The following is a 115,019-nucleotide window of genomic DNA, read 5'->3' on the forward strand; positions in this document are numbered from 1 at the left end:
CCACAGCACCCGCGGCCAGGCCAAAGTGATCATGCGCAAGCTCGATCACCTGTCGATCTACCTGCTGATTGCCGGCAGCTACACCCCGTTCTGCCTGATCAGCCTGCGCGGCCCGTGGGGCTGGAGCCTGTTCGGGGTGGTCTGGGGGTTGGCGGTGATCGGCATGCTGCAAGAGATCAAGCCGCGCTCGGAAGCGCGGATTCTGTCGATCATCATCTATGCGCTGATGGGCTGGATCGTGCTGGTAGCGGTCAAGCCGCTGCTGCAGACTTTGGGCACTGCCGGTTTTGCCTGGCTGGCGGCCGGTGGTGCGTGCTACACCATCGGCATCATCTTCTTCGCCTATGACAGCCGCTTTCGCCACTGGCACGGCATCTGGCACCTGTTCGTGATTGCCGGCAGCCTGCTGCACTTCATCGCCATCAGCTTCTACGTGCGCTGAGCAGCAGTTAAAAATCGCCCCACAGCTGCTGCGCTACTGCGAGCGCCACTACCGGCGCGGTTTCGGTACGCAGCACGCGTGGGCCGAGGCGCGCGGCATGGTAGCTGGCGGCCTTGGCCTGCTCGACCTCGGCGTCGGTCAAACCGCCTTCAGGGCCGATCAGAAACGCCAGCCGCTCAGGCCGCTGGTGACTGGTCAGCGGCTCGGCGACCGGGTGCAGCACCAGCTTCAGGTCAGCCTCGGTTGCCTTCAGCCATTCGGCCAGGGTCAATGGCGGATTGATCAGCGGCAGGGTCGAGCGGCCGCATTGTTCGCAGGCGCTGATCGCCACCTGGCGCCAGTGCGCCAGACGCTTGTCGGCGCGTTCGTCCTTGAGCCGCACTTCGCAACGTTCGCTGACGATCGGGGTGATCTGGTTGACGCCCAGTTCGGTGGCTTTCTGGATGGCCCAGTCCATCCGCTCGCCGCGCGACAGGCCTTGGCCGAGGTGCACGTGCAGGCTTGAGTCGGCCTGGCCGGGCAGAGCCTGGTCGAGGCTGACGCGCACGCTCTTCTTGCCCACTTCAAGCAGCTGGCCGAGGTACTCCTGGCCGCTGCCATCGAACAGCTGCACGGCATCGCCGGCGGCCATGCGCAGCACGCGGCCGATGTAATGGGCCTGGGCTTCGGGGAGGTCGTGTTCGCCGATGGACAGCGGGGCGTCGATAAAGAAGCGGGACAGTCTCATGGTTCTGCTCTGGAATTAGGGAAGACACATACACCTCGGCGGCGGGAGAGCCCGCCGCCGAGGCCTGCTGCACGGGCTGTGCTCAGCCCGGATCGCGAAAGTCGGGGTGGAAATTCTGCGGCACGGCCACGCTGATGCTGTCGCGGGTGGCGATATCGATGCCCTCGGTGGCCACCTCGGCAAGGAAGTCGATCTGCTCGGGGGTGATCACATACGGCGGCAGGAAGTACACCACGCTGCCCAGCGGGCGCAGCAGGGCGCCGCGGGTCAGGGCATGTTCGAATACCTTGAGTCCGCGCCGTTGCTGCCATGGGTAAGCGGTTTTGCTGGCTTTGTCCTCGACCATTTCGATGGCCAGGGCCATGCCGGTCTGGCGCACTTCGGCCACATGCGGGTGATCGACCAGGTGTGCAGTAGCGCTGGCCATCCGCGCTGACAGGGCCTTGTTGGCCTCGATTACGTTGTCCTGCTCGAAGATATCCAGGGTTGCCAACGCGGCAGCGCAGGCCAGCGGGTTGCCGGTGTAGCTGTGCGAGTGGAGGAATGCGCGCAGGGTCGGATAGTCGTCGTAGAAAGCCTGATAGACATCATCGGTGGTCAGGCAGGCCGCCAGCGGCAGGTAACCGCCGGTGAGGGCCTTGGACAGGCAGAGGAAGTCCGGGCGGATGCCGGCCTGCTCGCAGGCGAACATCGTCCCGGTGCGGCCAAAGCCCACGGCAATCTCGTCGTGGATCAGGTGCACGCCATAACGGTCGCAGGCTTCGCGCAGCAGCTTGAGGTAAACCGGGTGGTACATGCGCATGCCGCCGGCGCCCTGGATCAGCGGCTCGACGATGACTGCCGCGACAGTGGCGTGATGCTCGGCGAGGGTCTGCTCCATGGCCAGGAACATCGTCCGCGAGTGCTCCTCCCAGCTGACCCCTTCAGGGCGCAGGTAGCAGTCCGGGCTGGGCACCTTGATGGTGTCGAGCAACAGCGTCTTGTAGGTCTCGGTGAACAGCGGTACATCGCCCACCGACATCGCTGCGATGGTTTCACCGTGGTAGCTGTTGGTCAGTGTGACGAAGCGCTTCTTGCTGCTCTGGCCCTTGTTCAGCCAGTAATGGAAGCTCATCTTCAGCGCGACTTCGATGCACGACGAGCCATTGTCGGCGTAGAACACTCGGTCCAGCCCGGCTGGAGTCATGGCTACCAGGCGCTCGGACAGCTCGATCACCGGCTGATGGCTGAAGCCAGCCAGGATCACGTGTTCGAGCTGGTCGACCTGGTCCTTGATGCGCTGGTTGATGCGCGGATTGGCATGGCCGAACACGTTGACCCACCACGAACTGACGGCGTCCAGGTAACGCTTGCCTTCGAAGTCCTCGAGCCACACGCCGTCGCCGCGCTTGATCGGGATCAGCGGCAGCTTTTCGTGGTCTTTCATCTGGGTGCAGGGGTGCCACAGGACCTTGAGGTCACGTTGCATCCACTGATCATTGAGGCCCATCGGCACTTCTCCTGGCGGCACGGCTTGGTTTGACCGCACAAGCCTAAGCAAAGGTGCCGGCCACCACAACCGTGATCAGGCTCAATGGCGCACAACGGGCTGCCAGCTCAGGGCCGGGATGTGCACGGTGCCGGCGTGGGTGGTGGAGATGGTCAGGGTGCGAAATGGCCCCAGCAGCAACTGGCGGGTGGGCGAACTGGCGTAGTGACCAGGCACGCTTTCGGTGCCGGCCAGGCCTGACAAGGTCAGCCAGAAAGTATTGGTGCTGTTGCATGGCTGAAAGTCCCGCTGCGGTCGTCGACGCCACTGTCCGACGAAAGCGGCGCTGCTGGCTACTGACAAAAATGCCAGTTGCGTAAGCGGCTTGGCATCGCCCTGCTGGCAGGGTGCCCACGGGTGACGTATTCTTAGCGCAATTTTCTCGGGACTTCTTTCCCGTTTTCATCGACCTGTTTTCAACCGGAGTTTGCCGACATGGCTGCTGCTTGGGTGCGCCTGTGCGCGTTGGTATTGATCGGATTTTCCAGCACCTCGGCGCTGGCGCAGGACAAGACACCCACGGCAATCGTCGTCGGTGGCGGCCTGGCCGGCTTGACGGCTGCCTACGAGCTGCAGAACAAAGGCTGGCAGGTCACGCTGCTGGAAGCCAAGGCGGGCATGGGCGGGCGCTCTGGCCTGGCCACCAGCGAATGGATCGGCAACGGCAAAGCCCAGCCGGTACTCAACCAGTACCTGGATCGCTTCAAGCTCGATACCTTGCCGGCCCCTGAGTTCGTGCGCACGCCGGGCTACCTGATCGATGGCGAATACTTCAGCGCAGCTGACCTGGCCGTCAAGCAGCCGGCAACTGCCGAAGCGCTCAAGCGCTACGAGAAAACCCTCGACGATCTGGCCCGCTCGATCGACGACCCGCTCAACCCGCAGGCCAACAGCACGCTATTCGCCCTCGACCAGATCAACGTCGCCAACTGGCTCGACCGTTTGCAACTGCCTGCCACTGCGCGGCAATTGATCAACCAGCAGATTCGCAGCCGTTATGACGAGCCTTCGCGCCTGTCGCTGCTCTATTTCGCCCAGCAGACCCGCGTCTATCGTGGCGTCAGCGACCGTGACCTGCGTGCTGCGCGGCTGCCTGGCGGTAGCCCGGTGCTGGCTCAGGCCTTCGTCAAACAGCTGAAAACCATCAAGACCAACGCACCGGTTACCGCGATCGTCCAGGACAAGGACGGCGTTACCGTCAAGGTCGGCGCTGTCGGCTATCGCGCCGACTACCTGGTGATGGCGGTGCCGCTGCGGGCACTGGCCAAGATCCAGATGACCCCAGGTTTGGACAACCAGCATATGGCTGCGATCAAAGGCACCAACTATGGCTGGCGTGACCAGATACTGCTCAAGTTCAAGCAGCCTGTGTGGGAAAGCCGGGCGCGGATGTCGGGTGAGATCTTCAGCAACACCGGCCTGGGCATGCTCTGGATCGAGCCGGCGCTGAAAGGTGGTGCCAACGTGGTAATCAACCTGTCGGGCGACAACGCCCGTCTGTTGCAGGCCTTTGGCGACAAGCAGATGGCTGACCAGGTGCTGATCCGCCTGCATGCGTTCTACCCGAAGGCGCGCGGCGCATTCACTGGCTATGAAGTGAAGCGCTACAGCGCGGATCCTGGTACTGGTGGTGCCTATCTGGCATATGGCCCGGGGCAGATCAGCAAATACTGGCGCCTGTGGGAGCGCCCTCTGCAGCGCATCAGCTTCGCTGGTGAGCATACCGACGCGCTCTACCCAGGCACGCTCGAAGGCGCCCTGCGCAGCGGCCAGCGTGCTGCCGGCCAGGTGCAGGACCTGCTGGCAGGCAAGTCGTTTGATCCGGTCAAGGCCGTGCCTGTGGCGGCAGCTGCCGCAACCGGCGCCGCAGCGGCCAAGGGCGGCTTCTTCTCCAATCTGTTTGGCGGCGGCGACAAGGCGGCCAAGGCGGACAACGCGCCAGCCAAGGACGAGCCGGCCAAGGCCAAGGACGCCGAGCCAGCCAAGCCTGGCTTCTTCTCGCGCCTGTTTGGTGGCGCAGAAGAGCCTGCAGCCAAGCCGGCACCTGTGGCCAAGGCTGCGGAAGTTGCACCAGTAGCACCGGCGCCTGAACCAGCGCCAGTGGTTGCGCCGGTACCGGAGCCTGCGGCCAAGCCTGCACCGGTCAAGCCTGCGGCAAGCAAGGCCGCACCAGCCAAGCATGCGCCTGCGCATAAGCCAGCTGCCAAATCGGATGCCGCGAAGAAGGCCGCAACCAAGCCTGCGCAAGCGAAAAAGGCGCCCGCCAAGGCCGAGCCGGTGAAGAAACCGGCGACCACCAGCCAAGGCTGATTGATCCAACACCCCCAAGGGCCGCATCGCGGCCCTTTCTCATTCTGCGAGCGTATCGGGCTGGTCTAGGGTTAATGTTTCCTTAATAACCGGTCGAGAGAATAAGCATCGATTAATTCGATCTACCAAAGCAGTTTTTTCCGCTTTTATTCGATACGTTTCGCGCTAGTCTGTACGCAGCTTCAAGGGAGAGCGCCGCCAACATGCAAGTACGCAATTCATCAACTCGCTACGGCCTGGTCAGCATGGTCATGCACTGGGGTGTAGCGCTGGCAGTCTTCGGGCTGTTTGCCCTGGGCCTGTGGATGGTCGATCTTGACTATTACGACCCGTGGCGCAAGGCCGGCCCGGATCTGCATAAAAGTATTGGCCTGGTGTTGCTGGCGGTAATGCTGCTGCGGGTGCTGTGGCGTTTCATCAGTCCACCGCCGGCAGTGCTGGCCAGCCATGACCGCTTCACCCGAGTTGCAGCCAAACTGGGCCACCTGGCTTTATATGCAGGGCTGTTTGCGGTAATGATCGCCGGGTACCTGATCTCTACCGCCGATGGCGCGGGGATCTCGGTGTTTGGCCTGTTCGATGTGCCGGCATTGCTCAGCAACCTGCCCGACCAGGCTGACACCGCTGGCGTGATCCATTTTTACCTGGCCTGGGGGCTGGTGATTTTCGCCGTCCTGCATGGCCTGGCAGCACTGAAACACCACTTTATCGACCGTGACGCGACCCTGACTCGTATGCTGGGCCGCAAAGCTTGACCCTCAACCTCAATTGCAAGGAATCGAAAGGATGTTGAAAAAGACTTTTGCCGCTCTGGCGCTCGGTACCGCTCTGTTCGCCGCTGGTCAGGCCATGGCTGCTGACTACAAGATCGACAAGGAAGGCCAGCACGCGTTCGTTGACTGGAAGATCAGCCATTTGGGCTACAGCTTCATCCACGGTACTTTCAAAGACTTCGACGGTAGCTTTACCTGGGATTCGGCCAAGCCTGAAGCCAGCAAGATCAACGTCGACCTGAAGACCGCCAGCCTGTGGTCGAACCATGCCGAACGTGACAAGCACATCGCGAGCAAGGACTTCCTGGACGTCAGCAAGTATCCAGAGGCCAAGTTCGTCTCCACCGCAGTCAAATCGACCGGTGACAAGACCGCTGATGTGACCGGCGACCTGACCCTGCACGGTGTGACCAAGCCGGTAACCTTCAAGGCTACCTTCAACGGTGAAGGCAAGGATCCATGGGGCGGCGAGCGCGCTGGCTTCAACGCCACCACTACCCTGAACCTGAACGACTTCGGCATCAAGGGCCCAGGCCCAACCTCGCAGACACTGGATCTGGATATCAGTGTTGAAGGCGTGAAGCAGAAGTAATCAGCCGCAAACGAAAAAGCCGCCCATCAGGGCGGCTTTTTCATGTCTGCAAAACCGTAATCAGCGATTACGGGTCAGCAGGGCCGGGCGCTCGCCACGCGGGCGGCTCGGCAAGTCTTCCAGCTGCTCAGGCGTTGGGTAACGCTCGAGCTTGGATTCCTTGCGGATGATCACTGGCTGGCTTTGCGATTCACGCGGGTTGCGTACTGCTGGCTCTTGACGAGCGCTGTCGTCACGGGCTGGGCGGTTACGGCCCGGGTTGCCGTCGCGACGGCCACCACCAGCGTTGCTGCCGTTGTTGCTGCGTGGGCGCTTGTCGCCAGCACCCTGACGGGGCTGGCCGCTGCCGCCGTTGTTGCTACGGCCTTTTGCTGGCGCACCGGCACCGCGAGTGCCGCTGCCTTGGGTTTGGCCGGCACCAGCTGCAGCGCCTGGGCGACGGTTGCGGCCTTGGTTCTTGCCATTCTGGTAAGGGCTGACGTAGTCGGCCTTGTTACCGAAGTTATCCACGTCGTCGTCGAGGAACGCTTCCGGGTCACGGTTGCCGTTGCCATTACCGTTGGCTGGCGCCGATGCTTCGCGGCGCTCGCCCTGTGGCTGGCGCGGCTTGTTCTCACGTGGCTTGCGCGGCTGCTGCTGGCGCTCACCTGCAGGCTTGTCGGCCGGCTTTTCAGCGGCGCTGCTCTGCTTGGCGCGGCCTTTGTCCTTGCCCTTGTCCTTGCGTCCGCCGTTGCTGTCTTTGCCGGCGTCGCTGCGCGGCTGGTTACGACCACCGCGGCCGTTGGCCTGCGGGCGCTCACGGACTTCAGGCTTCTCGACTTCGACGGTGCTGGCGTCAAAGCCCATCAGATCGCCGTCCTGGATCTTCTGGCGAGTGACGCGCTCGATGCTCTTGAGCAGTTTCTCTTCGTCCGGGGCAACCAGCGAGATGGCTTCACCTGAGCGACCGGCACGGCCAGTACGGCCGATGCGGTGCACGTAGTCTTCCTCGACATTCGGCAGCTCGAAGTTGACCACGTGCGGCAGCTGGTCGATGTCCAGGCCACGCGCGGCAATGTCGGTTGCGACGAGGATGCGCACTTCGTTGGCCTTGAAGTCGGCCAGGGCCTTGGTGCGTGCGTTCTGGCTCTTGTTGCCGTGGATCGCTGCAGCCGGCAGGCCGTGCTTCTCAAGGTACTCGGCCAGGCGGTTGGCGCCATGCTTGGTGCGGGTGAAGACCAGCACCTGTTCCCACGCACCGAGGGTGATCAAGTGCGCCAGCAGGGCACGCTTGTGGCTCGCCGGCAGGCGGTAGACGCGCTGTTCGATACGCTCGACCGTGGTGTTCGGCGGCGTGACTTCGATGCGCTCGGGGTTGTGCAGGAGCTTGTCGGCGAGGTCGGTGATGTCTTTGGAGAAGGTCGCCGAGAACAGCAGGTTCTGGCGCTTCGCCGGCAAACGGGCGAGGACCTTCTTGACGTCATGGATGAAGCCCATGTCGAGCATGCGGTCGGCTTCATCGAGGACCAGGATTTCGACGCGGGACAGGTCAACCTTGCCTTGGCCGGCGAGGTCGAGCAGGCGGCCAGGGCAGGCCACCAGTACGTCGACGCCTTTGGCCATGGCCTGAACCTGTGGGTTCATGCCGACACCGCCGAAGATGCAGGTGCTGACCAGGCTGAGGTCGCGTGCATACACTTTGAAGCTGTCGTGCACCTGAGCCGCCAGTTCGCGGGTCGGGGTCAGCACCAGTACCCGCGGTTGACGCGGGCCGTGGCGCTGGGATTTGTCTGGGTGGCCGCCCGGGAACAGACGCTCCAGGATCGGCAGGGCGAAACCGCCGGTTTTGCCAGTACCTGTCTGTGCGGCGACCATCAGGTCGCGACCTTGCAACACGGCGGGGATGGCCCGCTGTTGCACTGGGGTAGGCTCGGTGTAGCCCGCTGCTTCGATAGCGCGGACAAGTGCCTCGGAGAGACCGAGGGAAGCAAAGGACATGGGCAATCCTGTTCTGGTGGGGGCTAGGCCCTATAGGGTGATCTGCCTGGCGCGACGGGCATCTGAGGGATGCGATCGCGTCCGGTCCAGCTTGGTGTCCACTGCGCATCAGAGAAACATCGGGCCTGCGCTGTAGAGCGCGTTGGCGATGATCGAGATGCCTGGATGAAGACCGAGCGTCCGGGCGTGAGCCTGGCGGGAAGGCCCGAGTATAACAGAGCTAGCGAAGTGTGCTGCGTTCCTGCTGCTCAACGGCGCCAGGCAGCACTCCAAGGTCGTCTTCGAAGCGAGCGATCATCTGCACGTAGGCGGGTTCTTTCTTGAAACGGCGCAGTTCGTCGGCAAACGAGCGAGCCAGTTGTTCGCGCCCGGGCTTGCGCGCCAGACCCAGATACTGGTTTTGCCGATCGATCAGCAGCGGCAATTGTTCGATTTGCTGCTGCAGCCCCATCTGCCGGCGCAGATAGCGCCCGACGCGACTGTCGGTGACCAGCAGATCGATGCGGCCGAGCATCAGTTTGCCGAAATTGGCCTCGTGAGTGGGCGCCGGCTCACGTTTGAACAATGTCGACTGATTGAATGCCGCGCCATAGTCGTAGCCCGGCGAGGTGCCGAGGGTCAGCCCGGCGAGGTCCTCCAGTCGCTTGACGGCGCGGTGCTGGCCGTGTCTGCCGAGCAGAACGAACTCGACTGCGGACAGGGGTTCGTCCGGGAACACCATGAACACCTTGCGCGCATCGTTCTGGAAAATCCCCAGCACGCCATCGGCCTGGCCCTGCTCGACCATCGCCAGGCATCGCTTCCACGGCATGAACTCCCAGTCGACCTGCACACCGAGGCGCTTGAACACCTCGCTGGCAACCTCGTACTCGATACCCTGCGGCTGGCCGTTGTGTTCGTAGACATAAGGCGCCCAGTCATCGCTGACCACGCGCAGGCGTTCGGCCTGAGCCGAACAGCTCAGGCAGACAAGCAACAGGCAGAGTAGGCGGGGCAGAGGCGACATGGCGTGAGAGTACGCCGTCCATCGGGCGATGAACAGTGAACGGGGCTTGTACAAACGCTGATAGTTGTAAACACCTGGGTGCCGTTCACAAACGCCTGTAGGAGCGGCCTTGTGTCGCGAAAGGGCCGCGCAGCGGCCCCAGATTTTCAGCTTCGCCGCCAATATCGCCGGGCCAGCTACGCTGGCCTTTCCGACCGGTCCGGCGCCCCGGCAAGGCCGCTCCTACACAAAGCAGATCGCGTTAGCGTGGCAGCTTGAGGTTGTTCCAGATCGCCAGGCTCGGTTCGGCCTGGTTCAGGGTATAGAAGTGCAACCCAGGTGCGCCGCCTTGCAGCAGTTGCTCGCACATGTTGCTGATCACTTCTTCGCCAAAGGCCTGGATGCTCGCGCTGTCGTCGCCATAGGCTTCCAGTTGCTTGCGGATCCAGCGCGGCAGTTCAGCACCACAGGCGTCGGAGAAGCGCGCCAGCTTGCTGTAGTTGGTGATCGGCATGATGCCGGGCACTACCGGGATATCCACGCCCATTTTCTGCACGCGTTCGACGAAGTAGAAATAGCTGTCGGCGTTGAAGAAGTACTGGGTAATGGCGCTGTCGGCACCGGCCTTGACCTTGCGCACGAAGTTGCTCAGGTCGGCTTCGAAGTTCTGCGCCTGCGGGTGCATTTCGGGGTAAGCGGCAACTTCCAGGTGGAAGTGATCGCCGCTTTCCTGGCGGATGAACTCGACCAGGTCACTGGCGTAGCGCAGTTCGCCCGAGGCCATGCCCATGCCTGACGGCAAATCACCGCGCAGAGCGACGATCCGCTTGATGCCGGCAGCCCGGTATTCGCTGAGCAAGCCGCGCAGGTCGGCCTTGGAATCACCGACGCAGGACAGGTGCGGTGCGGCGGCGACTTTGACTTCATGTTCCAGCTGCAGCACGGTGTTAAGCGTGCGGTCGCGGGTCGAACCGCCAGCGCCGTAGGTGCAGGAGAAAAAATCAGGATTGTAGCCAGCCAGCTGGCGAGCAACGGCCATCAGCTTTTCGTGACCGGCTTCGGTCTTGGTCGGGAAAAACTCGAAACTGTAACGGCGTTCTTCGGACATCGTTCGTTCCTCATGCAGCCAACGCCAGTAGCGCGCCTTCAGCTGCAATCTGCAAGTAAAAGCCAGAGCGGTGAAGGCCGGTCTGGCTTGGCGTCATTCATTGCATGGACTGCCCGCAGCAAGCATGTCTGCCGCGGGCCACTCGCTTAGTAGCGGTAGGCGTCTGGCTTGAACGGGCCTTCGACGGTGACGCCGATGTATTCGGCCTGCTGCGAGGTCAGCTGGGTGACCACGCCGCCGAAGCCACGGACCATTTCCAGAGCGACTTCTTCGTCGAGTTTCTTCGGCAGCACTTCAACGGTCAGACGCTCGGCTTTCTTCTCGGCCGAGAGGTCAGCGAACTTCTGCCCGAACAGGAAGATCTGTGCCAGCACCTGGTTGGCGAACGAGCCGTCCATGATCCGGCTTGGGTGGCCAGTGGCGTTGCCCAGGTTGACCAGACGGCCTTCGGCCAGCAGGATCAGGTAGTCGTCGTTCTGCGGATCGAAGTCGCCAGCGCCGGTGCGGTGAATCTTGTGCACCTGCGGCTTGACCTCTTCCCATGCCCAGTTCTTGCGCATGAAAGCGGTGTCGATTTCGTTGTCGAAGTGGCCGATGTTGCACACTACAGCGCGCTTTTTCAGCGCCTTGAGCATGTTCGCATCGCAGACGTTGACGTTACCGGTGGTGGTCACGATCAGGTCGATCTTGCCCAGCAGAGCCTTGTCGATGCAGGCTTCGCTGCCGGTGTTGAGGCCGTCGATGAACGGCGAAACCAGCTCGAAGCCGTCCATGCAGGCTTGCATGGCGCAGATCGGGTCAACTTCGGAAACCTTGACGATCATGCCTTCCTGACGCAGCGACTGGGCCGAGCCCTTGCCGACGTCACCGTAGCCGATGACCAGCGCCTGCTTGCCCGACAGCAGGTGGTCGGTGCCGCGCTTGATAGCGTCGTTGAGGCTGTGACGGCAGCCGTACTTGTTGTCGTTCTTGCTCTTGGTGACCGAGTCGTTGACGTTGATCGCCGGGACTTTCAGCTCGCCCTTGGCCAGCATGTCGAGCAGACGGTGAACACCGGTGGTGGTCTCTTCGGTAACGCCGTGGACGCGATCGAGAACCTGTGGGTACTTGTCGTGCAGCAGCTGGGTCAGGTCGCCGCCGTCGTCGAGGATCATGTTGGCATCCCATGGCTGGCCATCCTTGAGGATGGTCTGCTCCAGGCACCACTCGTACTCTTGCTCGGTCTCGCCTTTCCAGGCGAATACCGGGATACCGGCAGCGGCGATGGACGCAGCGGCCTGGTCTTGCGTGGAGAAGATGTTGCAGGACGACCAGCGCACTTCGGCACCCAGGGCAACCAGGGTTTCGATCAGCACGGCAGTCTGAATGGTCATGTGGATGCAGCCGAGGATTTTCGCACCCTTGAGCGGTTGCTCTTCGAGGTACTTGCGGCGCAGGCCCATCAGTGCCGGCATTTCCGATTCGGCGATGATGGTTTCGCGACGGCCCCAGGCGGCCAGGGAGATGTCAGCGACCTTGAAATCGGTAAAACCAGCAGGCGTGTTTACAGCGCTCATGAAGAGCCTCCATTCGTAGTGTGCGAATGGGCGCCGTTGTGCGTTGAGCGTCCACTTGAGCGGACAACGCCCCATCCGAGCCTGACAGGTCGAACCTGCTGCAGCGCCCCTCGGACAGGTGGCGGGCATGGCACCGCGGCGGGTGGCCATGTTAAACGGCGCTGATTATAGCCGGGCAGGGCGATCAGGCCCAAGGTTTTCTGTCGATTAATCGCGACGATAGTCGATGACCAATGGAGCCCTGTGGCAGGCTCTGCCATCATGACTGCACGTTAGCCAAAGCTGGTAGGAGCAATGATGAACTTCCACACCCGCAAATGGGTAAAACCCGAAGACCTCAACCCCAATGGCACTCTGTTCGGCGGCAGCCTGCTGCGCTGGATCGACGAGGAAGCGGCGATCTACGCCATCGTCCAGCTGGGTAATCAGCGAGTGGTGACCAAGTACATCTCGGAGATCAACTTCGTCAGCGCCTCGCGCCAGGGCGACATCATCGAGCTGGGCATTACTGCCACCGAGTTTGGCCGCACCTCGATCACCCTCAAGTGCGAAGTGCGCAACAAGATCACCCGCAAGAGCATCCTCACCGTCGACAAGATGGTCTTCGTCAACCTGGGTGACGATGGCTTGCCGGCTGCGCATGGGCGCACCGAGATCAAGTACGTGCAGGATCAGTTTCCCGACTCTGCCGTAGAGTGATTTTTCGGGGCCGCAAAGCGGCCCCGACATTCTCAAGGCTGAACGCTAACCTTGCTCACCACACGACCAATGCTCAGACCCTGAATCAGGATCGACGACAGCACCACGATGTAGGTGATCGACAGCAGCAAATCACGCTCTTCACCCAGCGGCAACGACAACGCCAGCGCCACCGACACGCCCCCACGCAAACCACCCCAGGTCAGCACGCGAATGGTGCCCTGCGGCACGCTGCGCCAGCGCCGCAGCAGCAGAATTGCCGGCGCCACCGTGAGCAGGCGCGACATCAGCACGGCTAGGGCCAGCACCGAACCGGCGGCCAGGTGCATCCAGTTGAACGGCAGCAGCAACAGCTCCAGGCCGATCAGGGCAAACAACAAGGCATTGAGCATGTCATCGATCAGTTCCCAGAAACCGTCCATGTAGCGCCGGGTCATGTCGTTCATGGCCAGGTTGCGGCCCATGTTGCCGATGATCAGGCCGGCCACCACCATCGCGATCGGTGCCGAGACATGCAGCTCGTAGCACATTGCCGAGCCGCCGATGACCAGCGCCAGGGTCAGCATGACCTGGACCTGGTATTGGTCGATGCTCTTGATCATGCGATAGGTCGCATAGCCGATCAGGCCGCCGAAGGCGATCCCGCCGATGGCTTCGCGGGCGAACAGCAGGGCGGTCTCGGAGATACTTGGCGTCTCGCCCAGCTGGACGATGCCGAGCAGTACCGTGAACACCACCACCGCCGTGCCGTCGTTGAACAGCGACTCGCCAACGATGGTGGTCTTCAGCGGCTTGGAGGCGTTGGCCGTACGCAGCGCGCCGAGCACGGCAATCGGGTCGGTCGGCGAGATCAATGCGCCGAACAGCAGGCAGTAGATCAGGCTGACGTGCCAGCCGAACATGGCGAACACCCAGTGCGCGAGAAAACCGATGACCACGGTGGCGATAAGCACGCCGATGGTTGCCAGCAGGCCGATCGGCCAACGGTAGCTGCGCAGATCGCTGAGGTTGACGTGCAGGGCGCCGGCAAACAGCAGGAATGCCAGCATCCAGTGCATCAGCAGGTCATTGAAGTCGATCTGGTTCATCAAACCTTCGACGCGTTCTTCCAGGCCCGGAAAGCCGATCAGGCTCAGACCCTGCAGAATCAACGAGAACAGCAGCGCCGTGACCATGACACCGATGGCCGGCGGCAGGCCGATGAAGCGATAGTTGACATAGGTGAGGAGGGTGGTCAGGCAGATAAAAGCGGCAACAAGTTCAAGCATCCCGAATCCTGTAAAAAGTGGCTTCCAAGTCGGACCCGAATCGCTCGGGTCACGGGTTTGATGGTCCAGCAGGGGGTGTGGGACACACTCTATGACCAGAAATGTCCGAATCGTTCAAAATATGTACAAGGGCGCCCTGGCCCTGTCCGCTGCGTAACCCGCTATATTGTGCCGACCTCTGAGTCTGAGCCCTCCAAGGAAACCTCGCGTGCTGGCAACCGTTCTTGTTCTTGTCGCAGCCCTGTTGCATGCCATCTGGAACACCCTGGTCAAGTTCAGTGGCGAGCGGCTGCTGGTGATTGCCAGCATGGACTCGGTAGCGTTGCTGTTCGCTGTGGTGGCTGTGTGGTTCGTCGATTTCCCGCCTGGCGAAATCTGGCCCTGGCTGCTGGTTTCGGCGCTGGCCCAGCAGATCTACCGGGTCTTGCTGATCAAGGCCTATCGGGTCGGCGACCTTGGTCTGGTTTACCCACTGATGCGCGGTTTGTCACCGCTGGTGGTGCTGGGTCTTACTCTGGCGTTTGCCGGCGAGACCCTCAGCGGCCAGCAGATCATCGGCATCTTGCTGATCCCCTGTGGCATGGCCTGCCTGCTCTGGCAGGGCGGTGGCGGTGCGCGTTTGCCATGGTCGATGTTGCCGGTAGTGGGGCTGATCGGGATGTGTATCGGCTGCTACACCTGGTTCGACGGCCAGGGCGTGCGTGCGTGGGGCAAGCCCTGGGATTATCTGGTGTGGCTGACCTTGCTCAGTACCTGGCCGTTTCCGCTGCTGGCCGGCGTTGCCCGGCGTGCACCGTTCGTGCAGTTCTGGCGTAATCAATGGCGGCTGGGCCTGGCGGTCGGTGTTTGCGTGCTGGCCAGCTACGCTCTGGTGCTGTGGGCGATGCACCTGGGGTCGGTGGCCGAGGCGGCGGCGTTGCGCGAGATCAGCGTGATTCTGGTGGTGCTGCTGGGCATGCGCTACCTCAAAGAACCTTTCGGCGGGCCGAGGCTCTTAGCTTGCGGGCTGGTGCTGGCAGGTATGCTGGTGATGAAGCTCTGAATCCAACTCTTTTGAACAAGGAATTCTGTCCATGACCGTTGCCCTGTGGTGCATTTTGATCGCCATGATCCTGCCGCCGCTGTGTGCGTTGATCGCCAAACTCAGCAGCGGCCGTTTCGGCATGCAACACAACCATGACCCGCGGGCGTTTCTGGACACGCTGTCAGGTCTGCCACGCCGCGCCCATGCTGCCCAGCAGAACAGCTATGAAGCCTTCCCGGCCTTTGCGGCGGCGGTGCTGGTGGCGGATATCGTCGGCAACGCCGAACAAGTGACCCAGGATGTGTTGGGGGTGATGTACATCACCAGCCGGTTGCTGTTCATCATCTGCTACCTGGCCGATTGGGCGATATTGCGCTCGATAGTGTGGTTTGCCGGTTTGGCATTGATCGTGGCGTTTTTTGTAGTCTCGGTTTGACCGAACGACTTACGCCGACCGTGTAGGAGCGGCCTTGCCGGGGCGCCGGACCGGTCGGAAAGGCCAGCAGAGCTGGCCCGGCGATAAACGCGGCGAAGCATAAATCGTGGGGCCGCTGCGCAGCCCTTTCCGACCGGTCCGGCGCCCCGGCAAGGCCGCTCCTACAGGGGGAGGCGATGGTGTCAGGGGACTTTGGGTAGCTCAGGCAATGGCTGGCCTTTGGGCCAGAGCATCCAGATCTGCCCTTGCTGCTTCATGTTGCCGGCCAACTCACCGGCTTGCGGCCCGGTACCCCAGAACAGGTCAGCACGTACTTCGCCGGTGATCGCCCCGCCGGTATCCTGCGCGCCGACCGGGCGCACCACGGGTGAACCATCCGGGCGGGTGGTCGACAGCCACAGCAGGCTGCCCAGCGGGATCACCTTGCGGTCGATGGCGACGCTGTACCCTGCGGTCAGCGGCACGTTCAACGAACCGCGCGGGCCTTCGTTGCTGTCCGGCCGGGTGCTGAAGAACACGTAACTGGGGTTGCTCGCCAGCAACTCCGGTACCCGCTGCGGGTTGGCCTGGGCCCAGGCGTGAATCGCGCCCATGCTGACATCTTCTTTCTTCAACTGGCCTTGTTCGATCAGCCAGCGGCCGATCGGCCGATACGGGTGGCCGTTCTGGTCGGCATAACCCAGGCGTAACTGGCGCCCGTCTTCCAACTGAACCCTGCCAGAGCCCTGAATCTGCAGGAATTGCAGGTCCATCGGGTCCGTCAGCCAGGCCTGCACAGGTGCGTTGACGCCATCACGGTAGATGGTTTCCGAGGTGTCATAGGGCTTGAGCACGCGGCCTTCCAGGCGCCCGCGCAGGCGCTTGCCCTTGAGCTCAGGGTAAATACTCGCCAGATCGACCACGATCATGTCCTGCGGCACGCCGTACACCGGCACCTGGGCCGCTGCAGTGCGGGTCAGGCTGCCAGGGTAGACCGGCTCGTAATAACCGGTGATCAGCCCGGTGGCGTTGTTCTCGGCCGAGCGCAGGCCGTACACCTGCAGGTTCTGCTGGAGAAACGCGCGGGCCTGGGCGGCATCGTCAGGAATGCGCAGCGCCGCCTCGCAGGTCGCTGCCCAGACCGCATCGCGCTTGAGCTTCTCGCAGCCGACCCGCCACGCCTGAAAGCCCGCCAACAGATCAGCATCACTGACGCTGGGCAGATCTTTCCAGGTGGCGGGAGCATAGGTGGCAATGGCGTGCGGTTCAGGCTTGGTGCTGTCACCGCCGTTGCAGCCGGCCAGCAGGGCCAGGGCTGGCAGCGCCCAGGCGAGCTGGCGCAGAGCAGATTTCATGGTTGAATCCTTGAGCGGGTAGCGGCGTGGCTGCCCCTGTTTTCTGTAAGGGTATTGGTCTTTGTCGAGCAGGCGAGGATACTGTCGGCCCTCTTCCGATGCCAATGTGACCGTGATGTTCAAATGTTTCACCGTGCTGCTGGTAGCTAGCCTGGCCCTGCTGGGCTGCGACCGTGTCGATCCTAACTCACCGCTCGGGCAGCGCAAGGCGATCTTCAAGCAGATGCTCAACACCAGCGAAGACCTTGGCGGCATGCTGCGCGGACGCTTGCCGTTCGATGGCGACAAGTTCGCTGCCGGCGCCATCAAGCTCGATGGTCTGGCGCACGCCCCTTGGAAGCATTTTCCGCAGGCTCAGGATGGTGGCGACAGCAGTGCGCGGGCCGAGGTCTGGCAGCGCCAGGCGCGCTTCGAGGAGCTGGCCCGGCAACTGGAAGGCGTGACCGGTGAACTGGTTGCCGCGAGCAGCAACAAACCGCTGAACGCAGCGCAGTTGCAAGCGCCTACGGACAAGGTCGAAGCGGCCTGCAAGGCCTGCCACACCGAATTTCGTAACCACTAGGCCGCGCTGACGCCGGCAGCGCGCTCACGGTTCAGCGTGGCGTCGGAGTGGTTACTTTTCCAGATCGTCGAGCGCCTCCTGCAGCTCCTTTTTCGATTCGGCAAGCTTGTCTTTACGCTTGTTGATCTTCTCGGAGTCGCCGCGCTTCATGGCCTTGTCCAGATCCTTGGTGCGCTTGTTCACCTCGTGACGCGCATCCAGCACCTTCTGCTCGCGCTCTTTGCGCAGGCTGCTGTCGGTGCAGTTGGCAGTCACTTCGCTCAGGGCTTTTTCCAGACCAGCCTGCTGGTTGCTGTTGCCGTGGGCACGTGCCTGCTCGATCTGTTCGCTGATCGCTTGCTTCTTGGCGGCGCAACCTTTGAGCTCGGTCTGCTCGGCAGCCAGCGCGCCGTGGGCAGTGAGGCCAAGCAAGGCGGACAGGGCGAGGGTAGAGAACAGTTTCATCGGGGGCTCCATTCGGGTGCAGGGCAGCGAAAAGGGAAATGCTGCCCTGATCCGGCAAAATTAGAAACCCTTGATTTTGTGATGGCGTAACTGCGCGGCCAGTAATTGCACTGCGTCGTCATTGAAAAATGCCTGCAACTGCTCGGCACGGCCGTTGCCGATGCCGGGTTCCTGCAGCCATTCTCGTGCGGTTTTGCTCGCCAAGGTCTGCCAGTCAGGGCCTGGCTCAAGGCGGCGCGGCGCAGGCATACCCAGGCCGTGTAGCCAGCGCTGGAAGGGTTGCTGGCGCGCTTGGGTGAACACCTCGAGCAGCTGTTCGGCACGCGTTTCAGCGATGCCCGCAACACCCAGCAACTGCTCCCGGTCCAGATTCAGCCAATCGTCCAGCGTACTGACCAGGCCGCTGTCGACCAACTGAGTCCAGGTTGCCGCGCCCATCCCAGGCATGTTCAGGCCTTGCTTGCCGCCCAGCCAGTGCAGACGGGCGACAAACTGCTGGCGACAGGCGGGGCTGTCCTGCCAGCAACTGAGCGAATGGTAGCGGCCCGGTTCCGGGACCTGTACCGGCGCACGCCGGCTGCTGCGCTGCACCACGGACTCCAACCGCGGAATGGTCAAGCCGGCCAGGCTTATTGCCACCTGATCGCCTGCACGGATGTCCAGCGCTTGCCAGCGTGCCAGCGACCCGAGGCTGACCTGACTGACCTGGCGATCATCCAGCTGCAGCGGTTTCAGCTGTAACAGAGGCGTGATGCGCCCGGTGCGGCCAACCTTGAACTGCACCTCGCGCACTTCGGCCAGTGCCTGGCGCAGCGGATACTTCCAGGCTGCAATCCAGTACGGCGCATTGGCCTGCCAACGCTCTGCGGCGGGGCGCTGATCCTGGCGCAGGATCACTCCGTCAGTAGCGAACGGCAGGGCTGATCGATACCAGTGCTGGCGCCAGTGAGCGGCCTGCTCGAAGGTATCGATGGCGACGCTGTACTGCTGGCTGTCGCTGAAGCCTAGTGCAGTCAATGCACTGAGCCGTTCTGCCTGTGTAGCTGGGCCCTCGGGCCAATCCCAGACGAACAGGCCGATATCCGCGCCCAATTGCGCGCTGAGCTGCTTGCGCGCCATCAGGCCGGCGACACTCCCGCGGGCGCCGCGCCCACCGGCGGCTGCCTGCACGTGGTTGTCCAGGCGCAGGTACAGCTCGCCCTGCAGCGCCAGATCAAGGGCGCGTGGCAGTTCGCGCTGGATGCCCGAAAGGTACGGCAGGTGCCGGCTCCAGTCATGCCCATGGACGCCGTCACCGCGGCTCAGCAACTGCACCAACCGACCTCGTCGGTAAACCAGCGAGACCGCCACACCATCGACCTTGGGCTGAATCCACACGGCCTGTTTACCGCGCAGCCATTGTGCGGCGGCCTGCTCATCACGCAGCTTGGCGACGCCGGTATGAACAGTCGGGTGCGCCAGCGGGCCGCGCGCGCTGGCCAGCGGGTCGTCACTGGCATTGATGGCAAAGCACTGTTGCATGTCCAGCAGGCGCTGCCGGCTTTGGTCGTAGAGTTCATCATCGACCAGCGCGATACCTTGGCGATGGTAGTGGTCATCCCACGTTGCCAGTGACTGGCGCAACTGTTCGACCTCTTGTTGCGCCCGCTCGCCAGGCCAGGCGGGGCAAGCGGCGGCCTGAGCCCCCGAGAGGTACAACAGCGGCAGCAAACACAGTAGCAGTTTCAGCATCATGGCCAGCATCCTTGCCAGGCGATTCGGAACCCTCAGCCTAAGCGCGCAAGCGGATCAACGCTGGGCCAGTTTGTCAGGCGATATGTCACAAAAAAGCCCCTGTCGATTACTCGGCAGGGGCTTTCGTCTGTGGCTGTAAGAAAGCTTACAGGCCAGCAGCGTCCTTCAGCGACTGGGCGCGGTCGGTGCGTTCCCAGGTGAAGGTGGTGAAGGTGTCGTCACCCACGGTTTTCTGCTCAGGGGTACGGCCGAAGTGACCGTAGGCCGCAGTTTCCTGATACATCGGGTGCAGCAGGTCGAGCATGGTGGTGATTGCGTACGGACGCAGGTCGAAGCACTCACGCACCAGCTGGACGATCTTGGCATCGGAAATCTTGCCGGTACCAAAGGTATTCAGCGAGATCGAGGTCGGCTGAGCAACACCGATGGCGTAGGAAACCTGAATCTCGCAACGCTCGGCGAGGCCGGCAGCCACGATGTTCTTGGCGACGTAACGACCGGCGTAGGCCGCCGAACGGTCAACCTTGGATGGATCCTTGCCGGAAAATGCGCCGCCGCCGTGACGGGCCATGCCGCCGTAGGAGTCGACGATGATCTTGCGCCCGGTCAGGCCGCAGTCGCCCACTGGGCCGCCAATGATGAACTGACCAGTCGGGTTGATGTGGAACTGGGTGTCCTTGTGCAGCAGTTCGGCAGGCAGGGTGTGCTTGACGATCAGCTCCATGACGGCTTCTTTGAGGTCTTTTTGCGAGACTTCAGGGTTGTGCTGGGTCGACAGCACGACTGCGTCGATACCAACGACCTTGCCGCCTTCGTAACGGCAGGTGACCTGCGACTTGGCATCCGGACGCAGCCACGGCAGCAGGCCGGACTTGCGCGCTTCGGCCTGGCGCTCGACCAGACGGTGCGAGAAGCAGATCGGTGCTGGCATCAGCACGTCGGTTTCGTTGCTGGCGTAGCCGAACATCAGGCCCTGGTCGCCGGCGCCTTGATCTTCAGGCTTGGAGCGGTCAACGCCCTGGGCGATATCGACCGACTGCTTGCCGATGATGTTCATCACCGCGCAGGTCGCGCCATCGAAGCCGACGTCGGAGCTGTTGTAGCCGATGTCGACGATGACGTCGCGCACGATCTGCTCGAGGTCGACCCAGGCCGAGGTGGTGACTTCGCCGGCAATAATGGCAACACCGGTCTTCACCAAGGTTTCGCAGGCCACACGGGCGAACTTGTCCTGGGTGATGATGGCGTCCAGGACCGCGTCCGAAATCTGGTCGGCGATCTTGTCCGGATGTCCTTCAGACACGGACTCGGAGGTGAAAAGGGAATATTCGCTCATCTCGACGGGTTCCTAAAATTTACCGATGGTGATGTCGCCAGCCGTCCGCTGAAAATGGCGGACTTGGATCTGGAAACCGTTACGCAAGCCCACATACAGGCTGTCTCCGAGAGCCAGCCCTGCTGCCCGGGCCCAACGGGCCAGGTCATCCTGCTCAAAGCCCAGCCAGAGATCGCCGCAGGCCTCGCGGGCCCAATGCTGATCATGGCTGCACAGTTCGGTGACCAGCAGGCTGCCGCCTGCCTTTACCCGTTTGGCCAGCAGGCGCAGGGCCTGGGCCGGATCGCTGAAATGGTGCAAGACCATGTTCAGCACTACGCAGTCGGCTGTCACATCCGTTGCACCCAATGCATCGGCCAACTGCAGGTTTACATTACTCAAGCTTTCTCGTTCACAGACCTGGCGCGCCAGCTCGAGCATGGTCGGGCTGTTGTCCATCGCCGTGACGCTGGCAAAGCGCCGCGCCAGGTCGGGCAGAAAACCACCGTCACCCGGGCCGACTTCAAGGGCACTGGCGTCAGCGCCGAAGCTGAGTTTGTCGAGCAGTGCCAGCAGGCTCTCGCGGTACTGCGGCAAGCCGGCGATCAAGTCCTGCTGGGCACGAAACTTTTCTTCCACACGCAGGAAGAAGTCCTGACTGGTAGCGGCCCGGCGCTGTTGCACCTGGGCAATGCGCGCCTGCACTGCGGCCGGCAACGCGAGGTCGTCGACCTCTTCAAGCAGTGCCGTATGCAGCCGGCCACCGGGGCGCAGGCTGTCGGGCAGGGCGCGCCGGTAGAAGATGGCGTTGCCTTCGCGGCGCGTGGCCACCAGTTCGGCCTGGGCCAGCACCTTGAGGTGATGACTCATGCCGGACTGGCCGACGTCGAAGATCTGCGCCAACTCGAGCACGCCGAACGAGTCACTGGCCAGCGCGCGCAATACATGCAGGCGCAGCTCGTCGCCGCTGGCTTTGCATAAAGCTGCCAGGTCGTCGCTGCGTTGCAGGGCCAATGGTTGCGCGGGAAGATTCATAGCGCGGCAGTCTAGACAGGCAAGGTTGCCCTCGCAAGGGCAATATCAAAAAGTTTTGATATTGGACGATGGATGGCCCGAGTCAGTCCGAACCACCGTCTATTCTCGCGAATCGCTCATCAATCACAGGAAAAACACCCAACTGCGACCATCCGTCATTGCCCCGGAGCCGACTGTGGGGGAAAATGGTCGTCTTTTTTGCGCTTCATTACTTATTCAAGCCCCCAGGAGACTTAGCGATGCCCAGCCGTCGTGATCGTGCCAACGCCATTCGTGCCCTCAGCATGGATGCCGTGCAAAAGGCCAACAGCGGCCATCCCGGTGCCCCAATGGGCATGGCGGATATCGCCGAAGTGCTTTGGCGCGACTACCTGAAGCACAACCCGAGCAACCCGAGCTTCGCCGACCGTGACCGCTTCGTGCTGTCCAACGGCCACGGCTCGATGCTGATCTATTCGCTGCTGCACCTGACCGGCTACGACCTGTCGATCGAAGACCTCAAAGGTTTCCGTCAGCTGCACAGCCGCACCCCGGGCCACCCGGAGTTCGGCTACACCCCAGGCGTCGAAACCACCACCGGCCCACTCGGCCAGGGCCTGGCCAACGCGGTCGGCTTCGCCCTCGCCGAAAAAGTCATGGCGGCGCAGTTCAACCGTGACAGCCACAACATCGTCGACCACAACACCTACGTGTTCCTCGGCGATGGCTGCCTGATGGAAGGCATCTCCCATGAAGTCGCCTCGCTGGCCGGCACTCTGGGCCTGAACAAGCTGGTCGCGTTCTACGACGACAACGGCATCTCCATCGATGGCGAAGTCCACGGCTGGTTCACCGATAACACCCCGGCACGCTTCGAAGCCTACAACTGGCAGGTGATCCGCAACGTCGACGGCCACGATGCCGAAGAAATCAAGATGGCCATCGAGACGGCGCGCAAGAGCGATCGTCCGACCCTGATCTGCTGCAAGACCATCATCGGTTTCGGTTCGCCGAACAAGCAGGGCAAGGAAGACTGCCACGGCGCACCGCTGGGCAATGACGAAATCGCCCTGGCCCGCAAAGAGCTGAACTGGAACTACGGCCCGTTCGAAATCCCGGCCGACATCTATGCCGAGTGGGACGCCAAGGCCGCCGGTGCCAAGGCCGAAGCCGAGTGGAACCAGCGCTTTGAAGCTTACGCCGCTGCTCACCCAGAGCTGGCTGCCGAGTTCAAGCGTCGGATGGCCGGTGACTTGCCTGCCGACTTCTCGGCCAAGGCTCAGGCCTACGTCAACGAAGTTGCTGCCAAGGGTGAAACCATCGCCAGCCGCAAGGCCAGCCAGAACGCCCTGAACGCCTTCGGCCCGCTGCTGCCCGAGTTCCTCGGCGGTTCGGCTGACCTGGCCGGCTCCAACCTGACCTTGTGGAAAGGCTGCAAAGGCGTCGACGCCGTTGATGCCAGCGGCAACTACGTGTTCTACGGCGTGCGCGAATTCGGCATGACCGCGATCATGAACGGCGTCGCCCTGCACGGCGGCCTGGTGCCTTACGGCGCGACCTTCCTGATGTTCATGGAATACGCCCGCAACGCCGTGCGCATGTCGGCTCTGATGAAGCAGCGCGTCATCCACGTCTACACCCACGACTCGATCGGCCTGGGCGAAGACGGCCCGACTCACCAGCCAATCGAGCAGCTGACCAGCCTGCGCAGCACGCCGAACCTGGACACCTGGCGCCCGGCCGATGCGGTCGAGTCGGCGGTTTCCTGGAAGCAGGCACTGCAGCGCAAGGACGGCCCGTCGGCGCTGATCTTCTCGCGTCAGAACCTGCAGCATCAGCAGCGCGATGCGCAGCAGATCGCCGACATCGAGCGCGGCGGTTATGTGCTCAAGGACTGCGCTGGCGAGCCTGAGCTGATCCTCATCGCTACCGGTTCCGAAGTCGGTCTGGCCGTGCAGGCGTTCGACCAACTGAGCGAGCAAGGCCGCAAGGTCCGCGTCGTCTCGATGCCGTGCACCAGCGTGTTCGATGCCCAGGACGCCAGCTACAAGCAGGCTGTGCTGCCGCTTGAAGTCGGTGCACGGATCGCCATCGAGGCTGCCCATGCCGACTTCTGGTACAAGTACGTTGGCCTTGAAGGTCGCGTCATCGGCATGACCACTTACGGCGAATCGGCTCCGGCCTCGGCGCTGTTCGAGGAATTCGGCTTTACCCTGGAGAACATCCTCGGTACCGCTGAAGAGCTGCTGGAAGACTGATTCATCCTGAGCGAGGCGAGGGCGTTGCCCTCGTTTTCGCGACTCAAGGCCGCGCCTACAAGTTATTGCCTGTGCAGTATCTTGTAGGCGCGGCCTTGTGCCGCGACGGTCAATGATCATCCTGTGTTAGCGAGTCCTGCATGTCTCAAGGTCGCCCTTACAAAGTTGCACTCAACGGTTACGGCCGCATTGGCCGCTGTGTCCTGCGCGCGCTGGTTGAGCGGGGGGCTGCTGCGAGCTTCGAGATCGTTGCCTTGAATGACCTGGCCGATCAGGCCAGCCTGGAATACCTGACACGCTTCGACTCCACCCATGGCCGCTTCCCCGGCGAGGTCAAGGTCGATGGCGATTGTCTGCATATCAACGGCGACTGCGTGCAGGTGTTGCGCAGTGCCACCCCGGAAGGCATCGAATGGGCCGCGCTGGAGGTTGACCTGGTGCTCGAATGCACCGGTGCCTACAACACCCGCGCCGATGGCCAGCGCTTTCTCGACGCCGGCGCGCCACGGGTACTGTTCTCGCAGCCGATGGCCAGCGAGGCCGACGTCGACGCCACCATCGTCTATGGCATCAACCAGGCTTGCCTGAGCGGTGCCGAGCAGTTGGTGTCGAATGCCTCCTGCACCACCAACTGCGGCGTGCCGCTGCTGCGCGTGCTGGATCAGGCGTTCGGCATCGAGTACGTGCAGATCACCACCATTCACTCGGCGATGAACGACCAGCCGGTGATCGACGCCTATCACCATGAAGACCTGCGCCGCACCCGCTCGGCGTTTCAGTCGGTGATCCCGGTGTCCACTGGTCTGGCGCGTGGCATCGAACGGCTGCTGCCGGAACTTGCCGGGCGAATTCAGGCCAAAGCGGTGCGTGTGCCCACTGTCAACGTGTCGTGCCTGGACATCACCCTGCAGACCGCCCGTGACACCACCGCTGCCGAGGTCAACCAGGTGCTGCGTGATGCAGCCCTGAGCGGCCCGCTGCGAGGGCTGCTGGCCTACACCGAGCTGCCGCACGCCAGCTGTGATTTCAACCATGACCCGCATTCGGCCATCGTCGATGCCAGCCAGACCCGCGTTTCCGGCCCCCGCCTGGTGAACCTGCTGGCCTGGTTCGACAACGAATGGGGGTTTGCCAACCGTATGCTCGACGTTGCTGATCATTTCCTGCACGTCGTCCACCAAACCCGCAGCAAACAGCCCTGAAGGACTGCATTCATGACCGTGTTGAAGATGACTGACCTCGACCTGCAAGGTAAGCGCGTACTGATTCGCGAAGACCTCAACGTGCCTGTCAAAGACGGTGCGGTTGCCAGCGATGCGCGTATCCTGGCGGCGCTGCCGACCATCAAGCTGGCCCTGGAAAAAGGCGCCGCGGTAATGGTCTGCTCGCACCTCGGTCGGCCAACCGAAGGCGAGTTTTCTGCCGAAAACAGCCTCAAGCCGGTGGCTGACTACCTGAGCAAGGCACTCGGCCGTGAAGTACCGCTGGTGGCCGATTACCTCGACGGCGTTGAAGTCGCCGCCGGTGAGCTGGTGCTGTTCGAGAACGTGCGCTTCAACAAGGGCGAGAAGAAAAACGCCGACGAGCTGGCGCAGCAGTACGCTGCCCTGTGCGACGTATTCGTGATGGATGCGTTCGGCACCGCCCACCGCGCCGAAGGCTCGACCCACGGCGTGGCCAAGTTCGCCAAGGTTGCCGCTGCCGGCCCGCTGCTGGCTGCTGAGCTGGACGCATTGGGCAAGGCCCTGAAAGCGCCTGCCAAGCCAATGGCTGCCATCGTTGCCGGCTCCAAGGTGTCGACCAAGCTCGATGTACTGAACAGCCTCAGCAGCGTCTGCGACCTGCTGATCGTCGGTGGCGGCATTGCCAACACCTTCCTCGCCGCCGCTGGCCACAAAGTCGGCAAGTCGCTGTACGAGCCAGACCTGGTCGACACCGCCAAGGCCATCGCCGCCAAGGTCAATGTGCCGCTGCCGGTCGACGTGGTAGTGGCCAAGGAGTTCGCCGAGAGCGCCGTGGCTACCGTCAAGCTGATCAGCGAGGTTGCCGACGACGACATGATCCTCGACATCGGCCCGCAAACTGCCGAGCAGTTCGCCGAGTTGCTGAAGTCGTCGAAGACCGTGCTGTGGAACGGCCCGGTCGGCGTGTTCGAGTTCGATCAGTTCGGTAACGGCACTAAAGTACTGGCCCAGGCCATTGCCAGCAGCGACGCGTTTTCCATCGCGGGCGGTGGTGACACCCTGGCGGCCATCGATAAATATGGCGTTGGCAGCGATATCTCCTACATTTCTACCGGTGGCGGCGCGTTCCTCGAGTTCGTCGAGGGCAAGGTTCTGCCTGCTGTGGAAATCCTGGAACAACGAGCCAAGGCCTGAGCATGAAGGCGCCTGGCGCAGGGAGCGAGCGGATGCTCAAGCAATTGCCGGTGATGATCGTGGCCTGTCTGTTGGGCGCCTGCTCCAGCGGGCCGGCTGCCGATGACGAGCCGTCGCAGGCGGTGCCGGGCGGCTGTTACCAGTCGCAGTGGCAGGCCGAGACGGTGCCGGTGATCAACAAGCGGCTGGGTCCGGACGGGCTGGAAAAGTACGACGACGAGCACCAACGCAAGGCGCCCGGTTGCCCGTGATGGGTTGGCGGGCAACCTAAACTGGGTTTTGTGGTCTTGGATTAGGGGCCGCATAGCGGAACCATAACGAGGGTTTCGGATGAAAGCGCTATTGGCCCTGATGGCCCTGGCGACCCTGGCAGGCTGCTCGCTGCTGCAGCCGGCACCGGCTGCGCCGACAGACACCTGGACGCGCTGGGTCTGTGATACACAGACCGAAGTATCCTGGCGTTTCGCCGATGCCAACCAGGACTCGGTCGATGTCCGCCTTGGCGGTAATGACCAGGTCTACCGGCTCAAGTCCGAGCCGGGCGCCTCTGGCGCGCTGTACAGCGATGGCGTTCTGGCCCTGCATCTGCGCGGCGAAGAAGGCCTGGTGTACTGGGTAGCAACCAACGATCTGATAGGGCGGGGCTGCAAGGCACCGTGATGGCCGGGTCGCTTCGGCGGCCCACATAACATGAACAGCAACCGCCCTATGGCAGGTTTGCACGAAACAACGACGCTTGTCGGGAGAGAGATACACAATGGCACTCATTAGCATGCGCCAGATGCTGGACCACGCCGCCGAGTTCGGTTACGGCGTTCCAGCTTTCAACGTAAACAACCTCGAGCAGATGCGCGCCATCATGGAAGCCGCCGACAAGACCGACTCTCCGGTCATCGTGCAGGCCTCGGCCGGTGCTCGCAAATACGCCGGTGCACCCTTCCTGCGCCACCTGATCCTGGCGGCAATCGAAGAGTTCCCACACATCCCGGTGTGCATGCACCAGGACCACGGTACCAGCCCTGACGTTTGCCAGCGCTCGATCCAGCTGGGCTTCAGCTCGGTGATGATGGACGGCTCGCTGGGCGAAGACGGCAAGACCCCAACCGACTACGACTACAACGTCCGCGTCACCCAGCAGACCGTCGCCATGGCCCACGCCTGCGGTGTTTCGGTAGAAGGCGAGCTGGGCTGCCTGGGTTCGCTGGAAACCGGCATGGCCGGTGAAGAAGACGGTATCGGCGCCGAAGGCGTGCTCGATCACAGCCAGATGCTGACCGATCCGGAAGAAGCCGCCGACTTCGTCAAGAAGACTCAGGTCGACGCCCTGGCCATCGCCATCGGCACCAGCCACGGCGCCTACAAGTTCACCAAGCCGCCTACCGGCGACGTGCTGGCAATCGACCGCATCAAGGAAATCCACAAGCGCATCCCCAATACCCACCTGGTGATGCACGGTTCTTCCTCGGTACCGCAAGAGTGGCTGGCGATCATCAACCAGTACGGCGGCGACATCAAAGAGACCTACGGCGTACCGGTTGAAGAAATCGTCGAAGGCATCAAGTACGGCGTGCGCAAGGTCAACATCGACACCGACCTGCGCCTGGCCTCGACCGGTGCCATGCGTCGTCTGATGGCGACCAACCCGAGCGAGTTCGACCCACGCAAGTTCTTCGGCGAAACCGTCAAGGCCATGCGTGACGTGTGCATCGCCCGTTACGAAGCCTTCGGCACCGCCGGCAATGCCTCGAAGATCAAACCGATCTCCCTCGAAGGCATGTACCAGCGTTACCTGAAAGGTGAGCTGGCTGCCAAGGTCAACTGATCAGGGCTGGATGCTTGAAAAAACCCGCAGCGATGCGGGTTTTTTTATGTCTGCGAGATGACCGTTAGTCGGCATGGGAAACTAAATTCGGTGATAGCGTTCTGATTCCATTGCACCCCGCCAACTGCGGTCTAGAGTAGACGGGTAGGAAGCAGTCGCTCTTACAAGAGAAGCAGCATGGATGAAGCTCAACCCACTGCAACGGACGGCAAGTCCGTCTTGCTGGTTGTCGACGATTACCCAGAGAACCTGATCAGCATGCGCGCCCTGCTGGCCCGTCAGGATTGGCAGGTATTGACTGCCTGTTCGGGCACCGAGGCGCTCGGCGCGCTGCTCCGCCATGAAGTCGACCTGGTTTTGCTCGACGTGCAGATGCCCGAGATGGACGGCTTTGAAGTCGCCCGCTTGATGCGCGGCAGCCAGCGCACTCGACTCACTCCAATCATTTTCCTGACTGCCAACGAGCAGTCGCAGGATGCCGTACTCAAGGGCTACGCCGCCGGCGCCGTGGATTATCTGTTCAAGCCATTCGACCCGCAGATCCTCAAGCCCAAGGTGCAGGCCTTGCTCGAGCAGCAGCGCAACCGACGCATGCTGCAGCGCCTGACCCGCGAGCTTGAAGCGGCGCGGGCCTTCAATGCCTCGATCCTGGAAAACGCCGCCGAAGGCATCCTGGTGGTGGATGAGAGCGGCACCATCAGCTTTGCCAATCCGGCGATTTCAAGCCTGCTGGATACCCCGGTGCAGGTGCTCCAGGGCGCCCACGTGCTTGACCTGCTGCAACTGGCGACACCGAGCCTGTGGCGCGAGTCGGACTTCTTCAAGGCGTATCAGCAACGGCAGATCTTCCGCGTGCACGATGCGCAGTTGCGCACCGCCGACGGGCAACTGGTGCCGGTGGCGTTGTCCTGCGCGCCGCTGCCGAGCGAGCAGCACGCCATGGTGATTACCCTGCTGGACATGTCAGTGGTGCGCAGCCTGCACCAGCAGCTGGAACAGCAGGCGGTCACCGACCCGCTCACCGGCCTGCTCAATCGGCGCGGCTTCTACCAGGCTGCCGAAGCTGCGCTGCTGCGCAACGAGCACTCGGAGAAGGTCCAGGCACTGATGTACATGGACCTCGATGGCTTCAAGCGGATCAATGATTCGCTCGGGCACGAGGCAGGCGACGAGATCCTGCACTGGGTCGCGTCTCAACTGAAGGATTGCCTGGGCAGCGAGGCGCTGCTGGCACGGATGGGCGGTGACGAATTCACGGCTTTGTTCGACGGCCTGCCGTATCCAGAGCTGGCCGGACGCTTCGCTGAGCGGGTGCTCGAACGCCTGTCGATCACCCACCAGGTAGACGGGATGGATGTATCCCTGGGCGTCAGCATTGGTATCGCCACCTATCCCGACTGCGGCGGCACTTTCGAGGGCCTGTTGCGCGCGGCGGACACGGCGATGTACGCCGCCAAGCATGCTGGCCGTCAGCAATACCGGTTTTACGATCAGGAACTGAACGGCCGTGCGCGGTCGCGGCTGATGCTCGAAGACGGCGTGCGCAGCGCCATCGAGCAAAAGGACTTCAGCCTGGTGTTTCAACCGCAGGTGGCGTTTGCCGATGGCCAGCTGCGTGGTTTCGAGGCGCTGCTGCGCTGGCAGCACCCCAGCGTCGGTGATGTACCGCCGGGCTTGTTCATCCCGTTGCTGGAAGAGACCCGGCTGATCAGCCGGCTGGCCAGCTGGATCTACGATCAGGGTGCTGCCCAGCGCAAGGCTTGGCGCGCGGGCTTTGCCGATGACCTGGTACTGGGGATCAGTCTGAGCCGGGTCCAGTTCGCCATGCCAAATCTGGTCGATGAACTGCAGGCGGTGATCCAGGCGCACGGTTTGCGCCCGGCGCAGCTTGAGGTCGAGGTGGCGGAAACCTCGCTGATGTACAACATCGACGCCGCAGTGAAGCAGCTCAACCGCCTGCGTGAGCTTGGCGTGCGAGTAGCGCTGGACGACTTCGGCGCCGGCGGCTGTTCGCTGCGGATGATCCGCGATCTGCCCATCGACACGCTCAAGCTTGACCGCCATCTGGTCGCGCGCCTGCCCGACTCGGCCAGCGATGCGGCGTTGGTGCGCAGCGTCATTGGCCTGTGCGCCGACTACGCGATCACGGTCATTGCCGAAGGCGTGGAAACCGAAGCCCAGGCGGCCTGGCTGAAGGCGCACGGCTGCTGTTATGTGCAGGGCTTTTTGGTGGCACGGCCGATGACCGCTGCCGATGCGAGCGGCTTTCCATTGTTTTTCCACTGGCCCGGGCAATGATTGGCTAGAATCGCGTGTGCTTTTATCGACCGCCGTGCCATGACCGACCTACGTTACCTGCAAGCCTACCCACCGCACCTGCAAGAGCAGGTGCGGCAGATGATCGCCAGCGACCGCCTGGGCGAGTACCTGCGCCAGCGCTATCCCGCCCGTCACCAGGTGCAGAATGACAAGGCGTTGTACGCCTACGCTCAGGAACTGAAGCAGAGCTACCTGCGCAGTGCGCCGAACCTGGACAAGGTGCTGTTCGACAACCGCCTCGACCTGACCCACCGCGCCCTGGGTCTGAATACAGCTGTGTCGCGGGTGCAGGGCGGCAAGCTCAAGGCCAAGAAAGAAATCCGCATCGCGGCCTTGTTCAAGGACGCCGCGCCAGAGTTTCTGCGCATGATCGTCGTGCATGAGCTGGCGCACCTGCGTGAGCGCGACCACAGCAAGGCGTTCTACCAGCTCTGCCAGCACATGGAGCCGGATTACCATCAACTGGAATTCGACCTGCGCGTTTACCTGACCTACCAGGAACTGCCCAATCAATCCTAAGGACCCCGAGCATGGAAGTGAGCAAGACCAAGAGCAGCTTCTACCGCCGCCTGTACGTCGCCTGGCTGATCGACAGCCAGACCGCCGCCAGCGTACCGGCCTTGACCGAAGCCACCGGCATGCCCCGGCGTACCGCTCAGGACACCATCGCTGCGCTGGCCGACCTCGACATCATCTGCGAATTCGAGCAGGAGAGCGGCGCCCGCAACCATGCCGGGCAGTACCGCATCCGCGACTGGGGTGCGATCGACAAGCAGTGGATCGGCGCGCATCTGGCGCACATCCGTAAGGTGCTGGGCTACCCCTGAATCAATCTGCAGCGGGTCGCTCGCGGCCGCTGCACTTTCCCTGCCTGCCGCGCCTGGCTTAGCATGGCGCGCTTTACCCTCAGGAATGCTTGCGATGTCTGCACCCCGGCCGGCGCTCAGCCCCCGCTTCAGCAACTACGCCGCCATGGCCGATGGCGTCGCCACGCTGCTGTTTCCGCATGCTGAAGTGGTGGTGCATGACCTGCGCAGCCAGACCATCGTGCACATCGCCAACAATATCTCCAAGCGCCAGTTGGGCGACGACTCGGCGCTGCACGACTTGCCCGCCGACCTCAATGGCGCTACCCGCCTGGGTCCGTACGAAAAGCTCAACTGGGACGGCCAGAAAATTCGCTCGATCAGCAGTGTGATGCTCGATGACAACGGCCAGCCCGAAGCGCTGCTGTGCATCAACTTCAACGTATCGCTGCTGGAGCAGGCCAGGCAGGCGCTGGATGTGTTCTTCCAGGCCAGCCGCCTGCTACCGCAACCTGAAGTGCTGTTTCGTGATGACTGGCAGGAGCGCATCAACACCTTCATGCACAGCTGGCTGGCCGAACGTAGCCAGAGCCTCAACACGCTGGAGCGCGAGCACAAGCGCGAGCTGATCGAGGCCCTGCATGGCGAAGGGGCGTTCCGCGGCAAGAGCGCTTATGACTATGTGGCCAACGTGCTGAACATGGGCCGGGCGACCGTCTACAAGTACGTGAAGCTCGCTCGCGAAAGCTGATACCTGTCGACCTGCTCGCTGGTGCTTGCGCGCCGTGGAAATAAAATCTATCGTAGATTTAATTTCCATATGAGTGCGCTGCCTGGGTAGCGCTCTGTCACCGAGAGCATTACCGATGATCGACGACCAAGCACTGGGCTCCCTGCAGCAGGCCATCACTGAAGCACACACCGCGCTGCGCCCGCAGGTCGCGGTCACGCCGTTGACCTTGAGCAGCCGCCTGAGTGCTTTGAGCGGCTGTGAGGTTTACCTCAAGTGCGAGCACCTGCAGCACACCGGCTCGTTCAAATACCGCGGTGCCAGCAACAAGCTGCGCCTGCTTGACCCGGTCCAGCGCCAGCGTGGCGTCATCACCGCGTCCTCTGGCAACCACGGCCAGGGCCTTGCCTTGGCCGGCCAGGCACTGGGCGTGCCGGTCAGCGTCTACACCACCACGCAGGCCTCCAGCTATAAGCTGGAAGCAATGCGCGCACTGGGCGCCGAGGTCATCAGCCTTGATCTCGATCCGCTCGGCGCCGAACTGGAAGCCGGGCGCCAGGCGCAGTTGCAAGGCAAACCGTACGTGTCGCCGTACAACGACTACCAGATCATCGCCGGTCAGGGTACGGTCGGAATGGAACTGTTCGAGCAGCAGCCGGAGCTGGATGCGGTGTTCGTGGCTGTGGGCGGTGGTGGTCTGATTAGCGGCATTGCAGCGGCCCTGCATGGCCTGTCGGCGAAAACCCGCATCGTTGGTTGCTGGCCAGCCAACTCACCGGCCCTGCATGCCTCACTCGCAGCCGGGCGGATCATCGAGGTCGACGAGGAGGAGACTATCTCGGATGGCACCGCCGGCGGCGTCGAACCCGACAGCGTTACCCTCGGCCTGTGCCAACGGCTGTTGAGTCAGCGCGTGTTGGTCAGTGAGGCGCAGATCAAGGCTGCCATGCGTGAGGTCGCCGCCAGCGAGCGCTGGATCATCGAGGGCGCCGCAGGCGTGGCGATGGCCGGCATGCTGGCGCTGGCCGAGGAGTATCGCGGCAAGAAAGTCGCAGTCGTGCTGTGCGGCCGCAATATCGTGCTGGAGAAATACCTCGAGGCTATAGCATGAAGGTCTACGAGCTGCCGGCGATCATGGCCGCGCTGGATGCCCATCAGGCCATGTGCGCCATCGAACTGGGCTTTGTCGCTTATTCCGCAGGCCGGGTGCAGGTGCCACCGGTGCAGGCATTCGGCTTCCCTCAGGCAAATGGCGACTGCTGTATCAAATCGGCCTATGTCGAGGGCAGTGAGACCTTCACGGTCAAGGTTTCCACTGGTTTCTACAGCAACCCGCAGCAGGGCTTGCCGAGCAACGACGGGCTGATGCTGGTGCTCAGTGCCAGCACCGGCCAGCCGTTGGCGCTGCTGGCGGATCAGGGTTGGTTAACCTGCATGCGCACCGCCCTGGCTGGGCGCATCGCGGCACGGTTGCTGGCGCCGAACCGGGTCGAAGCGATCGGCATCCTCGGCACCGGCATGCAGGCGCGCTTGCAGCTGGAGCAGTTGCTGGCAGTCACCGCCTGCCGCGAGGTGCTGGTGTGGGGTCGTAGTGACGCCGCGCGGTGCGACTACAGGGCGTTTGCCGAGGCGCTGGGCTGCACGGTGCGCTGTGTCGAGCAACCGCGGCTAGTGGCCGAGGCGGCCAACCTGCTGGTCTGCGCCACGCCTTCCCGCGAGCCGCTGCTGCAACGTGAATGGCTGCTGCCCGGCAGCCATATCACCGCGGTTGGTGCCGATGCACCAGGCAAGCAGGAACTGGCGGTGGAGCTGGTCGCCAGTGCTCAGCGGATCATTGTCGATTCGCGCCGCCAATGTAGCCAGTACGGCGAGGTGTCTCATGCGCTCAAGGCCGGTTTGATAGCCCCAAGCCAGCTGAGCGAACTCGGCGAGGTGCTGGCAGGGCACGCGACCGGGCGCGAACACGACGGGCAACTGACTCTCGCCGATCTGACCGGCGTTGCGGTGCAGGATGCGCAGATTGCCCGCTGCGTGCTGGAGGTGCTGCAACGCTGACCAATTGGGCCTCGCAACGAGGCCTGATTATTGCTTTGGCAAGTAATCTGCCGGCTTGGCCAAAATAGAGGCCATTTGACATCATTGTCCGCTGTCGGCAGTCCCGCGGATCTGTATTCTGCTCGGTATGACGGAGCACATGTTACCGTCATCCGCGGGAGCCCCCCATTGCCAAAAGGATTCGTGCATGCGGCCACTGCTGTGCCTTGCCGGGCTGTTGCTGGCGTTGCTGGCCTCGCCTGCAGCTGCAGAGCAAAAACTGCGTCTGGTTGCCGACAGCTGGCCGCCGTTCACCGACGCCAGCCTGCCCGGCGGTGGCCTAGCGACCAGCCTGGTGACCACGGCGCTGACGCGCGCAGGCTTTGCCAGTGAATACGAAGAAGTGCCCTGGGCGCGTGCGTTGAAAGGGTTGGGCGAAGGACGATACGACGTGCTGGTCAACGCCTGGTACAACGAGTCGCGCACCCAGATCGGGCAGTTTTCCGGTGCCTTCCTGAGTAACCGTATCCGCTTGCTCAAGCGCCAGGGTGAGGCCTTCACTTATCAGCGCCAGGCTGACCTGTACCCCTACAGCATCGCCGTGGTGCGCGGTTATGCCTATTCGCCGAGCTTCGACGATGACAGCCGCCTGAGCAAGGTACAGGTGCGCAATTTCTCCTCAGCTGTGCGCATGCTGGCGGCCGGGCGGGTCAAGCTGGCAGTGGAAGACGAGTACGTCGCACGTTACAACCTGCAGCGCGAGCCGCAGCAGGTGCGTGACTCGGTCAGTTTTGTCGATCCGCCGCTGGGTGAGAACAGCCTGCACATTCTTGTCAGCTTGCAGCACCCGCAACATCGGCAGATCGTGCAGCGCTTCGAGCGCGCCATCGCGGCCATGAAAGCCGATGGCAGTTATCAGCGCCTGCTGCGCCAGCATGGCTTTTGAGCCCAGGCTCAGCTCGGCGCACCTTCCTTGATCAGGTGCGCGGCCATGGTCCGCAGTGGGCCGAGCTGGCGGCAGATCAAGGCCAGCTGCGTCTGCACCAGACGCTGATGCTCATCCAGCTCTTCCGGCATCTGCTCGAGGGCATTGGCCAAGGCTTCTTCTTCATCACTGTGAATCGCCACCGGCAGGCGCGCGGCCAGGCCGTTGGCGATCTGGTCGAGGCTGTTGGCCAGGCTGACCCCGGCACCGTCGATCAGTTGCTCGTGGACCTCTGGCGGCAGCGCCGTATCGCGGTGCGCACCTAGTCCTGACAGGTAGCTGAGCAAGGTGTGCGAGAGCACCAGGAAGCGGAAACCGACATCGGCTTCCTTACGGAAGTGGCCAGGCTCCATCAGCATGTTGGCCAGAGTGGTCGACAGCGCTGCGTCAGCGTTGTGCGCATTGCGCCGGGCCAGGCGATAGGCGAGGTCGTCGCGTTTGCCGTACGCATACTGCTGCATGATCTGGCGCAGGTACTCGCTGGCGCAGGTCAAAGTATTGGCCAGCACCTTGTTCAGCCGCCGCCCCTGCCAGTCGGGCAGGAACAGGAACACCGCCAGAATGGCGATCAGGCTGCCGACCAGGGTATCGAACAGGCGCGGCAGGAACAGGCCGTAACCGTCGCCGATCTGGTTGAAGCAGAACAGCACCATCAGCGTGATTGCCGCCGTGGCCAGGGTATAGCGGGTGGTGCGGTTGACGAAGAACACCACCCCGGCAACCACCGCGAACAACGACTGCACCACCGGGTTAGGGAACAGATCGAACAACGCCCAGCCGACCGTCAGGCCGATCGCCGTGCCGAAAATCCGCTGCACCAGCTTGCGCCGCGTCGCGCCATAGTTGGGCTGGCAGACGAACAGCGTGGTGAGGATGATCCAGTAACCCTGGGTCGGGTGAATCAGATGCACCATGCCATAGCCGATTGATAGCGCCAGCGGCAGGCGCAGGGCGTGGCGGAACAGCAGCGAAGTCGGCGTCAGCTGCGTGCGCAGGCGGCTCCAGACGTCCTTGAAGTTGCGCGGCGAGCGGTCCAGCAGGCTGCTGTCACTGGCATCGGCAAGGCCGTCCGGGTTGCTGGCGTCGGCGAGCAGGCGGTCCAGCGTGGCGAGGTTGCCGGCCAGCGCCCGCAGCGAGCGCAGCAGGCCGCGCCAGGCTGGGTTGCTCTGGATGCGCAGGTGTTCCAGGGAGGCGTGCAGGTCTTCCAGCGCCTCGGCAAAACCGCTGCCGTAGACGAACGGCTGGCGCATGCGGATCGATTCCGACAGCTGCTGGCAGGCCGAGCCTTGCTGGCGCAACAGGCGCTGGCAGCGGAACATCACGTCGCTGTGGAAAAACGCCTCGGCCAGGGCGTTGTACGGATAGTGCGAGGCACTCACGCGCTCGTGAATGTCCTGGGCCAGGAAATACAGCTTGAGGTAGCGGCTGACCTTGGAGTTGGGTTGGCTGTTGCCGACCCGGTGCAGGATGATCTCTTTGGCGGCGTTGAGGGCTGCGACCACCTTGCCGTTCTGCTGGGCCAGCTCCAGCCGTCGCGATTCCACTTCAAGGTTGCGAATTGGCTCGAACAGGTTGGCCTTGAGCTTGAGGTAGCGGCCCAGCTCGTAGAACAGCTTGGCCAGGCTCTGCTGCACCGGCTGATTGGAGAACAGCGCCTGCCACAGCACCGACAGCAGCCCATACCAGGCAGCGCCTGCCACCAGCAGCAACGGCTCGTGCCAGAAGTCGGTGACCTCACCGCCGCGCTGGTCGACGCCGATCATGGTGTACACCGAGAGGATCAAGGTCGCCGAGGCAATCGCGCCATAGCGCTCGCCCAAGGCGCCGAGCATGGTCAGGCAGAACGCCGCCAGGGCCAGGGCGAAGGCAAAGATCCAGGGGTAGGGGAACAGCAGCTCGACCGACAGCGCGGCGATGGCAAAACAGGCCAGGGTCACCAGCAGGGCGCTGAGGCGGCCCTGCCAGCCGTCGTCGGTCTCGGCCAGGGCGCTGGCGATGATCCCCAGAAACAGCGGGATCAACAGCTTCATTTCATCTTGATACCAACACAAGGCCATGCTGCCGGTGAGGGCGATGGTCACCCGGATGGCATAACTGAACTTGTCCTGGCCCCACAAACGACGCAGAGAATGACGAAACGAGCTCGATGACATAGTGGCCTGCTGGCAGTGATCGATGAGAACCTTTCAGGGCATTGCTGAAAGGATTCTACATTACACGAACTGCGCCGCGGCATTGGCAGAAGCCCAGGCCCACTGGAAATTAAATCCGCCGAGATGGCCGCTGACATCGAGCACTTCACCGATGAAATACAGCCCAGGGCTTTTCAGCGATTCCATGGTCTTGGACGACACTTCGCGGGTGTCGACGCCGCCCAGGGTGACCTCGGCCGTGCGATAACCTTCGGTGCCGGCCGGCACCACCTGCCAGCAGGCCAGCTTGTCAGCGATCTGTGCCAGCTCGGCCGGGGTGTACTGCTTCATCGGCTTGGATTCGAACCACTGCTCGGCCAGCAGGTTTGCCAGCTTGCGCGTGAACACCTCGCCGAGCACGGTCTTCAGCTCGCTGTTGGCGCGCTCGATTTGCTGGCTTTGCAGCCAGTCCAGCGCGTCACGGTCAGGCAGCAGGTTGATCTCGACGCTGTCGCCGGCCTCCCAGAACGAAGAAATCTGCAGAATCGCCGGGCCACTCAAGCCGCGGTGAGTAAACAGCAGGTTCTCGCGGAAGCTGCTGCCGTTGCAGCTGGCGGTGCAGTCCAGCGAGGTGCCCGAAAGCTCGGTGCACATGGCCTTGAGCTGCGGCTCGGTGATGGTGAACGGCACCAGCCCGGCACGGGTTGGCAGCAAGGTGTGGCCGAACTGGCGCGCCACCTGGTAGCCGAAGCCGCTGGCGCCCAACGTCGGGATCGACAACCCGCCGGTGGCGATCACCAGCGACTGGCAGGCGAACGGGCCGGCGCTGGTCTGCAGCCGATAACCCTCGGCGGTTTTCTCGATGGTCTCGATGCTGGTGTCCATGCGCAGGTCCACCCCGGCAGCGTCGCATTCAGCCAGCAGCAAATCGAGGATGTCGCTGGACTTGTTGTCGCAGAACAGCTGACCGAGCTTCTTCTCGTGATACGGCACCTGGTGCTTGGCCACCAGTTCGATGAAGTCCCACTGGGTATAGCGGGCCAGCGCCGATTTGCAGAAGTGCGGGTTGTTCGAGAGGAAGTTGCTCGGCTCGGTGTACATGTTGGTGAAGTTGCAACGCCCGCCACCCGACATGAGGATCTTCTTGCCCGGTTTGTTGGCATGGTCGAGCAGCAGCACGCGGCGGCCACGGTTGGCGCTGAGCTGAGCGCACATCAGGCCGGCGGCGCCAGCGCCGAGGATGATCACGTCGGTGGAGTGCACGGGAGTTACCTAGAATCAGTTGAACAGAAGGTGAGGCCAACCCTGCGCCGCCGGCACAGGGTTGCTGTAGCTATCAGAGGATCCGCACTCTCAGCGCGCGGCCCTTGATCTTGCCGCTGTTGAGGCGCTGCACGGCCTGCTTGGCCAATGCTCGCTCGACCGCAACCAAGGCCTGGAAGTCGAAGATGGCGATCTTGCCGACCTGCTTGCCAGGGATGCCGGCGTCGCCGGTCAGTGCACCGAGGATGTCACCCGGGCGCAGCTTGTCTTTACGCCCGGCGCCGATGCACAGAGTGACCATTACCGGCAGCAGCGGCTCGCCGCCCTGGCTCTTGAGGTTGTCCAGCTGTTCCCAGCGCAGGGGGCGCTTCTGTTGCTGCTCGATGGCCTGGGCGCGATGGCCTTCGGCGGGAGCGACCAGGCTGACGGCGACGCCCTTTTCGCCAGCACGGCCGGTACGGCCGACTCGGTGTACGTGGATTTCGGCATCACGCGCCAGTTCGACGTTGATGACCATGTCCAGGCCGTCGATATCCAGGCCGCGCGCGGCAACGTCGGTGGCAACCAGCACCGAGATGCTACGGTTGGCGAACATCGCCAGCACCTGGTCGCGGTCACGCTGCTCCAGATCGCCATGCAGCGCCTGGGCAACGATGCCCTTGGCGGTCAGGTGGTTGACCACTTCGTCGCACTGCTGCTTGGTGAAGCAGAACGCCACGCACGATTCAGGGCGGTAGTGCGCGAGCACGCGGGTCAGCGCTTCAAGGCGCTGCTGCGGGTCGATCTCGATGAAGCTCTGCTCGATCTGGGTTTCGCTGTGCAGCGCGTCGACCTTGACCTGCTGCGGCTTGCGCATGAAATCAGCAGCCAGTTGCTCGATGCCGCTCGGGTAGGTGGCCGAGAACAGCAAGGTCTGCCGGCGCGACGGGGTCTTGCCGATGATCGCGGCAATGGCGTCGAAGAAGCCCATGTCGAGCATGCGGTCGGCTTCGTCGAGCACCAGCGTGTTGAGCCCGTCGAGGACCAGCGTGCCCTTGTCCAGATGCTGCTGAACCCGGCCCGGAGTGCCAACGATGATGTGCGCGCCGTGCTCCAGCGAGGCGATCTGCGGGCCGAGCGAAACCCCACCGCAGAGGGTCAGGATCTTGATGTTGTCTTCCGCCCGGGCCAGCCGGCGCAGTTCTTTGGCCACCTGGTCAGCCAGCTCGCGGGTCGGGCACAGGACCAGTGCCTGGCAGCCGAAGTAGCGCGGGTTGAGCGGATTGAGCAAGCCGATGCCAAAGGCGGCAGTCTTGCCGCTGCCGGTCTTGGCCTGGGCGATCAGGTCCTGGCCACGCAGGATCACCGGCAGGCTCTGGGCCTGGATCGGGGTCATCGCGGCATAGCCGAGCGCCTCCAGGTTGGCCAGCATGGCGGCAGACAAGGGCAAAGAGGCAAATGCGGTGGATTCGGTGGTCACGAGGCGGGCCTGGGTAGCAAAGCGAAAAATGCCCGATAGTCTACCAGCCTCGTGGCCATTCCCCCTAAGGTTCGATCTCGGCTTCCGGACGACGGGCACGCCTGCCGTCGCTTGGCGCCAGTTGCAGGAAGATCGCCGCTGCCAGCATCGACATCAGGCCGATGGTGAAGAAGGTCAGCTGGAAGGCCCCCAGCACGCTCTCAACGCCATCGCCGTTACCAGCCGCGGTGAAGCCGCCGAGCAGGGCACCGGCACAGGCCACGCCCAGGCTCAAGGCCAGTTGCGCAACCACCGAAAGCAAGCCGTTGCCGCTGCTGGCGCTGGCATCGTCGAGATCGATCAGGGTCACCGTGTTCATCGCGGTGAACTGCAGCGAATTGACTGCACCGAGCAACGACAGCTGCACCAGCAACAAAGCATACGGCGTCTGCTCATCGACCAGGCCCAGGCTCGCCAAGAGGATGCCCAGCAGCACGGTATTGCCGGTGAGGATGATGCGGTAGCCGAGCCGCTCGATCAGCGGCCGTGCTACCGACTTGGCAACCATCGCCGCTGCTGCCAGAGGGATCATGCTCATGCCGGCCTGGGACGGCGAATAGCCCAGGGCGATCTGCAGCAGCAGCGGCACCAGAAAGGGCAGGGCACCGCTGCCCAGACGGGCGAACAGGTTGCCGAGAATACCGATGGCGAAGGTGCGCACGCGGAACAGGCTGGGCGAGAACAGCGGCTCGGGATCGCGCCCGGCGCGCAGCCAGTAGGCCGCCAGGCATGCCATGCCGGCAAACAGCAGCAACATCACCCGCAGGTGCGGCATGTGCAGCTCGCCCAGGCCTTCCATGGCAATGGTGATCAGCACCATCGCTGCACCAAACAGAAGGAACCCTGGCGTATCGAAGGTCGTGCGCTCGCTGCCGCGCAGGTCGGGGATGAACTTCCATACCGCCCAACAGCCCAGCGCACCCACCGGCAGGTTGAGCAAGAAGATCCAGTGCCAACTGAGGATTTCTACCAGCCAGCCACCGACGGTCGGCCCCAGCAGCGGGCCGAGCAGGCCGGGGATGGTGATGAAGCTCATGATCCGCACCAGCTCTGAACGCGGGTAGGCGCGCAGCACCACGAGCCGCCCGACCGGCAGCATCAAGGCACCGCCCAGGCCCTGAATGATCCGCGCCCCGATCAGGAAACCGAGGCTGTTGGCCAGGGCGCACAGCAGTGAGCCAAAGCTGAACAAGAGGATCGCGCTGAAGAAGATCCGCTTGGTGCCAAAGCGGTCGGAGATCCAGCCCGAGGCCGGGATCAGCAAGGCCACGGTGAGCATGTAGGCGATGATCACCCCTTGCATGCGCAGCGGGTCTTCTTCGAGCGAGCGCGCCATCGCCGGCAGCGCGGTGTTGAGGATGGTGCCGTCGAGTGACTGCATGAAAAAGGCAATCGCCACCACCCACGGGATCCAGCGGGCGGTGACAGGGTCAAGCGGTGCGCGATCGGTCATGGCGGCCTCAAATCCTTCCAGGCGGCGGTGTTACAGAGTCAGGGTCATCGCTTTGACCAGTGCGCCCGGCAAATGACTCGATCCGGTTTGCCGTTGGCCGTAGGTGCTGCTCGAAAGGATCAGCTCACGCTCGGCGGTCAAGGCTTCGAGCTGCTGGCCGAGCAGGTTGTACAGGGTGTCGTCGAAGCGCATGGTGCTGACCGGCCCCTGAATCTCGCCGTTCTCGACCCAGAAGGTGGCAAAGCGGGTCAGGCCGGTCATCCGTGCTGCTGGCAGGTCAGAGTAGTTCAGGTACCACAGGTTGCTGATGTACAGGCCGGTGCCCAGGCGCTGGAGGATGTCGGCGGTGGCCAACTCGCCCGGTGCCAGGCTCAGCGCGCAGGGCGACTCGTAGCTGTCGGCGCCGTTGGCGGCCAGCTTGAACTCCGCTGCGCTGCGGGCACTGACCAGGCGCTGCAGGCCGCGACCCTCGGCGATCAGTTGCAGGTCCTGGCGCTGCGAACCTTCGTCGGAAAACGCCGGGCTCAACGAGCCACTGACCTGCTCGCTGATACTCACCAGCGGGCTCAATTGCGCATCGCCGCTGTACAGCCGCTGCAAGGCGCTGTTGCCGGTGGCCAGTGCCTGCGCGGAAAAACCGCCCCAGCAGAGCATGCCGGCGATTTCATCCATGGCCGCTGGCGCTAGGTAAGCGCGATAGCTGCCGGGCTTGAGCAGCACCCCAGGCAGGCCCAGATAGGCCAGTTGCTCGCGGGCCAGGCGCAAACGCTCGACAAAGGCAGCAGCGTCCCAGCTCTGGCCGGCATAGTTGGCTTTGACTGCCTCGCCGTTGGCGTGGAACAGGCTCCAGTCGAAGTTGAAACTGACCGCTTCATGCCAGCCAAACGCCCCGAACGAACTGGCAAAGCCGCGGCAGATCGGGCCGGCGGCGTAAATGCCGACCAAATCCAGTTCGGCAGCTTCGCGCTCGACCAGCGCCAGCACCTCGGCTGGGTCCGGCAGCGCCTGTTGTTGCAGGCTGTGCGAATGCCAGGCGCTGTCGTCCAGGCTCAGGTACGGGTCGACGGCCAGCAGCGGCAAGGTCTGGCGCAATTGCTTGAGGGCATCGTGCAGGCGCTGCTGGTCAAGCTCGGCATCGCCACACAGGGTGAACTGCTGCTCGGCCTGGCGGCCATTGTCGACCAGCCGCAGTTGGGCGTTGGCCTGGCTGACCACACCGGCCTGGCGCACCTTGGCATGGTTGAAACGAATGAACTGCGACTGCTCGGCGCTGAAACCGAGGGTGAACTGCTCGCCGTCGCGCAGGGCAGCACGCAAGGTTTGCAGCAGCTGCTGGAATTGCTCCTGGGGTGTGGCGCGCATCAGGCGTCTCCTCCGAATACATCGATCTGGCTGAACACACAGGCCGGCGACGCATGGCCGACCCGCACCACCTGATTGGGCTCGCCCTTGCCGCAGTTGGGGGTGCCGAGTACCTCGAAAGTGCTGCGGTCGCCGACTGCCGACAGGTCGCGCCAGAATTGCGCCGAAATACCGCGGTAGTTAGGGTTCTTGACCACGCCCTTGAGTTGGCCGTCTTCGATCAGCTGGCCCCACTCGCAGCCAAACTGAAACTTGTTGCGCGCATCGTCAATCGACCACGAGCGGTTGGTGCGCATCAGGATGCCCTGCTCGATACCGCCAATCAGCTGCGCCAGCGACTGCTCGCCGGGTTCGATATTGAGGTTGGCCATGCGGTCGATCGGCGCGCGGTTCCAGCTGCAGGCGCGACTGTTGGCGACCCCATCAAGCCCGGAGCGAAACTGCGACAGCGCGCCCCCGAGCGGGCGTAACAGCTTGCCCTGACGGATCAGGAACTGCTTGCTGGCGGCCGTGCCGTCATCGTCGTGGCTGTAGCTGGCCAGCTCTTCGGCGATGGTCGGGTCGAAGGTCACATTGAGTAGGCTCGAGCCATATTGCAGCTGGCCGAAGTCGCTGGCTTTGACAAAACTGGTACCGGCGTAGTTGCGCTCGTCGCCCAGAATTCGGTCCATCTCCAGCGGGTGGCCGATCGACTCGTGGATCTGCAGCATCATCTGGTCAGGCATCAGCAACAGGTCGCGCTTGCCGCTCGGCGTGTTGGGCGCCAGCAACAGTTGCAAGGCCTGATCGGCAACCTGCGTCGCGGCACCGATCAGACCGCAGCGCTCGATGATCTCGAAACCGCCCTGCTGGCCAAAATTGTCCCGGCCCAGGCTGCGGCTCTGGCTGTCCTGGCCGTCGCTGGCAGTGACGCCCATGCCCGGGAACAAAAAGCGCTGGGCGTGGCGCAGTTCGGCGCCGGCCGAGTTCAAGTAGGTCTGCTCGACTTCGCTGATACCCAGGCTCGCCTGCCAATCGACCAGGCGGTCATCCGTCGGCACGCTGGCCGATTCGGCGGCGAGCAGGCCCAGGCAATCGGCCAGGTTCGGCAGCGGCTGAATGAAGTTGGGGGAGACATGGTCATGGCGCTCGCTCGGCACCGCTTGCGTGCTCAAGTCCAGCAGGCTGTGCCGGGCGATCTGCCGGGCCAGCGCTTCGGCCTGCTCCAGCGCCCGTTGCAAGCCGCTTTGCGAAAGATCGGCGGTGGCCGCATAGGCCTCGACACCGTTGATGCGCACGGTGAGCATGGCGCCTTCGTCCTGATTGAAGAACGGTGGCTGGGCAACATTGCGGCGCACCGCCAGGCCTTGATAGGACTGCTTGACGTGGCGCAGCGAAAACACCTCGGCCGTACTGCGCAGCGAGGCAAAACGCTGGCGCAGCAGGGCGCTGGAATCGAACATGGGCAGAACTCCGTGAACGCGGCGGCTCCCCCTAGAACCACCCTTCGTGCATGCTCAGGCAAGTGTCATCGCGGGCCTCGAGCAGTGCCAGCTCAGTATGGCAGCCCGGTACTTCCCAAGTCAGGAAATAACGCGCCGCCTGCAACTTGCCACGATAGAAGTGGTGGTCGGCCACCGCGCCGTTGACCAGCCCGCGCTCGGCATGCAGCGCCTGCTCCAGCCAGCGCCAGCCAATCACGCAATGGCCAAACACCTTGAGGTACAGCGCCGAGTTGGCCAGCGCAGTGCTGACCTTGCCCGCCGCCATATCGCCAAGCAGCGCCAAGGTCACCGCCTGCAGCCGATTGACCAGTTGCTCAAGCGGCTGGCGCAGGTCATCGAGGGCAGGGTGATGGCTGGCGCGCTCGGCCGTTGCGGCGATCAGGCGGATCAACTGCTTGAGCCCGGCGCCGCCATTGTGCGCCAGCTTGCGGCCGAGCAGGTCGAGCGACTGGATGCCGTGGGTGCCTTCATGGATCGGGTTCAGGCGGTTGTCGCGGTAATACTGCTCGACCGGATACTCGCGGGTGTAGCCGTGACCGCCGAGGATCTGGATCGCCAGCTCGTTGGCCTTGAGGCAGAACTCCGAGGGCCACGACTTGACGATCGGCGTCAGCAGGTCGAGCAATGCCTGGGCCTGCTGGCGCTCGCTGTCGCTGGGCGCGGTGTGGGTATCGTCGAACAGCCGCGCTGCATACAGGCCCAGATCGAACGCACCTTCGACATAGGCCTTCTGCGTCAGCAACATACGCTTCACGTCACTGTGAGCGATGATCGGCACTGCCGCGCTGAGCGGATCCTTGTTGTCCGGCAAACGCCCCTGTGGCCGCTGGCGCGCGTACTCCAGCGAGTACAGGTAGCCGGCATAGCCGAGCATCACCGCACCCATGCCGACGCCGATCCGCGCCTCGTTCATCATCTGGAACATGCAGGCCAGGCCCTGGTGCGGCTGGCCCAGCAAATAGCCCACGCAGTTGCCCTGGTCGCCAAAGTTAAGCGCCGTCGAGGTGGTGCCGCGCCAGCCCATCTTGTGGAACAGCCCGGCCAGCAGCACATCGTTGCGCGGGCCCAAGTTGCCATCGGCATTGGCCAGGTACTTGGGCACGATAAACAGCGAAATGCCCTTCACCCCGGCGGGCGCGTCCGGCAGCTTCGCCAGCACCAGATGGACGATGTTCTCCGACAGCTGATGGTCGCCGCCGGAGATGAAGATCTTGTTGCCCTTGATCCGGTAACTGCCATCGCCAGCCGGTTCGGCGCGGGTGCGGATATCCGCCAGTGACGAGCCAGCATGGGGTTCGGTCAGGGCCATGGTGCCGAAGTAGCGCCCCTCGATCATCGGCTGCAGGAACAAGCGCTTCTGCTCATCGCTGCCGAAACTCTCGATCAGGTTGGCGGCGCCCATGGTCAGAAACGGGTAGGCCGTAGTGCCCGCGTTGGCTGCCTGGAAGTGCGCGAAACAGGCTTGCGAGAGCAGGCTCGGCAACTGCATGCCACCGACCTCGAAATCGCGGTTGGCATTGAGGAAGCCCGCCTGCAAAAAGGCATCGACCGCAGGCTTCACCTCGGCAATCAACTCGGCCCGGCCATCGACGTAGCGCGGTTCATTTTCGTCTGCCTTGCGGTTGTGCCCGGCGAAGTACTTCTCGGCGATGGTGCGCGCAGTGGCCAACGCCGCATCGAAGGTTTCCCGGCTGTGCTCGGCGAAGCGCGGGCGCTGGGTCAGGGCCTCGGCGTCGAGTACTTCGTAGAGCTCGAAAGCCAGGTTGCGGGAGCTGAGCAGGGTTTCGGACATGCTGGCGGGTCCAGTGGTGAGGGGCTTAAGGCGAGTCTAGGAACGAGGAATGGGTGAGGCCAGCATCATTGATTGAGGTGATGGTGTGGGGGAGGGGTGGCGAATTGCGGCCACTAAGTGCATGTCACGGGCTTCTGGAGCGGCCTTGTGTCGCGATGCGCCGCGCGGGCGGCGCTGGATCTTGAGAGCGCTCCCCGCAGTCCCCATTTCCTCGAAGGGCTTCACATGACTTGAGCGCGCTGGCCAAGGCGCTGATGGATGATGCCGAGTTGGGGATGCGGCGGTGATTGCGCTGCGGTGCGCCAACGGCCGGCTATTGGACGTAGTTTGGTGTAACTGCTGCTGATGTCGGGGCCGCTTCGCGGCCCTTTCGCGACACAAGGCCGCTCCTACAGGGACCGCGCCCAGTCGGCATAGGCGCGCCAGACGCCTCGCCCGCCGCCATGCGCGGTACTTTAGGAGCAGCCCCAATACAGGCGACGCCGACCTGGAATCAGGCGATGCAAGTGGCAGCAAGTTGTATCTGAAAGTCATAAAAAAGGAGAGCCGAAGCTCTCCTTTTTGGTTACTGCCGTGTCGGTGTCAGCCGATCGTCATCAAGCTCGCGTTACCCCCCGCCGCAGCGGTGTTGACGCTCACTGCGCGCTCGATCACCAAACGCTCCAGGGCAATCTGCTGATCGCCGCTGGACAGCCCGTGCACACCGACAATCGCCCCGGCGCGCTTGGCTACCTGCTCGCACACGGCGCGCAGTTGGTCCGAGTGGCCGTGGTGGATAACAGCATCGAACGCAACTTCATCCTTGGTCCAGTCGGCCACCAGCTTGACCTTGCCTTGCAGCTCTTTAGGCAGGCGCGCACGCAGGCTCTTGGCCGGCTCGCCGTCGACGCATACCGCCGAGCTGCCTACGGCCAGTACTGCAGCCAATTGAGCCAGCAGGTCAGCTTCATTGTCTGCCAGGCACAGCACATGCTCGCGCGGCAGGATGGTGTAGCTGTTGCGCTCGCCGGTCGGGCCCGGCAGCAGGCGGGTGATGCCGCTCTGTGATTGCTCTGCGAACTGCTCGCAGAGGCTGGCCAGGTCGCTCAGCTGGTTGCTTTCGGCCCAGGCTTTAAGGCTGTGCAGCGGCTTGATCAGTTGCTCGCGCAGGACGCTGTCGACCTTGCTGGCAGCATCGGCCTCCTTGAACTGGCGAGCCACGGCGTCGACCGGGCGGGTTGAGAGCAGCCGGTACAGGTACAGCGGGCCGCCGGCTTTCGGGCCGGTGCCGGACAGGCCTTCACCACCGAACGGCTGCACGCCGACCACGGCACCGACGATGTTGCGGTTGACGTACATGTTGCCGGCGTTGACGGTATCCACAACCTTGGCGATGGTTTCGTCAATGCGGGTGTGTACGCCCAGGGTCAGGCCGTAGCCGGAGGCGTTGATCTGCTCGAGCAACTGGTCGAGATTGCGGCGGTTGTAGCGCACTACGTGCAGTACCGGGCCGAAGATCTCGCGCTTGAGTTCGTCGAAGCTGTCCAGCTCGATCAAGGTCGGCATGACGAAGGTACCGCGTTTGCACTCGGCAGCATCGGCGATGGCCACCTGATACACGGCGCGGCCTTTTTCACGCATGGCCTGGATGTGCTTCTCGATGCCAGCCTTGGCTTCGGCGTCGATTACCGGGCCGATGTCCACCGAGAGTCGTTCCGGGTTGCCTTGGCGGTTTTGCGCCATGGCGCCCTTGAGCATTTCAATGACGCGGTCGGCGGAGTCTTCCTGCAGGCACAGGACGCGCAGGGCCGAGCAACGTTGACCGGCGCTGTCGAACGCCGAGGAAACCACGTCGATCACCACTTGCTCGGTCAAGGCCGACGAGTCGACGATCATCGCGTTCTGCCCGCCGGTTTCAGCGATCAGCGGGATCGGCCGGCCTTGAGCGTCGAGGCGGCCAGCGATATTGCGTTGCAGCAGGCGGGCGACTTCAGTCGAGCCAGTGAACATCACACCTTTGACCCGCTCGTCACCGACCAGACCGGCGCCGACGGTTTCACCGCGGCCTGGCAGCAGTTGCAGCACACCTTCAGGGATACCGGCTTCAAGCATCAAGCGCACCGCTTGCGCAGCGATAAGCGGAGTTTGCTCGGCAGGCTTGGCCAGCACAGGGTTACCGGCAGCCAAGGCCGCGGCAACCTGGCCGCTGAAGATCGCCAGCGGGAAGTTCCACGGGCTGATGCACACCACCGGGCCCAGTGGGCGGTGGGCGTCGTTGCTGAAGTTGTTGCGGGCCTGTACTGCGTAGTAACGCAGGAAGTCCACCGCTTCGCGGACTTCGGCAATGGCGTTGGCGTAGGTCTTGCCGGCTTCACGCACCAGCAGGCCCATCAACGGCTGGATCTCGGCCTCCATCAGGTCGGCGCTGCGCTCGAGGATCGCTGCACGCTCGGCTGGCGGCGTCGCTTGCCAGATCGGCGCAGCGTTCAGCGCGCACTGGATGGCGTTGTCGACATCAATGACGGTGGCTTCCTGCACATGACCGACGACGTCGCGATGATCGGACGGGTTGATCACGGCTGCCGCCACTTCCTGGCTGCTGGCGCAACCCAGCATTGGTGGGGCTTTCCACTCGGTGTGAGCGGTTGCCAGCAACGCGCAGGACAACGACGCCAGGCGATGTTCGTTGGCCAGGTCGATACCGGCCGAGTTGGCCCGCTCGCTGCCATACAGGTCACGCGGCAGCGGGATGCGCGGGTGCGGCAGGCCGATGCTGCCTTCCTGGGCCGCCATTTGCTCGATATTGGCGACCGGGTCGTAGACCAGCTCTTGAATCGAAATCGAGTGGTCGGCAATACGGTTGACGAACGAGGTGTTGGCGCCGTTTTCCAGCAGGCGTCGCACCAGATAGGCCAGCAGCGTCTCGTGGGTACCGACCGGGGCATACACCCGGCACGGACGGTTCAGCTTGCCATCGGCAACTTTGCCCACCACTTGCTCGTAGAGCGGCTCGCCCATGCCGTGCAGGCACTGGAACTCGTACTGGCCCGGGTAGTAGTTCTGCCCGGCAATGTGATAGATGGCCGACAGGGTGTGGGCGTTGTGGGTAGCGAACTGCGGGTAGATGGCTTCTGGCACCGACAGCAGCTTGCGTGCGCAGGCGATGTAGGAAACGTCGGTGTACACCTTGCGGGTGTAGACCGGATAGCCTTCCAGACCTTCGACCTGGGCGCGCTTGATTTCGCTGTCCCAGTAGGCGCCCTTGACCAGGCGGATCATCAAGCGATGGCGGCTGCGCTTGGCCAGGTCGATGACCGAGTCGATCACGTACGGGCAACGCTTCTGATAAGCCTGGATGACAAAGCCGATACCGTTCCAGCCAGTCAGCGATGGCTCGAAGCACAGGCGCTCGAGCAGGTCCAGCGACAGCTCGAGGCGGTCGGCTTCTTCGGCGTCGATGTTAAGGCCGATGTCGTACTGCTTGGCCAGCAAGGTCAGCGACAGCAGGCGCGGGTACAGCTCGTCCATCACCCGCTCGTATTGCGCGCGGCTGTAGCGAGGGTGCAGGGCGGAAAGCTTGATCGAGATGCCCGGGCCTTCATAGATGCCGCGGCCATGGGAGGCCTTGCCGATCGAGTGGATCGCCTGCTCGTAGGAGGCCAGGTACTTCTGTGCGTCATGCTCGGTGAGTGCGGCTTCACCGAGCATGTCGTAGGAATAACGGAAGCCTTTGGACTCGAAGCGGCTAGCGTTGGCCAGGGCTTCGGCGATGGTTTCGCCGGTGACGAACTGCTCGCCCATCAGGCGCATGGCCATGTCGACGCCCTTGCGGATCATCGGCTCGCCGCTCTTGCCGATGATGCGCGTCAGCGACGAAGTCAGGCCGGATTCGTTGTGGGTCGAGACCAGCTTGCCGGTCAGCAGCAGGCCCCAGGTTGCTGCGTTGACGAACAGCGACGGACTGTTGCCCAGGTGCGGGTGCCAGTTGCCGGTGCTGATCTTGTCGCGGATCAGCGCGTCGCGGGTGCCTTTGTCGGGGATGCGCAGCAGGGCTTCGGCCAGGCACATGAGTGCAACGCCTTCCTGCGACGACAGCGAAAACTCCTGCAGCAGGCCCTGAACGATACCGGCACGACCGCTGGCGCTCTTCTGGTTACGCAGCTTCTCGGCGATGCCCGAGGCGAGCTTGTTGGTGGCCTCGGCCTGGGCAGTGGTCAGGCGCGCCTGCTCCAGCAGCATCGGCACCATTTCCTGCTCGGGGCGACGGTAGGCCGAAGTGATGGCAGCACGCAGTACCGATTGCGGCAGGATGCTTTCAGCGAACTCGAGGAAGCATTGATGGCTATGCTCAGGCTGTACCTCGCCGGCGTCGTCACTGAGGTTGGCACCATGGCCATTGATTTCGTGCAGGGTCGCGCCACCCTCGAGCTTCTCCAGGTAATTGAAGATAGCCTGCTTGATCAACCAATGCGGCGTGCGGTCAATCGACTGCGCAGCTGCCTTGAGTCGCTCACGGGTAGGGTCATCGAGTTTGACCCCAAGGGTGGTCGTCGCCATTTCTTATCCTCATTATTGCCACTTGCTGTGGCTTTAGCTGAGGCCAAGATTAGCGCTAGCCCATTGCGGGTGCAACCTGGTGCAACCCGTTTTTTTATAGTTTGAGGTGCAACTCGTCTGGCGCGTGGTTTCAGGTCGTCGCGCTGCTCGATTGTGGTGCGTTTTCCTTTGATAAACGCGGCGTTTGCGACAAAAGTGTCTAAAAGCGACGTTTTCTGTGTAAACGCATTTCAGGGTGCAACTGGCAAATGAAAAATGGTTGCACCCGGTTCATGTTGTTGCATAGCATGCGCCGCCTGGGTGCAACCGCTTTGTCGGCAGGTTGCATGAAATAAAAACAAACGCCAGGGCACAACCATGGGCAATCCTCTGACGATCACCTTCGTGGTCTACATCGCAGCAATGGTACTGATCGGCTTCGCCGCCTATCGCTCCACCAACAACCTTTCCGATTACATTCTCGGCGGACGTAGCCTCGGTAGCGTTGTCACCGCGCTGTCCGCAGGTGCCTCCGACATGAGCGGCTGGCTGTTGATGGGCCTGCCAGGCGCCATCTACATGTCCGGCTTGTCCGAAGCCTGGATCGCCATCGGCCTGACCGTTGGTGCCTACCTGAACTGGCTGTTCGTGGCCGGCCGTCTGCGTGTGCAGACCGAGCACAACGGCGACGCGCTGACCCTGCCGGACTACTTCGCCAGCCGCTTTGAAGACAAGAGCGGCCTGCTGCGGATCATCTCCGCGATCGTCATCCTGGTGTTCTTCACCATCTACTGTGCCTCCGGCATCGTGGCGGGTGCTCGCCTGTTCGAAAGCACCTTCGGCATGTCGTACGAAACCGCGCTGTGGGCCGGCGCTGCTGCGACCATCGCCTACACCTTCGTCGGTGGTTTCCTGGCAGTGAGCTGGACCGACACCGTGCAGGCCTCGCTGATGATCTTCGCGCTGATCCTGACGCCGATCATCGTGCTGATCTCGACGGGCGGCTTCGACACCACCTTCCTCGCCATCGAAGCGCAGAACCCGGCCAACTTCGATATGTTCAAAGGGGCGACCTTCATCGGCATCATCTCGCTGATGGGCTGGGGCCTGGGCTACTTCGGCCAGCCGCACATCCTCGCGCGGTTCATGGCTGCCGAGTCGGTCAAGTCGATCGCCAATGCTCGTCGCATCTCGATGACCTGGATGATCCTGTGCCTGGCTGGTACTTGCGCCGTGGGCTTCTTCGGTATCGCCTACTTCTCGGCCAACCCTGAACTGGCTGGCCCGGTTACCGAGAACCACGAGCGTGTGTTCATCGAGCTGGCGAAGATCCTGTTCAACCCGTGGGTTGCCGGTGTGCTGCTGTCGGCCATCCTGGCGGCGGTGATGAGCACCCTGAGCTGCCAGCTGCTGGTCTGCTCCAGCGCCCTGACCGAGGACTTCTACAAGACTTTCCTGCGTAAAAACGCTTCCCAGGTCGAGCTGGTCTGGGTCGGCCGGATGATGGTCCTGGCCGTGGCACTGATCGCCATCGCCCTGGCAGCCAACCCGGAAAACCGCGTGCTTGGTCTGGTGGCGTACGCCTGGGCTGGCTTCGGTGCTGCGTTTGGTCCGGTAGTCCTGCTGTCGGTACTGTGGAAGGGCATGACCCGCAACGGCGCGCTGAGCGGTATCGTAGTTGGCGCACTGACCGTGATCTTCTGGAAGCAGCTGGACACCGGCCTGTACGAAATCATCCCGGGCTTCCTGTTTGCCACCATCGCCATCGTGCTGGTGAGCAAGCTGGGCGCACCGACCTCGAGCATGGTTTCGCGCTTCGAGAAGGCTGACGAGGCTTACCACATCGGTAAGTAATGTTGCCCTGACCGCTGTATGAAAAAGCCCGCGCCTGTTTAGGTGCGGGCTTTTTCTTGCCCGCTGCAAGGCAGGCCTGCAGTCGCCTGGCGCATACGCAGGCCTGACGGCTCCAGCCTGACAAGGTAAACTTGCCGCCTGCGCAGGAGTTGCCATGAACTATCGTCACGCCTTCCACGCCGGCAACCATGCCGACGTCTTCAAACACATCGTGCTGACCCGCCTCATCGCCTTGATGTCGCGCAAGGAGCAGCCGTTCGCTTACATCGATACCCACGCCGGCCTCGGTCTGTACGACCTGCACGGCGACCAGGCGAGCCGTACCGGTGAGTACCTGGAGGGCGTTGCCCGGCTGTGGGGCCGTGACGATCTGCCCGGGATCACCGCCGACTACCTGCGCGTGATCAAGCGCCTGAATCCAGAAGGTGAGCTGCGCTATTACCCGGGCTCGCCCGAGTTGGCGCGCCGGCTGATGCGTCAGCAGGACCGTGCGCTGTTCAACGAAAAGCACCCGGAAGACGGCCCATTGCTGCGCGAGAACATGAAAAAGGACCCGCGCGTCACCGTTCATCTGGGTGAAGGCTGGCATGTGCCGCGGGCGCTGCTGCCTGTGCAGGAAAAGCGCGCGATCATGCTCATCGATCCGCCGTTCGAGCAGGCCGACGAGCTCAAGCGCTGCACCGTTGCAGTCAAGGAAGCGATCGGGCGCATGCGCCAGACGGTGGCGGTGATCTGGTACCCGATCAAGGACCAGCGCTTGCTGACTCGCTACTATCAGGACCTGACCAGCACCGGCGCGCCAAAGCTGCTGCGCGCCGAGCTGTATGTGCATCATCAGGACAGCCCGCAGGGTCTGAACGGTTCCGGCCTGGCGATTGCCAACCCGCCATGGGGCCTGGAAGAAGAGCTGCGCGAGTTGCTGCCGCTGCTGGCCAAAGAGCTCGCCCAGACTGACGGTAGCTGGCGCCTCGATTGGCTGATTGCGGAATAATCCGATCCTGTCTCGCCGCCCCGGGCCCGCTCCACACAGGGGCGGTGCGCGATGGAGCTTTGCGTTATAATCCCGCCCTTTAGCCGCCGTCCGCCCGTGAGGCCGACCGCGCATCTCTACCGAATGAAGAGGCTAGACCCTTGGCATTGACGATTCTTGGCCTGTCCGGCGCCCTTAGCCATGACCCTTCCGCGGCCCTGTACATCGACGGCAAGCTGATTGCCGCCGCCGAAGAAGAGCGCTTCGTGCGTGACAAGCATGCGAAGAACCGCATGCCCTACGAATCGGCGAAGTTCTGCCTGGAGCAGGCCGGCATCAAGCCGTCGGACGTCGATGTGGTCGCCATACCCTTCGCCCCGATCAGCCTGTTCGGCAAGGCCCGCTGGCACTATGCCAAGCGCTACTGGTATGCCCCGGACCGCGCCCTCGACGCGCTGCTGATGGGTAACCGTCGCTACAAGCGCTATCGCAACAAGATCGTCTGGTGCCTCGAGCAACTGGGCTTCGATCCGAAAAAGATCAAGATCGAGCCGGTCGAGCACCACCTGGCGCACGCCTCCAGTGCTTACCACTGCTCGGGCTTTAAAGAAAAAACCGCGATCCTCGGCATCGATGGCAAGGGCGAATACGCCACGACCTTCTTTGGCTACGGTGAAAACGGCAAGATCCACAAGATCAAGGAGTTCTTCGATCCGGACTCGCTCGGCGGCCTGTATGGCGCGATCACCGAGTTCCTCGGCTTCGAAATGCTCGACGGCGAGTTCAAGGTCATGGGCATGGCGCCATACGGCGATGCCAGCAAATATGACTTCTCGCGCCTGGCCAGCTTTGAAAACGGCGAACTGGTGATCAACACCGAATACGCCAACGTCATCGGCCTGCGTCGCTATAAAGAAAAGGGCAAGGGCTTCTACTTCTCGCCAAAACTGATCGAGTGGCTGGGTCCCAAGCGCGAAGGCGATATCGCCGACGAGCCGTACATCCACTACGCGGCGAGCATGCAGGCGCTGTTCGAGAAGCTTGCGCTGCAGATGATCGACCATTACCTGGGCGACATCCTCAAGCAGACCGGCAAGCTGGCCTTCGCTGGCGGCTGCGCGCTGAACGTCAAGCTCAACCAGAAGATCATCGCCCGCCCGGACGTCAAGGAGCTGTTCGTGCAGCCGGCCTCCGGGGACGCCGGTACTGCGGTCGGCGCTGCTGCCTACGTGTCGCACGCCCGTGGCGTCCCGGTCGAGAAAATGGAACATGTCTACCTCGGCCCGTCGTATTCCAACGAAGACGTGATTGCCGCCTGCGCTCGCCATCCGAGCCAGCCGCAGTGGCGCAAGCTGGACAACATGCCCGAGCAGATCGCCAAGATCATGGTCGATGGCAACCCGGTGGCCTGGTTCCAGGGCCGCATGGAGTTTGGCCCGCGCGCGCTCGGTGGCCGTTCGATCATCGGCTGCCCAAGCGTTGCCGGGGTTGCCGACCGGATCAACCACCAGATCAAGTTCCGCGAGCGCTGGAGGCCTTTCTGCCCGTCGATGCTCGACACCGTTGCGCCGCAGATGATCAAGATCGATCACCCTGCGCCGTTCATGACCTTCACCTTCGAAGTGTCGGATGAATGGAAAACCCGTGTACCGGAAGTGGTCCACGAGGACGGCACTTCGCGTGCCCAGGTGCTCAAGCGCGAATACAACCCGCGCTACTACGACATGATGAAAGCGCTGGAAGACCTGACCGGCAACGGCGTGTCGCTGAACACCTCGCTGAACCGTCGTGGCGAACCGATGATCTGCTCGCCGACCGACGCCTTGAACATGTTCTTCGGCTCGGACCTGCAGTACCTGATCATGGAAGACATCCTGGTCGTGAAGGATGGCGCTGCGCCTTATGACCAGCCGCTCTGAACCGCGCATTCTGCAGTTCTGCCATGGTTATGACGGGCCGTTTCTCGACTGCGCCCGTCAGTACGCCAGCCTGTTTCAGGGGCGCGGTTATCAGGTCACCACGGTGTTTCTCACCGGCAAGGCCGATCCGCAGGTAGCCGCGGGCTGTGCTTCGGACGAAGTGCTGTTTCTCGAATTCAGCTCCAAGGCCGTGCGCGGCCTGAAGCTGGGGGCGATACGTGCGCTGCGGCGGATCGCTGCCGAGCGCAACTTTGCCCTGTGCATCGCCCACCGCTTCAAGCCGATCTATGTCGCCTTGCTCGGCACCGACCTGCCGGTGATCGGCGTGCACCACGCGTTCGGCGACTATCAGCGCAACAGCCGCCGGCTTTTCGCCAATCTGTTCCGCCAGCGCCTGAGCTTGCTCGGTGTGTCCGACGCGGTGCGCGACGATATGCGCCGCTGCCTGACGCAGTGGCCGGCCGAACGTATTCAAACCCTGTACAACCGCATCGACGTCGATGCACTGCAGGCCAGCCTGGTGCCGGCTGCGGAAGCTCGGCGCGTACTTGGCCTCGACCCACAGGCGTGGATTGTCGGCAATGTTGGCCGTCTGCACCCGGACAAAGACCAGGCAACCTTGCTCAAAGGCTTTGCCCAGGCGCTGCCGAATCTGCCTGCCGGTGCTCGCCTGGCGATCCTCGGCACTGGCCGCCTGGAGCCACAGCTCAAGGCCCTGGCGGTCGAACTGGGTATTGCTGCTCAGGTCGACTTTCTTGGCCAGGTGGCGGATGCGCGGCGCTACTTCAAGGCGTTCGATGTATTTGCGCTGAGCTCGGACCACGAGCCGTTCGGCATGGTTCTGCTGGAGGCTATGGTCGCCGGCGTTCCGGTATTGGCCACGGCCTGTGGCGGTGCCCGCGAAGTGGTCGAGGGCGTTAGCATGCTGTTCCCGCTGGGCGATGCCGGGCAGTTGGCCCAGGGCCTGGAACATATGGCCAGGCTGGACGACCAGCAGCGTCAGGCGTGTGCCGAGCACATGCTGCAACGCTTGCGCGAGCGCTTCAGTGACCAGGCCGTCGCCGAGACCTTCTGGCAGTTGCCGCAAGCACAGGCGTTGGCGGTGCAGCCGTGATCTTCAACCGCATCCCGGCTGTGCGCGAGCGCGGCTGGAAAGTCATCGATGCCGCCGCCTATGCCGAGACCTGGCAGCGCTTCGGCGGCAGCGTCGCGACCCATCCGCGGGTGCTCGAGCAGTTGGCTGAGCTTGCGCAGATCCCGGTCCGCTATCTGGGGTGGGAGCAGGGCGGTGATTTACAGGCGGCCATTCCGACCTGGGGGCGCCACCTGGCATTGTCCAAGGACGTGCTCAAGCGTCACGGCAAAAAGGGTCTGTTCGACCTGGGCAATGCCGAACTGATTCTGCCGGCGTCCAGCACTGCCGAGGCGCCGCTGCGGCACGCCGGGCGCTACCTGTCAGAGCTCAACCACGGGCGCTTCAGCGGCCTGCAGGGGCAAGCTGAACAGTTGGCCATGGCCCGCGCGCCGGAAGACCTGTCGAAGAAGTTTCGCTACAACCAGCGCCGTGAACTGCGCTTGTTGGAAGAAGCCGGCGGGCAGGTGCAGCCGATCAGCGATTTTACCTCGGCGCAGATCGCCAGCATGTATTGCGACCTGTTCCAGCGCCGCTGGGGCTTCGCCGCCACCGGCGCGCAGCATATGCCTGAAGTACTGGAGCGCCTGCGCGAGCTGTTGATCGGTTCGGTGGTATTGCTTGAAGGTGCACCGATTGCCATCCAGCTGATCTACCGTGTCGAGGCCCCGGAGTGGGTCAGCGTCGAGTACGTCAACGGCGGCGTCGACCCCGAGACCAAGGCGTTCAGCCCCGGTAGCGTGCTGAGTTTCCTCAATACCCAGGCCGCCTGGGAAGATGCCCGCGCGCGCAACAAGGCCCTGCGGTTCTCCTTCGGTCGTGCTGACCGGGAGTACAAGGAGCGTTGGTGCACGCCGGTGCCGGTGTATCAGGTCTGACCATGAGCGCACGCAAGCAGCAGTTACTCAATCGTCATCGCAAGCGCAAACGGCTGGTAGTGTTGGTGCTGTTGTGCGTTCTATTGCTGTCGGGCTTGTGGCTGTGGTGGCTGCCGCCGGTACTCGCGCTGTTGCTGTGGGTCGGCCATGAAGCCTGGTTTTCCGATCACCTGTTCTACGTGGCCGCCAGTGATTACGAGTACGACCTGCAAGGCTGCGCGCGCTACCCGCTGCACAGCCGCGACGGCCTGCTGACGCTGCCTGCAGATTGCGTACTGGATGCCAGCCAGACCCTGCTGCTGCGGGTGCAACTGCGCGCCAGCTTGCTGGGTCGGCTGCTTGACCCTGCCGTTGTCATCGAAGGCGGCAACGCCGACAAGCAAAGCTTCGAGCGCGGCGCCAAGGGCGTGCGCTACCTCAATCTCAGTGGTCAAGAGGCTGCATTGGCAGCTGGGCAACTGCGTTTGCGCGGGCGCCACTGCCGGCTGGCAGCTGAAGTGGAGCTGCTGGTTATCGGCCACGCCGACTACCTTGCCGGCACCCTGATGGTGATCGCGCCGCATGCCGATGATGCCGAGCTGGCGGCCTTTGCAGCGTATGCCCAGGCCGAGCAGAGCTGGATCGTCACCCTGACCGCTGGCGAAATTGAAAATGAGTACTACCGCGACACACTGGCCCTGGACACCGTGCAGGCAGCCCGGCTCAAGGGCGAGCTGCGCAGTTGGGACAGCGTCGCCGTGCCGCGCTGGGCCGGGGTGCCATCGGCGCAGAGTGTGCAACTCGGTTACTTCTGCATGCAATTGAGCGCGATGCAGGCCGATCCACAGGCAGCAGTGGCGTCCCGTGAGGCCGATCTGGTCGACACGCGTCCGTTTCGCCGCTTCAACGAATGCACCCTTCAGAGTGATGCACACGGTCAGCCGACCTGGCAGGCCCTGGTGGCTGACCTGTGCGAGCTGATCGAGCGCGCGCGACCGGACACCGTAGTGCTGCCGCATCCGCAGCTCGACCCGCACCCCGATCATGTCTGCGCCCACGACGCACTGCGCGAGGCGCTGGCCGCGTGCCAGTGGCAGCCGCAGACCCTGTTGCTGTACGCCAACCACCTTCATGACAACGACCGCTGGCCGATGGGCGAGGCGGGTGACGGCGTGGCCTTGCCGCCGTTGTTCGAGGCGCAGCCGGGGATGTGCCCGTGGGCACTGCAAGTCTCGCCTGAGCGACAGAGGCAAAAGGCCATGTCTTTGGCTATGATGCACGACCTGCAGCCGCCGGCGCCGCTCAAAAGGCGGGTTCGGCGCCTGCTGCAACAGTATCTGGCTGGTCGCCGTTGGCCGCTATTTGGTAAAAACGAGTTCTTCCGTAAGGCAGTGCGTCGCCACGAACTGTTTTGGGTCGAGACACTGGTCGACAAGAGTAAACCACAGTGAAAGTCCTGTTTCTGGTCCAGAAAGAGCAGCGCGCCATCCTTGATCGGCTGTATGAAGGCATCGCCGCCAGTTGCGAGTGTGATATCCGCTGGCTGACCGACGCCGAACAGGACGACCTGCGCGGTTACTTCAAGCAGCATGTGCAGGTCGAACAGTACGACCGCATCCTGTTCTTCTTGCGCTTCAAAAAGGAGATCCGTCAGGTTCGCTTCATCAGCCAGATACCCAATCTGGTCATCCTCGAGCACGATGCCTACCAGAACTACATCCCCTGCAAGTACACCGGCAAGTTCAGCGCGCATTACCGCCGCCTGCCGTGGGCGCGGGTGATCACCTCTGGTGCGGTGGTCACCCGCCGTCTGCAGGACGAAGGTTTTGACGCGGTGTTCGTGCCCAAGGGCTATGATCAGGCGCTGCTGCGCAACGAGAACCGCGAGCGCGATATCGAACTGGCGTTTGTCGGCAGCCTGCGCAGCGTCGCCTATTCCGGGCGCAAGGCCATGCTCGACTCGTTGGCCGAGGTGGAAAACCTGGTCATCACCCGCACCAAGTCCGGCGAAGAGTACAGCCAGACCCTCAGCCGCATTCGCTACTTCGTCAGTGCCGATGTCGGCATGGGCGAGTACATGATCAAGAACTTCGAAGCCATGGCCTGTGGCTGTGTGCTGTTCGCCTACGACCAGGGTGATGAAGAAAACCGCGCCCTGGGCTTTGTCGACATGGACAACATTGTGCTGTACCGCGACCTTGCGCAATTGCGTGAAAAACTCGCGGTGCTGCGTGCCGACAGCGCCCTGGCCGAGCGTATTTCCCGCAATGGCCAGGCATTGGCAGAGCAGCGCTTCAGCTTCCACGCCATCGGCCAGGCGATCGTCGAGGCCATGCGTCCCCCTTTGCGTCAGCGTGACAACCCGGGCCCGTGGCAACGTCTGCGTCGCGCCCTGGGTCTATAACGCCCGACCCTAAACCATCGAGGACAACCATGCTTTTCAGTGAAAGCAGCGAAATCACGCTGATGGTGACCAGTTGCGGTCGGTTCGATCTGCTCAAGCGCACGCTCGAGACTTTCGACCGCTTCAACACCGCGCCCATCCGCGAGGTGTTCATCACCGAAGACGCCGGCGACGAAGCCGTGCGCGAGTGCATCCCCGAACACTGGCGTGCGCACACGACCTTTATCGTCAACAACCCGAAGCTGGGCCAGTTGCGTTCGGTTGACGCCGCGTACGCGCAGATCAGGACGTTCTGGGTGTTCCACTGTGAAGATGACTGGGCGTTCTACCGCCCGGGCTTCATCGAAGACTCCATGGCCCTGCTTGAAGCTGATCCACAGGCCTTGCAGGTCTGGCTGCGCAGCTTTGCCCATGACCTGCAGGTGCACAGCCCGTATGTGTTCCTGCACGAGCGTCAGGTGCACGCCGGCATCCCGTTCTACCAGCTGGGTTCGAACAAACCGGAATGGCAGGGGTTCTCCTTCAATCCGGGCCTGCGCCGGCTGGCTGATTACCAGGCGCACGCGCCGTATGCCTCGCATTCGGGCGAGAAGAGCCTGTCGCGGCTGTATGCCGACGCCAACCGCTACGCACTGATTCTTGAAAACGACGCTGTATTGCACACCGGTTTCGGTGAGCACGTGGAAATGCCCGAAGAGAAGGTCAAGAAGCTTCGGCGCAAGCGCATGGAGCGCATCAAATTGATGGCTGCGCTCGTTATTGGACTGCTGGTTGGATGGGTATTGAAGGATGTTTGAAAAGATAGGCAAGGAGGGCGCAATGAGCAGGCAATACTTTGCTGCAGCACTGATCGTGTTTCTGCTCAGCTATGTGTTGATGACGTCCTCGAAGTGGACCAACAACATTTTTTACGCGTTCGTCGCGTTGCCTGGGCTGGTGTTCCTGATAAAGGAGCGCGGCGCGGGATTGTTTGCAAACAAGCTGGGCTGGGCCTGGGTAGTGTTTCTGCTGTGGTTCCTGGTGCCGGCGGCGGTGGCTGGTGATGGGCAGTTCTACAAGCACATCCTCTATGTGACCTTGTTCGTGTTCATTCTGGGCGGGCTGCTCAATCCGGACTTCTTCCGCTCCGAGGCATTCACCCGGGCCCTGTTCTGGGCGTTGTGCCTGTATATCTATGGCTGTGCGGCCTATGCCTACCAGTCTGGCGAGTTCCGCTTCGGCGCGCGAGTAGGGATCCTGCCCGCGCGTCTTGAGAACGTGATCTATGCCAGCATCTGGTTGTTCTGCGCGCTGGCCTTGGCCATGCCAGCGTGGGTCAAGAACCGCCGCTGGGTGGAAGCCTGTGCTGCCGTAGTGCTATCGGTGGTGGCGGTCAGTTTCGTCTTGCAGACGCGCACTGCACTGGTCGGCGCAGCCTTCCTGTTCGCGGCCTGGGCGTGCTACGCGCTGTGGCGCTTCCCCCGGGTAGCCGGGCCTTGGCTGTTGGCGTGTGGGGTGATGGGGGCGATAGCGCTGTGGCTGGTCAAGGATGCGCAGTGGTTCCATAACCTGTTTGCGCGCGGCGACTCGTATCGCATCGAGTTGTTCCAGATCATGGTCGGCGAGTGGCGCAATTGCGGCTGGCTGCTTGGCTGTGGCGTAGAGTTCCAGACCGACAAGCTGCTCAGCGGTGTGATGCCGATTCAGCATCCGCATAACATCTTCGTCGCGATGGGCTTGTACACCGGTGGCGTTTCGCTGGTGTTGTTCCTGATCGTCATGGCCATGACCCTGATCGAAGCGATTCGCCTGCGCGATCCGTGGGGTATGTACCTGGCGTGCGCGCTGGTGATGCTCAATTTCGATGGCAGCAAGCTGATCGGCAACCCGGATGAGCTTTGGCCGCTGGTGTTGTTGCCGGCAGCGATGGTGTTGGGCAGGGTTGTCCAGCAACAACAGCGTAAGCGCTGGTAACAGATCAGAAGCTTGCGCGATCCCTGTAGGAGCGGCCTTGTGTCGCGAAAGGCCCGCAGAGCGGGCCCGACGGCCTCAGCATCGCCGCTGACTTCGCGGGCCAGCTACGCTGGCCTTTCGCGACACAAGGCCGCTCCTACAGGTCGCGGTGAATTCAAGGTTTGCGCGGTTTCAGGCCAGAACCCTGGTCAGCTCTTCGCGGCTACACAGCTGCTGGGCGGCCAGATAGCCGTCGACAAAGCTGCTGTCGCCGGCGTCGAGTAGCCACTGGCGATCCTGAGGATAGCGCAGCATGTGCTTGAAATTGCGCAGCCGCTGCGATTTGCGCAGCGGCCGGCGGAAGATGCGCAGGTCGGCGATGTCGATCAAGCCCAGCTCACCCTCAGGCGTGAGCACCACATTGCCCATGTGCGCCGAGCGGAAGTACACCCCGCGCTCATGCAGAATCGCGATGAACCGGCCCAGTTGCGCACGCAGTTGGTCGTGATCGGCAGGCTGTTCAAGCACCTGGCGCAAGGTCTGCCCAGGCAGTGGCGCATAGTGCACGGCATCGCGCTCGATTGCGCCAATACGGTATACCGCCTTCACCACTGGACACGGAATCTGCCGCTCCTGCAAGTGCCGACAGTTGTCGGCAAAGCGCTGCGCATACGGATACCACGCAGCAGAGCTGAGCAGGCGCTTGCGACGAAACAGTTTGAGCATGCTGCCATCGGCCAGGCGCAGGACCTTGTCGCCGGTGCCGTCGGCTTCGAGCACAGTGGCGCCTTCGCGCAGTGCGAGATAACGTGCCTGTTCAAGCGCTTGCATCAAGTCTCCAGAGTGTGGCCAAGGGCAGGGCAGCCGCCTATCTTACCTGCAGCAGGCGGTCGGCAACACCGCGTGTGGTATAATCCCGACTCTTTTTCACCCGACGGATTGTCATGACAGTTCCCGAATCGTCCGCGCCCTCGAGCCTGAAGATCTATTTCCGCCTGCTCAGCTATGTGAAGCCCTATCTCGGCATCTTCATGCTCAGCATCCTCGGCTTCGTGATCTTTGCTTCGACCCAGCCCATGCTGGCCGGCATCCTCAAGTATTTCGTCGACGGCCTGAGCGATTCTCAAGCCGTGCTGTTCCCCTCCGTGCCGTACCTGCGCGACCTGAAACTGCTGCAGGCAGTGCCGCTGCTGATCATTCTGATCGCCGCCTGGCAGGGCCTTGGTTCGTTCCTGGGTAACTACTTTCTGGCCAAGGTCTCGCTGGGCCTGGTCCACGACCTGCGCGTCGAGCTGTTCAACAAGCTGCTGGTGCTGCCCAACCGCTATTTCGACAGCCACAACTCGGGCCACCTGATCTCGCGCATCACCTTCAACGTGACCATGGTCACCGGTGCTGCCACCGATGCAATCAAGGTGGTGATCCGTGAAGGCCTGACGGTGGTGTTCCTGTTCGCCTACCTGCTGTGGATGAATTGGAAACTGACCCTGGTGATGTTGGCGATCCTGCCGATCATCGCGGTGATGGTCAGTACTGCCAGCAAGAAATTCCGCAAGCAGAGCAAGAAGATCCAGGTCGCGATGGGGGATGTGACCCATGTCGCCTCCGAGACCATTCAAGGCTACCGTGTGGTGCGCAGCTTCGGCGGCGAAGCCTACGAGCAGCGCCGTTTCAACGCGGCCAGCCAGAGCAACACCGACAAACAGCTGCGCATGACCAAGACTGGCGCGCTGTACACGCCGGCGCTGCAATTGGTGATCTACACCGCCATGGCGTCGCTGATGTTCCTCGTGCTGTTCCTGCGCGGCGACGCTTCGGCCGGCGATCTGGTGGCCTACATTACTGCCGCTGGCCTGCTGCCCAAGCCGATTCGTCAGCTTTCGGAAGTCAGCTCGACCATCCAGAAAGGCCTGGCCGGTGCCGAGAGTATCTTCGAGCAGCTCGACGAGCCTGCCGAAGTGGACGCTGGCACGGTTGAAAAGGACCGCGTCGAGGGTCGTCTGGTGGTGCGCAACCTGAGCTTCACCTACCCCGGTACCGAGCGCCAGGTGCTGAACGACATCAGCTTTACCGCAGAGCCTGGGCAGATGATCGCCCTGGTTGGTCGCTCCGGCAGTGGCAAGTCGACCCTGGCAGCGCTGATCCCGCGCTTCTATCACCACAATGAAGGGCAGATTCTGCTCGATGGCGTGGAGATCGAAGAGTACAAGTTGCGCAACCTGCGCCGGCATGTCTCGCAGGTCACCCAGCACGTCACCCTGTTCAACGATACCGTCGCCAACAACATTGCCTACGGCGATCTGGCTGGTGCGCCGCGCGAGGCCATCGAGACTGCCGCCGCCGACGCCTACGCCAAGGAATTCGTTGATCAGTTGCCCAAGGGCTTCGACACCGAAGTCGGCGAGAACGGTGTGCTGTTGTCCGGCGGCCAGCGCCAGCGCCTGGCGATTGCCCGGGCCTTGCTGAAAAACGCCCCGCTGCTGATTCTTGACGAGGCCACTTCGGCGCTCGATACCGAGTCGGAGCGGCACATCCAGGCCGCGCTGGATCATGTTATGCAAGGTCGCACCACGCTGGTCATCGCCCACCGCTTGTCGACCATCGAAAAGGCCGACATGATCCTGGTCATGGACCAAGGCCGTCTGGTCGAGCGCGGTACTCACGCCGAACTGCTTGAGGCTAATGGCCATTATGCCCGCCTGCACGCGATGGGCCTTGATCAGCCAGAGAAAGTCGATATCACCTGAGTCGGCTGTTGCGGGGCCGATCCGGCCCCGATTGTCACCGGAATTGTCCAGGCCAGCTTGGCGCTAAAGCCATCGTCTGGCCTGTGCTAATATCCTGCCCCTGTTAATTTTTCCATATGGGTTGCCCATGAAGTTGTCCATGCCGAGTTTCGATCAAGCCCCGGTGTTGGTGGTCGGCGATGTCATGCTCGACCGCTACTGGCATGGTGGTACTTCACGTATTTCCCCGGAGGCGCCGGTGCCTGTGGTCAAGGTCGAACAGATCGAAGACCGTCCCGGCGGCGCGGCCAACGTGGCCTTGAATATTGCCGCCCTGGGCGCGCCGGCCTCGCTGGTCGGTGTGACCGGCCAGGACGAAGCGGCCGAGAGCCTGAGCAACAGCTTGCAGGCTGCGGGCGTACGCTCGATCTTCCAGCGCATTGCCCACCAGCCGACCATCGTCAAGCTGCGGGTCATGAGCCGTCATCAGCAACTGCTGCGCATCGACTTCGAAGAACCGTTCGCCACCGACCCGCTGTCATTGGGTGTCGAGGTTGAAAAGCTGCTGGATGGGGTCAAGGTGTTGGTCCTGTCCGACTACGGTAAGGGCGCCCTGAAAAACCACCAGAGCCTGGTCCAGGCGGCGCGTGCCCGCGGTATTCCGGTATTGGCCGACCCCAAGGGCAAGGACTTCTCGATCTACCGCGGCGCGAGCCTGATCACGCCCAACCTGAGCGAGTTCGAAGCCATTGTCGGCCGCTGCGTCGATGAAGCCGACCTGGTCGGCAAAGGCCTGCAATTGATGCAGGAGCTGGACCTGGGTGCATTGCTGGTGACCCGTGGCGAACATGGCATGACCCTGCTGCGCGCCGACCACCCGGCGCTGCACCTGCCGGCCCGGGCCCGTGAAGTGTTCGACGTCACCGGTGCCGGCGACACGGTCATCTCGACCCTGGCCGCCGCTATCGCTGCTGGCGAAGACCTGCCCCATGCCGTGGCCCTGGCCAACCTTGCCGCCGGCATCGTGGTCGGCAAGCTCGGTACCGCGGCGATCAGCGCCCCTGAACTGCGCCGTGCGATTCAGCGCGAAGAAGGTTCGGAGCGCGGCGTGTTGACCATCGAACAGTTGTTGCTGGCGATCGACGATGCGCGCGCGCACAACGAGTCGATCGTGTTCACCAACGGCTGTTTCGACATCCTTCATGCCGGCCACGTGACCTACCTGGAGCAAGCCCGCGCTCAAGGTGATCGCCTGATCGTCGCCGTCAACGACGACGCCTCGGTCAGTCGCCTGAAGGGTCCTGGCCGCCCGATCAACAGCGTCGACCGGCGCATGGCAGTTCTCGCAGGCTTGGGCGCCGTCGACTGGGTCATCAGCTTCCCGGAAGGCACTCCAGAAAACCTGCTCAGCCAGGTCAAGCCTGATGTGCTGGTCAAAGGTGGCGACTACGGCATCGATCAAGTCGTCGGCGCCGACATCGTTACCAGCTACGGCGGGACGGTGAAAGTGCTCGGCCTTGTGGAAAACAGCTCCACCACTGCAATAGTGGAAAAGATCCGCAAGAACTGAAAAAGGGCCGCTTAGCGGCCCTTTTCATTCTCGGCATGCCCCGATCCCCTGTAGGAGCGGCCTTGTGTCGCGAAGGGGGTGCGAAGCGCCCCCCAAATTTCAGCTCCGCCGCCGACATTGCTGGGCCCGCTTTGCGGGCCTCTCGCGACACAAGGCCGCTCCTACAAAGAGCAGTCCGCGTAACTATTTATGCAGCGAAGTCCGCGCCCGAGCCAGCAGAGCCCGCGCCTTGCCCGTCAGCCGCTGCAACCGCGAAGCAGGCCTAGGCTCCACCAGCCCCTGCTGGCGCAGCCAATCCTTCCAGCGCACTCGCTCATCACGCACCACCCAGCCTTCCTGCCGGGCAAAACTCTCGGCCAGCCAGATCCCACGGGTACTGGCCGGCACCAAGGTGTCCTTCTTCAGCGTGAACAGCTCAGCCGTAGGCCGCCCATCCACCAACGGCATCAAGTACAGATCAGGCCGCTTGCGATTAAGCCGCGCCACCAGTTGATCCCCTTCCAGCCGCTCATCCACATGAAACAGACTCAGCGACTTGGCCTCCCGCGGCACCTGCAAGCGCAAGTCATAGATCAGCTGCAACGACGCTGTAGGCAAATGCACATAGGCCCGCGGCTGTTCGATCAACACCAGGTTGCCCGACTGCACCGGCCGCGCCGCCGTCGCCTGTGAGGTGAGCACAAACGGCAACGCCTCCCGATAATGCAGCGCCGCCGCGTAGGGCGCGGGCAACCAGGTATCGTTGAAGCGCCCGCCCAGCCAGCCCTCTGGCGTCTCCAGCAGGCACTCTTCGGCTACCTCCTGAATCGCGGTATGCAGCGGCAGGTTCAGCTCCTGCGCCGGCACATAGCCGGAAATCAGCTTGAGCACCACATCGCCACGGTCTTGCCGGCGCTGACGCACCAGCACCCAGTATTCGCGGTTCTGCCACTGCAGCGTCAGCCGCACCGACACGCCCAGGTTGGCCAGCTCAACTACGAAGCGCTCGCTATCGGCCACCTGCACCGCCTTGCGTCGTTGCAGGGTCTGGGCGAAGTTCAGCGGCATGCCGATAGTCTGATAACTCAGGCCCTCGGCAGTGGCTTCGACATGCAGCGGCAGCGTTTTGAAGTTGCTCGGGTTCTTGCGGATCAGCGTACGTGCCACGAGGCTCCTCCTTGCGCTTGTGTAGCCGTGCCAGCGGCCTTATTGCTGCCTCAAGATACGGGCAACGGTGGCCACGTTATGGGCCAGATGCAGCGGGTTGATGGTGCCGACGATAGCACTGCTCACGCCTGGGTGGGCAAACAGCAGCTCGAAGCTGGCCTGTACCGCATCCACCCCCGGCGCCAGGCAGACATGCCCGCTGGCGAGGGCCTTCTTCACCAGAATGGCTTTGCCATGCTCGGCGGCGTAATCCAGTACCGGGCGTTCGGTTTGCTCGTTGAGGTTGTAGGTAACCATCGCACAGTCACCCTCCTGCAACGCCTTGAGCCCACCTGCCGCGGTCTTGCCAGACAAGCCAAAACCGAGAATCTTGCCTTCCTGCTTGAGCGCGGCGAGGGTCTGGTAGACCTCTTCCTGCTCGAGGATCGCCAGATCATTACCATCTGAATGGACCAGCACCAGCTCGATTCGATCCGTTTCAAGACGCTTGAGGCTACGTTCGACCGAACGCCGGGTGTGCGCAGCAGAGAAGTCGAAGTGCGACTGGCCATCGTTGAACTCTTCACCGACCTTGCTGACGATCACCCACTCGTCACGCTGACCGCGCAGCAGCGGCCCAAGGCGCTCTTCACTGCGACCGTAGGCCGGCGCGGTATCGATCAGGTTGATCCCCAGTTCACGCGCCTGGGCCAGCAGCATGCGTGCCTCGTCGTCGCCTGGGATGGTGAACCCGGTGGGGTATTTGACGCCTTGATCACGGCCCAGCTTGACCGTGCCCAGGCCCAGCGGCGAAACCATCAGGCCAGTGCTGCCCAGCGCTCGGTGCAGGTCATGCAGATCGGGCAGGCTCATGGCAGCAGTTGCTCCCAGGCCGGTACGCCGAGCGCAGGCCGGGGCAGGCCGGACAAGTCAGGCTTGGCTTGAGGGCGAATACCATCGCGTTCGAGCTTGGCCAGCACGTGATCGGCGAAGTCCGGCGCCAGCGCCAGTTTGGTCGGCCAACCGACCAGCAGGCGCTGCTCTTCGGCGAGGAAGGCGTTGTCCGGCCGCAGCTGGCCAGACTGCGCTGGCTCGGCTCGATCAACCCGCAGGGTGGCCCAGCGCAGCTGGCTTTGATCTACCCATGGCAACAGGCTGGCGACTTCTTTCTGCGCGGCAGCGATCTGCGCCGCTGGCTCGCGGGCAACGCCATCGGCTTCAGCCAAATCACCACCCAGGTACCACACCCACTGGCCATCCGCGCCGGGATGAGTGGTGACCGTGATGCGCGGCTTGGGCCCACCGCCGAGGCAGTGCGCGTACAAAGGCTTGAGGTTGGGGCCCTTGGCCAGAACCATGTGCAACGGTCGGCGCTGCATGGCCGGTTGGTCCAGGCCGAGGGCCTGAAGCAGCTCGGCGGTGCCACCACCGGCGCTCAGCACGATGCGCTGGGCGTGAATCTCGCGCCCGTCGACACGCAGGCCGACCAGTTCATCGCCTTCGCGCAACGGCTCGATCTGCTCGCCGGCGAGCAAGCTGTCACCGGCCAGCGCAGCGAGGTTGGCGAGCAGGCTGGGCACGTCGATGACCAGCTCGGCGAGGCGATAGACCTTGCCTTTGAAGGCGCGGTCTTGCAGGGCAGGCGGCAGTTGTTCGCCCTTGACCTGATCGACCCGGCCGCGCATGGCCTTGCTGGCAAAAAAGCTGGTGACATTGCCAAGCAGGCCGCCCGGCGACCACAGGTAATGTGCATCGGACAACAAGCGTACCTTGTCCAGGTTCAGCTCGCCGCTGCCGGCCAGCGCCTCGCGCCAGCGCCGCGGCATGTCGGCGATCGCCTCGGAGGCGCCGGTCAGGCTGCCGTGCAGAGCGTACTTGATGCCGCCGTGGATGATCCCCTGCGACTTGATGGTCTGCTCGCCGCCCAGGCTTGCGCGTTCCACCAGCACCGTCGAATAGCCCAGGCGCTGCAGCCGGGCATTGAGCCAGAGGCCTGCGACCCCGGCGCCGACGATCAGTACGTCAGTGGAAATGGCAGATGGCATGCGGGCACCTCAAAGACAGGGACAGGCCAGCAGTATACAGGCTGATGTCTTTGCCGTTGACCGCGCAACGCAACGGTCAGTGCCCGCTGCTGTTGGAAAATACCTGAATGACTACCACGCCGCCGACGATCATCGCCATGCCGAGCACGGCCGGCAGGTCCAGTTTCTGCCCATAGATGAGCCAAGCGGCGATGCTGATCAGGACGATGCCCAGCCCCGACCAGATGGCGTAGGCAATACCTACCGGAATGCTGCGTACCACAAGGGTCAGCATCCAGAACGCCACGGTGTAGCCGGCGATCATCAGCAACAGCGGTAGCGGCGTACTGAGGCCTTTGACCGCCTTCATCGAAGCGGTGGCGACGACCTCGGCGCAAATGGCGATGGCCAGATAAACATATGCGTTCACGCTGCGTTCCTCGATTGATTGGCGGCCATTCTAGGCGATCCGCTTGCCAGCTTTCACACTATGTCCGCCGCTTTTATGGCTTGGGCGGACATGGGCAGGCCTTTTCAGGCAGTTCCTAGTAAACTGCGCCGCCATGAACAGAACCCTTTATACCCTGCTGTTTCACCTGGGCCTGCCGCTGGTAGCGCTGCGCCTGTTCCTGCGTGCGCGCAAGGCGCCGGCCTACGGCCAACGCGTCGCCGAGCGCTTTGCCATCAAGCTGCCGCCGATGCATCAGGGCGGCATCTGGGTGCATGCGGTGTCGGTCGGCGAGAGCATCGCGGCGGCGCCGATGGTGCGCGCATTGCTCAAGGCCTATCCCGAGCTGGCGATCACTGTAACCTGCATGACCCCTACCGGTTCGGAGCGGATTCGCGCGCTGTTTGCCGATGAGCCACGCATTCAGCATTGCTACCTGCCGTATGACCTGCCCTGGGCGGCGGCGCGTTTTCTCGACCATGTGCGGCCGCGGCTGGGCGTGATCATGGAAACCGAGCTGTGGCCCAACCATATCCACCAGTGCGCCAGGCGCGGCATCCCGGTGGCGCTGGCCAATGCGCGCTTGTCGGCGCGGTCGGCGCGCGGCTATGGCCGCTTCGCCAAACTGACCCGGCCAATGCTCGCCGAGATGAGCCTGATTGCGGCGCAGACCGAAACCGAAGCCGAGCGCTTTCGTAGCCTCGGCGCGCGGCCTGAATGCGTGCAGGTGACCGGCTCGATCAAGTTCGACCTCAAGCTCGACGAACAGCTGCTGCCCCGTGCCCGCCAGTTGCGCGAGCAATGGCAGGCCAGCCAACGCCCGGTCTGGATCGCAGCCAGCACCCATGAAGGCGAGGATGCGCAGGTGCTGGAGGCGCACCGCCGCCTGCTGCAGGTGCATGCCGATGCGCTGCTGATTCTGGTGCCGCGTCATCCTGAGCGGTTCAACGCGGTGCATGCGTTGTGTGCCGAACAGTTCGCTACCGTGCGCCGCTCCAGCGCCGAGTTGGTCACCGACGCAACCCAGGTGCTGCTCGGCGATACCATGGGCGAGCTGCTGTTCCTCTATGCGCTGGCAGACATCGCCTTCGTCGGCGGCAGCCTGGTGCCAACAGGCGGGCACAACCCGCTGGAGCCGGCCGCGCTGGCCTTGCCGGTGATCAGCGGCCCACACGTGTTCAACTTCCTCGATATCAGCGCAATGCTGAAAGATGCCGGCGCGTTGCACTCAGTTGCCGACAGCCAGGCATTGGCCGCCGCCGTGCAGCGGCTGGTCGAGTTGCCGCAGGACGCCAAGCGCATGGGCGAAGCGGGCAGGGCGGTGATGCAGGCCAACCAGGGCGCGTTGCAGCGCTTGCTGGATGGCCTGGCTCGGCTGCTGGGCTAGCGATAGATCGCGGCGCCGGGTGAGCCCGGCGCCGCAGTCGCAGATCAGGGCCGGCGTTCGAAGTTCTTCGCCGCCGCTGCTGCCAGATCCGGTGGCAGGAAGTCCTTGTCCGGGTTGTAATCGGCTTTCAGATAACGGCCCAGGTCGGACAGGTCCTGCGGGCTCAGGGTGCCGGCAGCCTGCTTCAGGCGCAGGTTATCCAGAATGTAGTCGTAGCGGCTGTTGTTGTAGTCACGCACCGAGGTGTACAGCTGGCGTTGCGCATCGAGCACGTCGACGATGTTGCGGGTGCCGACCTGATAACCGATTTCGGTCGCCTCCAGCGCACTCTGGTTGGAGATGATCGACTGCTTGCGCGCCTGCACCTGTTCGACATCGGTATTCACCGCGCGGTGCAGGTTGCGGGTGTTTTCCACCACCTGGCGGCGCAGGCTTTCGCGCTGTTGCTCGCTCTGGCTCAAGCGCTGATAGGCCTCGCGCACTTGCGAGCTGGTCAGGCCGCCGCTGTACAGCGGGATGTTCAACTGCAGGCCGATGCTGGTCTGTTCGACGTCGCCGCCGTAGCGCACGCCGGGCTGCGGCGCCGGGTTGGAGAAGCCCAGCGCATCGTTGTCACCCTTCTGGTAACGCGCCACCGCGTCGACCGTCGGGGCATGGCCGGCCTTGCGCTGGCGCAAGGTTTCTTCGGCGGCATCGACAGCGTAGTTGGTCGCCTGCAGGTTGAGGTTCTGCCGTGCGGCGGTCTCGACCCAGGCCTTGGCATCGTTGGGCATCGGCACCTGGATCGGCAGGCTGTGGACCACGCCCTGCAACGAGCCATAGTCGCGGTTGGTCAGCGTTACCAATGCCTCGAAGGCATCTGCTACCTGGCGTTCGGCGATGATCCGGTTGGCCCGCGCCGTGTCGTAGCTGGCCTGCGACTGGAGCACGTCGGTCTTGTCCGACAGGCCGACGTCAAAGCGCTCGTTGGACTGATCCAACTGGCGCTTGAGGGCGGCTTCCTCGGCTTTGGTCGAGGCCAGATTGTCTTGTGCGCGCAGTACCGAGAAATAGTTCTCGGCGGTCTGCAGAATCAGGTTCTGCTCGTTGGCCGACAGCTCCAGCGCCGCCTGCTCGTTGACCGCTTCGGCGGCTTGCAACTGGAACCAGCGATCGGCGCGGAAGATCGGCTGCGACAGGGTCGCGCTCCACGAATTGCCGCTGCGATTGGAGGTGATCGCCGGCTCGTCGAGCTTGGTGCGGGTGTTCATCATTTCGGCACCCGCCGATAGGTTCGGCAGCAGCCCGGCGCGGGCCTGCGGCACGATTTCGCGGCGTGCGCCATAGTCGGCGCGGGCAGCGGCAAGGTCGGCGTTGTTGCTGGCCGCTTCCTGATAGACGCTGATCAGGTCGGTCTTCACCGGCGCGGGCAGGTCAGCCGCCCAGACCACTCCGTTGGACGCACAAGACACGGCAACCGCCAGTGAAAGTTTGCGCAGCATAGGGCAATCCTTGTACGAGTTTTAATTACTGAACCGTTGAGTATCGGTGCGCCAGTGTAAGGCTGTGCACGGCCGGCAACAATCGCTGATTGGCGCCTTTGATCGCCGCGCTGCAAGCACCCTTGGCTTTGCGCGCAACTCCAGTCTAGACTGCGCATGTTCTTGTCGGGGTGCCTTGATGCAAAGGCTGAGATCGGAAGTTTCCGGATCCCGTTGAACCTGATCAGGTTAGCGCCTGCGTAGGGAACAAGATTTCTCGCTTTCCCGGCGAGTCTCTTGTGTCAGGTCCGGGATTTGTCGAGCAGCGCAGCCGCGCATTGGCATCCAGGTATCCGGCACTGCACCCATCAAGGGTGTGTCCGCGTCATTCAGGTTCTCCCCGACATTCCGCCGCTAGGAAGCTGTCTGGAGCCTGTGATGAGCAAACAAGAAAAAGCGATCAACCTCAGCGAATCGGCGCAAGTCGATCAGCAGTCTGTGCAACCCTTCACCCGTTCGCGCAAAGTGTATGTCCAGGGTTCGCGCCCGGATATCCGTGTGCCCATGCGCGAAATCAGCCTGGATGACACCCCTACCGATTTTGGCGGCGAAGCCAATGCGCCGGTGCTGGTGTACGACACCTCGGGCCCGTATACCGACCCTGCTGTCAGCATCGATGTGCGCAAGGGCCTGGGCGATGTCCGCTCGGCCTGGATCGACGCGCGGGGCGACACCGAACGCCTGGAGGGCCTGAGCTCGAACTTCGGCCAGCAGCGCCTGGGCGATGCCGAACTGACCAAGCTGCGCTTTGCCCACGTGCGCAATCCGCGCCGGGCCAAGGCCGGCGCCAACGTTACGCAGATGCACTACGCGCGGCAGGGCATCATTACTGCCGAGATGGAATACGTCGCCATCCGCGAAAACATGAAGCTGCAAGAGGCCCGCGCTGCCGGCCTGCTTGAGCAGCAGCACGCCGGCCACAGCTTCGGCGCCAGCGTGCCCAAGGAAATCACCGCAGAGTTCGTTCGCGACGAAATCGCCCGTGGTCGCGCGATCATCCCGGCCAACATCAACCACACCGAACTCGAACCGATGATCATCGGCCGTAACTTCCTGGTGAAGATCAACGGCAACATCGGCAACAGCGCGCTGGGGTCGTCCATCGAAGAAGAAGTGGCCAAGCTGACCTGGGGCATCCGCTGGGGTTCGGACACGGTCATGGACCTCTCCACCGGCAAGCACATCCATGAAACCCGCGAGTGGATCATCCGCAACTCGCCGGTGCCGATCGGCACCGTGCCGATTTACCAAGCGTTGGAAAAGGTCGGCGGCGTTGCCGAAGACCTGACCTGGGAGCTGTTCCGCGACACCTTGATCGAGCAGGCCGAGCAGGGCGTGGACTACTTCACCATCCATGCCGGCGTGCTCCTGCGCTACGTGCCGCTGACCGCCAAGCGCGTCACCGGCATTGTCAGCCGTGGTGGTTCGATCATGGCCAAGTGGTGCCTGGCGCATCACCAGGAGAACTTCCTCTACACCCATTTCGATGAAATCTGCGAAATCATGAAGGCCTACGACGTCAGCTTCTCGCTCGGCGACGGCCTGCGTCCGGGCTCGATTGCCGATGCCAACGACGCCGCCCAGTTCGGTGAGCTGGAGACCCTGGGCGAACTGACCAAGATCGCCTGGAAGCACGACGTGCAGTGCATGATCGAAGGTCCCGGCCATGTGCCGATGCAGTTGATCAAGGAGAACATGGACAAGCAGCTGGAATGCTGCGACGAGGCGCCGTTCTACACCCTCGGCCCGCTGACCACCGACATCGCGCCGGGCTACGACCACATCACCTCGGGCATCGGTGCGGCGATGATCGGCTGGTTTGGCTGCGCCATGCTCTGCTATGTCACGCCCAAGGAACACCTCGGCCTGCCGAACAAGGATGACGTCAAGACCGGCATCATCACCTACAAGATCGCCGCCCACGCCGCCGACCTTGCCAAGGGCCACCCCGGCGCGCAGATCCGCGACAACGCGCTGTCCAAGGCGCGCTTCGAGTTCCGCTGGCAGGACCAGTTCAACCTTGGCCTGGACCCGGACACCGCCCGTGCCTACCACGACGAGACCCTGCCCAAGGAATCGGCCAAGGTCGCTCACTTCTGCTCGATGTGCGGGCCGAAGTTCTGCTCGATGAAGATCACCCAGGAAGTGCGCGAGTACGCTGCCAATCAGCGTATCGAGGCGGTCGACATGTCGGTCGAGGAGGGCATGCGCGAGCAGTCCGAGCGCTTCCGTCAGACCGGCAGCCAGCTGTACCAGAAGGTGTGATGCAACTGGGGCTGCTTTGCAGCCCTTCGCGGGTAAACCCGCTCCCACAGGTTTAGGCGGCGCTGCAAAACCTTGTGGGTGCGGGTTTACCCGCGAACGAGCGCGAACCCCTCGCATCTCCACAATAACTCCGGCGAGCATCAACTATGACCACCCCCAGCAACTTCTCCCCCGATCATCCGATTCCCGCCAGCCAGCGCCTGTTCGGCGGGCGGGACCTGTTTGTCCTGTGGTTCTCCCTTGGCACTGGCTTGATGGTGCTGCAGGTCGGCGCCATGCTTGCTCCAGGCCTGGGCCTGGCCGGCGCGATGCTGGCAATCGTGCTCGGCACTGCGGTTGGCGTGCTGCTGCTGGCCGCAGCCGGAGTAATTGGCAGTGACACCGGCCTGTCGGCCATGGGCACCTTGCGCTTGAGCCTTGGCCGGCACGGCGTGCGCCTGCCGGCAGTGCTCAACTTGCTCCAGCTGATTGGCTGGGGCTCGTTCGAAATCATCGTCATGCGCGACGCCGCCAGCCTGCTCGGCGCGCGGGCGTTCGGAGCCGATAGTGCCTGGACCAGCCCGCTGCTGTGGACGCTGTGCTTTGGCGCGTTGGCAACGCTGCTGGCAATCTGCGGTCCGCTGACCTTCGTGCGCAAGATCTTGCGCAAGTGGGGTATCTGGCTATTGATCGGCGCCTGCCTGTGGCTGACCTGGAACCTGTTTGCCAAGGCCGATCTGAGCGCTATCTGGCAGCGAGCGGGCGATGGCTCGATGTCGCTGGCAGTCGGTTTTGACATCGTCATCGCCATGCCGCTGTCGTGGTTGCCGTTGATTGCCGACTATTCGCGCTTCGCCCAGCATGCGGGCCGCGTGTTCAGTGGCACCGTGCTCGGTTATCTGCTTGGTAATGCCTGGCTGATGAGCCTTGGCGTTGCCTACACCCTGGCCTTTGCGCCAAGCGGTGAGGCCAATGCCCTGCTGCTGGCGCTGGCCGGCGCCGGCTTGGGTATCCCGCTGTTGTTGATTCTGCTGGATGAGACCGAGAACGCTTTTGCCGATATCCATTCCGGCGCGGTCTCCACCGGCTTGCTGCTGCCGATCAAGGTCGAACACCTGGCCCTGGCGATCGGCCTGCTGTGCACGCTGATCGCCTGCCTGGCGCCGCTGGCCCAGTACGAGAACTTCTTGCTGTTGATCGGTTCGGTGTTCGCGCCGCTGTTCGGCGTGGTGCTGACGGACCACTTCGTGATCCGCCAGCGCCAGTTGCCGACCCGTGTCGACGGCTTGCACTGGCAGGCGCTGCTGGCCTGGGCGGTGGGCGTCGCGGCCTATCATGGCATTGCCAACCTGGCCCCGGAGGTCGGTGCAACCCTGCCGGCGTTGGTGCTGGCAGGGCTGCTGTACGGGCTATTGAGTGTCAGCCGCGGCCGGGAAACAGCTCAGGCTTGATTACGCCATTCAGGCGCGGGTAGGGGATTTTCAGCTCGATGTGGCCCATGGAGTAGGGCGCGATGGCATACACCTCGTACTTCACCACGACCGCACCGTAGGTCAGGGCGATGTGCGGGGACTTCTTGAACGGCCAGGTCTTGACGAATTCGGCGTCCTTGTCCATGCCGGTGCTGATCATCCAGGCGCGGTGCGACTCTTCGACGGTTTTCCAGAAGGTGTCTTCCTGGCCTGGCACCAGCATGTCCTGCAGGGTCAGGACCTTGTCCTGCTTGCGCGAGTAGTTGATGAACGCGCGGCCGGGCATGCCGTGGGCGCCACCACTGTCGAGGTAGCTGGACAGCTCGATGATCACCAAGCCGTCATGCTGTTCACGTACCTTGGCTTGCAGGTAGCTGCTGTTGCGCTTGTCGGCGCTGGCCAGGTACTGATCCTCGTAGGCCTTGAGCGAGGTCGGCGCGCTGCTGCGGGCGTTGTCGGTGGTCAGTTGCAGCAGGCGGCTTTCGACGATGGCGTCGAGCTTGGGCAGCGCCGGGAAGTGCACGGTGTCGATGTTCACCAGCGGGCAGTCGCTGGCACTGCAGCCCGGCTTGACGTGCTCCCAGGCATCGCGCTTGACCTCGAGTGGGGCCCGGTAATTGGGCGCGAACAGGCTCTGGCAGGCGCTCAGTGCCACCGCCAGCACAGCCACGGAAGTCAGTTTGACTAGCGTCATGATGATCCTTGCAGAACTTGGATAGTCGGCCTTGGACCGTCGGCAAAGCCGTCGGTTCGCCACTAAGCTAACAGACATGACGCACCCGCTTCCAGCAGCCTGAACGGTCAACGGAAAGGGGTGAAACCCGGTCAAACGCAGAGTAGGATGGCGCGATGCGGTAGTTGAGGTAATGAGGATTTCCATGACAGACACGTCCAATTCGGTGCCCAAGACGGTTGAGATCGTCAAGCGCGAGAACTGCTTCCAGGGCTTTTACAAGCTCGACAAGCTGCACCTGCGCCATGAGCTGTTCGCCGGCGGCATGAGCCGTGAGATCAGCCGCGAGCTGTTCGTGCGCCACGATGCAGTGTGCGTGCTGCCGTACGATCCGCTGCGCGACGAGGTGGTGCTGATCGAGCAGTTCCGCGCTGGCGCCATGGGCAAGGTGGCCAATCCCTGGCTGATTGAAATGGTCGCGGGCCTGATCGACAAGGACGAGCAGCCTGAAGAGGTTGCCCATCGCGAAGCCGAAGAAGAAGCCGGCCTGACCTTCTCGGCCCTGTGGCCGATGACCCGCTACTTCCCATCGCCGGGCGGCAGCGACGAGTTCGTGCATCTGTTTCTCGGCCGCTGCGTCAGCGAAGGTGCCGGCGGCTTGCATGGGCTGGAGGAAGAGGGCGAGGATATCCGCGTGCGCGCCTGGTCGTTCGAGGACGCCCTGCAGGCGGTACGTGACGGGCGCATCTGCAACGCGGCCAGCATCATCGGCCTGCAATGGCTGGCGCTGAACCGCGACGAAGTACGGGGGATGTGGAAGTGAACCTGCTGCGCGAGCGTTATCGGGTCGATCTGGTCGGGCTGCAAAGTGCCTGCGAGGCCAATTACGCTCGCTTGATGCGCCTGCTGCCGGACATGCGTACTACCCAGAGCTCGCGGCGCATCGGTATGACCCAGGGCGACCAGATGCTTGGCGTGCTGGTGCTGGACGTGCTGCTGACGTGCCCATACACCACCACCCTGCGCGTGCGTCAGGAACATAGCCTGCCCTGGCTGCCGGTGCCGCAGTTGGAAGTGCAGGTGTACCACGATGCGCGCATGGCCGAAGTGGTCAGCGCCGAGCATGCACGGCGCTTTCGCAGCATCTACCCGTACCCCAACGAAGCCATGCACCAGCCCGACGAGAAGGCCCAGCTCAATCTGTTTCTCGGCGAATGGCTGAGCCACTGCCTGGCCTGCGGCCATGAACTGGCGGCAGTACGCTGAAAATGTGATGCGAGTCGGCTTCGCCGGCTTGCGTGAAAGCTGTCAGCGGCGATAATCGCGCAGAACTCGCTCGAGGAGACGGCCGTTGCCGCAGCCCAACCATCCCCACGCACCGATCAATGTCGTGCAACTGACCGACGCCCATCTGTTTGCTGATCCGGCAGGCACCCTGCTGGGCCTGAATACCCGCGGCAGCCTGCAGCATGTGATCGACCAGGTGCATCGCGAACAACCTGCAATCGACTTGCTGCTGTGCACCGGCGACCTGTCGCAGGATGCCAGCGCGACGGCCTATCGCGCCTTTGCCGAGATGACGGCGACGCTGCGCGCGCCAGCCCGCTGGCTACCGGGCAACCATGATCAGGCGCGAGTGATGGCCGAGGTGGCGCAAGGTACGGATTTGTTGCAGTCGGTAACCGATGTGGGCAACTGGCGCATCATCATGCTCGACTCGGCAGTGGTGGGCGCGACCCATGGCCTGCTCGCGCCGGCGCAGCTTGCCGTCCTCGATCAAGCCCTGAACAGTGTCCCCCAGCGCCATTGCCTGATCTGCTGTCACCACCAGCCGGTGGACATCGGCTGCGCCTGGATGGCGCCGATCGGCCTGCGCAACAGCGATGAGTTGCTGCAACGGGTGCAGGCTCACCCGCAGGTGCGCGCGGTGCTCTGGGGGCATGTGCACCAGGCCTTCGAGCAGACGCGTGACGGCGTGCGCTACATGGCCACACCGTCGACCTGCATCCAGTTCGCCCCGGGTAGCGTCGACTTCAAGGTCAGTGAAGAGTTGCCGGGATACCGCTGGCTGCGCCTGCATGCAGACGGTCAGCTGGAAACAGGCGTAGAGCGGGCGCTGGATTATGTGCTGCAGCTGGATTTCAACAGCCCCGGTTATTGAGCGCGCAGCCCCCAGCGACCTTGAACAATGTCTTACGAAAATCCCGAAGCAGCGCCAATGCTCGGCGAACACGCTACACTGCGCGTCCCTGCGCCCCAACTGGCGGGCGCGCCGCAGCAGATACTGGGGGCAGCATGTCGGGTTCCATCCTTTATATCCACGGCTTCAACAGCTCGCCGCTGTCGACCAAGGCGCGCCAGCTTGAGGCTGTGATGCAGCAACTGGGCCTGGCTGGCCAGTTGCGCATCCCCGCGCTGCACCATCATCCGCGTGAGGCGATTGGCCAGCTCGAAGCCGCCATTGCCGAGCTGGGCGCGCCCTTGCTGGTAGGCAGTTCGCTGGGCGGCTACTATGCGACCCATCTGGCCGAGCGGCATGGCCTCAAGGCACTGCTGATCAACCCGGCGGTAGCGCCGCACCGCTTGTTCGACGGCTACCTGGGCACCCAGCGCAACCTGTATACCGATGAGCCCTGGGAGCTGACCCTGGACCACGTGCAGGCCCTGGCCGAGCTCGAAGTGGCGCCGCCAACCGACGCCGCTCGCTACCAGGTATGGTTGCAGACCGCCGATGAAACCCTCGACTACCGCCACGCCGCTGCCTACTACCAGGCCTGCGCGCTGCGTATCGAAGCCGGTGGCGACCACAGTTTCCAGGGCTTCACCAAGCGCCTGCCGGCGTTGCTGGCTTTTGCCGGCATTGCCCGCGAGCAATATGCGGCGCTCGATTTTTCTGTATTTTGATTTTTCGCATTCACCAGACTGACGACGAGAACCCATGGCCAACCCCAGCGCTAGCGCCTATAACGCCGACGCCATCGAAGTCCTCTCCGGCCTCGATCCGGTGCGTAAACGGCCCGGTATGTACACCGACACCAGCCGGCCCAACCACCTGGCCCAGGAAGTCATCGACAACAGTGTCGACGAAGCCCTGGCCGGCCACGCCCGCTCGGTGCAGGTCATCCTGCATGCCGACCACTCGCTGGAAGTCAGCGACGATGGCCGGGGCATGCCGGTCGACATCCACCCAGAAGAGGGCGTCTCGGGTGTCGAACTGATCCTCACCAAACTGCACGCCGGCGGCAAGTTCTCGAACAAGAACTACCAGTTCTCCGGTGGTCTGCACGGCGTTGGTATCTCGGTGGTCAACGCCTTGTCGACCCAGGTTCGGGTGCGGGTCAAGCGTGACGGCAACGAATACCAGATGACCTTCGCCGACGGCTACAAGGCCACCGAGCTGGAAGTGATCGGTACGGTCGGCAAGCGCAACACCGGTACCAGCGTGTATTTCAGCCCAGATCCGAAGTACTTCGACTCGCCGAAGTTTTCCATCAGCCGCCTCAAGCATGTGCTCAAGGCCAAGGCCGTGCTGTGCCCGGGCTTGTCGATCAGCTTCGAAGACAAGGCCAGCGGCGAGAAAGTCGAGTGGCACTACGAAGACGGCCTGCGCTCGTACCTGGTCGATTCGGTCAGCGACTTCCTGCGGCTGCCCGACGAGCCGTTCTGCGGCAGCCTGGCCGGTAACAAGGAAGCGGTCGACTGGGCCCTGCTGTGGTTGCCCGAGGGCGGCGACAGCGTGCAGGAAAGCTACGTCAACCTGATCCCGACGGCGCAAGGGGGTACCCACGTAAACGGCCTGCGCCAGGGCCTGCTGGATGCCATGCGCGAGTTCTGCGAGTTCCGCAACCTGCTGCCGCGTGGGGTCAAGCTGGCGCCGGAAGACATCTGGGAGCGGATCAGCTTCGTCCTGTCGATGAAGATGCAGGAGCCGCAGTTCTCCGGCCAGACCAAAGAGCGCCTGTCCTCGCGCGAGGCGGCGGCGTTCGTCTCCGGCGTGGTCAAGGATGCCTTCAGCCTGTGGCTCAACGCGCACCCTGAACTGGGTATGCAGCTGGCGGAGCTTGCCATCAGCAACGCGGGTCGCCGCCTCAAGGCGAGCAAGAAGGTCGAGCGCAAGCGCATTACCCAGGGCCCGGCACTGCCCGGCAAGCTGGCCGACTGCGCTGGCCAGGACCCGATGCGCTCCGAGCTGTTCCTGGTCGAGGGTGACTCCGCCGGCGGTTCGGCGAAGCAGGCGCGGGACAAGGAATTCCAGGCCATCCTGCCGCTGCGCGGGAAGATCCTCAATACCTGGGAAGTCGACGGCGGCGAAGTGCTGGCCAGCCAGGAAGTGCACAACATCGCCGTGGCCATCGGTGTCGATCCGGGTGCCACCGACCTGTCGCAGCTGCGCTACGGCAAGATCTGCATCCTCGCCGACGCCGACTCCGACGGCCTGCACATCGCCACCTTGCTCTGCGCCTTGTTCGTGCAGCACTTCCGGCCGTTGGTCGAGGCGGGCAACGTCTACGTCGCCATGCCGCCGCTGTACCGCATCGACCTGGGCAAGGAGATCTACTACGCCCTCGACGAAGCGGAGCGTGACGGCATTCTTGACCGTTTGGTCGCCGAGAAAAAACGTGGCAAGCCGCAGGTCACCCGCTTCAAGGGCCTGGGTGAGATGAACCCGCCGCAGTTGCGCGAAACCACCATGGACCCGAACACCCGGCGCCTGGTGCAGTTGACTCTGGATGACGTCGAGGCCACCTGCGAGCTGATGGACAAGCTGCTGGCGAAGAAGCGCGCCGGTGACCGGAAGAGCTGGCTGGAAACCAAAGGCAACCTGGCTGAGGTCATGGTTTGATTGTTCGGTTGCTTGCCGCAGTACTGGCCCTGGTCGCTTTGCCGAGTCTGGCGAGCGACTGGCCGGAGCTGAAGCTGAGCAGCGAGCACGCCATTGACGGTATGCCCAGCGGCAACCTCTCGGGCCTGGCGATGTGCCGTGGCGCGCTCTGGGGTGTATCCGACCGCGATGACGACCGGATCTACCGCTTCGAACAGCGCGATGGCGCCTGGCAGGCCGAAGCGATGGCCTTCAGCGCGCCGCCGGTGCCTGACAGTGGCTTGCCATTAGGCTTGAAGGTGCGCAGTTGGGCGGTCGCCGCAGTGCGCGGTGGTGAATTGGACTTTGAAGGTATCAGCTGCGATCAGGCGGGTAACTTTTACTTGGTCAGCGAATCCCATGCGGCGGTGCTGCAGGTGCCGCTGCAAGGTGAGCCGAACTGGTTGAAGATCGACCCGTTGATGGTTGGCCGGGCACGTGCCAGCGGCATGCTGCTGCGCTTCAATGGCTTGTTCGAGGGGGTGGTGATCAACCCGGCGGGCGATCGTCTATGGCTGGCCGCCGAACGGGAACGGCGCGGCCTGGTTGCCTTGCAACGCCAGCAGTCGCTGTGGACCTGCGTGCGCAGCTGTGTGCTGTTCAGCGAGGCTGGGGTCGAGATGCAGCCGCCGCAAGTGGACAAGCCGCGGCCGGTGTCGCGCGATTTTGCCGACCTGGCGCTGTATGCCGGCAAGCTGTTTACCCTGGAGCGTAATGCCTACCGGGTATGCCGGCGCGACGTGGACAGCGGCGCCGTCGAGCGCTGCTGGTCGTTTGCCGCCGATGCGCTGACCGAGGCGCGCCGCTATGACCAGCTGTTTGGCGTCGCCGAAGCCTTGATCATCGATGACGAGGGCGCCTGGATTGGCGTGGACAACAACAACGGCGCCCGCGGCGATGGCGAAGTACGGCCGATCGTCTGGCGCTTTGCTGCGCCACAAGGCGGCTGGAGTGGCAAACCATGAGCCAGCCGGCCGGCAAGCGCGCGGGCAGGGTGCTGATGATTCTCGCCTGGGCGGCGGCGATGTTTCTTGCCACGCGTTTTTTTGGCGTCTGGGAGGATCAGCAGCGCAACCCCAATGCGCAACCCGAGTCGGCCCATGGTGATGGTTTCATCGAAGTTCGCTTACTGAGCAATGGTCAGGGCCACTTTGTCGCCGACGGCGCAATCAACGGCCAGACCGTGCACTTCATGCTCGACACCGGCGCGACCGATGTCGCCATCCCTGAGTCGCTGGCCAAAGGCCTTGAGCTGCAACGCGGTGCGCCTGTGCTGGTGAGTACCGCCAATGGCCGCACTGAAGGCTACCGGACCCGTCTGGACAGCCTGCAACTGGGTGATATCCGCCTGCAGGGCGTACGCGCCCTGGTGGTGCCCGGCCTTGACGGCACAACCGTGCTGCTCGGCATGAGCGCCCTCAAACAACTTGAATTTACCCAGCGCGGCGGCAGCATGCTGTTGCGCCAGAACCTGAAATGACGAGGCCCGCATGAGCGACTCACTGGAACTCAGTCTCGACGGCGTCGAGCGCCGTTCCCTGGCTGACTTCACCGAACAGGCCTACCTCAACTACTCCATGTACGTGATCATGGACCGCGCCCTGCCGCATATCGGCGACGGCCTCAAGCCTGTGCAGCGGCGCATTGTCTATGCCATGAGCGAGTTGGGTCTGGATGCCGATTCCAAGCACAAGAAGTCGGCGCGTACCGTCGGCGACGTGCTCGGCAAGTTCCACCCGCACGGCGACTCGGCCTGCTATGAAGCCATGGTGCTGATGGCGCAGCCGTTCAGCTACCGCTATACCCTGGTCGACGGCCAGGGCAACTGGGGTGCGCCGGACGATCCGAAGTCGTTCGCGGCCATGCGTTATACCGAGGCGCGCCTGTCGCGCTACTCCGAAGTGCTGCTCGACGAAGTCGGCCAGGGCACGGTCGACTGGGTGCCCAACTTCGACGGCACTCTGCAGGAGCCGTCGGTTCTGCCGGCACGGCTGCCGAATATCCTCCTCAACGGCACCACCGGTATTGCTGTGGGCATGGCCACCGATGTGCCGCCGCACAACCTGCGCGAAGTCGCCAGCGCCTGTGTGCGCCTGCTCGACGAGCCGAAAGCGACCATCGAGCACCTGTGCGAGCACATTCAAGGCCCGGACTATCCGACCGAAGCCGAGATCATCACGCCGCGTGCCGACATCTTGAAGATGTACGAGAGCGGCAAAGGCTCGATCCGCATGCGTGCGGTGTACCGCGTCGAGGATGGCGACATTGTCGTCACCGCCTTGCCGCACCAGGTCTCCGGGGCCAAGGTGCTCGAGCAGATCGCTGCGCAGATGCAGGCCAAGAAGCTGCCAATGGTGGCTGACCTGCGCGACGAGTCCGATCATGAGAACCCATGCCGAATCGTGATCATCCCGCGCTCCAATCGGGTCGATGCCGACGAGCTGATGCAGCACCTGTTCGCCACCACTGATCTGGAAAGCAGCTACCGGGTCAACGTCAACATCATCGGCCTCGATGGCCGGCCGCAACTGAAAAACCTGCGGCTGTTGCTGCAGGAATGGTTGCAGTTCCGCGTCGGCACCGTGCGCCGGCGCCTGCAGCACCGCCTGGACAAGGTCGAGCGGCGCCTGCACCTGTTGGACGGCTTGCTCACGGCGTTTCTCAACCTGGATGAAGTTATCCACATCATCCGTACCGAAGAGCACCCCAAGCAGGCGCTGATTGCCCGCTTCGAGCTGACCGAGATCCAGGCCGAATATATCCTCGAGACCCGCTTGCGTCAGCTGGCTCGCCTGGAAGAAATGAAAATCCGCGGTGAGCAGGACGAACTGCTTAAAGAGCAGGCCAAGCTGCAAGCCCTGCTGGGTAGCGACGCCAAGCTGAAAAAGCTGGTGCGCAGCGAGCTGATCAAAGATGCCGAGAAGTATGGCGACGACCGTCGCTCGCCAATTGTCGAGCGCAGCGAAGCCAAGGCACTCTCGGAAAACGAGCTGATGCCGACCGAGCCGGTCACCGTGGTGCTTTCGGAAAAAGGCTGGGTGCGTTGCGCCAAGGGCCATGACATCGATGCCACCGGGCTTTCCTACAAGGCCGGTGACGGCTTCAAGGCCGCTGCGGCGGGGCGCTCCAACCAGTTTGCCGTGCTGATCGACTCCACCGGGCGCAGTTATTCGGTGGCCGCGCACACGTTGCCCTCGGCCCGTGGCCAGGGCGAGCCGCTGACCGGGCGGCTGACACCGCCGCCGGGGGCGACCTTCGAGTGCGTGCTGCTGCCCGAGGACGACGCCCTGTATGTGGTGGCCTCCGACGCGGGTTACGGCTTCGTGGTCAAGGGCGAAGACCTGCAGGCCAAGAACAAGGCCGGCAAGGGTTTGCTCAGCCTGCCCAACGGTGCCAAGGTGATCCCGCCGCGGCCGGTGAGCAACCGCGAGCAGGACTGGCTTGCAGCGGTGACCACCGAAGGCCGCTTGCTGGTGTTCAAGGTCGCCGACCTGCCGCAGCTGGGCAAGGGCAAGGGCAACAAGATCATTGGCGTACCGGGCGACCGGGTTGCCAGTCGCGAGGAGTACGTCACCGACCTGGCCGTCATCAGCGAGGGTTCGACCCTTGTATTGCAGGCTGGCAAGCGTACCCTGTCGCTCAAACCAGATGATCTGGAGCACTACAAGGGCGAACGCGGTCGGCGAGGCAGCAAGCTGCCCCGCGGCTTCCAGCGCGTCGATGGGCTGCTGGTGGAAGCTTCGAGCTAACCAGGCGAGTCGTCTGAACCGGCACTTTCGGCGTTGTTCGCGGCGGAACTACTGGAGTCGGACGACCTTTTCGCGGATGATAGTCGCTCGCGGCGCCGGCGTGGCCGAGCGCCCCAAAGACTCTACATGTGTATCACTGCGGTGTGCCGAATGGCTGCCACCTGGATGGGATGATGAAATTTCCGCGCTTTCCATTTGCGCTGTTGATGACCGGCCTGCTGGGCCTGGGCGGGTGCAGTGTGCACCAGCCGGTAGCCCTGTATCAGCTGGACAGTGGTGAACCTGGCCAGCCTTCGCAGAGTGCCGGTATGGCTGTGGTGCTGGGCCCGGTTTCGGTGGCTGACTACCTGCAGCGCGAGACCTTTTTGCAGCGCCAGGCAGACGGCAGCCTGACTTCGGCGACGGACGGTCGTTGGGCGGGCAGCCTGTCTTCGGATATTGACCAGCTGCTGGTGCGCCAGCTGGCCTGGCGCCTGGACAGCCAACGGGTGGTGCTGGCGCCGGCGAGCAGTGGTTTTACGCCGGACGTGCAGGTGCTGCTGTCGATCACTCGGCTGGATTCGGGCAAGGATCAGCCGGCCATTCTGGATGCACAGTGGCGCCTGCTGGATCGCCGCGGCAACGTGCGTGACAACCGCATAGTGCACCTTGAGCAACCGCATGAGGGCAGCGAGTCTTCCCAGGTGCAGGCGCAAGGGCAGTTGTTGCAGAAGCTGGCCGAGCAGTTGAGCAACGCGGTCAAGCCGCTGGCCAATCAGCCGGCCCTGGCTGAAGAAACCCGCAAGAAGCCGGCGGCGCCAGTGCAGGTCAAGAAGACCCCAGAGAAGTCGAAGATCCCGATTGCTTCGCCGGTGCGTACCGATATGGAAGTGTTCAGGTTCTGAGTTTGAATTGAAGCGCTTGCAAAGGCCGCCCCTGCAGAAATCTGTGGGGGCGGCCTTTTTGTTTGTGCGGGTTGTGGGAGCGGGTTCCCCCGCTCCCACTGGGTGGACCAATCCTCAGGCCCGGCGCTCGTGCATGCGCGCCAGTTGCCGCTCCAGCATCGACGGGTACGGCTCCATCAACCGCTCGACACAGCACGCACCCTCAGGGCTGGCAATCGGGCGGATGCGGGCGCGTTGGCGGACCAGCGCATCATCGGTGATCTTGCGCTCGACCAACAGCAGGTTGCGGCTGTGCTGCGACAAGGCCAGGGCATCCTGGGCTTTTTCGGTCATCAGCAGATCGACCTGCTCGAGTCCTTGCAGGTCATCACCCACGGTCAGCCCCAGTTGCAGCTGCAAGGTGATGCCGCTATCGGCCACTTCGATCTGCAGGGCATGGCCCAGGGCGCGCAGCAGCTCGCCGCAGCAGATGGCATTGGTCAGGTAGTCTTCACCGGTCTCGCGGCTGTGGAACAGCAGCAGGGTGCTGCCGTCGGTCAGGGTGAAGGTTTCACCTTCATACAGCGAAGCAGCCTGCTCGAGGCAGTCGCGATAACGCTCGAGCAGCTCGGTCAGGCGCGTGCGCGGCAGGCGGCGCAGTTGCTCCTGCGAACCCAGCTGTACGGCCAGTACGGCGCTGTACTGCGGTTCGGTCGAGACTGGCGCGGCCACAACCGGCTTGGCGCTGCTTTGCTCGACGTCGATCAGGCCGGCAAAGGCTTCATCGTCTTCCTCATCCTGCTGGGCAATAGCCCGGCTGCGGGCAGCGACACTGGTGGTTGCCGGGGCGTGATCAAGGTCGGCGAAGTCATGCTCGTCGTCGTGCTCTTCCTCTTCTTCCGGCTCAGGCGGCGGCGGTGGCGCGAGGCGGGCATGCAACTGACGGGCAAGGTCGCCGATCTCGTCCTGACGATCGATGGCCGGGGTGTACGGGTGCGGATCACGCAGCCAGACCCGCAGCTGCAGCAGCGGCGTGGAGATGTAGCGGCCCAGGCGCAGGCTCAGGGTCAGGGCCAAGACCAGCAGGATCCCCGCCAGAATACCCATGCTCTGCAAGCTGATCAGCATCGGTTGCTGGAACTCGCTCATGTCCAGGCTGATGCGCAGTTGCCCGGCGGTCACGTCCTGAAAGGTGATCTTGGTCTGGTACAGGCCTTCGGCTTCACCCAGCAGGGTGTTTTTCGGGCGCTGACCGGCCTCGGCGAGGATGCGGTTGTCGACGCTGTAGATGGCGGCGTGGGCCACCAGCGGGTTCTTCACCAGATTGCCCAGCAGCACGTTGAGGCTGAGGATGTCGTTGGACACCAGCAGTTCGGTCGCCGAGGTGGCCGTCTGGATGGTCAGGCTCTGCCCCAGGGCGTCCGCCTGCTCATGCATGGCCTGCTTGAACTGCAGGCCCATCACGCAGGCATAGATCACCAGCGCCATGGCCACCAGGAAAATATTGGTGCTGGCGATACGCAATGCCAAGGGTACGCGGCGTTGGCGCAGAGCATGGAACAGCATCAGGAAGAAGTTATCGGATTTAACTGGCGTGGGCCGGTTCACAGAGCGCGGCTCTTTATGACGAGAAAGTGCTGCGCAGTATAGCGACCCGGCATTTGTCGGCAAAGTGCAAGTGGCGCCCGATAGTCACCGAAAGTCGGTAGAATGCGCATTTTTCATCGAAGTCGGAGCCAGGTTGTGCGCGAAATCGTTCTGATCAACATCACCGGTGAAGACCGCCCAGGTCTCACTGCCGCCATCACCGGCGTCCTGCTCCAGGGCGGTGTGAACATTCTCGACATCGGCCTGGCCGTGATGCACGGCACTTTGTCGTTCGGCATCCTCGTCGATATCCCGGATAACGAAGTCGCCACGCAGTTGCTGCACAGCGTGCAGAGCAAGGCCCACGAGCTCAATCTGCAGGCACGCTACACACCGATTTCGGAGGCTGACTACCAGCACTGGGCCGATGGCCAGGGCGACGCCCGGCAGATTGTCACCTTGCTCAGCCGCAAGGTCACCCCCGAGCAGCTGCAGCGGGTCAGTGCGATCATCAGCCAGTATGGCCTGACCATCGAGCGCATCGAACGCCTGTCGGCGCGGGTGGCGCTGAACGCCGACAGCGAGCACGGCAAAGCGTGTCTGGAGATTTCTGTGCGCGGCGAGCCGAGTGATGCTCAGGCCCTGCGTGCCGCGTTCTTCACGTTGTCTGAAGAGCTGGCCGTGGATATCGCCTTCCAGAAGGACGACCTGTTCCGCCGCAACCGCCGGCTGGCGGTGTTCGACATGGATTCGACGCTGATCGAAGCCGAAGTCATCGACGAGCTGGCCAAGGCCGCCGGCGTCGGCGAGCAGGTTTCCGCCATTACCGAGCGGGCCATGCGTGGCGAGCTGGATTTTCGCGCCAGCTTCAAGGAGCGCATGGCGTTGCTCAAAGGCCTGGACGTTAAGGTACTGGACGAGATCGGCGCATCGCTGCGCTTGACCGAGGGCGCCGAAAACCTGTTCGCCGAGCTCAAGCGCCTGGGTTACAAGACCGCCATCCTGTCCGGTGGCTTTACCTACTTTGCCAAGCAGGTACAGGCGCGGCTGGGTATCGACTATGTATTCGCCAACGAACTGGAAGTGGTCGACGGCAAGGTCACAGGCGTGGCCATCGAGCCAATTGTCGATGCCCAGCGTAAAGCTGACCTGTTGCAGGAGCTGGCCAGCAAGGAAGGCCTGCAACTGGCACAGACCATCGCTGTAGGCGACGGCGCCAACGATCTGCCCATGCTGTCGCTGGCAGGGCTGGGCGTGGCCTTCCGCGCCAAACCACTGGTGCGCCAGTCGGCCAAACAGGCGATCTCGACCCTTGGTCTGGATGGTGTGCTGTATCTGCTCGGCTTGCGCGACCGCGACGCTCGCGGCTGATCTGAGCCCGTAAGGGGGCGAAGAGCGGCCCCGACAAACGAAAAGGCCCCGCATGGTTTGCGCCATGCGGGGCCTTTTCGTAGGCGGCGGATCAGACTGCGGTCGGCACCGCCAGCAGTTCACCCATGCACACGGCAGAGCCGGCACCGAGGCTTTCAGCCCACTTCACCTGCTCCGGGCCGAACAGCACGATGGCAGTGGAGCCGAGCTTGAAACGGCCCAGTTCGGCGCCTTTTTCCAGGTGGATCGGTGTGCGGCTGGCTTCGTCGTAGCGGAAGGTCTTCAGCTCACGCTTGGGCGGAGTGACCAGCCCGGCCCAGACGGTTTCGATCGAAGCCACGATCATCGCCCCGACCAGCACCACGGCCATCGGCCCGCGCTCGGTATCGAACAGGCAGACCACGCGCTCGTTGCGGGCAAACAGCTCCGGTACGTTTTCGGCAGTGGTCTGGTTGACCGAGAACAGCCGGCCTGGCACGTAGACCATCTCGCGCAGGGTGCCGGCCAGCGGCATGTGCACGCGGTGGTAGTCCTTCGGCGACAGGTAGATGGTGGCGAACTCGCCGCCCATGAACGGTGCGGCCAGCGCCGGATCGCCGCCGAGCAGCTCCAGCGCGCTGTAACCATGGCCCTTGGCCTGGAAGATGCGGCCGTGCTCGATCGGGCCGAGTTGGCTGACGGCGCCATCGGCCGGGCACAGAATGGCCCCTGGAGTTTCATCCAGCGGGCGCGCACCTGGCTTCAGGGCGCGGGTGAAGAAGGCGTTGAAGTGCTCATAGGCGCTGAGGTCTTCGACCAGTGCTTCGGACATGTCGACCTGATAACGCTTGGCGAACCAGGCGGTGAAGGCATTCTTGAACCAGCGTGCGCGGCACTCGGCAACGCAACCGGCCAGGCGTGACAGCAGATGGTGCGGCAGCAGGTACTGACTGATGATGAACAAACGCGATTTCATTGAATTTCCTTAAACCTCTACGGGCGTGTCCGGATGGTTGCCCCATTCGCCCCACGAGCCGGCGTACGCCTTGACCCGGGGGTAGCCGAGGGACTTGGCCACCAGATAGGTAAAGCCTGAACGGTGATGGGTCTGGCAATGGGTGATCACTTCCTTGTCGGGAGTGATACCCAGATTTTGCAGGATCTCGGCCATGTCCTTGCGGATGCGCAGGTGGTCATTCATGTCCATGCCTGCTGTCCACTCAAAGTTGACGGCGCCGGGGATGTGCCCGCCTTTGGCCGCGAGCACTTTCTCGCCCCGGTATTCACCCGGCGCGCGAGCGTCCCAGATGGCCAGGTCGGCAGCGCCGAGGCGGCTCTGCAGGTATTCGCGGGTGGCGGTCGGCTCGTCTTTTATGGTCAGGCTGACCGAGCCGGTGGCGCTGGCGGGCGTCTCGGTCGACAGCTGATCAGCCGGCCAGGCCTGGATACCACCGTTGAGGTAGTGATACTGCGCATGACCGATGACATCCAGCAGCCAGATGAAACGCCCGGCCCAGCCACCGCCTTCGTCGTCGTAAACCACATAGACGGCATCGTCACGATGGCCGAGTTCGGCGAACAGCTTTTCCAGGTCGGCGCGCGCCGGCAGTAGCCCAGGCGCCGGCGGTTGGCCCAGCTGGGTACGCTTGGAGTCGACGAAGCGCGCACCGGGTACGTGGCCACTGCCATAGCGGTTGGCGCTGGTCAGGTCGACCACGATCAGCGCGGGCGAGCCCAGGCGTGGCAACAGGTCTTGCGCTTCGATAACCAGCGGCAAGCCGGAAAAATCAGTCATCCACAGTCTCCAGGTGGAACGCGAGGGGGCGATTGTAGCGTAAGGCTCAGCTACTGCGGGTGGCGAAGGTAGCCAGCGCGCGCTCGATACACTGCGCGGTCTTGCCCAGTGCCTGCACGCTGACGTCGGCCAGCGGGCGGCCCGCCTGATCGGCAAGCAGCAGCATGATTACCTGGCCATTGACCGCCAGCGAGCGCAGCAGCAGGTGCTCGCTGGGGAACAGGGCATTGATCGGCGCTGGCAGCAGGGCGGCGAACTGGGCGTGGTTGTCCGGCGTCAGGCGCAATTGCCCGGCCTGACTGGTCAAGCGTTGTAACAGTTTGTTCTGTTTGACTGCCAGGTTCAGTGCAGCTGCTTCCTTGGGCAGGCCAGCAGTCTGCTGCACGCGCAAGGCATCAGTGGCCTTGTCGTAGGTCAGCAGCAGTACCCGCTGCATGCCGCAGGCGAGCAGTGCATCGCGGGCGTGGGTAGCCAGGTGCACGGCATTGCTGAAGCGGCTGGGCTGGGCCAGCATTTCGGCGCACAGCGAGCGCCAGCGCTCCAGGTTTTCTGCAGGCGGCGGCGGTGGTGTGAGCATGTCCGGGTGCGGACGGCGCTGCTGCCATGGCCAGATCAACGCTTCGGCCGGGTGGAACAGGGCGTGGCGGGCGTGATGGCGGGCACTCGCTGCGGCTTGCTGGTGAACCTGCTGCTGGACGTCGTCCAGCGAGGTCTGCAAATACAGCGCGGTCAGCAGTTGCCAGCGCAGCAGGTGCGGGTTGTCCCAGCCGACTTGCGCCGCCAGTGCTAGGCCGTTGGCCAGCAATACGGTGTTGGCCGGTTGGTTGAACCAGCGGCGCAGGCCTGGTTCTTCATCCAGCCGATGCTGCTGCTCGAGGCTGTCCGTCTCGCGGGCAATGTTGAATACCTGAGCCAATTGTTCGCGTTCGCTGGTAAGCAGGCGGTAGCCCTGGGTTACCCACTCCGGCAGGCGCCAGTGCAGGGCGACCGCCTGGCACAGCTCCATCAGGCGTACGCCAAACAGCTCGATCTCGACCTCGGCAGCGTTTTCGCCCTTGTGGATAACCCGCAGCTCCCAGGTGTCGAGCAGCTTGGGGTAGGTCACGGCCATCGGCCACAGCGGCGACAGGAACAGCAGGCTGCCCCAGTGAATCTCCTGCCACAGCCGCGCCAGGCGGCTGGCGAACAGGCCACTGGCCTGCTGCGCGGCATGCTGGCTGATCAACAGAAACTGGCGCAGTACCGGCGGGATGTCATCGCCGGGCAAGGCCGGCAGGCGCGCCAGCAGCTCTGCGCTGCGCTCAAGTCCGAGGCGATTGAGGGCAACTTCGAGGCTCTCGGCCGGCTCGGCCTGGCTGGCGTTGGCCGAGTGATTGGCCTCACGCATGACCGACAGCACCAAGGCGGGGCTGTCCTGCATCAGTTCGGCGATGTCGCGCAATGACCGACGGTTGTCATTGATGGCCGCCATTACCCGGTCGTGGCTTTCCTTGGGCACGGGCAGGCGCACGTCATCCAGCAGTTTTATCCAGCGGTCTAAAGTGCGTGGCGTCTGACTTGGTACCTTGGTTTCAATTGGCATTTTGACATCAGTCCGAACTGGCTTTTCACTTGGAGTGGCTATAGTCTGGCGCAGTTCTGCCGATAAGTAGAAGAAGAGTTTTCAAGCTCCCGTCCCCGACCCTGACCTCGACTTCAAGTGCTTTGAACCTATGGCTAAAATTATCGGCATCATCGTCGTCTTCGCGAGCGTGATCGCAGGCTACGTGCTTTCCCACGGCAAGATTGCGGCGCTGATCCAGCCGTTCGAAGTGCTCATCATTGGCGGGGCTGCGTTTGGCGCGTTCCTGCAGGCCAACCCTGGCTACATGACCATGCACGTGATCAAGAAGTCGATGAAGATGTTCGGCTCACGTTTCACCCATACCTTCTACCTGGAGGTGTTGGGCCTGGTCTACGAGATCCTCAACAAGAGCCGCCGCGAAGGCATGATGGCGATCGAAGGCGATATCGAAGACGCCTCGGCCAGCCCGATCTTCGCCAAGTACCCGGCAGTGCTGGGTGATGAGCGCATGACTGCGTTCATCTGCGACTACCTGCGCATCATGTCCACCGGCAACATGGCTCCGCACGAGCTCGAAGGCCTGTTCGACATGGAGCTGCTGAGCCTCAAGGAAGAACTCGACCACCCTTCGCACGCGGTCACCGGGATCGCCGACGGCATGCCTGGCTTCGGTATCGTTGCGGCGGTACTGGGTATCGTCGTCACCATGGCCTCGTTGGGTGAGGGCGACCAGGCTGCCATCGGCATGCACGTAGGTGCGGCGCTGGTGGGTACCTTCTTCGGTATTCTTGCTGCGTACGGTTTCTTCGGCCCACTGGCTACCTGCCTGGCTCACGATGCCAAGGAAGAGGTCAATCTGTACGAGTCGATCAAGGCGTCGCTGGTGGCTTCGGCCTCGGGCATGCCGCCGTCACTGGCCGTGGAATTCGGGCGCAAGGTGCTGTACCCCAAGCACCGTCCGAGCTTCGCAGAGCTGGAACAAGCAGTTCGCGGTCGCTGATTCATGGAAAACAATCAGCCGATAATCATCAAGCGCGTCAAGCGCTTTGGCGGCGGTCACCATGGCGGCGCCTGGAAGATCGCCTTTGCCGACTTCGCGACGGCGATGATGGCGTTCTTCCTGGTGCTGTGGCTGATGTCGACGGCCACCCCAGAGCAGAAGATCGCCATCGCCGGCTACTTCAAGGACCCGATCGGCTTCTCCGAAAGCGGTACGCCCTATGTGATTGACCTGGGTGGCTCGCCGGAGCTGGCGCCGGACAAGACCATCAACCCTGAGGTGAAGTCCGAGCCGACTCCCGAGACCAGCGTGCAGCTGGACAAGGATCAGGTCGAGACCATGGCCGAGCAGGTTGAAAAGGAACGCCTGAACCTGCTCTTGCAGGAGCTGCAGAACAAGGTCGAAGAAAACCCGCAACTGCAGAAGTTCAAGGATCAGATCCTGTTCGAGATCACCCAGGACGGCCTGCGTATCCAGATCATGGATGCCGAGAACCGGCCGATGTTCGACATCGGCAGCGCGCGTTTGCAGCCGTACTTCGAGGACATTCTGCTGGCCATGGCCGACACCATCAAGGCGGTGCCGAACAAGATCAGCGTCAGCGGCCACACCGATGCCAAGGCCTATGCCGGTAGCGGTGACTACGGCAACTGGGAGCTGTCGGCCAACCGTGCCAACGCTGCGCGACGTGCGCTGGTGGCGGGTGGCTATCCGGATGATCAGGTGGCGCGGGTGGTTGGCTATGCGTCGTCGTCGCTGTTCGACCGCAAGAACCCGTTCAACCCGGTCAACCGGCGCATCGATATCATCGTTCTGACCAAGAAGGCCCAGCGCAATATCGAGGGCGAGCAGGGCACTCCGGATGCACCGCCGGCATCTGACGCACCCGCGGCGCCAGGCTCGGCAGCGCCAGGTGCAGCAGCGCCCGCTGGTGCCGGCGAGGCACCAATGCAGCCGCGTGAGCTACGGCAGAAGCTCAATCTCTTCGAGGACGGTACCTTGAAGATGGACGAGCCGAAGGAATAACCGCCTGCGGCACAGCAAAAAAGGGCTGCAAAGCAGCCCCGACTTACCTGCCCCAGCTGTTAATAGCTGTCTTCGGTCAGGCTGGCGATGATCGAGCGGTAGCTGTGCATACGCTGTGGCTTGATCCGGCCTTCGTCCAGCGCCTTGAGCAAGGCGCAGCCTGGCTCGCGGTCATGCTTGCAGTCGCGAAAGCGACAGGTGCCGAACAGTTCGCTGAACTCGATGAAGCCGGCTTCGACATCATCGCGGCTGACGTGCACCAGGCCGAATTCACGGATACCGGGGGAGTCGATCAGGTCACCGCCGTTGGGGAAGTGATAAAGCCGTGCCGTGGTGGTGGTATGGGTGCCCTGGCCAGACCACTCGGACAGATCACCCACCCGCGTGTGCGCCTGCGGCAGCAGGCTGTTGACCAGCGACGACTTGCCGACACCGGACTGGCCGACAAACACGCTGACGTGGCCATCGAGCATTTTTTGCAGCTGCTGCATGCCGTCGCCGTGGTGCGCCGACACCTCCAGCAGGGGGTAGCCCAGGTCGCGGTAGACCTCGAGCAAGGCATTCAGCGCCGGTGCATTTTGCTCGTTGATCAGGTCGGCCTTGTTCAGCAACAGCAACGGGCGAATGCCGGCGTGCTCGGCGGCGACCAGGTAGCGGTCGATCAGGTTGGCGTGGGGCTCAGGGGCGGGGGCAAAGACGATCACGATCAGATCGACGTTGGCGGCTACCGGCTTGAGCACGCCCTGGTTGTTGGGGCGGGTCAGCTCGGTCGAGCGCGGTAGTTGCGCAACGATGACGCCGATGCCCTGGTTGCCTGCTCGCCATACCACGCGGTCACCGGTGACCAGTGCAGGCAGGTTGGCGCGCAGGTGGCAGCGGAAGATCTGGCCAACTGTGTCGCCGTCCTGGGCTTCGACTTCGACTTGGACGCCAAAGTGGGCGATGACCAGGCCGAATTGCTCGGGTCCGAGGTCGCCGCCTTCCAGTTCCTGCAAGACGTGCTGCTCGCGTTTGGCGGCGCGTTCGGCGCGTTCGCCCTGGATTTTTTCGATGCGCCAGTTTTGGCGGCGGTTGAGCTGGCGTTTGGCCATGAATGTTCCGTGGTGGCTTGCGGTTGGAAAACGGCTGACAGTTTAGCATGCTCCTGTTGTGGCCTATTCGTTAACCTTGGTTGGGGCGGTGCCTGTGGAATCGTTGAACAAAGTGAATTAGCGAGCAAAGCCAATTACCCGGTCGGGCCACTAAGCTACTATGACGGCCTATCTCAGGAGCCTTTCATGGACAACACACAGAACCTGATCTGGATCGATCTGGAAATGACCGGTCTGGATCCGGACAGCGACGTCATCATCGAGATGGCGACCATCGTCACCGACAGCAACCTCAACACCCTGGCCGAAGGCCCGGTGATCGCCATTCACCACAGCGATGAAGTGCTGGCGCGCATGGATGAGTGGAACACCCGAACCCACGGCGGCTCGGGCTTGACCCAGCGTGTGCGTGACAGCCGTATCAGCATGGCCGAAGCCGAGGCCCAGACCATCGCGTTTCTGCAGCAGTGGGTGCCGAAGGGCAAGTCGCCGATCTGTGGCAACAGCATCTGCCAGGACCGGCGCTTCCTGTACCGCCACATGAAGTCGCTGGAAAGCTACTTCCACTACCGCAACCTCGACGTTTCTACCCTCAAGGAACTGGCTGCACGCTGGGCCCCTGAGGTGCGCGACAGCTTCCAGAAGGGTGGCACCCACCTGGCGCTGGACGATATTCGCGAGTCGATTGCCGAACTGCGCCACTACCGCGAACACTTCATCAAGTTTTAAGCCTGCTGCGCCGGCTGACGATAGTCGGTGCGCCCCCTTCTGGTGCGGGGTGCAACTGGGTAGACTGCGCGCCTTTCTCGCACGGACTCGCACCATGTTGCTGATGCTCTACCTCGTCGCTATCACCGCCGAAGCCATGACCGGGGCCTTGTCCGCCGGCCGTCGCGGCATGGACTGGTTCGGTGTGGTGCTGATCGCCTGCGTGACGGCGCTGGGTGGTGGCTCGGTGCGCGACGTGCTGCTGGGGCACTATCCGCTGACCTGGGTGAAACACCCCGAGTACCTGGTGCTGACCAGCTTTGCCGCACTGCTGACGATCTTTATCGCGCCACTGATGCGCCATCTGCGCTCGCTGTTTCTGGTGCTCGATGCGCTGGGGCTGGTGGCATTTACCCTGATTGGCTGCATGACTGCGCTGGAGATGGGCCAAGGCCTGCTGGTGGCGTCGATCAGTGGGGTGATCACCGGGGTCTTCGGCGGGATTCTGCGGGATATCTTCTGCAACGACATCCCGCTGGTGTTTCGCCGCGAGCTGTATGCCAGCGTGTCGTTTGCGGCGGCGTGGTTCTATCTGGGCTGCGTGCACTTCAATCTGCCGGCCGAGCAGGCCACGCTGCTGACTCTGTTTGGTGGTTTTCTGGTGCGTTTGCTGGCGATCCGCTTTCACTGGGAAATGCCCAAGTTTCACTATAACGACCAGCAGTAGTCACTCAGCTCGCTGGCTGCGCCTGCCGTTCTGCGTGCTGGGCCAGCGCCCACTCGACATGCTCGCGGACCAGTTCGGACGGGTGCTCGCGGCGTGCCTGCAGCGCCTCCAGCACCGGAATGGTCGACGGTGCGTTGCCCAGCCCGACGGCCAGATTGCGTAGCCAGCGTTCGTAGCCGGCGCGGCGCAGCGGCGAGCCTTCAGTATTGCCCAGAAAGGTCGCCTCATCCCACATGAACAGTTCGGCCAGGCCGGCATTGTCCAGGCCGTGACGCGGCTTGAAGTCGTTTTCCTGGGTGGGGCGGGCGAAGCGGTTCCACGGGCAGACGATCTGGCAGTCATCGCAGCCAAACACCCGATTGCCGATCATCGCGCGCAGCTCGACCGGGATCGCCTGCTTCAGCTCGATGGTCAGGTAGGAAATGCAGCGCCGTGCGTCGAGTACATACGGGCCGACGAAGGCATTGGTCGGGCACACGTCCAGGCACGCCTGACAGCGGCCGCAGTGCTCGCTGGTCTGGGCTTCATCCACCGGCAGCGGCAGGTCGACGAACAACTCAGCCAGAAAGAAGTAGCTGCCGGCCTTGCGGTTGAGCAGCAGGGTGTTCTTGCCGATCCAGCCCAGCCCGGCCTCCTGCGCGATGGCTTTCTCCAGCACCGGCGCGCTGTCGACAAAGGCACGAAAGCCGAACGGGCCGATGTCTGCCTGAATGCGGTCGGCCAGGTGCTGCACGCGTTTGCGCACCAGCTTGTGGTAGTCGCGGCCCAGCGCGTAGCGCGACACGTAGGCTTTTTCCGGCTGTGCGAGCACCTGCGCCATGCGCGTATCGCCGGGCAGGTAGTCCATGCGCAGCGAGATCACCCGCAGTGTCCCCGGGATCAACTGCTCGGGGTGGGAACGTTTGCTGCCATGCGCGGCCATATAGTCCAGCTCGCCGTGATAGCCGGCGGCAAGCCAGCGCTCCAGGTGCTGTTCATGCTCGCCCAGGTCTACACCAGCGATACCGACGTGGGCGAAGCCGAGTTCGCGGCCCCAATCCTTGATCGATTGGGCCAGCGCGGCGAGGTCAGGAATACAAACGGACATGGATGGGCAAGGCATTACAGGCTCAGGTGCGTATAATTCTGCCAGACATCGGAGCCTTTGACCCCATGCCCCAGACCAAACACCCCGACAACGCGGTAAAAACCCTCAGCCGAGGCAACCTCGCCCGGCTGCCAGCGCGCCGTGCAGACGCGCACAAGACCGACTTCGGCCATGTGCTGGTGGTCGGTGGCGACCTCGGCACCGGCGGCGCCGCGCTGCTCAGTGGCGAGGCCGCGCTGCGCTGTGGTGCAGGCCTGGTCAGCATCGCCACGCGCCCTGAGCATGTTTCAGCGGCGCTGACCCGGCTGCCTGAGACCATGTGCCTGGGCGTGTCATCGGCCAATCAGCTGATCGAGGTGTTGGCCCGCGCTTCCGTGCTGGTGGTCGGCCCCGGGCTTGGCCAGGCCGCATGGGGGCGCAGCCTGCTGTCGGCTGTGGCCAACAGCGATGTGCCGCAGGTGTGGGATGCCGATGCGTTGAACATGCTCGCCAGCAGCCCGTTGGCCGTGCCCGGCGCGAGCATCCTCACCCCGCACCCAGGGGAGGCGGCGCGCTTGTTGGGGATTTCCACCGAGGCGGTGCAGGCTGACCGTGCCGGCGCTGCGCGCAAGCTGGCGCGCAGGTACGCCAGCATCTGCGTGCTTAAAGGCGCGGGCACTCTGGTGGCTGATCCGGACGGACAGTTGGCGCTGTGCCAGCGAGGCCACCCGGCGATGGCCGGTGCAGGGCTGGGCGATGTGCTCACTGGTGTGCTTGGCGCATTGCTGGCGCAGGGTCTGGATGGCTGGTCGGCGGCATGCTTGGGCGTGTGGCTGCATGCCTGCGCTGGCGAGCGCCTGGGCGTGAAGGGCAGGGGCCTGGCAGCCAGTGATCTGCTGCCGGTCATTCGTGAATTATTGGAGGAGCATTCAGCGTGTCAGGTGTAACCCTGTTTCTGCCCGACGAAGAAGCCACTGTGGCCTTCGGCGCGCGACTGGCCGAAGTGACCGGCGGTCATGGCGTGATATTTCTCGAGGGTGACCTCGGCGCCGGCAAGACCACCCTGTCGCGTGGCCTGATCCGTGGCCTGGGCCATACCGGGCCGGTCAAGAGCCCGACCTTTACCGTGGTCGAACCCTACGAAATCGGCGATGTGCGGGCGTTTCACTTCGACCTGTACCGGCTGGTCGATCCGGAAGAGCTGGAGTACCTGGGCATTCGCGATTACTTCGAAGGTGACGCCCTGTGCCTGTTCGAATGGCCCGATAAAGGTGCGGGCGTTTTGCCAAAGCCCGACCTGACCATTACCATAAGCCCGCAAGCGGGCGGACGCTCGCTTAACCTGTTGCCGCAGGGCGCTCGTGGCCAAGCCTGGTGCACCGCGCTGGCCAACAAAATTCAACAGTAAATGGGGTTAGGTATGCGCATACGCGCACTGGTCGTCGTTGTCGGTCTGCTGCTCAGCGCAGTGACTGTCAACGCTCTGGCCGCCACACAAGTAAAAAGCATGCGTCTGTGGCGCGCGCCGGACAACACACGACTGGTGTTCGACCTCTCCGGGCCCGTGCAGCACAGCGTGTTTACGCTGAGCGCACCGGATCGGCTGGTTATCGATATCAATGGTGCGACCCTCGGCGCGCCGCTCAACGTGGCCACCTCCAACACCCCGATCAGCAGTGTCCGCTCGGCGCAACGCACGCCGACCGACCTGCGCGTGGTCATCGACCTGAAAAAGGCCGTCACCCCGAAAAGCTTCGTTCTGGCGCCCAATGCCCAGTACGGTAACCGCTTGGTGGTCGACCTGTACGATCAGGAAGCCGACGCCATCGCGGCCACTACGCCGACGCCCGCGCCGACGCCGGTGCAGCCGCCGGCCACCACGCCGGCCATCCCGGTAACGCCGACCCAGCCCGCGATCAAGCTGCCGCCAGCACCGAGCGGCAAGCGCGATATCGTGGTTGCCATCGACGCCGGTCACGGCGGCGAAGACCCGGGCGCTTCCGGCTCGCGCGGTCAGCACGAAAAAACCATCGTGTTGCAGATCGCTCAAGAGTTGCAGCGCCAGATCAACAGCGAGAAAGGCTACCGCGCCGAGCTGACCCGTACCGGCGACTACTTCATCCCGCTGCGCAAACGCACCGAGATCGCCCGCAAGAAGGGGGCAGACCTGTTCGTTTCGATCCATGCCGACGCCGCGCCGTCGAAGGCCGCCTTTGGTGCTTCGGTGTTCGCCTTGTCTGACCGCGGCGCTACCTCGGAAACCGCGCGCTGGCTGGCCGACACAGAAAACCGCTCCGACCTGATCGGCGGTGCCGGCAACGTCAGCCTCGACGACAAGGACCGCATGCTCGCCGGGGTTCTGCTCGACCTGTCGATGACCGCTACGCTCAGCTCCAGTCTGGATGTCGGGCAAAAAGTGCTGGGCAACATGGGCCGCATCACCTCGCTGCACAAGCGCCGGGTCGAGCAAGCGGGCTTCATGGTGCTGAAATCGCCGGATATTCCGTCGATCCTGGTCGAAACCGGATTTATCTCCAACGCCAACGAAGCCGCCAAGCTGGCTACCAAGAGCCACCAGCAGGCGCTGGCGCGCTCGATCCACACCGGCTTGCGCCAGTACTTCCAACAGAGCCCGCCGCCTGGCACCTACATCGCCTGGCTGCGTGACAGCGGCAAGATTGCCCAAGGCCCGCGTGACCATACCGTGCGTCCGGGTGAAACCCTGGCGATGATCGCCGTGCGTTACCAGGTCAGCGTGGCTGCCCTGCGTAGCAGCAACAGCCTGAAAACCGATGAGCTGAAGGTCGGCCAGCATCTGGATATTCCGGGTACCACCCTGGCGTCGCAGCAATGACCGGTGGTTCGCGCATCGAGCTGCTCAGCCCGCGACTGGCCAACCAGATTGCCGCCGGCGAAGTAGTCGAGCGACCTGCGTCGGTAGCCAAGGAGCTGCTGGAAAACAGCCTCGACTCCGGTGCCCGGCGCATCGATGTCGAGGTCGAGCTGGGTGGCACCAAGCTGCTGCGTGTGCGTGACGACGGCAGCGGCATCTCCCCGGATGACCTGCCGCTGGCCCTGGCACGGCACGCCACCAGCAAGATTCGCGAGCTGGAAGACCTTGAAGGCGTACTCAGCCTGGGCTTTCGGGGTGAAGCACTGGCGTCGATCAGTTCGGTTGCACGGCTGACCCTGACCTCGCGCACCGCCGATGCCAGCGAAGCCTGGCAGGTCGAGACCGAAGGCCGCGACATGACCCCGCGGGTACAGCCTGCGGCGCACCCGGTCGGCACCTCGGTAGAAGTGCGCGACCTGTTCTTCAATACCCCGGCCCGGCGCAAGTTCCTCAAGGCCGAGAAAACCGAATTCGATCACCTGCAGGAAGTCATCCGTCGCCTGGCACTGGCACGCTTCGATGTCGGCTTCCACCTGCGTCACAACGGCAAGAGCATCCTCAGCCTGCACGAGGCCGCCGATGATGTGTCGCGGGCGCGGCGAGTCGGCGCGATCTGTGGCCCGGGCTTTCTTGAGCAGGCGCTGCCGATCGACGTCGAGCGCAACGGCCTGCGCCTATGGGGTTGGGTCGGCTTGCCGACCTTCTCGCGCAGCCAGGCTGACTTGCAGTATTTCTTCGTCAACGGCCGGGCGGTGCGCGACAAGCTGGTGGCTCATGCGGTACGCCAGGCGTATCGCGACGTGCTGTTCAACGGCCGCCATCCGACCTTTGTGTTGTTCCTTGAGCTGGAGCCGAACGGCGTCGACGTCAACGTGCACCCGACCAAGCACGAAGTACGCTTCCGTGAAGGGCGTACGGTTCACGATTTTCTCTACGGCACCCTGCATCGCGCGCTGGCCGATGTGCGCCCGGAAGGTCAGGTGGCCGCCCCTGCCGCAGCCGCCGAGCTGGTGCGTGCTGGTGGCCAGCTGGCTGGCGAGTTCGGCCCTCAGGGCGAGATGCGCCTGGCCACGCCTGTGCTCGAACAGCAGCAGCCTGCTCCAGCCGGCTCCGGCGCTGGTGCGGGTTACCAGTACCAGTACACGCCGCGCCCCTCGCAGCCACTGCCGGTGGCCGAAGCGCAGGCCGCTTACCGCGAATTCTATGCGCCGCTGAACAGCGCCGCGCCGGTCGCGCTGCCCGACGGCCAGGGCGATATACCGCCGCTGGGCTACGCCATGGCGCAGCTCAAGGGCATCTACATCCTTGCCGAAAACGCCCAAGGCCTGGTGCTGGTCGACATGCATGCCGCCCACGAGCGGATCATGTACGAGCGGCTCAAGGTGGCCATGGCCAGCGAAGGCCTCAGTGGCCAGCCGCTGCTGGTGCCGGAAACCCTGGCGATGAGCCAGCGTGAAGCCGATTGCGCCGAAGAGCATGCACAGTGGTTCCAGCGCCTCGGCTTCGAGCTGCAGCGGCTAGGCCCGGAGACGGTCGCGATTCGCCAGATCCCGGCGTTGCTGAAACAGGCCGAAGCCAATCGGCTGGTGCAGGACGTGCTTGCTGACCTGATGGAATACGGCACCAGCGACCGCATCCAGGCGCACCTCAACGAGCTGCTCGGGACCATGGCCTGCCACGGCGCCGTGCGCGCCAACCGGCGTCTGGCGATCCCCGAGATGAACGCCTTGCTTCGCGACATGGAAAACACCGAGCGCAGCGGCCAGTGCAACCACGGCCGACCGACCTGGACCCAGATGGGCCTGGACGATCTGGACAAACTCTTCCTGCGCGGTCGGTGACATGAGCAGCAAACCTCCAGCGATCTTCCTCATGGGCCCGACTGCGGCGGGCAAGACCGATCTCGCCATCGAGTTGAGCAAAGTGCTGCCCTGCGAGCTGGTCAGCGTCGATTCGGCGCTGGTCTATCGCGGCATGGACATCGGCACTGCGAAACCGTCGAAAGACATCCTGGCGGCGTACCCGCACCGCTTGATCGATATCATCGACCCCGCCGAGAGCTACTCCGCGGCGCAGTTTCGCAGCGATGCCCTGGCGGCCATGGCCGAGATTACCGCACGCGGCAAGATCCCGCTGCTGGTCGGCGGCACCATGCTCTACTACAAGGCTTTGCTTGAAGGCCTGGCCGACATGCCGGCGGCTGACCCGGCCGTGCGCGCCGAGCTGGAAGCCCAGGCCAGCGCACTGGGCCTGGGCGAATTGCACCGGCAGTTGGCCGAGGTCGATCCGGTGTCGGCGGCGCGCATCCACCCCAACGACCCGCAGCGCTTGATCCGAGCGCTGGAGGTGTATCGGGTGAGTGGTGAGAGCATGACTGCCCACCGCCAGCGCCAATCAGCCGAAAGTAGCGGCGCAGACGCAGGCGCGGCCGGCCATTTGCCCTATACTGTGGCCAGTCTGGCGATCGCTCCTGCAGATCGTCACATTCTGCATGAGCGAATTGCGTTACGATTTTCACAGATGCTGGAACAGGGCTTCATCGATGAGGTCCGAGAGCTGCGAGCCAGAAGTGACTTGCACGCCGGGCTGCCGTCTATACGGGCAGTGGGCTATCGGCAGGTCTGGGATTTCCTAGACGGCAAGCTAGATGAGAATGAGATGCGAGAACGCGGTATCATTGCGACTCGCCAGCTGGCCAAGCGGCAGTTCACCTGGTTGCGCGGTTGGTCCGACGTGCACTGGCTGGACAGTCTGGCCTGCGACAATCTGTCCCGCACCTTGAAATACCTTGGGGCCATCTCCATATTGAGCTGAGTCCCTGCTAATTGCCGTCTACTCTTGCGAGTGGGCGGCGTAATCATAGAATTTTCTCGTTTTTTATTATTTATCCTTACAGGAGTGCGGCATATGTCAAAAGGGCATTCGCTACAAGACCCTTACTTGAACACCTTGAGAAAAGAAAAGGTCCCGGTTTCGATCTATCTGGTCAACGGGATCAAGCTGCAGGGCTCGATCGAATCTTTCGACCAGTTTGTAGTTCTACTGAAAAACACCGTCAGCCAAATGGTCTACAAACACGCCATTTCGACTGTCGTACCTGCACGTCCGGTTCGTCTGCCAAGCCCGTCCGATTCCGAGAACGGTGACAGCGAGCCAGGCAACGCCTGATTAGGAGCCTGCATTGTTCTTTGAGCGCCACGGTGGTGGTGAACGAGCCTTGCTCGTTCACTTGGAAGGTCAGAACCCTGAGGCGCGCGAAGACCCGCAGGAGTTCCAGGAGCTGGCCCTGTCGGCCGGTGCTGAAATCGTCTTGCTGTCTACGGTGACACGGCATCAGCCCAGCGCCAAATTCCTGATTGGCAGTGGCAAGGTCGAGGAGTTACGCGACCTGGTCAGTGCCGAGCATGTCGATCTGGTGATTTTCAATCACACCCTCACGCCCAGTCAGGAGCGTAACCTCGAACGTGTGTTCGAGTGCCGCGTGCTTGACCGTACCGGGCTGATCCTCGATATCTTCGCCCAACGGGCGCGTACCCATGAAGGCAAGCTGCAGGTCGAACTGGCCCAGCTTGAGCACATGAGCACGCGGCTGGTGCGCGGCTGGACTCACCTTGAGCGGCAAAAAGGTGGTATCGGCCTGCGCGGTCCGGGGGAGACCCAGCTTGAAACCGACCGGCGCCTGTTGCGGGTCCGCCTGCGGCAGATCAAGGCGCGCCTGGAAAAGGTCCGCAGCCAGCGTGAACAAGCGCGGCGCGGGCGCAGACGTGCGGACATCCCGTCGGTGTCGCTGGTGGGTTATACCAACGCCGGCAAGTCGACCCTGTTCAACGCCCTGACCCAATCCGACGTGTACGCGGCCGACCAGCTGTTCGCCACCCTCGACCCGACCCTGCGCCGCCTGCAACTCGACGACCTGGGGCCGATCGTGCTGGCCGATACCGTGGGCTTCATTCGCCATCTGCCGCACAAGCTGGTCGAGGCATTTCGGGCTACGCTCGAAGAGTCGAGCAACTCCGACCTGCTGCTGCACGTGATCGACGCCCATGAGCCAGAGCGCATGGAGCAGATCGAGCAGGTGCTGGCGGTATTGGGCGAGATCGGCGCAGAAGGCTTGCCGATCCTCGAGGTCTATAACAAACTCGACCTGCTTGAAGATGTCGAGCCACAGATCCAGCGCGATGCCGATGGCAAGCCGGAACGGGTCTGGGTGTCGGCACGTGATGGACGTGGCCTGGAGCTGGTTGGCCAGGCAATTGCCGAGTTGCTGGGGGATGATCTGTTTGTCGCCACCCTGCGCCTTGATCAGCGTTTCGCTCGCTTGCGCGCGCAGCTGTTCGAACTGGGCGCGGTGCAGAGCGAGGAACATGATGAAGAGGGCAGCAGCCTGCTCAGCGTGCGCCTGCCGATGATCGAGCTTAATCGCCTGGTCAGTCGTGCCGGCATCGAGCCGCAGACGTTTATCGCGCAACACACTTTGCAATAAATGCCCGTCGAGGTCGCCGGGCAGCCGTGACAGGCATTCTGTAGCATTGGACGGCGCGCCGTGGGCGCGTCTTTGCTTTATCAGATGGAGAGCGCTATGGCTTGGAATGAGCCGGGTGGCAACTCGAAAGACCAGGATCCCTGGGGCGGTCGCCGTGGCGGCAGTGGTGGCGGTGGCGACAAAAAAGGCCCACCTGATCTCGACGAGGCCTTCCGCAAGCTGCAGGACAGCCTGAACGGCATGTTCGGTGGCGGCAAGAAACGCGGCGGTGGTGACCGCAATATCGGCAAGGGTGGCGGTTACGGCCTGCTGGGCATAGGCCTGGCGGTGTTGGCTGCGATCTGGCTGTACAGTGCCGTGTACGTGGTCGACGAGCAGGAGCAGGCGGTTGTGCTGCGCTTCGGCAAGTACTACGAGACCGTGGGTCCAGGCCTGAATATCTATTTCCCGCCGATCGATCGCAAGTACATGGAAAACGTGACGCGTGAGCGTGCGTACACCAAGCAGGGGCAGATGCTCACCGAAGACGAGAACATCGTCGAAGTGCCGCTGACCGTGCAGTACAAGATCACCAACCTGCAGGACTTCGTGCTCAACGTCGACCAGCCGGAAGTGAGCTTGCAGCATGCGACCGACAGTGCCCTGCGTCACGTGGTCGGCTCGACCTCGATGGACCAGGTGCTGACCGAAGGTCGTGAGCAGATGGCCGTGGACATCCGCGAGCGTCTGCAGCGTTTCCTCGACACTTACCGTACCGGTATCACCGTGACTCAGGTCAACGTACAGAGCGCGGCAGCCCCGCGTGAAGTGCAGGAAGCCTTCGACGACGTGATCCGTGCCCGTGAAGACGAGCAGCGTGCGCGCAACCAGGCCGAGTCCTACGCCAACGGCGTGGTGCCAGAGGCCCGTGGTCAGGCGCAGCGCATCATCGAAGACGCCAACGGCTACCGCGATGAAGTGATTGCCCGCGCCAAGGGTGAAGCCGATCGCTTCACCAAGCTGGTCACCGAGTACCGCAAGGCGCCGGACGTAACCCGTCAGCGTCTGTACCTGGAGACCATGCAAGAGGTCTACAGCAATTCGAGCAAGGTCATGGTGGCAACCAAGGACGGGCAGAACAACCTGCTCTACCTGCCGCTGGACAAGATGGTTGAAGGCGGTCGCAACACGTCGGCTTCTGCCGGCAGCAGCAGCGCGTCGCCGTCGGTCAACGACGCAGCCGTGCGCGCAGCGCAGGACCTGCAACAGCAACAACAGGCACTGCGTACTAGGGAGAGCCGCTGATGAGCAATAAATCGCTGATCGCCCTGATCGCCGCAGTCGTGCTGGCTGTCGTGGCCTGGAACAGCTTCTACATCGTGTCCCAGACCGAACGTGCGGTACTGCTGCAATTCGGTCGTGTGGTTCAGGCTGATGTTCAGCCCGGCCTGCATGTGAAGATCCCGTACGTCAACCAGGTGCGCAAGTTCGACGCGCGGCTGATGACCCTGGACGCACCGACGCAACGCTTCCTGACCCTGGAAAAGAAAGCGGTAATGGTCGACGCCTATGCCAAATGGCGGGTGAAAGATTCCGACCGTTTCTACACCGCGACCTCGGGCATGAAGCAGATCGCCGACGAGCGTCTGTCGCGACGTCTGGAAAGCGGCCTGCGTGACCAGTTCGGTAAACGCACCCTGCACGAAGTGGTATCCGGTGAGCGTGACGCACTGATGGCTGACATCACTGCATCGCTGAACCGCATGGCCAACAAGGAGCTGGGTATCGAAGTGGTCGACGTTCGCGTCAAGGCCATCGACCTGCCGAAGGAAGTCAACCGCAGCGTGTTCGATCGTATGAGCACCGAGCGTGAGCGTGAGGCCCGTGAGCATCGCGCCAAAGGTAACGAGCTGGCCGAGGGTATCCGTGCGGATGCCGACCGTCAGCGTCGAGTACTGCTGGCCGAAGCCTATCGTGAATCCGAGGAAACCCGCGGTGATGGTGACGCCCAGGCGGCCGCCATCTACGCTAAGGCCTACAACCAGGATGCGGATTTCTATTCGTTCCACCGTAGCCTGCAAGCGTACCGTGCGAGCTTCTCGAGCAAGAGCGACGTGCTGGTCCTGGATCCGAAGAACGAGTTCTTCCGGTACCTGGACAAGAGCCGGCCGTAAGCGACAAGGCCCCGCCTGGCAGGTAAAACTGCCGGCGGGGTGCATCCCGAAGGAAAAGGGGTGTATGATGAGTCAGCCGGGAAATTTCCCGGCTTTTTTGCGTCTGCAAGGTTGATTGGCTCGCATTGGGTCAGCCCGGCGCTAGCAATTCGAGGGTGTTGGTACGGCGGTAGCGCTGGGATTAGTGCTGCCTGTTGTTGTGTGCCAATGCCTGTATTCACGGCTCGCCTATGGGTTGGCCGCTCGGACCAAAGGGGAAAAGGCGTAATGGCAACGGTAGACCGCTGGCTGCTGCCAGATGGCATCGAGGAAGTACTGCCACCTGAAGCTGCGCGCATTGAAGTCGCGCGGCGGCAGGTGTTGGACCTGTTCCAGAGTTGGGGTTACGAACTGGTCGTTACTCCGCATATCGAGTACCTGGAATCGCTGCTCACCGGTGCCAGCCAGGACCTCGACCTGCATACCTTCAAGGTGGTCGACCCGCAGTCCGGTCGGCTGATGGGCTTCCGTGCCGACTTCACCCCGCAGGTAGCGCGCATCGACGCCCACACCCTGCGCCGTGAAGGTCCGAGCCGCCTGTGCTACGCCGGTAGCGTGCTGCATGCGCAGCCGCGCCAACTGTCTACTTCGCGCAGCCCGATCCAGCTCGGCGCCGAGCTGTATGGCGATGCCAGCCCGACCAGCGATGTCGAAGTCATCAGCCTGATGCTGGCCATGCTGCGCCTGGCCGATGTGCCGGACGTGCATATGGACCTCGGCCACGTCGGTATCTACCGTGGTCTGGCGCGTGCTGCCGGGTTGTCCGGCGATGTCGAGCAGCAGCTGTTCGATGCGCTGCAGCGCAAGGCCCGCGATGAAGTGTACGCACTGACCGCTGACCTGCCGCAGGACCTGGGCGGCATGCTGCGTGCCCTGGTTGAGCTGTGCGGTGGCCGTGAAGTGCTGGCTCAGGCGCGTGTGCGTCTTGGCCGTGCCCCGGCCAGCGTCCTGGCTGCACTGGATGACCTGCTGGCGATCGCTGATCGGCTGGCAGCGCGCTTCCCGGAGCTGCCGCTGTACTTCGACCTCGGCGAGCTGCGCGGCTACAACTATCACACCGGTGTGGTGTTCGCGGTGTTCGTGCCTGGGGTCGGTCAGTCGATCGCTCAGGGCGGTCGCTACGATGACATCGGTGCCGACTTTGGCCGGGCGCGTCCGGCCACTGGTTTCTCCACGGATTTGAAGACCCTGGTCACACTGGGGCGAGCGGAGGTCGTATTGCCTTCTGGCGGCATCTGGATGCCCGACAGCGGCGACGCGGCCCTCTGGCAGATGGTCTGCCAGTTGCGCAACGAGGGCCAGCGAGTGGTCCAGGCATTGCCTGGCCAGCCGCTGAGTGCTGCCCTCGAGGCGGATTGTGATCGGCAATTGATTCAGCAAGAAGGGCGTTGGCAGATCCTGCCTCTGACCCATTGAGACAGCTCGCGCGGCCCGCATCAGGGTCGGCAACCAAGTTTGCGTGAATGAGGACAAGTGTTATGGGTAAGAATGTCGTCGTCCTGGGCACCCAATGGGGTGATGAGGGCAAAGGCAAGATCGTTGATCTGCTGACCGAACATGCTGCCGCCGTAGTGCGCTACCAGGGCGGTCACAACGCCGGCCACACGCTGGTGATCAACGGTGAAAAAACCGTGCTGCACCTGATTCCGTCGGGCATCCTGCGCGAAGGCGTGCAGTGCCTGATCGGCAACGGTGTAGTGGTTGCACCGGACGCCTTGATGCGGGAAATCACCAAGCTCGAAGAGAAGGGTGTACCGGTGCGTGAGCGCCTGCGCATCAGCCCGGCTGCACCGCTGATCCTGTCCTACCACGTAGCACTGGACCAGGCTCGCGAGAAGGCCCGTGGCGAAGCCAAGATCGGTACCACCGGTCGTGGTATCGGCCCGGCCTACGAAGACAAGGTCGCTCGTCGTGGCCTGCGCATCGGTGACCTGTTCCACCGTGAGCGCTTCGCTGCCAAGCTCGGTGAGCTGCTGGACTACCACAACTTCCAGCTGGTCAATTACTACAAAGAGCCGGCCATCGACTTCCAGCAGACCCTGGACGAGTGCATGGCCTACGCCGAGCAGCTCAAGCCGATGATGCTCGACGTCACCGCCGAGCTGCACAACCTGCGTCGCGCTGGCAAGGACATCATGTTCGAAGGCGCCCAGGGCTCGCTGCTGGACATCGACCACGGTACCTACCCGTACGTGACCAGCTCCAACACCACTGCCGGCGGCATCTCCACCGGTTCCGGCGTTGGCCCGATGTACCTGGATTACATCCTCGGCATCACCAAGGCGTACACCACCCGTGTCGGTTCCGGTCCGTTCCCGACCGAACTGTTCGATGACACTGGCGCAACCCTGGCCAAGCGTGGCCACGAGTTCGGCTCGACCACCGGCCGTGCCCGTCGTTGCGGCTGGTTCGATGCGGTCATCCTGCGTCGCGCCATCGACGTCAACAGCATCTCGGGCATCTGCCTGACCAAGCTGGACGTGCTCGACGGTCTTGAAACCATCAACATCTGTGTGGGTTACAAGAACGCCAACGGCGCAGTGCTCGAAGCGCCTTCCGACGCCGACAGCTACATCGGCCTGGAGCCGGTGTACGAAGAAATGCCGGGTTGGAGCGAGTCGACCCTGGGCGCCAAGACCCTCGAAGAGCTGCCAGAAGCGGCTCGCGCTTACATCAAGCGCATCGAGGAGCTGACCGGCGCGCCGATCGATATCATTTCGACCGGCCCGGATCGCAACGAGACCATCGTGCTGCGTCATCCGTTTGCCTGATTAGCCTGCCAGGCTGATCCAGCGCCGCGTTCCCGCAAGGGAGCGCGGCGTTTTTTTTGCACACGTTGTATCGTCGGTGAATAAACTTGGCGTTTATGCCTGCTGCGACGGCACAACCCTTGCTGTAAGAATGCCCTTGTCGATGCCATCAAAATAGTGGCGCCAGAAACACGAGGGTTCACCGTGTCTGCCATTCTTTCATTGTTACGAAGCCGCCTGTTGCGGCCTGTGTTTGTTGCCTTGGGTATCGCCCTTTTGGTGCAGGTGCTGGTGGCCGTTGCGCTGACCCGGAGCACAGTGACGGCCCTTGAGGCTGATCTTGGCGAGCGTCTGGGCAGCGACAGCCGCAAGCTTGCGGGTGAACTGGAATTGGCCGGGCAGGACGTCCGCGCCGGCCTTGAAGGCCTCTCCAGCAGCACTCGGCAGCGTTTGAGCAGCGGTTTGTCGACGCGCCTGCAAAGCGAACAGCAGCAATTGCGCGCCACCCTGGAGAAGAACCTCAAGGACTCAGCCAACGACATGGCCGAGTTGCTCGCCTCGGTTGCCCCGCGAGCGATCTGGGACAACGACGTGCCGGTGCTCTCCGACTTTGCCCGCCGTGCGCAGCGCAATCCCAATGTATTGTTCGTGATCTATGACGATGCTCAGGGCCAGCACCTGACGCGCTACCTCAACCGGCAAAACCCGATCAACCAGGCGCTGATGGACAAGGGCGAGGGTGAGCGGGCGCTGGACAAAGTGCTCAACGCTGCGCGCAAGGACCCTTCGGTGTACTTCGTCGAAGCACCGATCAGCCCCAACGGTGCCGAGATCGGCAAGGTGCTGATGGGCGTTTCCACCGCATCCGTCGAACAGGAACTGAAGGCCCTCGATGCACGCTTCGCGGCATTGATCGGCAGCAGCGAGCAGTTGGTCGGCGACAGCCTCGGGGCGGCCGCCGCAGACAGCGGCAAGGCCCTGCGTGCGCGTCTGGAAGCTGCGCAGAACAGCGCCACCGCGATGCAGGCCAACACCGCCGAAACCGTCCGCGATGCGGCCGCCGAGCTGCGCTGGCGGATTGGCCTGGGCCTGGTGCTGGTGGGGCTTGGCGTACTGCTGGTAGTGGCAGTGGTACTCGGCCGGCGCGTGGTCAACAAGCTGCGCCTGCTGATTGCGGCACTCAATGACCTGGCCGCGGGCGACGGTGACCTGACCAAACGGGTCAGCCTCGACAGCCGTGATGAAATCGGCGACATGGCGGCAGCGGTCAACCGCTTTGTCGACAAGCTGCAGCCGATCGTCCGCGAGGCGGGTGAAGTCGCCCAGCGCACCGGCGTCGAAATCGGTGTCATGACCCAGCGCAGCGCCGGTGCCGACGCTGCCGCAGCCTTGCAGCGTGACGCAGTGGCGGCCAGCTTGCGCGACCTGTCCGGCATGGCCGACGAAGCCCAGGCCGAGAGCCATGCGATGCAGGCTGCCTTGCAGCAGGTGGTCGACATCCGCCAGGCCACTGACGAAAACAGCCGCACCTCGACCCAGCTTGCTGGCTTGATCGAAAACCTCGCGGGCCAGGTCGATGCCGGCTCGCAGGTGATCGAGCGGCTGGCCAAGCAGAGCGAACAGATCGAGGTGGTGCTGACGGTAATCCACGGCATTGCCGAGCAAACCAACCTGCTCGCCCTCAACGCGGCAATCGAAGCCGCCCGCGCCGGCGAGACCGGGCGTGGCTTTGCGGTGGTGGCCGACGAGGTGCGGGCGTTGGCGAGCAAGACCCAGAGTTCGACCGGGGACATTCAGGCGCATATCGTTGCCCTGCAGCAAGGCGCCAAGCAGGCGGTGGCAACCATTAGCCAGGCCGGGCGCCAGGCCAGCGAAGGCTTGCTGGTGCTACGCGATAACGAACGCCGCCAGCAATCGGTGCAGGCCGCCGTCGAGCAAGTGCATGCGGCGATTGGCCTGGCGACCCGTGCTGCCGAGCAGCAGGCACACGGTGCGCAAGCGGTACGCGGCAGGGTCGAGACGATTCATGCCCAGGCCGAGCGCTCGGCCGAGGTGGTGATGCAGACGACCGCCAGCGGCAAGGTGCTGGATGATCTGGCGGCGCAGCTGCGCGCCAGCCTTGGCCAGTTCCGGGCGTGAGGGGGTTGTAGGGGAGGGGATGGGCTGCCTGCGCAGCCCATCCAGGGCTCAGGCCCGGTTCAGGTACATCCGCGTGGTCAGCAGATACACCGGCAGGCCTGATACTACGATCAACAGCGCGGCATAGGGCGCTGCCGCGGCGAACTCGACGTTGGCGGTGTGCGCCCACACCTCGGTGGCCAGGGTGGTCATTCCGGTCGGGCTGAGCAACAGGGTCGCGGTCAGCTCTTTCATGGCATCCAGGAACACCAGCGCAAAGGCCGCTGCCAGCGCCGGAAAGATGATCGGCAGGGTTACCCGGCAAAACGCGCTAAAGCTGCTCGCACCCAAGGTCCGGGCCGCCTCTTCAAGCGTCGGCGAGGCCTTGTTCAGCGCCGTGCGCACCGGCGCCTGGGCCAGAGGCAGGAACAGCAAGGCATACGCCAGCAGCAACAACGCCGTGGTCTGGTACAGCGCCGGCACGTAGTGCAGGGCAAAGAACACCAGCGTCAGGGCAATCACCAGGCCCGGCAGGGCATGCAGCAGGTACGGTAGGCGCTCGGCCCAGATCGCCAGGCGGCCCTTGTAGCGCACCACCAGGAAACTGATCGGCAGTGCCAGCACGACGCAGAACCCGGCGCCGCCCAGCGACACCGACAGCGAGGTGAACAGCGCCTGGCTGATCTCGCCCACAGGAAACGCTGCCGACGAGCCGACACTCAGCCAGTAGCCGAGCATCGCCAGTGGAATACCACTACCGAGCACCGCCAACGCCAGGCAGAACAACTGGCCGACAGCCGTGAAGCTGCCCAGCTTGATCGGCTGCGCCCGCCGCGCCACACCCTGGCCAATGCGCACATGGCGCGCCTTGCCGCGCACGCGCAGCTCCAGCGTGAGCATGATCAGGCACAGCGCCAGCAGCACTGCCGAGAGCATCGCCGCGTTGGCGTTGCTGAACTCCAGTTCGAACTGCTGATAGATCGCCGTGGTGAAGGTCTGCAGGCCAAGAATCGACAGGGCACCGAACTCGACCAGCATGTGCAGCGCGATCAGCAAGGCGCCACCGAGCATCGCCGGCCACAGCAGCGGCAGGGTGACCTTGCGATACACCCCCCAGCGGCTGCAGCCGAGGGTCCTCGCCGACTCTTCCAGCGAGCTGTCGACATTGCGCAAGGTCGCCGCAACCGGCAAGAAGATCAGCGGGTACTTGGACAGTGCCATGATCATGATTGCCCCGCCCAGGCCCTCGAAGTCCGAGCTCAGCGATACCCAGGTAAAGCTGCTGACAAACGACGGCACGGCAAACGGCAGGCACAGCACCACGCCCCACATGCGCCGCCCTGGCAGGTCACTGCGCTCCAGCAGCCAGGCCAGGGCCAGGCCGAGCACCATGCACACGACGGTGACTCCAACCATCAGCAGCAGGGTATTGCGCAGCAAGCCCCAGACGAACGGCCGCCAAAGCAGATGCAATGCCTCCTGCCAGCCGGCTTCCCAGGCTTTCATGGCGACGTACAGCAACGGCAGCAAGCTCATCGCCACCAGAAACAGAACCGGCAGCAGCACCCAGATCGATGGGCGCTTGCGGCGAGGCACGAAACGCGCCTGGGCCGCTTGGGGCAGGGCGGCAGTCATCAGAGCAGACCGACCTCACGTTCCAGCTCCAGCGCTTCCTCGGCATTGCCCAGGTCGGCGGGGGTGATCTGCGGCGGGCGCAGCTCTTCGAACGGCTTCAGGCCGCGGTCCGAGACCATGCCTTTGTGCAGCGGGTATTCCGCGGTGGTCTGGGTGATCACGCGCTGGCCTTCTTCGCTGGCCATCCAGTTGAGCAGTGCCTGGGCTTCCTTGGGATGCTTGCTGGCTTTCACCGCGGCAGCGCCCGAAATGGTCACCAGGCCGCCGGCATCGCCATCGGCCAGGTAGTACAGCTTGGAGTCGAGCTTGCCACGCTCGCGCTCAAGCGCGTACCAGTAGTAGTTGTTGACCAGCACCGCGGCGACTTCGCCTTTTTCCACGGCCTTCAGCGCGACCATGTTGTTGGTGTAGGTCTTGCCGAACGCCTTGAGGCCGGTCAGCCATTCTTCGGCCGCTTCACGGCCGTGCATTTTCAGGATGGCGACCGCCTGCTCCTGGAACGCGCCGCTGGTGGGCACGAAGCCGACGCGACCGTCCCACTCAGGGTCAGCGAAGTCCATGACCGATTGCGGCAGGTCTTTCTCGTCGATTTTCTTCGGGTTGAACACCACCACGCGGGTGCGCGCAGTCACGCCCATCCAGGTG

The 115,019-nt window shown here is 63.2% G+C and carries 96 protein-coding genes, 2 pseudogenes and 2 riboswitches (2 of these 100 cut by a window edge); of the genes and pseudogenes, 62 read left to right on the forward strand and 36 right to left on the reverse strand.

Annotation, left to right across the window (positions count from 1 at the left end; genetic code table 11):
- Positions 1-442: the 3' portion of a PAQR family membrane homeostasis protein TrhA gene (trhA, locus tag K3F44_RS21790; protein WP_101315740.1), read on the forward strand. Its footprint begins 176 nt before the window's first position; the window shows 442 of its 618 coding nt (coding positions 177-618); its start codon lies beyond the left edge, outside the window; the stop codon is at positions 440-442.
- A 7-nt stretch (positions 443-449) separates the two neighbouring features.
- Here trhA and K3F44_RS21795 read toward each other — a convergent pair whose 3' ends face one another.
- From K3F44_RS21795 to K3F44_RS21805, 3 genes are all read right to left on the reverse strand, one after another.
- Positions 450-1,169: a 16S rRNA (uracil(1498)-N(3))-methyltransferase gene (locus K3F44_RS21795; RefSeq protein ID WP_101315742.1), complete on the reverse strand. Its 720-nt coding sequence runs from the start codon at positions 1,167-1,169 to the stop codon at positions 450-452.
- A gap of 82 nt (positions 1,170-1,251) precedes the next feature.
- A complete protein-coding gene (locus K3F44_RS21800) occupies positions 1,252-2,658 on the reverse strand; it encodes an adenosylmethionine--8-amino-7-oxononanoate transaminase (RefSeq protein ID WP_220632946.1) in 1,407 nt (468 codons plus the stop codon).
- An 81-nt stretch (positions 2,659-2,739) separates the two neighbouring features.
- Positions 2,740-2,901, reverse strand: coding sequence for a hypothetical protein (locus K3F44_RS21805; RefSeq protein ID WP_220632947.1), 162 nt, complete (start codon positions 2,899-2,901; stop codon positions 2,740-2,742).
- A 231-nt stretch (positions 2,902-3,132) separates the two neighbouring features.
- On the opposite strand from K3F44_RS21805, the gene K3F44_RS21810 reads away from it, so the two are divergent.
- The 3 genes from K3F44_RS21810 (at position 3,133) to K3F44_RS21820 (ending at position 6,372) form a co-directional block, all read left to right on the forward strand.
- Positions 3,133-5,007: a flavin monoamine oxidase family protein gene (locus K3F44_RS21810; RefSeq protein ID WP_220632948.1), complete on the forward strand. Its 1,875-nt coding sequence runs from the start codon at positions 3,133-3,135 to the stop codon at positions 5,005-5,007.
- Between the two features lie 203 nt (positions 5,008-5,210).
- Positions 5,211-5,762: a cytochrome b gene (locus K3F44_RS21815; protein ID WP_101315750.1), complete on the forward strand. Its 552-nt coding sequence runs from the start codon at positions 5,211-5,213 to the stop codon at positions 5,760-5,762.
- Positions 5,763-5,793: 31 nt separating this feature from the next.
- Positions 5,794-6,372, forward strand: a complete 579-nt coding sequence (locus K3F44_RS21820) for a YceI family protein (protein ID WP_101315752.1) — start codon at positions 5,794-5,796, stop codon at positions 6,370-6,372.
- A 60-nt stretch (positions 6,373-6,432) separates the two neighbouring features.
- Here the strand turns inward: K3F44_RS21820 and K3F44_RS21825 are convergent, their stop codons facing one another.
- The 4 genes from K3F44_RS21825 to ahcY all read right to left on the reverse strand — a co-directional run bounded on the left by K3F44_RS21825 (position 6,433) and on the right by ahcY (position 11,998).
- Entirely contained in the window at positions 6,433-8,349 is a 1,917-nt protein-coding gene (locus K3F44_RS21825) for a DEAD/DEAH box helicase (RefSeq protein WP_220632949.1), read from the reverse strand.
- A gap of 220 nt (positions 8,350-8,569) precedes the next feature.
- Positions 8,570-9,355 (reverse strand): ABC transporter substrate-binding protein, encoded by a 786-nt coding sequence (locus tag K3F44_RS21830; protein ID WP_220632950.1) that lies wholly within the window; start codon positions 9,353-9,355, stop codon positions 8,570-8,572.
- A 241-nt stretch (positions 9,356-9,596) separates the two neighbouring features.
- Entirely contained in the window at positions 9,597-10,442 is an 846-nt protein-coding gene (gene metF, locus K3F44_RS21835) for a methylenetetrahydrofolate reductase [NAD(P)H] (RefSeq protein WP_220632951.1), read from the reverse strand.
- Positions 10,443-10,588: 146 nt separating this feature from the next.
- Positions 10,589-11,998, reverse strand: a complete 1,410-nt coding sequence (gene ahcY / locus K3F44_RS21840) for an adenosylhomocysteinase (protein WP_101315760.1) — start codon at positions 11,996-11,998, stop codon at positions 10,589-10,591.
- A gap of 21 nt (positions 11,999-12,019) precedes the next feature.
- Positions 12,020-12,116: riboswitch (S-adenosyl-L-homocysteine riboswitch) on the reverse strand.
- Between the two features lie 179 nt (positions 12,117-12,295).
- Here ahcY and K3F44_RS21845 point away from each other — a divergent pair.
- On the forward strand, positions 12,296-12,697 hold the full coding sequence (locus tag K3F44_RS21845; protein ID WP_016489524.1) for an acyl-CoA thioesterase: 402 nt from the start codon (positions 12,296-12,298) through the stop codon (positions 12,695-12,697).
- A gap of 32 nt (positions 12,698-12,729) precedes the next feature.
- Here K3F44_RS21845 and K3F44_RS21850 read toward each other — a convergent pair whose 3' ends face one another.
- Entirely contained in the window at positions 12,730-13,965 is a 1,236-nt protein-coding gene (locus tag K3F44_RS21850; RefSeq protein WP_101315762.1) for a sodium:proton antiporter, read from the reverse strand.
- Between the two features lie 208 nt (positions 13,966-14,173).
- On the opposite strand from K3F44_RS21850, the gene K3F44_RS21855 reads away from it, so the two are divergent.
- Both K3F44_RS21855 and K3F44_RS21860 read left to right on the forward strand, forming a co-directional pair.
- Positions 14,174-15,007: a DMT family transporter gene (locus tag K3F44_RS21855; protein ID WP_101315764.1), complete on the forward strand. Its 834-nt coding sequence runs from the start codon at positions 14,174-14,176 to the stop codon at positions 15,005-15,007.
- A 31-nt stretch (positions 15,008-15,038) separates the two neighbouring features.
- Entirely contained in the window at positions 15,039-15,425 is a 387-nt protein-coding gene (locus K3F44_RS21860) for an MAPEG family protein (protein ID WP_101315766.1), read from the forward strand.
- Positions 15,426-15,607: 182 nt separating this feature from the next.
- On the opposite strand, the gene K3F44_RS21865 is transcribed toward K3F44_RS21860, so the two are convergent.
- Positions 15,608-16,759, reverse strand: a complete 1,152-nt coding sequence (locus tag K3F44_RS21865; protein WP_101315768.1) for a murein transglycosylase A — start codon at positions 16,757-16,759, stop codon at positions 15,608-15,610.
- 115 nt (positions 16,760-16,874) lie between these two features.
- On the opposite strand from K3F44_RS21865, the gene K3F44_RS21870 reads away from it, so the two are divergent.
- Complete coding sequence (locus K3F44_RS21870; RefSeq protein ID WP_220632952.1) at positions 16,875-17,321, forward strand: cytochrome c; 447 nt, start codon at positions 16,875-16,877, stop codon at positions 17,319-17,321.
- 51 nt (positions 17,322-17,372) lie between these two features.
- On the opposite strand, the gene K3F44_RS21875 is transcribed toward K3F44_RS21870, so the two are convergent.
- The 4 genes from K3F44_RS21875 to K3F44_RS21890 all read right to left on the reverse strand — a co-directional run bounded on the left by K3F44_RS21875 (position 17,373) and on the right by K3F44_RS21890 (position 21,849).
- Complete coding sequence (locus tag K3F44_RS21875; protein WP_101315772.1) at positions 17,373-17,765, reverse strand: DUF1090 domain-containing protein; 393 nt, start codon at positions 17,763-17,765, stop codon at positions 17,373-17,375.
- 60 nt (positions 17,766-17,825) lie between these two features.
- A complete protein-coding gene (gene ligB / locus K3F44_RS21880; protein WP_220632953.1) occupies positions 17,826-19,499 on the reverse strand; it encodes an NAD-dependent DNA ligase LigB in 1,674 nt (557 codons plus the stop codon).
- Positions 19,500-19,644: 145 nt separating this feature from the next.
- Positions 19,645-20,835, reverse strand: coding sequence for a methionine adenosyltransferase (gene metK / locus K3F44_RS21885; RefSeq protein WP_103435795.1), 1,191 nt, complete (start codon positions 20,833-20,835; stop codon positions 19,645-19,647).
- A 12-nt stretch (positions 20,836-20,847) separates the two neighbouring features.
- Complete coding sequence (locus K3F44_RS21890; RefSeq protein ID WP_181089555.1) at positions 20,848-21,849, reverse strand: metalloregulator ArsR/SmtB family transcription factor; 1,002 nt, start codon at positions 21,847-21,849, stop codon at positions 20,848-20,850.
- Positions 21,850-22,088: 239 nt separating this feature from the next.
- Between K3F44_RS21890 and tkt the strand changes: the two genes are divergently transcribed.
- The 13 genes from tkt to K3F44_RS21955 all read left to right on the forward strand — a co-directional run bounded on the left by tkt (position 22,089) and on the right by K3F44_RS21955 (position 35,121).
- The gene (gene tkt / locus K3F44_RS21895; RefSeq protein WP_150573376.1) at positions 22,089-24,086 is read left to right on the forward strand and encodes a transketolase; all 1,998 of its coding nucleotides are present in this window, start codon (positions 22,089-22,091) and stop codon (positions 24,084-24,086) included.
- A 140-nt stretch (positions 24,087-24,226) separates the two neighbouring features.
- Positions 24,227-25,288 carry an erythrose-4-phosphate dehydrogenase gene (gene epd, locus K3F44_RS21900; RefSeq protein WP_220632954.1) on the forward strand — a complete coding sequence of 354 codons (1,062 nt, stop codon included), beginning with the start codon at positions 24,227-24,229 and terminating at the stop codon, positions 25,286-25,288.
- Between the two features lie 12 nt (positions 25,289-25,300).
- Complete coding sequence (locus K3F44_RS21905; protein WP_150571185.1) at positions 25,301-26,464, forward strand: phosphoglycerate kinase; 1,164 nt, start codon at positions 25,301-25,303, stop codon at positions 26,462-26,464.
- Positions 26,465-26,496: 32 nt separating this feature from the next.
- Complete coding sequence (locus tag K3F44_RS21910) at positions 26,497-26,715, forward strand: hypothetical protein (protein WP_101315786.1); 219 nt, start codon at positions 26,497-26,499, stop codon at positions 26,713-26,715.
- A 79-nt stretch (positions 26,716-26,794) separates the two neighbouring features.
- Positions 26,795-27,124, forward strand: coding sequence for an MliC family protein (locus K3F44_RS21915; protein WP_220632955.1), 330 nt, complete (start codon positions 26,795-26,797; stop codon positions 27,122-27,124).
- Positions 27,125-27,221: 97 nt separating this feature from the next.
- On the forward strand, positions 27,222-28,286 hold the full coding sequence (fba, locus tag K3F44_RS21920; protein ID WP_101315791.1) for a class II fructose-bisphosphate aldolase: 1,065 nt from the start codon (positions 27,222-27,224) through the stop codon (positions 28,284-28,286).
- Between the two features lie 177 nt (positions 28,287-28,463).
- The gene (locus K3F44_RS21925) at positions 28,464-30,584 is read left to right on the forward strand and encodes a bifunctional diguanylate cyclase/phosphodiesterase (RefSeq protein ID WP_220632956.1); all 2,121 of its coding nucleotides are present in this window, start codon (positions 28,464-28,466) and stop codon (positions 30,582-30,584) included.
- A gap of 39 nt (positions 30,585-30,623) precedes the next feature.
- Positions 30,624-31,124, forward strand: coding sequence for a M48 family metallopeptidase (locus tag K3F44_RS21930; RefSeq protein WP_101315795.1), 501 nt, complete (start codon positions 30,624-30,626; stop codon positions 31,122-31,124).
- A gap of 11 nt (positions 31,125-31,135) precedes the next feature.
- Positions 31,136-31,432 carry a helix-turn-helix domain-containing protein gene (locus K3F44_RS21935; protein ID WP_101315797.1) on the forward strand — a complete coding sequence of 99 codons (297 nt, stop codon included), beginning with the start codon at positions 31,136-31,138 and terminating at the stop codon, positions 31,430-31,432.
- Between the two features lie 94 nt (positions 31,433-31,526).
- Positions 31,527-32,162, forward strand: a complete 636-nt coding sequence (locus tag K3F44_RS21940) for a transcriptional regulator (protein ID WP_103435802.1) — start codon at positions 31,527-31,529, stop codon at positions 32,160-32,162.
- Positions 32,163-32,277: 115 nt separating this feature from the next.
- Positions 32,278-33,252: a threonine/serine dehydratase gene (locus tag K3F44_RS21945; protein ID WP_220632957.1), complete on the forward strand. Its 975-nt coding sequence runs from the start codon at positions 32,278-32,280 to the stop codon at positions 33,250-33,252.
- Entirely contained in the window at positions 33,249-34,196 is a 948-nt protein-coding gene (locus K3F44_RS21950) for an ornithine cyclodeaminase family protein (RefSeq protein ID WP_220632958.1), read from the forward strand. The genes K3F44_RS21945 and K3F44_RS21950 overlap by 4 nt, the downstream gene beginning before the upstream one ends.
- Positions 34,197-34,383: 187 nt before the next feature.
- Positions 34,384-35,121 (forward strand): ABC transporter substrate-binding protein, encoded by a 738-nt coding sequence (locus tag K3F44_RS21955; protein WP_220632959.1) that lies wholly within the window; start codon positions 34,384-34,386, stop codon positions 35,119-35,121.
- 8 nt (positions 35,122-35,129) lie between these two features.
- Here K3F44_RS21955 and yccS read toward each other — a convergent pair whose 3' ends face one another.
- From yccS to putA, 8 genes are all read right to left on the reverse strand, one after another.
- A complete protein-coding gene (gene yccS / locus K3F44_RS21960; RefSeq protein ID WP_150571088.1) occupies positions 35,130-37,313 on the reverse strand; it encodes a YccS family putative transporter in 2,184 nt (727 codons plus the stop codon).
- A gap of 60 nt (positions 37,314-37,373) precedes the next feature.
- The gene (locus K3F44_RS21965) at positions 37,374-38,555 is read right to left on the reverse strand and encodes an NAD(P)/FAD-dependent oxidoreductase (protein ID WP_150571089.1); all 1,182 of its coding nucleotides are present in this window, start codon (positions 38,553-38,555) and stop codon (positions 37,374-37,376) included.
- 73 nt (positions 38,556-38,628) lie between these two features.
- Positions 38,629-40,014, reverse strand: coding sequence for an ATP-dependent RNA helicase DbpA (dbpA, locus tag K3F44_RS21970; protein WP_101315812.1), 1,386 nt, complete (start codon positions 40,012-40,014; stop codon positions 38,629-38,631).
- Between the two features lie 64 nt (positions 40,015-40,078).
- Positions 40,079-41,506 carry a multidrug transporter subunit MdtD gene (mdtD, locus tag K3F44_RS21975; protein WP_101315814.1) on the reverse strand — a complete coding sequence of 476 codons (1,428 nt, stop codon included), beginning with the start codon at positions 41,504-41,506 and terminating at the stop codon, positions 40,079-40,081.
- A gap of 30 nt (positions 41,507-41,536) precedes the next feature.
- Entirely contained in the window at positions 41,537-42,868 is a 1,332-nt protein-coding gene (locus K3F44_RS21980) for a TldD/PmbA family protein (RefSeq protein ID WP_220632960.1), read from the reverse strand.
- Complete coding sequence (locus K3F44_RS21985; protein ID WP_188035203.1) at positions 42,868-44,310, reverse strand: TldD/PmbA family protein; 1,443 nt, start codon at positions 44,308-44,310, stop codon at positions 42,868-42,870. The genes K3F44_RS21980 and K3F44_RS21985 overlap by 1 nt, the downstream gene beginning before the upstream one ends.
- 31 nt (positions 44,311-44,341) lie before the next feature.
- Positions 44,342-46,144 carry an acyl-CoA dehydrogenase gene (locus K3F44_RS21990; RefSeq protein WP_220632961.1) on the reverse strand — a complete coding sequence of 601 codons (1,803 nt, stop codon included), beginning with the start codon at positions 46,142-46,144 and terminating at the stop codon, positions 44,342-44,344.
- Positions 46,145-46,726: 582 nt separating this feature from the next.
- On the reverse strand, positions 46,727-50,680 hold the full coding sequence (gene putA, locus K3F44_RS21995; protein WP_220632962.1) for a trifunctional transcriptional regulator/proline dehydrogenase/L-glutamate gamma-semialdehyde dehydrogenase: 3,954 nt from the start codon (positions 50,678-50,680) through the stop codon (positions 46,727-46,729).
- A gap of 357 nt (positions 50,681-51,037) precedes the next feature.
- Between putA and putP the strand changes: the two genes are divergently transcribed.
- The 9 genes from putP (at position 51,038) to K3F44_RS22040 (ending at position 61,748) form a co-directional block, all read left to right on the forward strand.
- On the forward strand, positions 51,038-52,513 hold the full coding sequence (putP, locus tag K3F44_RS22000) for a sodium/proline symporter PutP (RefSeq protein WP_220632963.1): 1,476 nt from the start codon (positions 51,038-51,040) through the stop codon (positions 52,511-52,513).
- A gap of 154 nt (positions 52,514-52,667) precedes the next feature.
- On the forward strand, positions 52,668-53,504 hold the full coding sequence (locus K3F44_RS22005; protein WP_150571094.1) for a 23S rRNA (adenine(2030)-N(6))-methyltransferase RlmJ: 837 nt from the start codon (positions 52,668-52,670) through the stop codon (positions 53,502-53,504).
- A 140-nt stretch (positions 53,505-53,644) separates the two neighbouring features.
- Positions 53,645-55,402: a carbamoyltransferase gene (locus tag K3F44_RS22010; RefSeq protein WP_101315830.1), complete on the forward strand. Its 1,758-nt coding sequence runs from the start codon at positions 53,645-53,647 to the stop codon at positions 55,400-55,402.
- Positions 55,386-56,516, forward strand: a complete 1,131-nt coding sequence (locus tag K3F44_RS22015; RefSeq protein WP_150571095.1) for a glycosyltransferase — start codon at positions 55,386-55,388, stop codon at positions 56,514-56,516. Before K3F44_RS22010 ends, K3F44_RS22015 begins: the two co-directional genes overlap by 17 nt.
- Positions 56,516-57,412: an antimicrobial resistance protein Mig-14 gene (locus K3F44_RS22020; RefSeq protein ID WP_220634211.1), complete on the forward strand. Its 897-nt coding sequence runs from the start codon at positions 56,516-56,518 to the stop codon at positions 57,410-57,412. Before K3F44_RS22015 ends, K3F44_RS22020 begins: the two co-directional genes overlap by 1 nt.
- A gap of 2 nt (positions 57,413-57,414) precedes the next feature.
- A complete protein-coding gene (locus K3F44_RS22025) occupies positions 57,415-58,842 on the forward strand; it encodes a PIG-L deacetylase family protein (protein ID WP_220632964.1) in 1,428 nt (475 codons plus the stop codon).
- On the forward strand, positions 58,839-59,795 hold the full coding sequence (locus K3F44_RS22030; protein WP_103435822.1) for a glycosyltransferase: 957 nt from the start codon (positions 58,839-58,841) through the stop codon (positions 59,793-59,795). Before K3F44_RS22025 ends, K3F44_RS22030 begins: the two co-directional genes overlap by 4 nt.
- Before the next feature lie 29 nt (positions 59,796-59,824).
- Complete coding sequence (locus K3F44_RS22035) at positions 59,825-60,592, forward strand: glycosyltransferase family 2 protein (protein ID WP_220632965.1); 768 nt, start codon at positions 59,825-59,827, stop codon at positions 60,590-60,592.
- A 22-nt stretch (positions 60,593-60,614) separates the two neighbouring features.
- Positions 60,615-61,748, forward strand: coding sequence for an O-antigen ligase domain-containing protein (locus tag K3F44_RS22040; RefSeq protein WP_224785561.1), 1,134 nt, complete (start codon positions 60,615-60,617; stop codon positions 61,746-61,748).
- Positions 61,749-61,919: 171 nt separating this feature from the next.
- Here K3F44_RS22040 and K3F44_RS22045 read toward each other — a convergent pair whose 3' ends face one another.
- A complete protein-coding gene (locus tag K3F44_RS22045) occupies positions 61,920-62,558 on the reverse strand; it encodes a toluene tolerance protein (RefSeq protein WP_220632966.1) in 639 nt (212 codons plus the stop codon).
- Between the two features lie 113 nt (positions 62,559-62,671).
- Between K3F44_RS22045 and msbA the strand changes: the two genes are divergently transcribed.
- Both msbA and hldE read left to right on the forward strand, forming a co-directional pair.
- Positions 62,672-64,474: a lipid A export permease/ATP-binding protein MsbA gene (msbA, locus tag K3F44_RS22050; RefSeq protein ID WP_220632967.1), complete on the forward strand. Its 1,803-nt coding sequence runs from the start codon at positions 62,672-62,674 to the stop codon at positions 64,472-64,474.
- Positions 64,475-64,601: 127 nt separating this feature from the next.
- The gene (gene hldE, locus K3F44_RS22055) at positions 64,602-66,023 is read left to right on the forward strand and encodes a bifunctional D-glycero-beta-D-manno-heptose-7-phosphate kinase/D-glycero-beta-D-manno-heptose 1-phosphate adenylyltransferase HldE (RefSeq protein ID WP_101315843.1); all 1,422 of its coding nucleotides are present in this window, start codon (positions 64,602-64,604) and stop codon (positions 66,021-66,023) included.
- A gap of 183 nt (positions 66,024-66,206) precedes the next feature.
- Here the strand turns inward: hldE and K3F44_RS22060 are convergent, their stop codons facing one another.
- From K3F44_RS22060 to K3F44_RS22075, 4 genes are all read right to left on the reverse strand, one after another.
- On the reverse strand, positions 66,207-67,169 hold the full coding sequence (locus tag K3F44_RS22060; protein ID WP_101315845.1) for a metal ABC transporter ATPase: 963 nt from the start codon (positions 67,167-67,169) through the stop codon (positions 66,207-66,209).
- Between the two features lie 39 nt (positions 67,170-67,208).
- Positions 67,209-68,021, reverse strand: a complete 813-nt coding sequence (locus tag K3F44_RS22065) for an aldo/keto reductase (protein WP_101315847.1) — start codon at positions 68,019-68,021, stop codon at positions 67,209-67,211.
- Positions 68,018-69,193 (reverse strand): FAD-dependent oxidoreductase, encoded by a 1,176-nt coding sequence (locus K3F44_RS22070; RefSeq protein ID WP_220632968.1) that lies wholly within the window; start codon positions 69,191-69,193, stop codon positions 68,018-68,020. The genes K3F44_RS22065 and K3F44_RS22070 overlap by 4 nt, the downstream gene beginning before the upstream one ends.
- A gap of 76 nt (positions 69,194-69,269) precedes the next feature.
- Positions 69,270-69,602 (reverse strand): multidrug efflux SMR transporter, encoded by a 333-nt coding sequence (locus K3F44_RS22075; RefSeq protein ID WP_103435831.1) that lies wholly within the window; start codon positions 69,600-69,602, stop codon positions 69,270-69,272.
- A gap of 133 nt (positions 69,603-69,735) precedes the next feature.
- Between K3F44_RS22075 and waaA the strand changes: the two genes are divergently transcribed.
- On the forward strand, positions 69,736-71,007 hold the full coding sequence (gene waaA / locus K3F44_RS22080; protein WP_220632969.1) for a lipid IV(A) 3-deoxy-D-manno-octulosonic acid transferase: 1,272 nt from the start codon (positions 69,736-69,738) through the stop codon (positions 71,005-71,007).
- A gap of 44 nt (positions 71,008-71,051) precedes the next feature.
- Here the strand turns inward: waaA and K3F44_RS22085 are convergent, their stop codons facing one another.
- Positions 71,052-72,488 (reverse strand): TolC family outer membrane protein, encoded by a 1,437-nt coding sequence (locus K3F44_RS22085; protein ID WP_101315855.1) that lies wholly within the window; start codon positions 72,486-72,488, stop codon positions 71,052-71,054.
- 156 nt (positions 72,489-72,644) lie between these two features.
- Positions 72,645-72,751, forward strand: a riboswitch (TPP riboswitch).
- Between the two features lie 154 nt (positions 72,752-72,905).
- Between K3F44_RS22085 and thiC the strand changes: the two genes are divergently transcribed.
- Both thiC and cytX read left to right on the forward strand, forming a co-directional pair.
- Positions 72,906-74,792, forward strand: a complete 1,887-nt coding sequence (gene thiC / locus K3F44_RS22090; RefSeq protein WP_220632970.1) for a phosphomethylpyrimidine synthase ThiC — start codon at positions 72,906-72,908, stop codon at positions 74,790-74,792.
- 146 nt (positions 74,793-74,938) lie between these two features.
- Positions 74,939-76,222, forward strand: coding sequence for a putative hydroxymethylpyrimidine transporter CytX (gene cytX, locus K3F44_RS22095; RefSeq protein ID WP_220632971.1), 1,284 nt, complete (start codon positions 74,939-74,941; stop codon positions 76,220-76,222).
- Here cytX and K3F44_RS22100 read toward each other — a convergent pair.
- On the reverse strand, positions 76,191-76,937 hold the full coding sequence (locus K3F44_RS22100) for an RsiV family protein (protein ID WP_101315861.1): 747 nt from the start codon (positions 76,935-76,937) through the stop codon (positions 76,191-76,193). The two genes, cytX and K3F44_RS22100, sit on opposite strands and share 32 nt — an antisense overlap.
- Before the next feature lie 184 nt (positions 76,938-77,121).
- Here K3F44_RS22100 and K3F44_RS22105 point away from each other — a divergent pair, with 184 nt between their 5' ends.
- The 9 genes from K3F44_RS22105 (at position 77,122) to K3F44_RS22145 (ending at position 86,410) form a co-directional block, all read left to right on the forward strand.
- Entirely contained in the window at positions 77,122-77,739 is a 618-nt protein-coding gene (locus K3F44_RS22105; protein WP_101315863.1) for an NUDIX domain-containing protein, read from the forward strand.
- Positions 77,730-78,182, forward strand: coding sequence for a DUF1249 domain-containing protein (locus K3F44_RS22110; protein WP_101315865.1), 453 nt, complete (start codon positions 77,730-77,732; stop codon positions 78,180-78,182). The genes K3F44_RS22105 and K3F44_RS22110 overlap by 10 nt, the downstream gene beginning before the upstream one ends.
- An 85-nt stretch (positions 78,183-78,267) precedes the next feature.
- Positions 78,268-79,077: a 3',5'-cyclic-AMP phosphodiesterase gene (cpdA, locus tag K3F44_RS22115; RefSeq protein WP_188035213.1), complete on the forward strand. Its 810-nt coding sequence runs from the start codon at positions 78,268-78,270 to the stop codon at positions 79,075-79,077.
- Positions 79,078-79,211: 134 nt separating this feature from the next.
- Positions 79,212-79,820 (forward strand): YqiA/YcfP family alpha/beta fold hydrolase, encoded by a 609-nt coding sequence (locus tag K3F44_RS22120; protein WP_101315869.1) that lies wholly within the window; start codon positions 79,212-79,214, stop codon positions 79,818-79,820.
- Between the two features lie 34 nt (positions 79,821-79,854).
- A complete protein-coding gene (parE, locus tag K3F44_RS22125; protein WP_101315871.1) occupies positions 79,855-81,759 on the forward strand; it encodes a DNA topoisomerase IV subunit B in 1,905 nt (634 codons plus the stop codon).
- A complete protein-coding gene (locus K3F44_RS22130) occupies positions 81,759-82,742 on the forward strand; it encodes an esterase-like activity of phytase family protein (RefSeq protein WP_409077679.1) in 984 nt (327 codons plus the stop codon). The genes parE and K3F44_RS22130 overlap by 1 nt, the downstream gene beginning before the upstream one ends.
- The gene (locus K3F44_RS22135) at positions 82,739-83,257 is read left to right on the forward strand and encodes a TIGR02281 family clan AA aspartic protease (protein WP_103435839.1); all 519 of its coding nucleotides are present in this window, start codon (positions 82,739-82,741) and stop codon (positions 83,255-83,257) included. Before K3F44_RS22130 ends, K3F44_RS22135 begins: the two co-directional genes overlap by 4 nt.
- Before the next feature lie 10 nt (positions 83,258-83,267).
- Entirely contained in the window at positions 83,268-85,526 is a 2,259-nt protein-coding gene (gene parC, locus K3F44_RS22140) for a DNA topoisomerase IV subunit A (RefSeq protein ID WP_220632973.1), read from the forward strand.
- A gap of 173 nt (positions 85,527-85,699) precedes the next feature.
- The gene (locus K3F44_RS22145) at positions 85,700-86,410 is read left to right on the forward strand and encodes a membrane integrity-associated transporter subunit PqiC (protein ID WP_220632974.1); all 711 of its coding nucleotides are present in this window, start codon (positions 85,700-85,702) and stop codon (positions 86,408-86,410) included.
- Positions 86,411-86,524: 114 nt separating this feature from the next.
- Here K3F44_RS22145 and K3F44_RS22150 read toward each other — a convergent pair whose 3' ends face one another.
- Complete coding sequence (locus tag K3F44_RS22150) at positions 86,525-87,997, reverse strand: histidine kinase (protein ID WP_101315881.1); 1,473 nt, start codon at positions 87,995-87,997, stop codon at positions 86,525-86,527.
- Positions 87,998-88,132: 135 nt separating this feature from the next.
- Here K3F44_RS22150 and serB point away from each other — a divergent pair, with 135 nt between their 5' ends.
- Complete coding sequence (serB, locus tag K3F44_RS22155; protein WP_101315883.1) at positions 88,133-89,347, forward strand: phosphoserine phosphatase SerB; 1,215 nt, start codon at positions 88,133-88,135, stop codon at positions 89,345-89,347.
- A 91-nt stretch (positions 89,348-89,438) separates the two neighbouring features.
- On the opposite strand, the gene asd is transcribed toward serB, so the two are convergent.
- From asd to K3F44_RS22170, 3 genes are read right to left on the reverse strand one after another with little or no spacing between them, the layout of a single operon-like run.
- Complete coding sequence (gene asd / locus K3F44_RS22160) at positions 89,439-90,302, reverse strand: archaetidylserine decarboxylase (protein WP_220632975.1); 864 nt, start codon at positions 90,300-90,302, stop codon at positions 89,439-89,441.
- 9 nt (positions 90,303-90,311) lie between these two features.
- Positions 90,312-91,121, reverse strand: a complete 810-nt coding sequence (locus K3F44_RS22165; RefSeq protein ID WP_220632976.1) for a rhodanese-like domain-containing protein — start codon at positions 91,119-91,121, stop codon at positions 90,312-90,314.
- 46 nt (positions 91,122-91,167) lie between these two features.
- Positions 91,168-92,703 carry an HDOD domain-containing protein gene (locus K3F44_RS22170; RefSeq protein ID WP_220632977.1) on the reverse strand — a complete coding sequence of 512 codons (1,536 nt, stop codon included), beginning with the start codon at positions 92,701-92,703 and terminating at the stop codon, positions 91,168-91,170.
- A gap of 130 nt (positions 92,704-92,833) precedes the next feature.
- Here K3F44_RS22170 and motA point away from each other — a divergent pair, with 130 nt between their 5' ends.
- Together motA and motB are read left to right on the forward strand one after the other, a co-directional pair.
- The gene (gene motA / locus K3F44_RS22175) at positions 92,834-93,685 is read left to right on the forward strand and encodes a flagellar motor stator protein MotA (protein ID WP_101315887.1); all 852 of its coding nucleotides are present in this window, start codon (positions 92,834-92,836) and stop codon (positions 93,683-93,685) included.
- A 3-nt stretch (positions 93,686-93,688) separates the two neighbouring features.
- A complete protein-coding gene (motB, locus tag K3F44_RS22180) occupies positions 93,689-94,711 on the forward strand; it encodes a flagellar motor protein MotB (protein WP_220632978.1) in 1,023 nt (340 codons plus the stop codon).
- Positions 94,712-94,770: 59 nt separating this feature from the next.
- Here motB and rsgA read toward each other — a convergent pair whose 3' ends face one another.
- Positions 94,771-95,802, reverse strand: a complete 1,032-nt coding sequence (gene rsgA, locus K3F44_RS22185; RefSeq protein ID WP_101315891.1) for a small ribosomal subunit biogenesis GTPase RsgA — start codon at positions 95,800-95,802, stop codon at positions 94,771-94,773.
- A 186-nt stretch (positions 95,803-95,988) separates the two neighbouring features.
- Between rsgA and orn the strand changes: the two genes are divergently transcribed.
- Together orn and K3F44_RS22195 are read left to right on the forward strand one after the other, a co-directional pair.
- Positions 95,989-96,531, forward strand: a complete 543-nt coding sequence (gene orn / locus K3F44_RS22190) for an oligoribonuclease (RefSeq protein WP_103435846.1) — start codon at positions 95,989-95,991, stop codon at positions 96,529-96,531.
- A 94-nt stretch (positions 96,532-96,625) separates the two neighbouring features.
- Positions 96,626-97,237 carry a trimeric intracellular cation channel family protein gene (locus tag K3F44_RS22195; RefSeq protein ID WP_101315895.1) on the forward strand — a complete coding sequence of 204 codons (612 nt, stop codon included), beginning with the start codon at positions 96,626-96,628 and terminating at the stop codon, positions 97,235-97,237.
- 4 nt (positions 97,238-97,241) lie between these two features.
- Here K3F44_RS22195 and queG read toward each other — a convergent pair whose 3' ends face one another.
- Positions 97,242-98,324, reverse strand: coding sequence for a tRNA epoxyqueuosine(34) reductase QueG (gene queG, locus K3F44_RS22200; RefSeq protein WP_101315897.1), 1,083 nt, complete (start codon positions 98,322-98,324; stop codon positions 97,242-97,244).
- 65 nt (positions 98,325-98,389) lie between these two features.
- Between queG and K3F44_RS22205 the strand changes: the two genes are divergently transcribed.
- The 13 genes and pseudogenes from K3F44_RS22205 to K3F44_RS25210 all read left to right on the forward strand — a co-directional run.
- Positions 98,390-99,250, forward strand: coding sequence for an NAD(P)H-hydrate dehydratase (locus K3F44_RS22205; protein WP_259407009.1), 861 nt, complete (start codon positions 98,390-98,392; stop codon positions 99,248-99,250).
- Complete coding sequence (gene tsaE / locus K3F44_RS22210; protein ID WP_101315901.1) at positions 99,238-99,711, forward strand: tRNA (adenosine(37)-N6)-threonylcarbamoyltransferase complex ATPase subunit type 1 TsaE; 474 nt, start codon at positions 99,238-99,240, stop codon at positions 99,709-99,711. The genes K3F44_RS22205 and tsaE overlap by 13 nt, the downstream gene beginning before the upstream one ends.
- Positions 99,712-101,157: an N-acetylmuramoyl-L-alanine amidase gene (locus K3F44_RS22215; protein ID WP_178080739.1), complete on the forward strand. Its 1,446-nt coding sequence runs from the start codon at positions 99,712-99,714 to the stop codon at positions 101,155-101,157.
- Complete coding sequence (gene mutL / locus K3F44_RS22220; protein ID WP_150571118.1) at positions 101,154-103,037, forward strand: DNA mismatch repair endonuclease MutL; 1,884 nt, start codon at positions 101,154-101,156, stop codon at positions 103,035-103,037. The genes K3F44_RS22215 and mutL overlap by 4 nt, the downstream gene beginning before the upstream one ends.
- A gap of 1 nt (position 103,038) precedes the next feature.
- Complete coding sequence (miaA, locus tag K3F44_RS22225) at positions 103,039-104,010, forward strand: tRNA (adenosine(37)-N6)-dimethylallyltransferase MiaA (protein WP_101315907.1); 972 nt, start codon at positions 103,039-103,041, stop codon at positions 104,008-104,010.
- Positions 104,011-104,103: 93 nt separating this feature from the next.
- Positions 104,104-104,364: an RNA chaperone Hfq gene (gene hfq, locus K3F44_RS22230; RefSeq protein WP_060480687.1), complete on the forward strand. Its 261-nt coding sequence runs from the start codon at positions 104,104-104,106 to the stop codon at positions 104,362-104,364.
- Between the two features lie 13 nt (positions 104,365-104,377).
- The gene (gene hflX, locus K3F44_RS22235; RefSeq protein WP_101315909.1) at positions 104,378-105,679 is read left to right on the forward strand and encodes a ribosome rescue GTPase HflX; all 1,302 of its coding nucleotides are present in this window, start codon (positions 104,378-104,380) and stop codon (positions 105,677-105,679) included.
- A 96-nt stretch (positions 105,680-105,775) separates the two neighbouring features.
- Positions 105,776-106,963, forward strand: a complete 1,188-nt coding sequence (gene hflK / locus K3F44_RS22240) for an FtsH protease activity modulator HflK (RefSeq protein WP_150571119.1) — start codon at positions 105,776-105,778, stop codon at positions 106,961-106,963.
- Positions 106,963-107,832 carry a protease modulator HflC gene (gene hflC / locus K3F44_RS22245; RefSeq protein ID WP_150571120.1) on the forward strand — a complete coding sequence of 290 codons (870 nt, stop codon included), beginning with the start codon at positions 106,963-106,965 and terminating at the stop codon, positions 107,830-107,832. Before hflK ends, hflC begins: the two co-directional genes overlap by 1 nt.
- Positions 107,833-108,099: 267 nt before the next feature.
- Positions 108,100-109,287 (forward strand): ATP phosphoribosyltransferase regulatory subunit, encoded by a 1,188-nt coding sequence (locus K3F44_RS22250; RefSeq protein WP_101315915.1) that lies wholly within the window; start codon positions 108,100-108,102, stop codon positions 109,285-109,287.
- Positions 109,288-109,349: 62 nt separating this feature from the next.
- Complete coding sequence (locus K3F44_RS22255) at positions 109,350-110,642, forward strand: adenylosuccinate synthase (protein ID WP_101315917.1); 1,293 nt, start codon at positions 109,350-109,352, stop codon at positions 110,640-110,642.
- A 999-nt stretch (positions 110,643-111,641) separates the two neighbouring features.
- Positions 111,642-111,854 (forward strand): annotated as a pseudogene (locus K3F44_RS25205) (methyl-accepting chemotaxis protein); the annotation flags it as partial.
- A 390-nt stretch (positions 111,855-112,244) separates the two neighbouring features.
- Positions 112,245-112,760 (forward strand): annotated as a pseudogene (locus tag K3F44_RS25210) (methyl-accepting chemotaxis protein); the annotation flags it as partial.
- Between the two features lie 48 nt (positions 112,761-112,808).
- Here the strand turns inward: K3F44_RS25210 and K3F44_RS22265 are convergent.
- Positions 112,809-114,374 (reverse strand): iron ABC transporter permease, encoded by a 1,566-nt coding sequence (locus K3F44_RS22265; RefSeq protein WP_220632980.1) that lies wholly within the window; start codon positions 114,372-114,374, stop codon positions 112,809-112,811.
- On the reverse strand, positions 114,374-115,019 hold the 3' portion of the coding sequence (locus tag K3F44_RS22270) for an extracellular solute-binding protein (protein ID WP_101315923.1). The gene runs 368 nt beyond the window's last position; only the last 646 of its 1,014 coding nucleotides appear in the window; its start codon lies off the right edge, out of view; it ends in the stop codon at positions 114,374-114,376. The genes K3F44_RS22265 and K3F44_RS22270 overlap by 1 nt, the downstream gene beginning before the upstream one ends.

This window comes from Pseudomonas sp. S07E 245, assembly GCF_019599025.1.
GTDB lineage: Bacteria > Pseudomonadota > Gammaproteobacteria > Pseudomonadales > Pseudomonadaceae > Aquipseudomonas > Aquipseudomonas shirazensis.

What these genes read in the sequence shown, in the direction of transcription:
- K3F44_RS21795 (WP_101315742.1), bottom strand. Translation starts at nt 1,169, where the DNA reads ATGAGACTGTCCCGCTTCTTTATCGACGCCCCGCTGTCCATCGGCGAA.
- K3F44_RS21800 (WP_220632946.1), bottom strand. Translation starts at nt 2,658, where the DNA reads ATGGGCCTCAATGATCAGTGGATGCAACGTGACCTCAAGGTCCTGTGG.
- K3F44_RS21810 (WP_220632948.1), top strand. Translation starts at nt 3,133, where the DNA reads ATGGCTGCTGCTTGGGTGCGCCTGTGCGCGTTGGTATTGATCGGATTT.
- K3F44_RS21815 (WP_101315750.1), top strand. Translation starts at nt 5,211, where the DNA reads ATGCAAGTACGCAATTCATCAACTCGCTACGGCCTGGTCAGCATGGTC.
- K3F44_RS21820 (WP_101315752.1), top strand. Translation starts at nt 5,794, where the DNA reads ATGTTGAAAAAGACTTTTGCCGCTCTGGCGCTCGGTACCGCTCTGTTC.
- K3F44_RS21825 (WP_220632949.1), bottom strand. Translation starts at nt 8,349, where the DNA reads ATGTCCTTTGCTTCCCTCGGTCTCTCCGAGGCACTTGTCCGCGCTATC.
- K3F44_RS21830 (WP_220632950.1), bottom strand. Translation starts at nt 9,355, where the DNA reads ATGTCGCCTCTGCCCCGCCTACTCTGCCTGTTGCTTGTCTGCCTGAGC.
- metF (WP_220632951.1), bottom strand. Translation starts at nt 10,442, where the DNA reads ATGTCCGAAGAACGCCGTTACAGTTTCGAGTTTTTCCCGACCAAGACC.
- ahcY (WP_101315760.1), bottom strand. Translation starts at nt 11,998, where the DNA reads ATGAGCGCTGTAAACACGCCTGCTGGTTTTACCGATTTCAAGGTCGCT.
- K3F44_RS21845 (WP_016489524.1), top strand. Translation starts at nt 12,296, where the DNA reads ATGAACTTCCACACCCGCAAATGGGTAAAACCCGAAGACCTCAACCCC.
- K3F44_RS21850 (WP_101315762.1), bottom strand. Translation starts at nt 13,965, where the DNA reads ATGCTTGAACTTGTTGCCGCTTTTATCTGCCTGACCACCCTCCTCACC.
- K3F44_RS21860 (WP_101315766.1), top strand. Translation starts at nt 15,039, where the DNA reads ATGACCGTTGCCCTGTGGTGCATTTTGATCGCCATGATCCTGCCGCCG.
- K3F44_RS21865 (WP_101315768.1), bottom strand. Translation starts at nt 16,759, where the DNA reads ATGAAATCTGCTCTGCGCCAGCTCGCCTGGGCGCTGCCAGCCCTGGCC.
- K3F44_RS21870 (WP_220632952.1), top strand. Translation starts at nt 16,875, where the DNA reads ATGTTCAAATGTTTCACCGTGCTGCTGGTAGCTAGCCTGGCCCTGCTG.
- K3F44_RS21875 (WP_101315772.1), bottom strand. Translation starts at nt 17,765, where the DNA reads ATGAAACTGTTCTCTACCCTCGCCCTGTCCGCCTTGCTTGGCCTCACT.
- ligB (WP_220632953.1), bottom strand. Translation starts at nt 19,499, where the DNA reads ATGATGCTGAAACTGCTACTGTGTTTGCTGCCGCTGTTGTACCTCTCG.
- metK (WP_103435795.1), bottom strand. Translation starts at nt 20,835, where the DNA reads ATGAGCGAATATTCCCTTTTCACCTCCGAGTCCGTGTCTGAAGGACAT.
- K3F44_RS21890 (WP_181089555.1), bottom strand. Translation starts at nt 21,849, where the DNA reads ATGAATCTTCCCGCGCAACCATTGGCCCTGCAACGCAGCGACGACCTG.
- tkt (WP_150573376.1), top strand. Translation starts at nt 22,089, where the DNA reads ATGCCCAGCCGTCGTGATCGTGCCAACGCCATTCGTGCCCTCAGCATG.
- epd (WP_220632954.1), top strand. Translation starts at nt 24,227, where the DNA reads ATGTCTCAAGGTCGCCCTTACAAAGTTGCACTCAACGGTTACGGCCGC.
- K3F44_RS21905 (WP_150571185.1), top strand. Translation starts at nt 25,301, where the DNA reads ATGACCGTGTTGAAGATGACTGACCTCGACCTGCAAGGTAAGCGCGTA.
- K3F44_RS21910 (WP_101315786.1), top strand. Translation starts at nt 26,497, where the DNA reads ATGCTCAAGCAATTGCCGGTGATGATCGTGGCCTGTCTGTTGGGCGCC.
- K3F44_RS21915 (WP_220632955.1), top strand. Translation starts at nt 26,795, where the DNA reads ATGAAAGCGCTATTGGCCCTGATGGCCCTGGCGACCCTGGCAGGCTGC.
- fba (WP_101315791.1), top strand. Translation starts at nt 27,222, where the DNA reads ATGGCACTCATTAGCATGCGCCAGATGCTGGACCACGCCGCCGAGTTC.
- K3F44_RS21925 (WP_220632956.1), top strand. Translation starts at nt 28,464, where the DNA reads ATGGATGAAGCTCAACCCACTGCAACGGACGGCAAGTCCGTCTTGCTG.
- K3F44_RS21930 (WP_101315795.1), top strand. Translation starts at nt 30,624, where the DNA reads ATGACCGACCTACGTTACCTGCAAGCCTACCCACCGCACCTGCAAGAG.
- K3F44_RS21935 (WP_101315797.1), top strand. Translation starts at nt 31,136, where the DNA reads ATGGAAGTGAGCAAGACCAAGAGCAGCTTCTACCGCCGCCTGTACGTC.
- K3F44_RS21940 (WP_103435802.1), top strand. Translation starts at nt 31,527, where the DNA reads ATGTCTGCACCCCGGCCGGCGCTCAGCCCCCGCTTCAGCAACTACGCC.
- K3F44_RS21945 (WP_220632957.1), top strand. Translation starts at nt 32,278, where the DNA reads ATGATCGACGACCAAGCACTGGGCTCCCTGCAGCAGGCCATCACTGAA.
- K3F44_RS21950 (WP_220632958.1), top strand. Translation starts at nt 33,249, where the DNA reads ATGAAGGTCTACGAGCTGCCGGCGATCATGGCCGCGCTGGATGCCCAT.
- K3F44_RS21955 (WP_220632959.1), top strand. Translation starts at nt 34,384, where the DNA reads ATGCGGCCACTGCTGTGCCTTGCCGGGCTGTTGCTGGCGTTGCTGGCC.
- yccS (WP_150571088.1), bottom strand. Translation starts at nt 37,313, where the DNA reads ATGTCATCGAGCTCGTTTCGTCATTCTCTGCGTCGTTTGTGGGGCCAG.
- mdtD (WP_101315814.1), bottom strand. Translation starts at nt 41,506, where the DNA reads ATGACCGATCGCGCACCGCTTGACCCTGTCACCGCCCGCTGGATCCCG.
- K3F44_RS21980 (WP_220632960.1), bottom strand. Translation starts at nt 42,868, where the DNA reads ATGCGCGCCACACCCCAGGAGCAATTCCAGCAGCTGCTGCAAACCTTG.
- K3F44_RS21985 (WP_188035203.1), bottom strand. Translation starts at nt 44,310, where the DNA reads ATGTTCGATTCCAGCGCCCTGCTGCGCCAGCGTTTTGCCTCGCTGCGC.
- K3F44_RS21990 (WP_220632961.1), bottom strand. Translation starts at nt 46,144, where the DNA reads ATGTCCGAAACCCTGCTCAGCTCCCGCAACCTGGCTTTCGAGCTCTAC.
- putA (WP_220632962.1), bottom strand. Translation starts at nt 50,680, where the DNA reads ATGGCGACGACCACCCTTGGGGTCAAACTCGATGACCCTACCCGTGAG.
- putP (WP_220632963.1), top strand. Translation starts at nt 51,038, where the DNA reads ATGGGCAATCCTCTGACGATCACCTTCGTGGTCTACATCGCAGCAATG.
- K3F44_RS22005 (WP_150571094.1), top strand. Translation starts at nt 52,668, where the DNA reads ATGAACTATCGTCACGCCTTCCACGCCGGCAACCATGCCGACGTCTTC.
- K3F44_RS22015 (WP_150571095.1), top strand. Translation starts at nt 55,386, where the DNA reads ATGACCAGCCGCTCTGAACCGCGCATTCTGCAGTTCTGCCATGGTTAT.
- K3F44_RS22025 (WP_220632964.1), top strand. Translation starts at nt 57,415, where the DNA reads ATGAGCGCACGCAAGCAGCAGTTACTCAATCGTCATCGCAAGCGCAAA.
- K3F44_RS22035 (WP_220632965.1), top strand. Translation starts at nt 59,825, where the DNA reads ATGCTTTTCAGTGAAAGCAGCGAAATCACGCTGATGGTGACCAGTTGC.
- K3F44_RS22040 (WP_224785561.1), top strand. Translation starts at nt 60,615, where the DNA reads ATGAGCAGGCAATACTTTGCTGCAGCACTGATCGTGTTTCTGCTCAGC.
- K3F44_RS22045 (WP_220632966.1), bottom strand. Translation starts at nt 62,558, where the DNA reads ATGCAAGCGCTTGAACAGGCACGTTATCTCGCACTGCGCGAAGGCGCC.
- msbA (WP_220632967.1), top strand. Translation starts at nt 62,672, where the DNA reads ATGACAGTTCCCGAATCGTCCGCGCCCTCGAGCCTGAAGATCTATTTC.
- hldE (WP_101315843.1), top strand. Translation starts at nt 64,602, where the DNA reads ATGAAGTTGTCCATGCCGAGTTTCGATCAAGCCCCGGTGTTGGTGGTC.
- K3F44_RS22065 (WP_101315847.1), bottom strand. Translation starts at nt 68,021, where the DNA reads ATGAGCCTGCCCGATCTGCATGACCTGCACCGAGCGCTGGGCAGCACT.
- K3F44_RS22070 (WP_220632968.1), bottom strand. Translation starts at nt 69,193, where the DNA reads ATGCCATCTGCCATTTCCACTGACGTACTGATCGTCGGCGCCGGGGTC.
- waaA (WP_220632969.1), top strand. Translation starts at nt 69,736, where the DNA reads ATGAACAGAACCCTTTATACCCTGCTGTTTCACCTGGGCCTGCCGCTG.
- K3F44_RS22085 (WP_101315855.1), bottom strand. Translation starts at nt 72,488, where the DNA reads ATGCTGCGCAAACTTTCACTGGCGGTTGCCGTGTCTTGTGCGTCCAAC.
- thiC (WP_220632970.1), top strand. Translation starts at nt 72,906, where the DNA reads ATGAGCAAACAAGAAAAAGCGATCAACCTCAGCGAATCGGCGCAAGTC.
- cytX (WP_220632971.1), top strand. Translation starts at nt 74,939, where the DNA reads ATGACCACCCCCAGCAACTTCTCCCCCGATCATCCGATTCCCGCCAGC.
- K3F44_RS22100 (WP_101315861.1), bottom strand. Translation starts at nt 76,937, where the DNA reads ATGACGCTAGTCAAACTGACTTCCGTGGCTGTGCTGGCGGTGGCACTG.
- K3F44_RS22105 (WP_101315863.1), top strand. Translation starts at nt 77,122, where the DNA reads ATGACAGACACGTCCAATTCGGTGCCCAAGACGGTTGAGATCGTCAAG.
- K3F44_RS22120 (WP_101315869.1), top strand. Translation starts at nt 79,212, where the DNA reads ATGTCGGGTTCCATCCTTTATATCCACGGCTTCAACAGCTCGCCGCTG.
- parE (WP_101315871.1), top strand. Translation starts at nt 79,855, where the DNA reads ATGGCCAACCCCAGCGCTAGCGCCTATAACGCCGACGCCATCGAAGTC.
- K3F44_RS22135 (WP_103435839.1), top strand. Translation starts at nt 82,739, where the DNA reads ATGAGCCAGCCGGCCGGCAAGCGCGCGGGCAGGGTGCTGATGATTCTC.
- parC (WP_220632973.1), top strand. Translation starts at nt 83,268, where the DNA reads ATGAGCGACTCACTGGAACTCAGTCTCGACGGCGTCGAGCGCCGTTCC.
- K3F44_RS22145 (WP_220632974.1), top strand. Translation starts at nt 85,700, where the DNA reads ATGAAATTTCCGCGCTTTCCATTTGCGCTGTTGATGACCGGCCTGCTG.
- asd (WP_220632975.1), bottom strand. Translation starts at nt 90,302, where the DNA reads ATGAAATCGCGTTTGTTCATCATCAGTCAGTACCTGCTGCCGCACCAT.
- K3F44_RS22165 (WP_220632976.1), bottom strand. Translation starts at nt 91,121, where the DNA reads ATGACTGATTTTTCCGGCTTGCCGCTGGTTATCGAAGCGCAAGACCTG.
- K3F44_RS22170 (WP_220632977.1), bottom strand. Translation starts at nt 92,703, where the DNA reads ATGCCAATTGAAACCAAGGTACCAAGTCAGACGCCACGCACTTTAGAC.
- motA (WP_101315887.1), top strand. Translation starts at nt 92,834, where the DNA reads ATGGCTAAAATTATCGGCATCATCGTCGTCTTCGCGAGCGTGATCGCA.
- motB (WP_220632978.1), top strand. Translation starts at nt 93,689, where the DNA reads ATGGAAAACAATCAGCCGATAATCATCAAGCGCGTCAAGCGCTTTGGC.
- rsgA (WP_101315891.1), bottom strand. Translation starts at nt 95,802, where the DNA reads ATGGCCAAACGCCAGCTCAACCGCCGCCAAAACTGGCGCATCGAAAAA.
- orn (WP_103435846.1), top strand. Translation starts at nt 95,989, where the DNA reads ATGGACAACACACAGAACCTGATCTGGATCGATCTGGAAATGACCGGT.
- K3F44_RS22195 (WP_101315895.1), top strand. Translation starts at nt 96,626, where the DNA reads ATGTTGCTGATGCTCTACCTCGTCGCTATCACCGCCGAAGCCATGACC.
- queG (WP_101315897.1), bottom strand. Translation starts at nt 98,324, where the DNA reads ATGTCCGTTTGTATTCCTGACCTCGCCGCGCTGGCCCAATCGATCAAG.
- K3F44_RS22205 (WP_259407009.1), top strand. Translation starts at nt 98,390, where the DNA reads ATGCCCCAGACCAAACACCCCGACAACGCGGTAAAAACCCTCAGCCGA.
- K3F44_RS22215 (WP_178080739.1), top strand. Translation starts at nt 99,712, where the DNA reads ATGGGGTTAGGTATGCGCATACGCGCACTGGTCGTCGTTGTCGGTCTG.
- mutL (WP_150571118.1), top strand. Translation starts at nt 101,154, where the DNA reads ATGACCGGTGGTTCGCGCATCGAGCTGCTCAGCCCGCGACTGGCCAAC.
- miaA (WP_101315907.1), top strand. Translation starts at nt 103,039, where the DNA reads ATGAGCAGCAAACCTCCAGCGATCTTCCTCATGGGCCCGACTGCGGCG.
- hfq (WP_060480687.1), top strand. Translation starts at nt 104,104, where the DNA reads ATGTCAAAAGGGCATTCGCTACAAGACCCTTACTTGAACACCTTGAGA.
- hflK (WP_150571119.1), top strand. Translation starts at nt 105,776, where the DNA reads ATGGCTTGGAATGAGCCGGGTGGCAACTCGAAAGACCAGGATCCCTGG.
- hflC (WP_150571120.1), top strand. Translation starts at nt 106,963, where the DNA reads ATGAGCAATAAATCGCTGATCGCCCTGATCGCCGCAGTCGTGCTGGCT.
- K3F44_RS22250 (WP_101315915.1), top strand. Translation starts at nt 108,100, where the DNA reads ATGGCAACGGTAGACCGCTGGCTGCTGCCAGATGGCATCGAGGAAGTA.
- K3F44_RS22255 (WP_101315917.1), top strand. Translation starts at nt 109,350, where the DNA reads ATGGGTAAGAATGTCGTCGTCCTGGGCACCCAATGGGGTGATGAGGGC.
- K3F44_RS22265 (WP_220632980.1), bottom strand. Translation starts at nt 114,374, where the DNA reads ATGACTGCCGCCCTGCCCCAAGCGGCCCAGGCGCGTTTCGTGCCTCGC.